The sequence below is a fragment of the Stenotrophomonas sp. 2694 genome (assembly GCF_040548715.1).
Lineage (GTDB): Bacteria > Pseudomonadota > Gammaproteobacteria > Xanthomonadales > Xanthomonadaceae > Stenotrophomonas > Stenotrophomonas indicatrix.
In genome coordinates, this window is the sequence record NZ_JBEPSG010000016.1 from 1 (window position 1) to 84,177 (window position 84,177).

Here is an 84,177-nt window from a genome sequence, read left to right on the forward strand (position 1 = left end):
TCACGCTCCGGGGTCGGGATCCAGGTGTCCAGCGCCTCGACCAGCTTGATGACGGCCGGCACGCCGATGTCGCTCTGGTCGCCTTCCAGCGCCAGGCGGGCCGAACCCGAGATGATCGGGGTGTCGTCGCCCGGGAAGTCGTACTTGCTCAGCAGCTCGCGGACTTCCATTTCGACCAGTTCCAGCAGCTCGGCATCGTCAACCATGTCGGCCTTGTTCAGGAACACGACGATGTACGGCACGCCGACCTGACGCGACAGCAGGATGTGCTCGCGGGTCTGCGGCATCGGGCCGTCAGCGGCCGAGCACACCAGGATCGCGCCGTCCATCTGGGCAGCACCGGTGATCATGTTCTTGACGTAGTCAGCATGGCCCGGGCAATCGACGTGGGCGTAGTGACGAACGGTGGATTCGTATTCGACGTGCGCGGTCGAGATCGTGATGCCACGTGCCTTTTCTTCCGGCGCAGCGTCGATCGCGGAGTAATCCTTGAACTCGCCACCAAAGCGCTCGGCACCGATCTTGGTCAGTGCGGCGGTCAGCGTGGTCTTGCCGTGGTCGACGTGACCGATGGTGCCGACATTGACGTGCGGCTTGGTGCGCTCGAACTTACCCTTGGCCATGGCTGCTTATCTCGAATTCGTCTGGTGTGGTGCTGAAGATGGTGCTCACAAAAGGAATCGAACCTTCGACCTCTTCCTTACCAAGGAAGTGCTCTACCGACTGAGCTATGTGAGCGAGTTTTGCATTATGGCATGAACTCGATAATATTCAAAGTTCATTCAATGGAGCGGGAGACGGGAATCGAACCCGCACCATCAGCTTGGAAGGCTGAGGTTCTACCATTGAACTACTCCCGCACCGGGAATGTGCCACAACGTGAAGCTGGTGGAGGGAGGTGGATTCGAACCACCGAAGGCGTAAGCCAGCAGATTTACAGTCTGCCCCCGTTGGCCGCTTGGGTATCCCTCCTTACCACCCCATTCCGTGCCGCCGAAGCGTTGCGGTGTGTGGTGGTGAGCCCGCAATTCTGGAGATGAAGCAGGGGTCTGTCAACGCTTTTTTTCACTTTTTTTCACGCGCGTCGCAAACCCCTTGATACGCAAGGGTCTGCTCAAGGCAGCGCGATTGGCTCGTCGGCAAAGATGGCCACATGGGCAACGCCATCGGCCCCGATCCAGCCCCGATACATGCCCTGGGTGTTGAACGGCGCTGCCGCTTTTCCATCTGCAGAGAGCACGATCGCCCCGCCGTCGCCGCCCATCTGCGGAATCGCGTCGTTGATCACGCCCTTGCCCGCCTGTTCCGGCGACTGACCGAGGTAGCGCATGCGCGCGCAGATCTCATGGGCTGCCGCGGTACGGATGTAGTACTCGCCCCAACCGGTACCCGACACCGCACAGCGCGCATCGGCCCAGGTGCCGGCACCGATGATCGGCGAATCGCCGACACGTCCATAGCGCTTGTTGGTCATGCCGCCAGTGGAGGTGCCTGCAGCAAGATGCCCCTGTGCATCCAGGGCGACCGCACCGACCGTGCCGAAGTGCTTTGCGGTTTCCAGGTCGGCATGCGCCTGCCCGCTCGCTTCTTCCTTCAATGCACGCTGCAGCTGCTGCCAGCGCTTGTCGGTGCGGAAGTAGGAGGGGTCGACCAGGGTCACGCCCTGCTCGGTTGCGAAGGCTTCGGCGCCCTGCCCCACCATCATCACGTGCCTGGACTTCTGCATCACCGCCTGCGCGAGGAGGATCGGATTGCGCACGCGCTGCACGCCGGCCACTGCTCCGGCCGCCTGGGTGGCACCGTCCATCACCGCCGCGTCCAGTTCATTGCGGCCTTCGTGGGTGAACACCGCGCCCTTGCCCGCGTTGAAGGTCGGATCATCCTCGAGCACGGTGATGGCCGCGGTCACCGCCGCCAGTGCCGGACGCCCGGCTGCAAGTTCGGCATGGCCCTTCAGCAATGCCGCCTTCAGCGCAGCGCGCGCGGCCTGTTCTTCTGCCGCGGAGAGATCCTTGCGCTCCACCCCGGCACCGCCGTGGATGACCAGCAGCGGTGATGCGGTGGGTGCGGCCTGGGCCAGCAGTGGCAGGGACAACAGCGCGGACAGCGCCAGGCGCAGTTTCATGGAAGCAGATCTCCAGCAGGACAAGGATTGGATTGCACGGTAGCGTCGGGCCATGCCCGGTGGAAGGCACAGCGCGACGGCATCCGCCGGGCATGGCCCGGCGCTACCGGATCATTGGCGGACGACTTCAATCTCGCCATCGCTGATTTCAGCCAAAGCCTGGTAGGCCGCGTCGGCCTGCAGGTCGTCCAGGCGCATGCGACTGCCGCTGGCGACCACGGTGACCGGCACCGCATGGAAGCGCAGGGGCTCGCCTACCACCAGCCGGTCGGCGTCGCGTCCGGGGCTGACCACCCAGACCTTGCCTTCGCCATCGGCACTGTAGACCTGGGCCTGGCCGTCAGGCTCCACGCACAGGGCCGTGTCTTCGTCGACGCCGATGCCGACCATGTCCGGGTCACCGCTGTCATGCGCGGCGCGGGCCACGAACACGATCAGGCGGCCGAGACGGTCGCGCTTGTCGAAGTGGGTGTCGGTGACCACCCGCTGCAGGTAGGGCAACTGCAGGAAGCCGCGGTCCAGGGTCACCGCCTCGCCCATCGGGTCGGCCATGGCGCTGGCCGAATCGATGCTGCCGCCGTCCAGCGCGCCATAGGCGTAGCCGCCGAGGATGGCCAGCCCGGCGCTGGTGCCGGCAATCGGCTTGCCGGCGCGCACGTGGGCATTCAGCGCGCGATTGAGCGCGGTGCCTTTCCAGAAGCGGATGTAGCGGGACTGATCGCCGCCGGCGATGAAGATCGCATCGGCCGCGGCCACGACCCGCAGCACGGCCGGGTCATCGGCGCCGCGGCGGTTGTCGAACACCAGGGTCTGCACGGCGGTGGTGCCGCCAATCTCCCGGTACAGACGGTCCTGCAGCTCATCGGTGCCGGAGGCGCGCAGGATCAGCACACGGCCATTGCCGGCCTGGCGCAGCCACCACTGGAAGGCTTCAGGCACCCATTCGCCACCGCCCATCAGCATCATCGCGGGGGCTCGCGGGCCAGGCCGCGGTGCATCCAGATCGCCCACTTCGTAGTAGGCGAAGCCCGGGTCCATCAGTTCCTGTGCCGCCGCTGGCGATGACCAGAAGAGCGCCGACAGCAGCAAGGCGATGAGCGGGCCACGCAGCCCGTAGCGAAGGCGTCGCATTTTGATCTCCCTGAACAAAAACGACCTGCAACCGTTTTCACTCTTTGCCAGACATATCCCCAGTAGTCAAGGACATGAAAAAGGCGTTAAATGCGCGCGCCCATTCCTGAAATGTGAATGGGGGACAGGGCCCCTCCTCTGTGGGCCGGCATTACTTCCGAGAATTTCTCATGCGTAGACAGGCGATGGCGTGGTCGATCCAGCTGGCGTTGATGGGCGTTGCTGCTTCGGCGGCGGCACAGACTCCCGCTTCCTCTTCGGTACAACAGCTGGATGCCGTGCAGGTGACCGGCTCACGCATCCCGCGCGCCCAGGTGGAAGGACCGGCGCCGATCACTGTCATCAACGCAGAGCAGATCCGCTCCAGCGGCTTCACCACCGTGCCGGACGTGCTGCGCGCGATGACCCAGAACGGCGGTGAGACGCAGAGCCAGCAGTCCTCCGGAGGGGCCGATTTCTCGCCGGGCGCGCAGCAGGTCGACCTGCGCGGGTTGGGGCCGAACCACACCCTGGTGCTGGTCAACGGCCGTCGCATCGCCGACTTCCCGATGCCGTTCAAGGGCCGCAGCAACTTCACCGATGTGTCCAACATTCCGCTGGGCATGATCGACCGCATTGAAGTGCTGACCGGCAGCGCGTCGGCGATCTACGGCTCGGATGCAATCGCCGGCGTGGTCAATTTCATCCTGAAGAAGAAGGCCGATGGCACCACCATCGACATGCGCATGGGCACCACCACCGAAGGCGGTGGTGAGTCGTTCGACATGAGCCTGTCCAGCGGCTTCAGCAGCGGCAACTTCAACGCGGTGTACAGCGTCGAACTGCAGTCGCAGACGCCGCTGTGGGCCTACGACCGCGACATCCAGGACTCGACGCAGGACGGCCCGACCGAAGGCGCGCGCATCGCCCGTCGTTCCTACCTGCGCACCGATTACAACGATGACTACCTGGACCCGGGCGCGGCGACCTGCGAGGCGTTGGCCGGGCAGAACCAGGGCAGCACCTACCGCGCGTTCCGTCCGCGCTACGGCTACTACTGCGGCAGCGACAGCGCGATCGGCTACGGCACCATCCTCAGCAAGCGCCGCGGCGCCAACGGCTATGCCTCGCTCAGCTACGACTTCGACAACGGCCAGCAGTGGTTCGCCGACGTGCAGCTGGGCTACCACACGATGTCGCTGATGCGCGATGTCACCAAGTGGGGCCGCATGGCCGCCGACGGCGATGAGTCGGGCTACTTCAACAATGAAGCCACCGGCGAGATCGAGTTCTGGCAGCGCCAGTTCTCGCCCGAGGAAATGGGCGGGCTGGACAATGCGATGGTGCGCAGCACGCAGAAGACCTTCAGCGTGACCACCGGCTTCAAGGGCAACCTGACCGGCAACTGGGACTACGAAGCAGCACTGAGCCATTCGCAGTACCAGTCGCGGATCAGCTGGGCGCAGATCATCGCGTCCAAGGCCAACGACCTGTTCCTGGGCCCGCAGCTGGGCGAGGACGAGGACGGCTTCCCGATCTACAACGCCGATCCGTCGCGCCTGTACCGGCCGCTGACCCGTGCCGAGTACGATTCGATCGCCGCACGCACCACCTATACGCCGAAGTCGCGCACCGAGACGGCTGCGTTGACCCTGACCAATGGGTCGCTGTTCACCCTGCCCGGCGGCGATGCCGGCTTTGCCGCGACGGTGGAAGTGGGCCAGCAGGCCTACGCGCTCAACCCGGACCCGCTGGCGACCGGCTATTACTACTACAGCTGGAAGGATTCGGACGGCAAGGGCTCGCGCAACCGCTGGGCGACTGCCGCCGAGCTGCGCATGCCGCTGCATGAGACGGTCAACCTGAGCGTGGCCGGCCGTTACGACCAGTATCGCTATTCGGGCCACACCATCGGCAAGGCGACCTGGAGCGGCGGCCTGGAATGGCGCCCGATCGACACGCTGCTGGTGCGCGGCTCGTACGGCACCGCGTTCCGTGCGCCGGACCTGCACTATGTGTTCGCCGGCCCGGGCAACGACGAGACCAGCGCGGAAGATCTGTACAACTGCCGCGCCGACGCCGCCGATGATTGCGCCGATTACGAGCGCAACGTGATCCGCAGCCGCAGTGGCAACCGCGAGCTGGAACCGGAAACCAGCACCTCCTGGAGCGCGGGCTTCGTGTGGTCGCCGGCCACCGGCCTGGACCTGTCGGCCGACTGGTTCAACATCGACATGCGCGACCAGGTGCAGGACATGGACGTGCGTACGATCCTGGCCAGCGAAGCGAACTGCCGGCTGGGCAGCGCCGACATCGGCTCGCCGACCTGCGTGGATGCCCTGGCCCGCATCACCCGCACCGCAGACGGCCGTCTGTACGGTGTGCACGTCAATCCGATCAACGTGGCGCGCGAGTCCACCTCCGGCATCGACGTCGGCCTGCGCTACCGCCTGCAGACCGGCATCGGCGACTTCATCTTCAATGGCACCCACACCTGGGTGAAGAAGCATGATTTCCAGCGCTATGCCGGTGATGTGACCGAAGACCAGTTCGCGATCAACAGCGGCTTCGATATTCCCCGCACCAAGACCAGCGTCAGCGTGACCTGGGAAAAGGACGCCTGGTCGGCCACCGTGTACGGCTCGCGCCTGGGCAAGCTGCCGACCTCGGACAGCTACGACCAGGTGTTCGACGAGGAAAGCGGCGACAGCCCGTGGATCAAGGCGACCTACCGCTACAACGCTTCGCTGCAGTACCGCTTCGACGATCACTCGCGGTTGTCGCTGTCGGTGGTCAATGTGTTCAACAAGATGCCGCCGAAGGACAAGACCTATACGGCGTACCCGTACTACGACGTGTCCTGGTTCGACAGCGTCGGCCGAACCATCAACCTGCAGTACACCCACAAGTTCGGCGGCAGCGCGCTGTAAGGACGCCCTGCTGGTGGCTCGCCACAGACCCCCGCTTCGGCGGGGGTCTTTTTTTGACCGCCTGCCGCTGCCCCAGCCTGAACGGTTCCCCGCCGGCGGCGGCCCCCACGGCGTGCGCGCCGCTTTTTAGGACATGGCTGATTCCGGGCGGGTGACCGTCCTCCCTAGGATCGGTGCATGTTCCGATTCCCTCGCCCTTCCCTGCCCCTGGTCGCACCGCCGACCACCGCTTCGGTGCTGCTGCGCTGGCTGACGGTGTGCGTGTTCCTGTGCCTGGCTGCCGCCACCGGCTTCTACCTGCTGACCGCGTTGACCGAAGATATCTCCAGCCACCGCCGCGACATGAATGCCGCCGCGTACAGGGCGCAGATCTACTTCGACCAGCGTGAGGCCCTGCTGCGCTATCTGGGCGATTCGGTGGTGGTGGGTGATCCGTCGGCGCCGTCCAGCGAGGGCGTACGCCAGCTGCCGTTGGACGGGCCGGGTGGAAAGCCGGGCCAGCGCCTGCTGCTGTCGCCGCGCGCAGAACACACGCTGCAGACCCTGCAGACCCATCTGCTGCTGGTCGACGCGCAGGGAACGCATTGGCTGGCCGGCGGCCAGGCCGACGTGGACATCGCCGGCCTGCCCACGCTGCACGTACTGCGGCAGCGCAGCGGCACGCTTGCCGGTACCGACCCGGTGTACTGGCTGCGCGCAGGCGACGCCGGGGTCGCTCTGGCACAACCGGTACAGGCCGGACCGCAACCGGGCCAGTGGTTGATGCTGCTGCTGGACAGTGCGGCCGCCTCGGACATGATCGATGGCCAGGGCATCGGCGGCTACGCCCTGCTGGACCGCGACGGGCAGCCCGCCCTGTCGAGCCTGGCTCCGCGCCTGGACAGCGCAGGCTGGAAAGCACTGCAGCAGCGCCAGGACGACAGTTTCGGCGTGCTCTGGAGCACAGGCCTGCCACGCGGCGTGGCCTTGGTGAAGGGCGTAGGCAATGACGGCTGGCGGCTGGTCTATCACCTGCCTCCACGCCTGCTGCTCGGCGACATGGCGACCTCGCTGCTGATCAGCAGTGCGTTGCTGCTGCTGGCGGGCATCGCGCTGCGCCTGCTGCGGCATCGCGTCGACCGCCAGTTGATCCAGCCGGCCCTGCTGCAGCACCGGCGCCTGCTGGAAAGCCTGGATTTCAGTTCCACGGTGATCGACCTGGCGCCGGTCGGCATCTGTGTCCTGCGCCGCAGCGACCGCCAGCTGCTGCTGTCCAACCAGCTGCTGCGCGACTGGCTGGGCGAGGAAGGCACGGACAGCGATTGGCAGGCACCGTGGCGCGGGCATGCCGGCGAACGCGGTCGCGGGCTGGAGTTCACCGCACGCGACGGTCGCCAGCTGCAGGTGCTGCATGCGGCCTGCCGTTACCAGGATGACGACGTGCTGCTGTGCGTGTTCCATGACATCTCACGCCATCGCCAGGCGCAGGCGGCGCTGTCCTCGGCGCGGCAGGCAGCCGACGCCGCCAACCAGGCCAAGAGCGCGTTCCTGGCGACCATGAGCCATGAGATCCGCACGCCGCTGTACGGGGTGCTTGGCACGCTGGAGCTGCTCGGCCGCACGCCCTTGGATGCGCGCCAGTCGCAGTACCTGCGCACCATCGAGAGTTCCTCGTCGGTGCTGTTGCAACTGATCAGCGACGTGCTGGATGTGTCCAAGATCGAGTCGGGCCAGCTGAGCCTGGAGCCGGCATCGTTCTCGCCGCGCGAGCTGACCGAGAGCGTGCTGCGCAGCTTCGCCGCTGCGGCGACGCGCAAAGGCCTGCAGGTACTGGTCTGCACCGATCCCCGGTTGCCGACACGGGTGCTCGGTGATGCCGACCGGATCCGCCAGGTGCTCGGCAACCTGCTCAGCAATGCCATCAAGTTCACTGAGCATGGCCGGGTGGTGCTGCGCGTACGACTGGTGCAGCGCGAAGGCGAGTCGAGCGTGCTGGCCTGGCAGGTCACCGATACCGGCGTGGGCATCGCCACCGAGGAACAGGCACGCCTGTTCGAGCCCTTCCGTCAGGTCCGTGGCGCTGCCAGTGCGCAGGGCACCGGGCTGGGCCTGTCGATCAGCGACCGCCTGGTGCGCTTGATGAGTGGCGAACTGCGCGTGGTCAGCGAGCCGGGACTGGGCAGCAGTTTCACCGTGCGCCTGCCCTTGCCGGTGCTGGCGGCGACCGAGGATGGCCCCGCGTTGCTGGCCGAACCGCCGGTCTACGTGCGCGGCCGCGATCGCGAGCTGGTCGATAGTGCCTGTGGCTGGCTGCGCCGCTGGGGTGCCAATGCGCAGCCGCTGCAGGGCGATCCTGCCCTGCTCGACCACGCCGGCGCGATCCTGATGGATGGCGAGGCGGAACAGCCGTTGGCCTGGCAGGGACCGCGGGTGCTGGCCTCGATCGATGGTGGCGACCAACCGGCACCTGCCGCCGATGGCGCGCTGCTGGTCACCCTGCATGGCATGTCCTCGATCGCCTTGGCGGTGGCACGCCAGCAGCGCCAATGCGCAACGCTGCCGACCGCAGCGCGCGATGTGCAGCCAGGCCCGCTGGGACTGCGGGTGCTGGCCGTGGAAGACAATCCCATCAACCGGGTGATCCTGGCCGAACAGCTGCAGGCCCTGGGCTGCGAGGTGGAGCTTGCGCAGGATGGTGTCGAGGCGTTGCAGCTGTGCCAGGCCCATGACTTCGACCTTGTGGTCACCGACATCAACATGCCGCGCATGGACGGCCACACCCTGGCGCGCCGGCTGCGGGCGGAGGGCGTTCTGCTGCCGGTGATCGGCGCCACCGCCAACGCTACCGCCGAGGAGCGCGAGCGCTGCCTGGCCAGTGGCATGCAGGGCTATCTGAGCAAACCCATCGACATCGCACGCCTGCGTCAGGCGCTTTCCGCCGTTCGCCAAGGAGATCCTGCATGACCCGCCGTGTCCTGATCCTGGAAGACCAGCCGTTCCAACGCGGCTATCTCGTCAATCTGTTCAGCGCGCGTGCCGGCGTGCAGGTCGACGCCTGCGAAGACGTCGATGCGGCTATCGCCCTGTGTGCCTGCCAGGCCTATGACCTGGTGGTGAGCGATCTGTTGATGCCCGGCCAGGATGGCATCCAGTTCATCCAGGCACTGGCCGCGCAGCCGCGTCCGCCGCGGCTTGCCGTGGTCAGCGCAGCCTCGCGGCGGATGATGAGTTCGGCACGGTTGATGGCTGAATCACTGGGCCTGGACGTGGTCGGCCTGTTGGCCAAGCCGGTCGCCGCCAGCGATGTCGATGCGCTGCTCGATGCACTGGCGCAGACCCGGCCAGCCGTGCGCACCAGCCCGGCCGCGCTGACACCCGAGCCGGACGCGGTGCAGCTGCGGCAGGCGCTGGCCGACGGCAGCCTGACCGCCTGGTTCCAGCCGAAGAAGTCGTTGCAGTCCGGGCGCGTGGTTGCCGCCGAAGCACTGGTGCGCTGGCGCCATCCGCAGCTCGGAACACTGGCGCCTGGAAGCTTCCTGCCGGCACTGTGCCGCCATGGCCTGGAGGGCGAACTGCTGCGCGCGATGCTCACCGCCAGCATCCAGGCGCAGGCGCGCTGGCGCTCCCAGGGATTCCGCGTGCCGGTATCGATCAACCTGCCGCCGCATCTGCTGGAGCAGTCCGATCTTCCCGATGAGCTGCTGGCATTGACCCTGGCCGCCGGCGGCAACCCGGCTGACCTGTGCTTCGAACTGATGGAGAACAGCACCACCCGCCACGTCAGCGACTTCTATGCAGGCGCGTGCCGGTTGCGGATGAAGGGGTTCGGCCTGGCCCAGGACGACTTCGGCCAAGGCCTGAGCTCGGTGCACAACCTGGTCAACACCCCCTTCACCGAGGTCAAGATTGATCGGGCGCTGGTCAGCGGCTGCGCGCGCGATCCCGCCCTGCACCTGACCTTGACCACCGTGATCGCGCTGGCCAACCAGCTCGGCCTGACCATCGTTGCCGAGGGCGTGGAGAGCGATGCCGATCTGGCCGCGCTGCGCCAGCTCGGCTGCAACCAGGTGCAGGGCTTCCTGATTTCGCAGGCGCTGCCCTCGGACGACTTCACCCGACTGCTGGACGAAGATGCTCCGGATGAGGGCGCGCGCGGCAGCCGTGCAGCATCGCGCTGACAGTCGAGGCTGAAAGGCTTCACAATCCCATCAAGAGTCATTGACGATCCTCTCTGCGCGGCGGTACCAGCCGTGCCCCGGGCCCTTCGGGCCGCCATCGACCGCCTACTGCTCCGAGACCTGCCCATGCCGGCCGAGGCCGCTCCCGTACGCCGACTCGCCCGCCGCTCCCTGCGCGTACATGCCCTGCTGATTGGCGTGGTGGTGCTGGCAACCCTGCAGGCCGGCCTGCTGCTGTCCACCGGCAGCCAGCTGTTCAACGAAGAACAGAGCAAGATCCGCTATCACTTCCGTCGCCTGGACGGCACGCTGCAGGAACAGGACCGCTTCCTGCGGCAATGGCGCCTGCATGACGTAGGCAGTCGCGGGCAGCCAGTGGACGAATCTGCCTCGCGTGCGCCGCCCAGCCCCTTGTTCGCCAGTTTCGCCCGGATCGGTGCCGACAGTGGCGCTTCGGCACAGGCAGCGGACGAACTGGGCGACCGCTTCCTGCGCTTCTACGGCGCTTTCTGGGCGGCCTCCCGGTTTCCGCCTCCGCAATGCCTGCTGGTCGATGGCCAGGGCCGCCGTGGCCTGCTTGCGCCGATCCAGACAACGCGTGGTGATCCGGGCCAGAGCAGCCCGCATCACCTGCATCCGGCACTGGCCGCCATCCACCAGGTCCTGCGCGAACGTCCAGCGCTGCGCCGCGGCAGCGTGGTCTGGACACCGGTGGCCTGGCGCGAAGGCCAGACCCGGCTGCTTGCCATCGCGCACGCGCCGCAGGATGCCCGCCTGTGGGGCGAGAACGAGGACGAGTCACTGGCCGCCGTGGCCTGCCTGCTGGATCCCGGCCGCGTCGATGACTACCGCCAGGTGATGGGTACGCCGGTGTTCGAACGGATGTCACTGTTCGATGGCAACGGCCGCCTGCTGCTCGGTGATGCCAGCGATGCCAGCCTCGCCGCTACGTCCTGGCGCGCGGGATTGGACGGCCTGCTGTTCCGCATGCGCAGCGAACACGGCTGGCTGGCGGTGTATCACGTGGGATGGCAACAGGTATTCCAGCACCCGCGCGGGCCCCTGCTGGGCAGCATGGTGGTGGCACTGCTGCTGGCCACCGGTGGCGTGCTGATCCTGCGTGCCTACCGGCGTTCGGTGATCGAACCACTGCGCCGCAACCATGCGCGGTTGCTGGAAAGCGAAGCCTTCAGCCGCACCATCCTCGACAACGCACCGATCGGATTGTGCCTGCTGCGTCGCACCGATGGCCGCGTGCTGCTGGACAACGCGCTGGCGCGTCAGTGGTTGGGGGAAGACCACGACGAGGGTGGCTGGCACGGGCCCTGGCGACGCAGTGTGCTCGCCGCCGGCGGCACTGCCACGGGCGACGGCCTGGCCTACACCACGCCGGACAACCGCCACCTGCTGATCACCGCCACGCCCGCGCGCTATCGCGGCGAACCGGCTGTGCTGTGCCTGTTCATCGATCTCAGCAGCCAGCACGAGGCCGAGCAGGTGCTGCAGCAGGCACGGCGCGCGGCCGACCAAGCCAACCGCGCCAAGAGCCAGTTCCTGGCCACCATGAGCCATGAAATACGCACCCCGCTGTACGGCGTGCTCGGCACGCTGGAACTGCTTGGCCTGACCCCGCTGGATGCGCGCCAGCAGGACTACCTGGACACGATCCAGCGCTCGTCATCGACATTGATGCAGCTGATCAGCGACATCCTGGATGTCAGCAAGGCCGAGGCCGACCAGCTGAGCCTGGAACCCGGCGCGTTCGATCCGGTGCGGTTGACCGAGGACGCACTGGACTCCTACGCCGCTGCCGCCGCACACAAGGGCCTGCAGTTCTACGCCTGCATCGACCCGGACGTACCGGCTGCGGTCAATGGTGATGCCGCGCGCATCCGCCAGATCCTCAACAACCTGATCAGCAATGCGCTGAAGTTCACCGACAGCGGTCGGGTCGTGGTGCGCCTGGGTGCACAGCACATCGATGATCGCTGCTGGCTGCGCTGGCAGGTGGCCGATACCGGCATCGGCATCGCCAGCGAGCACCAGGCACATCTGTTCGAACCCTTCTTCCAGGCCAACCCGGGCACCGATGCCATGCGTGGCACCGGACTGGGCCTGGCGATCTGTGCACACCTGACCGCGATGATGGACGGCCACCTGCGGGTGGTCAGCGAAAGCGGCCTGGGCAGCAGTTTCTCGGTCGAACTGCCGCTGCCTGAGGCAATACCCGATCCGCTGCAGGCGGCTTCACCGCAGTTGCCGGCAGGGCTGCCGGTGCAGGTTCGCGGCAGCGTTCGCGAGTTTGCACAATCGATATGCGATCGGCTGCAGCAGCGTGGCGCACAGGCCAGCGTGCACCGCGACGATGCGCCGGCGCTTGTCGACCCTGGCACGGTGATGCTCGACCTTGTGCTGGACGAGGGTGCGCCTGCGTGGAGTGGACCGCAGGTGGTGGCCTGCCGCGAAGGCGGAATGCAGCCGCAACAGGTGCAGGGACATTGGCAGGTCGGCGTGCATCGCCTGGATGCGATCGTGATGGCGCTGGCGGCTGCAGCCGGGCGAGCACTGCCCGCCGAGGTCAACGGGCGTCTGCCCGCGACACGCAGGTTCGGCGGGCTGCAGGTGCTGGTCGCCGAAGACAACCCGATCAACCAGGCGATCCTGCGTGACCAGCTGGAGCAGCTCGGCTGCCACGCCGTGGTCGCCAGCGACGGCAATGAGGCCCTGCGCTATTGGCCGCAGCGTCCTTTTGCCCTGGTGTTGACCGACCTCAACATGCCGGGACTGGACGGTTACGGTCTGGCCCGTGCATTGCGCGCGCGTGGGGTTGGCGTACCGATCCATGGCGCAACCGCCAACGCCGACCCGGCCGAACGGCAACGCTGCCACGAGGCAGGGATGCAGGGGGTGCTGGTCAAGCCGATCACCCTGGCAGCACTGCAGCGCCTGCTGACCCAGGTCACGGCCGGGCCGCACAGCGAACCCAGCGACGACGATGCCGATGCTCCGCTGCAGGTTCCGGAAAAGATGCAGGCGTTGTTCGTGCAGACCATGCAGGCCGACCTGGACAGCCTGCAGCGGGCGATCGGCGATGCCTCGCCCGAACGCGTGGCACAGGTGCTGCACCGCATCCGCGGCGCACTGGTGATCGTCGGCGCACCGGCACTGGTGGCGCACGGCCAGCAGATCGAACAACAGATCGGCGACGGCGACACCCTGCCTGCGCTGACCGGGGCGCTCGACCATTTCCAACGGCGCCTGCAGCGGCTGCTGGAACCATTGACGCACGTCGCCGCCCCCTCACCTTCCCGCAACCCGACACTGCCATGACCACCCGCATCCTCATCGCTGACGACCACCCGATCGTGCTTGCCGGCATCCGCGATGTCCTGGCCGGCGAACTGGACCTGGACGTGGTCGGCGAGGCCGCCGATCCGGCGACCCTGATCGAGTTGATGACGAGCACCCAGCCCCATGCGGTGATCACCGATTACAGCATGCCCGGTGGTGACAGCTTCGGCGATGGCATCAAGCTGATCTCGTTCCTGCGCCGCAGCTTCCCGGACACGCATGTACTGGTATTGACGATGGTCTCCAATCCTTCGCTGGTGGCAGCCATGTATGCCGCTGGCGCGGGCGGCGTGGTGCTCAAGAGCCACGGCCTGGGCAGCCTGGTGCAGGCGCTGCGCACGGTGCTGGCCGACCGCATCTATCGCCCGCCCGGACTGATGCCGGTTGCCGCGGCGGAACCGGCCGATGCCGCGGTGGTGCTGGCACGCCTTTCCCCACGGGAACTGGAAGTGATCCGCCTGTTCACCGGCGGCATGAGCGTGGGCGACATCGCCCGCCAACTGCAGCGCAGCGCGAAGACGGTCAGCACCCAGAAGATCAGCGCGATGCGCAAACTGGGCGTGGACAGCGACCAGGCGCTGATCGAGTACTGCCTGCAGGCCTCGTTGTTCGCCTGAGGCGTCCACAACGCTGAACCGTGCCCGGCCCATGCGCCGGGCACGAAGTGCTTTAGGAAACGCCTGATTCCATAGGACAGGGCTGATTTCTAGTCTGGATGCATCCCGCCACGGTGACGACGTCCCATCGTCATCGCGTTACCGGCGGGAGGGAAACCGGATGGCGCCTGCAGCGGCCATCGCACGCGGTTTCCACAGCGACGCGGCCCTGCCGCGCCAGATCGCGCAGCCGCGCTGCGCCCTGCCACAGGAATCCAACAGCATGAACGCCTCTCCCCCACGGCGCCGCCGTGCGCCCGCCTGCGCGCGCGTAGCGCGCCTTCCCCTGATTCCCAGCCTGCTGGCCAGCGCCTTGTGGGCCGCCCTGCCCGTGCATGCGGCCGAACTGCAGGGGCCGTTGAAGGTTACCGATGGTGGCAGCCTGCAGCTGGGCGCCGACGACACCCTGCAGCACAGTGCAGGCGGCTACGCGCTGGAGGCCAATGGTGTCGGCAGCAGCGCTACGATCGATGGCAGCCGCATCTCGATCACCGGCGGAGGCAGTGGCATCCTTGCCAGCTCCGGGGGCAGCGTCCTGCTTGAAGGCGGCCTGCTGCAGCTCGGCAACGGCAGCGCCAGCGTCGGCTATGCGCTGAACGCCAGCGGTGCGGGCAGCGTGATCCGCGCCAACAATCTCATCATCGATGCCTTCCGCAACGGCTCCGGCTACGGCACGGTCAACGCCACCGGCGGCGGCAAGGTGTGGTTGAACGGTGGCCGTGTCAGCAGCGGTGGGCACGCGCTGTACTCCACTGGGCGTGGCAGCGAACTGCACGTGACCGGTACGGAGATCAACAACGGTGCCAACAGCGCGGTGTACGCCGAGGGTGGCGCGCTGCTGTCGCTGGATTCGCTGAAGATGACCTTCGCCGAAGCCAGCAGCGGCTACAGCGGCCGTCTGTCCTCCGGCGGCAGCGGCAGCGTGCTGTCGCTGCGCGACGTGGACGTGGTCAACGGCTACTTCGACATCGACAACGGTGGCACGCTGCAGATCGTGGGCGGCAGTGCCAGCAGCAGCGGCAGCAGCATCCGCCTGCTCGGCAACAGTGGCAACCGCGTGTACTCCACCGCCGATATCACCGGCGGCCGTTTCGAAACCGTCGGCGGCTACGGCGTCAACGTCAACAGCTGGGCCAAGCTGACCACCAACGGTGCCCACTTCACCGTGCGCGACGGCTATTCCGGCATCTGGCTGTCCGGCGCGGACTCGCTGGCCGACCTCACCGATACCAGGCTCAGCACCTATGGCGACAACGGCTACGGCCATGGCCTGGACGTCTGGGGTGGTACCGCCACGATCACCGGCGGCAGCATCGATACCCACGGCGATGGGGTCTACGGCCTGCGTGCCTCGGGCAGCAATCCGCCGACGCCCTACTCGCGCATCCGCGCCAAGAACCTGGACATCACCACCTACGGCACCGGCGGTGGCGGCGTCTTCCTTGGCGGCAGCACGGCCGATGCGCAGCTGGACGGAGGCTCGATCACCACACTGGGTGCATCCTCGTTCGGCATCGTGCAGATGAACACGGCCAAGCTCACCGCCGACAACCTGAGCATCCATGCGCAGGGCACGAATTCGGGTGTCTATCGCTCCTACATCACCGTGTTCGGGCCGTATTGGGACCGCTTGGTGTTCAACAACAGCACCCTGCAGACCCAGGACGGCCCCGCGTTGTGGCTGCAGGGCAGCAACCACGAGCTCACGCTCAACAACACCGATGTCGTCGCGCGCCAGCAAGACAACCTCGACGGTGGCCGCCTGCTGCGGGTGAGCGATACGGTGTTCACCGATGGAAGTTCAGTCGCCACCTCAGATATTCTGTTCACTGCCGACAACAGCCGCCTGACCGGCGATGTGGCGGTCGACAGTGCCACCGCCAACGTGCAGATGACGCTGCGCAACGGCACCGTGTTCAACGGCGCGCTGCGCAACGATTCGGGCTACCAGGTCGCGCAGCTGGCGATGGATGGCAGCAGCCAATGGAACGTGCGTTCCAGTTCCAGCGTCGGTTCGCTGGACCATGCCGGCACCATCGCCTTCGTCGCCCCCACCACCGGCGACTTCAAGACCCTGACCGTCACCGGCGACTATGTCGGCAACGATGGCCACTGGCTGTTCAATCGCGCGCTGGGCGACGATGCCTCGCTGGGTGACCAGCTGGTGATCCAGGGCAACAGCAGTGGCACCGCCTCCGTCAGCGTGCGCAACGCAGGGGGCGCCGGTGCCCTGACCAGCGAAGGCATCCGCCTGATCAGCGTGGGCGGCCAGTCCGATGCGCAGTTCTCGCTGCAGGGACGCGCGGTGGCCGGCGCTTACGACTACTTCCTGTACAAGGGCGGCGTCTCCACCCCGGATGACGGCAACTGGTACCTGCGCTCGCAATACGTCCCGCCGGTCGACCCGCCGGAACCGCCCGATCCGCCGATTGATCCGCCGACTCCGCCGATCGATCCGCCTGCTCCGCCGATCGATCCGCCGGTAGTTCCGCCGGTCGATCCGCCACTGCCGCCGGCACCGCCGCGCGTGGAGCGTCCGGAGCCTGCGGTATACATGGCCAACCAGAGCAGTGCGCTGGGCATGTTCCGGCACAGCCTGTACGACCGCAGCGGTGATCCTGCCGAGGCGACCGGTGGTGGCAGCGACGCCATTGCTTGGGCACAGGTGCGCAGCAGCGCGCCCGGCAGCCGCGGCCACCAGGTGAATGTGGACAGCGAGCTCAACAGCATGCTGCTGGGCATCGGTCGTCGCTTCGAAGCCAATGCCGGCGGCCAGCTGCAGGCAGGTGTGATGGCCGGCCATGGCCGGGCACGCAATGACAGTCGCTCGCAGGTGACCGGTTACACCGCGCACGGTGTGGTCAACGGCACCAGCCTGGGCCTGTATGCGACCTGGTTGCAGGACGCGCGGATGGAGCACGGTGCGTATGTGGACGGCTGGCTGCAGTACGGGCGTTTCCGAAACAGCGTGCAGGGCGAAGGGCTGCAGAAGGAGCACTATCGTTCGCACAGCTGGACTGGTTCGGCCGAGGCAGGCTACGTGCTGCCCGTGCAGCGCACGGCCCAGCGCGGTGTCTACCTGGAGCCACAGCTGCAGGTGATCCACAGCCGCTACGACGCCGACCGCGTGGTCGAGGCCAACGGCACGGTGGTTGAAGGACGCGACAAGGACAGCACCACCACGCGTGTGGGACTGCGCCTGTACACGCGTTCGCTGACGCAGCGCCAGGGGCAGGTACAGCCGTTCGTCGCGGTGAACTGGTGGTCCGGTGGCAACGACGCGACCATCGCCGTGGACGGAGAACGCCTGCGCCGGCAGTTGCCGCGTGACATCTACGAAGCCAAGGCCGGCGTGCAGGTGAATCTGTCGGGCGGCTGGCGCGGCTGGGGTGAGATCAGCCACCAGACCGGCGGCATGGGCTTCCGCGATACCAGCGGCCAGCTGGGCGTCTCTTACCGCTGGTAAGCGCTGCGACGGGTGATCCCAGCGAGGGGTCCGGCGATGCGTCGTCGGACCCCTTGTTGTTTTCCACACCACGCGTGGAAATCGATGGGGGTTGGATGTGGACAAGTGGCCATGAGCCACGCACGACAAGCGTTTTCAGCTCTGGTCATTTTTTATCCAATCAATCCACCGCGCCCGCAGGTGCATGTTTTCCACACAGCAGGTGGAAAGCGCTGCGGACTTGATGTGGACAACCCGGCTTGAACGTTATGCCGCAAGCGTTTCAGGGTGTGGCTGTTTTTTGTCCAGCAGCCTCAGCGGTTTTCCACACGCCACGTGGAAAGCCGTGGGGGTTTGGTGTGGACAAGTAGCTGCGAGCCCTGCACGGCAAGCGTTTCAAGGCGTGGTGAATTTCTGTCCAAGGCCACCGGCAGCACTGCGCTGGCGCTTCCGCAGCAGAAGCGCGCAGCGGTCCTGCTCGTGCACCCCTTCTGACAGGCGCCCGATACAACAAGACCCCGCATTGCGGGGTCCCGTGGACAATCACTGCGCTGCGTCGTCGATCAGACGTTGAAGCGGAAATGCAGGATGTCACCTTCCTGCACGCGGTATTCCTTGCCTTCCAGGCGCAGGCGACCGGCTTCCTTGGCGCCTGCTTCGCCCTTGTACTTGATGAAGTCGTCATACGCGATGGTTTCGGCGCGGATGAAGCCCTTCTCGAAGTCGGTATGGATGACCGCGGCAGCCTGCGGCGCGGTGGCGCCCTTGCGCACGGTCCACGCGCGGACTTCCTTTACACCGGCAGTGAAGTAGGTCTGCAGGCCGAGCAGGCTGTAGGCCGCGTTGATCACACGGTTCAGGCCAGGCTCGGTCAGGCCAAGGTCGGCCAGGAAGGTATCGCGGTCTTCGTCATCCAGCTGCGACAGCTCTTCTTCGATCGCCGCCGACACCGGCACCACCTGCGCGCCTTCTTCGGCGGCACGGGCGCGCACGGCGTCCAGGTGCGGGTTGTTCTCGAAACCGTCTTCCAGCACGTTGGCGATGTACATCACCGGCTTCAGGGTCAGCAGGAACAGATCGCGCACCAGCGCCTTCTCTTCCTCGTCCAGGCCCGCCGAACGGCCGGCCTTGCCATCGGCCAGCGCGGCCTGCAGCTTGGCCAGCACCGGCTTGCGTGCCGCTGCGTCCTTGTCGCCGCCCTTGGCCGCACGCTCGGCGCGGTTCAGTGCCTTCTCGACGCTGTCCAGGTCTGCCAGGGCCAGTTCGGTATCGATGGTGTCGATGTCCGAGATCGGGTCGACCTTGTTGTTGACGTGGATGACGTCAGCGTTCTCGAAGCAGCGCACCACATGGGTGATCGCATCCACTTCGCGGATGTGGGCCAGGAACTTGTTGCCCAGGCCTTCGCCGCTGGCCGCACCGGCCACCAGGCCGGCGATGTCGACGAACTCCACCGCGGTCGGGATGACCTTCTGCGGGTTGATGATCGCCGCCAGCTCGTTCAGGCGCGGATCCGGCACCGGCACGATGCCGACGTTGGGCTCGATGGTACAGAACGGGAAGTTCGCCGCGGCGATGCCCGCCTTGGTCAGCGCGTTGAACAGGGTCGACTTGCCGACGTTGGGCAGGCCGACGATGCCGCATTTGATACCCATGTGTTGAATCCGGGTTTGAGTGTAAGTGGATGATTCGGGATTCAAGGCTCGCCTGTGGGCATGCCCTCAATCCCCAATCGTCCTTCCAGTAGCCCGCGTTAGAACGCGGCGTACAACCTGTGACGTTCTGCGTACGCTTTCAGCAGTTCTTCGAGCTGGCCGTCATCAACTAGTGCATAGAATCGCCCATCCAGCGCATCAAGTGCTGTTTCGAATTCATCGCCGAGATACCCGTCAGCACGATAGATCTGCAGGCGTCTCTGCGCATGATGATCTTCCATGGCCTCATTGCCAAACAGCAGCCTCTGGGCCGCCAGCACGATGTCGCGCACGTCAAGCCGCTCTATCTCCTCAAGCCCTGCAAGGGCTTCAGCGATGTAGCCGCCAGCAGAATTGTGGAAATAGGCGTCAAGCCCTCCCCGATAGACATCACTGATGAGCGCGTTGATCGCAAAGTAACGCTGATCGTGTACCGACAATCCCGCAAATCCACACCCGCCACCGTGGACCTGCTCGATCAACCAATGCCAATACCGCCCCTCTGCAGACTCCTCGAAGCGCTTGCGCTCTTCACGAATTTCCCGATCTCGTTCCCGCGCCATTTCCATGCTTTGCCGCGTGCCATTCCCGCACGGCATGCAGAGCCCATCGTTCCGGGCCGCCGTCGCCAGCAGGATCATGGCGCCACACACGGTGCAGGGAGTACGCGGGTCGGTCATGATCAGCGCGGGGTGTGCAGCCGCTTCATCGCTTCGCTGAAATCGCCCTGCACCGCCAACGGCAGCACGTCGATCGCATCGTCGATGGCGCGGGAGATCAGTACTTCATCGTCCTTGGAGGGGCGTCCCAGCACCCAGCCCACCACGCGGTCCTTGTGGCCGGGATGGCCGATGCCCACGCGCAGGCGATGGAACCTGCCATGGCCGAGCAACCGGATGGTGTCACGCAGGCCGTTCTGGCCACCGTGGCCACCGTCGAACTTCAACCGCGCCACGCCGGGCGCCAGGTCCAGTTCGTCGTGGGCCAGCAGGGTGTCCTCCGGCTCGATCTTCCAGAACCGCTGTGCGGCGGTGACCGACTTGCCGCTGAGGTTCATGAAGGTGGCCGGCTTGAGCAGCCACACGGTCTGTCCGGCAATGTCGACCTTGGCGGTCTCGCCAAACAACTTGCTGTCCACGTTCCATCGTGCACCGGCTTTTTCAGCCAGGGCCTCAACGAAATGAAACCCGGCATTGTGCCGGGTCCGGGCGTGCTCCGATCCGGGGTTGCCCAGACCGACGATCAGTCGCAATCCTGCCATCGTTCCATCCAGATACGGCGCCTGCCCCGAAGGACAGGCGCCGCGGGGTATTACTCGGCCGCTGCTTCTTCAGCGTCGGCAGCATCCTGCTTGCCGTGCTTGGCAGTGACGATGGCGTCGTCGTGGTCCTTGCCCAGCGCCAGCGCCGGAATTTCCACGCCCTTCGGCAGCTTGATGTCCGACAGGTACACAACGTCGCCAGCCTTCAGCTCGCCCAGGTCGACTTCGATCGACTCCGGCAGGTCCTTCGGCAGGCAGCTGATGGCCACTTCCTTCAGTTCGTGGGCGACCACGACGTCGGCAGCCTTGCCAGCCGGCGAGGTGTCTTCGTTGATGAAGTGCAGCGGAACCGAAGCGGTCAGCTTCTCGTTCTCGTTCACGCGCAGGAAGTCCAGGTGCATGATCAGCTGCTTGTACGGATGGCGCTGCATGTCACGCAGCAGCACCTTCTGCACCTGGCCGTCCAGGTTCAGGTCCAGGATCGAGGCATAGAACCACTCGTTCTGCTGGGCCAGCCAGATTTCGTTGTGGTCCAGGCTGATGGCGACCGGTTCGGCGTTGCCGCCGTACACGATCGCCGGGATCACACCAGCGGTACGCAGGCGGCGGCTCGCACCCTTACGCTGCAGTTCACGCTTGGTGACCTTGATTTCATGGGTCTTCGACATTTTCGACTACTCGGTTGTTGCCTTGCCTTGCGGCTTGGCGGTTGAAGGCACTTCCGCGACCAGAAGCGCCCGGTGTGTCCCTGCCGTTGCCGGCGGGGACGAAAAATCAATCCACGTACAGCGAGCTGACCGACTCGCCGAAGGCGATGCGGCGCATCGTTTCGGCCAGCATTTCCGCCACGCTCAGCTGGCGGATCTTGCTGCACACCCGCGCGGCGTCCTTCAGCGGGATGGTGTCGGTCACCACCAGCTCATCGAGCTGGGAATTGGTGATGTTGTCCACCGCCGGGCCCGACAGCACCGCGTGGGTGCAGTAGGCGGCGACCTTCAGCGCACCGCGCGCCTTCAGGGCAGCAGCAGCGGCGCACAGGGTGCCGGCGGTGTCGACGATGTCATCGACCATCACGCAGGTCTTGCCTTCGACGTCACCGATGATGTTCATCACGGTGGAGACGTTGGCGCGCGGACGGCGCTTGTCGATGATCGCCAGGTCGGCGTCATCCAGGCGCTTGGCCACTGCACGGGCGCGGACCACGCCGCCCACGTCCGGCGACACCACGATCAGGTTCTCGGTGCCGTAGGCGCGCCAGATGTCGGCCAGCAGCAGCGGAGAGGCATACACGTTGTCGACCGGAATATCGAAGAAGCCCTGGATCTGGTCGGCGTGCAGGTCGACGGTCAGCACGCGATCAGCGCCGGCGGTGCTGAACATCTTCGCCGCCAGCTTGGCGGTGATCGGCACGCGCGAGGAACGCATGCGGCGATCCTGGCGCGAGTAGCCGAAGTACGGCACCACGGCGGTCACGCTGGCCACCGATGCGCGCTTGAGCGCGTCGATCAGCACCAGCAGTTCCATCAGGTTTTCCGCGCTCGGCGCCGAGGTCGGCTGGATCACGAACACGTCCTGCTTGCGGACGTTCTCTTCGATTTCCACCTGCACTTCACCATCGGAGAAGTGCGAGACCAGCGCCTTGCCCGGGCGGACTCCCAGTTCCTTGCAGATGTTCTGCGCCAGACGTTTGTTGGCGTTGCCGGAAAAGACCAGCAGGTTCGGGGACTCTTGCATCATGATTGTCTCGGGCGGGGACGAGTGGCGGGGATCCGGTAGCGGCAAGGACCACGTCGGCCCCTGCTGCTGACAACACCGCGGCTGTTCCCACGTCCCGCGCAGGTGATGCGCTGGAAGGCGCGGACGCAGCCGCATTGGCAGGGGCGGGAGGATTCGAACCTCCGAATGCCAGGATCAAAACCTGGTGCCTTGGGCCTCTTGGCGACGCCCCTGCATTGATGAATCAGTGTTGCTCGAGTGCATCCAGCAGTGGCGAACGTGCAACGCCCGCAGCCACCCTTGCCCGCAACTCCTTCGACAACTTCGCTCGTCCCTGCTCGGCGGCAGCCTGCGAATCGAACTCGACGAAACAACCACTTCCCGAACCGGTCAGTCGTGCCGTGCCGATGTCGCTCAACGCAGCAAGCACCGCCTCGACGGCAGGCTCACGGCGGCGCAGCACCGGTTCGAACACGTTCCCGACCAGCGTGCCGGAAGCGAAGTCCTCTATTTTCGCCTGTGGACTGTCGCGCGTCAAATCCGGATCTGCGAACAGCAGCGGGGTCGGCACATGAACGCCCGGTTCGACCACCACATACCAGGCCTGCGGCAGGGTGATCGGCCGCAGCCGCTCGCCCACCCCCTCGGCCCAGGCGTTGTGGCCACGCACGAACACCGGTACATCGGCGCCGAGGCGCAAGCCCAGCGCCGCCAGCGTATTTTCGTCCAGCCCCGCGCCCCAGAGCCGGTTCAGCACCACCAGCACGGTGGCCGCATCGGACGAACCGCCGCCGAAACCGCCGCCTGCAGGAACGTGCTTTTCGACGACGATATCGACACCTTTCTCGACATTCGCCACCTCTTTGAGCAGCCGCGCTGCACGAACCGCCAGATCATCCACCTCCGCGACACCGGCCAGGCCATCGCCCTGCCGCCGCACCTGGCCGTCTTCACGCAGGCGCAGGCCGATCCGGTCGCCCCAGTCGAGCAGGCGGAACACGGTCTGCAGCTCGTGGTAGCCGTCGGCACGGCGGCCGGTGATATGCAGGAACAGGTTCAGCTTGGCCGGGGCCGGCCACCAGGACCAACCCGCGTCATCCACCCGCGCGTTCATGGCGCGCCCTGCCCCCACTGGTCGACCAGCAGGCGCACCTTTGCGTCACCATTGACCGCCTCGACCCTGCGCGGCAGGGCCGGACGCCCGGCTTCGGCCGGGTACCAGTCCAGATACTGGATCACCCACCCCATCTGCTGCATGCGCCGCGGACGGCCATCGGCATCACGCTCGATCTTTTCCGGCCCAGCGCTGTCGCCGGCGACCAGGCCGCGCACCCAGTCCGGCAGCTGATTGACCGGAATATCCCAGCCGGTGGCTTCCAGCAACAGGGCCTGCGCGTCTTCACCGTCTCGCGGACCACCGGCCAGTCCTTCCAGACGGCCGGCTTCATGATGGCTATCACCGCTCAACTTCCAGCTCTGGCGGGTGACCGGCGCGCTCAGTTCGACGACATAGCGTTGGCCTTCCTGTTTCCAGTCGATGCGGCCGCTGCCACCCTCCTTGCCCTTGCTGACCGCCACCCGGCCCTGGAAATTCCACTCCGACGCCGATCGCAGCGCGTCCACGCGTGCGGCCTCGGCGGCGGTCGCTTCGGCGGAAACGGTGGTGACCACGGCCGGCGCCGGCGTTTTCTGCCGGCCAACGGTGGTACAGGCACTCAGGGCCAGGGTCACGGCCACCAGCAGCAACGGCCGGATCGTGGAAACACTCATGGATTGAATTTCTCGCGGGCGCGCAGCAGCGCGCGGTTTTCAGGGTCGAGCCTGGCCGCTTCCTCGAAGAAGTGACGGGCTTCATCGTGCTTGCCCAGCACCCACAGCACCTCGCCTACGTGGGCGGCGATTTCCGGGTCCTTGGCCAGCGTCCAGGCGCGGCGCAGCTGTACCAGCGCGTCGGCGTTGCGCCCCAGCCGATACAGCACCCAGCCATAACTGTCGACGATGGCGGCGTTGTCCGGTTCGGCCACGCGTGCGCGGTCGATCAGTTCGAGCGCTTCCTGGTAGCGACCGGTCCGGTCGGCCAGGGTGTAGCCCAGTGCGTTCAATGCCGGCACGTTCTCCGGCTCGGTCACCAGGATCTTGCGCAGGTCGGCCTCGGCACGGGCGATGTCATCGCGGCGCTCCCAGGCCAGCGCACGGGCATACAACAGGCCGTTTTCGTCCGGATACGCGGCCAGGCCACGGGCCAGTGCGTCGATCTCGCCGGGAAGGTCGTCGGCGCGCTGGCGCAGCTCGGCTTCCAGCAGATACGCATCGCGCCGCACATCGTCATCCACGCTGGCATCGGACTGGATGGCATGCACTTCATCCAGCGCCAGCGACTGCCGGCCCGCCAGACCCTGCGCATTGGCCGCGCGCAGGCGCGCTTCATTCAGCTCATCGCCGCCAGGAACGCTGTGATACCAGTTGACCGCCTCCGGGTAGCGCTTGAGGTACTCGGCGATCTTGCCCAGCAACAGGCGCTGCGCCGGGTCCGGCTTGGCCGCCTGCCGCGACAGTTCGTTGTACAAATTGGACAGCGCGGCCTTGTCGCCCTGCTTGGCCAGCAGCGAAGCGCGCATGCCCCACGTCTGCACATCCTGGGGACCGACCGCCAGCACGCGCTCGGCCGCTGCCGGCTGGCCGAGGCTGTCATAGGCGATGGCCACCGCGTTGCGCAGCTCCGGGTCCTGACGGGTCTTCGGCTCCACCCCATGCAGCAGCGACAGCGCCTGGTCGGTCTGGCCGGCCTGCTGCAGCTGGCTGGCGCGCAGCAACGCCACGCGTGGCTCCTCGGGGAAGCGCTTGACCACCTCATCGATCATGCGCCGTGCCAGCTCGGGCTTCTCCATGCGCAGTGCAAGGCGTCCAAACTCCTGCCAGGCCTCGATCTTCTGGGGAATGGCGTTGGCATCGACCAGCTCGCCCAGCACCTGGGCCGGCACGGCCGGATCGCGGCCACCGCCAATCAAGGCGCCCAGGGCGAACTTCCAGCCCTCATCCCCCGGGTCCTGCAACAAGGCCTGAAGCTCGCTGCGCGCAGCCTTCACATCGCCCTGGCGCATCGCCAGCGCACCGGCGGCGCTGCGCATCGCCAATGAGCGCGGCGCACGCTGCTGCCACAGGGCCAGGCCCTTGGCCGCGGCGCCATCTTCGTTGGCCAGCATGGCGATACGGGTCGCCCGCTCGGCCAGGCCGGCGTCGCCGTCGGTCTGCTGGGCCGCCTGCAGGTACCAGCGCGCGGCCTCGGCCAGCTTGCCGGCCTGCAGGGCGAACTCGCCGGCCAGCACCGGCTCCAGCGCCAGTTCCTCAGTCACCGCAGGCCGTGCAGGCGCCTTGGCGGGCACCGCCGCCAGGGCCTGCGCACAGGCCAGAGACAGCAGCAGAACACTGGGGATGCGAATCAATGCGGGCATCGTCGGCATCGGGGCCTTAAAATGTCGTCCAATGGCCAGCAGCTTATCGCAAGCAACTGAACAATGACCCTGTGGGTGCTCGGACTGAATCACCAGACCGCACCGGTGGAACTGCGCGAACGCGCAGCCTTCGCCGGTGACGCGTTGCCGCGCGCGCTCGGTTCGCTGCGCGATACCCCGCAGATCGCCGAGGCGGTGCTGCTGTCCACCTGCAACCGCACCGAGCTGTATGCCGTGGCCGAGTCCGCGCAGGCGCTGGACCAGTGGCTGCAGAGCCAGGCTGGCGACCTGCAGGGCTACCTGTACCAGCACGCCGATGCCGATGCCGTTCGCCACCTGTTCCGGGTGGCGACGGGGCTGGATTCAATGGTGCTGGGTGAGCCGCAGATCCTGGGCCAGGTGAAGGACGCCTGGTCGACCGCGCGCGACCACGGCCTGCTCGGCCAACGCCTGGACCGCCTGTTCCAGCAGACGTTCTCGGTGGCCAAGCGCGCGCGTACCGATACCCAGGTCGGTGCCAACCCGGTATCGGTGGCCTCGGCAGCGGTGCGCCTGGCGCAGAACGCATTTGCACGCCTTGACGATTCCACCGTGCTGCTGGTCGGCGCCGGTGAGACCATCGAGCTGGCCGCACGCCACCTCAGCGAAGGCAAGGTGCGGCGGCTGCTGATCGCCAACCGCACCCTCGCCCATGCGCAGGAACTGGCCAGCCGCCATGGCGGTGTGGCGCTGCCGCTGACCGAACTTGAGCGTCACCTGGCCGAGGCCGATGTGGTGTTCTCGGCCACCGCCGCCCGCGAACCGGTGATCCACCGTGCTGCAGTGGCCAACGCCCTGCGCGCACGCCGGCACAAGCCGATGCTGCTGTTCGACCTGGCCGTGCCGCGCGACATCGAAGCCGACGTTGCCAGTCTCAACGATGCGTTCCTGTATACCGTGGACGACCTCGAGCGCGCGGTGGAAGACAACCGCCGCAGCCGCCGCGAGGCGGCCGCCGAAGCGGAGACGATCATCGACCTGCAGGTCTCGCGCTTCGTCGAGACCCTGCAGGCCAGCGCCCACCAGGCACCGCTGCGGCAACTGCGCGCTTTCGGCGAGGCCACCCGTGCCGAACTGCTGGAGCGCGCGCGCCAGCAGCTGGCCAACGGCAAGCCGGCCGACGAAGTGCTGGAACTGCTTGCCCATGGATTGACCAACCGCCTGCTGCACCCGCCGACCGCCGCCCTGCGCGCGGCCGCGCTCAGCGGCGACGCCGACCTGACCCGCGCCGCCGAGCGCCTGTTCCCGGCTGCGCCGGGTTACCACCACCCACCTGTGAGAACCGATGACGCCGACCCTGCGCCGTAAGTTGGAAGCGCTGGCCGAGCGCCGCGAAGAACTGGAACGTCTGCTCGCCGAACCGGAGGTGGTCGCCAACAACGCGCGCTTCCGCGATCTTTCGCGTGAGTTTTCCCAGCTCGAACCGGTCGCCACCGCGCTGGCCGATGAAGTGCGTGCCAAGGCCGACCTGGCCGCGGCCGAAAGCATGCGCACCGATCCGGACCTGCGCGAACTGGCCGACGAGGAGATCGCCGCCGCCCAGGCCCGCCTGCAGGAACTGGAGCAGGAACTGGCGCTGCTGCTGGTGCCGCGCGACCCGCGCGATGAAGGCAACCTGTTCCTGGAAGTGCGCGCCGGCACCGGCGGCGACGAGGCGGCGATCTTCGCTGGCGACCTGTTCCGCATGTATGCCCGCTACGCCGAGCGACAGGGCTGGAAGGTCGAGATCGAATCGGACAACCCCGGCGAACATGGCGGCTACAAGGAAGTGGTGGCGCGCGTGGTCGGCCGGGGCGCGTTCTCGCGCCTGAAATTCGAATCGGGCACCCACCGCGTGCAGCGCGTGCCGGCCACCGAATCGCAGGGCCGCATCCACACCTCGGCGGCCACCGTGGCGATCATCCCGGAAGCCGACGAAGTCGATGAGATCGTCATCAACCCGGCTGACCTGAGGATTGATACCTACCGCTCCTCCGGCGCCGGTGGCCAGCACGTCAACAAGACCGAATCGGCGATCCGCATCACCCACGTGCCCAGCGGCGTGGTGGTGGAGTGCCAGACCGAACGCAGCCAGCATGCCAACCGGGACAAGGCGATGAAACGCCTGAAGGCGCAGCTGCTGGATGCCGAGCGCCAGCGCCACGACGCGGCGCAGGCAGAATCACGGCGCCTGCAGGTCGGCAGCGGCGACCGCAGCCAGCGCATCCGTACCTACAACTTCCCGCAGGGCCGGATCACCGACCACCGCGTGGAAGGGCTGACCCTGTACGACCTGCCCAACGTACTGGCCGGCGATCTCGATCCGCTGCTGCAGCGATTGAGCCACGAGCACCAGGTCGACGCCCTGGCCCAGCTTTCGGCGGGCTGACCAGCATGTCGGCCTGGCAGCAGCGGCAGCAACTGCAGCAGGCGATCACGCGCCAGCCCGGCGACTTCGTCGCCTGGGTGATGCTGGCCGACCTGGAACTGGAAGCCGGCGACATCGCGGCCGGCGAGCAGGCCGCGCGGCGCGCGCTGCAGCTGCGGCCCAATCATCCTGAAGCGCTTGCCCGGCTCGGCCGGGTGGCATGGATGGCAGGAGCGCATGCCGATGCCGCTACGCTGCTGGGCCAGGCCTCGGCGCTGGCACCGGAGCACCCGGGCATCGCGTTGTGGCTGGGGCACGCGCTGGAAGATGCCAACGATGCCGAAGGTGCATCAGCGGCCTATCGCCGCGCACATGCACTGATGCCCGACGAGCCGTATATCGCCGCGCAGCGCCTCGCCTGGCAGCGTCGCCTGTGCGATTGGCAGGACGTGGATGCGCTGGCCGATCAGGTGCGCGGTGCACTGGTGTCCGGCCAGGGCGTAGTGGAACCCTTCGCGTTTCTCAGCGAAGACGCCAGCGCGGCCGAACAGCTGGCCTGCGCGCGTGCACGCGCCGCCGCGGTGGCGGCATCGGTGCGGCCACTGCCGCCGGCGAAGCTGCGCGAACGAGGCCCACTTCGCGTGGGCTTGCTTTCCAACGGCTTCGGCGCCCATCCCACCGGATTGCTGACGGTGGCGCTGCTGGAGCAGATGAGCCGCGACCCGGCCCTGCAACTGCATCTGTTCGCGCTCAACGCGGACGATGGCAGCCGCATCCGCCAACGCCTGCAGGCCGCCACCCGGCTGCATGACGTGGTGGGATTGCGCCACGCCGATACGGCCGCGCGCATCCGTGCACCGGGCATCGACCTGCTGCTGGACCTGCGCGGCTGGGGCGGTGGCGGCACGCCGGAAGTACTGGCGATGCGCCCTGCCCCGCTGCAGTTGAACTGGCTGGCCTACCCCGGCACCTCCGGTGCATCGTGGCTGGATGCAGTGATCGCTGACGACTTCGCGCTGCCATCCTCGCTGGAACCGCACTACAGCGAACGCGTGCTGCGCCTGCCGCGCGCGTTCCAGCCCTCCGACAACACCCGCGTGCTGGAACCGGCGCCGGACCGTGCGGCGTGTGGGCTGCCCACGCAGGGCACGGTGTTCTGCTGCTTCAACAACAGTTACAAACTCAACCCGCGCAGCATGGGCCGTGCGTTCGCGGTGCTGCAGGCAGTACCTGGCAGCGTGCTGTGGCTGCTGTCCGGCCCCGGCCAGGCCGATGCAAGGCTGCGTTCCGCCGCCAAGGCTGCAGGACTGGATCCGGCGCGCCTGGTGTTCATGGCCAAGCTGCCGCATCCGCAGTATCTGGCCCGCTATCAGCTGGCCGACCTGTTCCTGGACACCAACCCGTACAACGCGCACACCACCGCATCGGATGCACTGTGGGCCGGCTGCCCGGTGCTGACCTGCCCCGGCGCTACCTTCGCCGCGCGCGTGGCCGGCAGCCTCAACCATCATCTGGGGCTGGAGCACATGAACGTCGCCGACGATGCGGCCTTCGTCGCCACCGCCAGCGCACTCGGCAACGACCCGGCCGCGCTGGCTGCCCTGCGTGCCGAACTGGCGCAGGCACGCGAGCGCAGCGGCCTGTTCGACATGACGGCCTTCGCGCGCGATCTGTCCGCACTGCTTCAGCAGCTGGCCCGCGAACAGGGCTGGCAGGGCCTCGACACGCCCTGACATCGCCCTGCGCTACGCTCGAGCTTCCCTCCCGCGTGGCATGACGATGGCCAAGCTCAAGCGCAAGGAATACGACGAACTGCTGCAGCCGCTGCAGCTGGAACTGACGGCGATGGCACGCTGGGTGCAGCACAGCGGGCAACGCCTGCTGGTGCTGTTCGAAGGACGCGATACCGCCGGCAAGGGCGGTGCGATCCAGGCCATCAGCCAGCACCTCAACCCACGCCAATGCAGGGTGGTGGCGTTGCCCAAGCCCACCGACCGCGAAGCCACGCAATGGTATTTCCAGCGCTACGCCACGCATCTGCCGGCCGCCGGCGAGATCGTGCTGATGGACCGCAGCTGGTACAACCGCGCGGGCGTGGAACGGGTGATGGGCTATTGCAGCGAGACCGAGTACCAGCAGTTCCTGCATCAGGCACCGGTGTTCGAACAGCTGCTGGTGGATGACGGCATCCTGCTGTTCAAGTACTGGCTGTGCGTGGACCAGGAGCAGCAGGAGAAGCGTTTCGCCGAACGCCATCTTGATCCGTTGAAGGGGTGGAAGCTGTCGCCGGTGGATCTGAAGTCGCGCAGCAAGTACAGCGCGTACACCGAAGCGCGCGAGGCGATGCTGCGCGCGACCCATCGCGACGGTGCGCCGTGGACGCTGGTGGATTTCAACGACCAGCGGCTGGGTCGCCTGACTCTGGTCCGCAATCTGCTGGACCGGCTGCCGGACACACGGGTGGATGCGCCCTTGCCGGAGCTGCCGAAACTGAAGGGCAAGCTGCATCGCGAGCACTACGACGTGCTGAAGCCGATCGAGGATTTTCCGGTCGAAGAATAGGGTGGGTCGGCAGGGCTGCGCCCTGCACCTGCTGCTTTCAGGCAACAGCCAAAGCAACAGCAAAAGCGGCATTGCGTGGGATGGCGGGACGGTGTCGGAGTGCGGGGACGCCGCAAGTACGTCCTTGTAGGCTTGGCAGCCGCTTGCTCGTGTGCGCAGTCCTGCGCACACGGCAAGGCCGGGGTTGGGCGTCCTGCCCAACCCGCCCGAGGCACGCCTCGGGCCCATGCGGCTGACACCCCGCACTCCGACACCGCCCCACCTCTGACAGATTTCTGCGATCTGATGGATCCACGCCATGCGTGGATGTATGTCCATCGAAATCGAATATTTCGACAATTGAACGAAGAGCATCCACGCATGGCGTGGATCTACGTGTCGACCAAGGTCGACACCCACCAAGAGCAGGCCATGTCATTCCGGCAGGTCGCCAGAAACTGTCGAAGGCGGGGTGGGTCCGGTTGCGGGGGCGTGAGCCGCATGGATGCGGCGACCGAGCCTACAGGGACGTATTTACGGCGTCCCCCGCAACCGGACCCACCCCGCCTCCCCACAGGAAACCCGCTTTGGCCTTGGCTGTTGCTGTCGAGGTTGCCGGCCAGCGGCCGGCACTACCGCTTCGGTGGGTGCAGGGCGCAGCCCTGCCCCTCCCCTTATTTGGCAGCAGCAATCTGCTTTTCGATGTCCGCCGCGGTGACCGGGCCCAGGAAGCTGTGGGCCAGCTTGCCCTGCGGGTCGATCAGATGGGTCAGCGGCAGGCCACGCGGGGTGGCGAAGTCGGCCGGCGGGTCGAACGGATCGACGACCACGATCGGGTAGGTCACCGGATGCTTGGTCAGGAACGCCTGCATCTCCGGAACCTCGATGTCCTCGTAGGCCAGGCCAACCACTTCGATGTTGCTGCGCATGGCATGCAACGCCGACAGCTCGGGCATTTCCTTGCGGCAGGGCGCGCACCAGGTCGCCCAGAAATTCACCACCACCCACTTGCCACGATGCGCGGCCAGGTCGTAATCGCTGCCATCGACCGCCTTCATCTTCAGCGTCGGGAACTCGGCAGTAACGCGCTCGGCGGGCGTGTCCTCCACCGGCGCCGGCGCGGCCGGGGTCGGTGCCTGTGCCGGCGGCTGGCTGCTGGCCGGGGTCGGCTCCTGCGCGGGTTTGCAGGCGGCCAGGGCCAGCAGCGCAGCCAGCAGCAACGGGGTCTTGCAGGTCATGGGGTGTCTCCAGAATCAGGGTAGATGTCGCTGACGCGACGCTTGAGGCGTTCACGCAGCGGCAGGCGCAGTTCATCCAGTGCGGCCAAGGCGGCCCGGCCGAGGCTGTCATCGCGGTAAGGCAGGTGTTGTTCGGCCACCGGAATGCGCAGCTGCGTGCATTCGTACAGATCGCCCAGGCTGACCTGGTCCAGGTCGCGGGCCAGCAGCCACTCGCCGCGCTCATCGCGGCGCAGCAGGCCGATGCCCTCCAGGTGGCAGGCCAGGTCCTGCAGCAGCGAGTCGGTCAGCATCGGTTCCAGCCGCAGGATCTCGTCGTCGGCCAGGCCCCTGCCCTTGGCGCGTGCGTGCTGGAAGCGCCCGAGCAGGCGCAGCAGGCCATAGAACTCGTAGCCCTGCGGCAGGCGCAGTTCCACCGGTTGGTAGCGGAAAGCCGCCATCGACGACGCCAACGACGCGCCCAGCAGCACGGCCACCCAGCACAGGTAGATCCACAGCAGCAGGATCGGCACGAAGGCCACCGTGCCATACAGCTTCTGGTAGGACTGGAAGCTGCCAAGGTAGGCGCCGATGCCCCACTTCACCAGCTCCAGGATCACTGCGGCGAGAATCGCGCCCGGAACCGCATGGCGCCACTTCACGGTGTGATGTGGCACCACCCGGAACATCAGGGTGATGCAGACGAATTCGATCAGGATCGGCGCCAGCCGCAAGGCGAGATCGGCCAGCCAGCGCCCCTCCTGCGTGCCGAACAACGGCATCGCGAACACCCGCGCCGACACCGCCAGCGACGCAGCGGCGAGCATCGCGCCCAGGGTCAGTACCGTCCAGTAGACCAGGAAGCGGGTCAGCCGCGGCCGACTGCTGCCGACGCGCCAGATCTGGTTGAAGGTTTCTTCAACGCTGTTGAGGGTGATCAGCAGCGAGATGACCAGGGCGATGAAACCGGCGGCAGTGAGCTGGCCGGCGCTGGCCGAGAACTGCCGCAGGTAGCCTTCGGCAGCGCGCGCGGCATTGGGCACGAAGTTGGAGAAGACGTAGTCGCTGAGCTGGTCGCTCCAGCGATCGAACACCGGGAAGGCCGAGAGCACGCCAAATACCACGATCGCCAACGGCACCAGCGCGAACACCGTGGTGTAGGCCAGCGCGGCGGCGGCCTGGAACAGGCGGTCGTCGAGGAAGCGGCGCCACAGGAAGCGGCCGAAGCTGGCGGCGCGTGCGCGATCCCGCGCGCGTTCCATCCACAAATTGAGCGTATCCAAAGGTTCCATCGGCGCAAGGGTACCCGATGCGGAATCGGTGCAGGATAGCCATACTGGCGTCCACACGATGAGGAGAGCTGGGCGCGATGGGCGAAATCCTGGTGCTGTACTACAGCCGCGGCGGTTCGGTGGCACGGCTGGCGCGCCAGATCGCGCGGGGCATCGGCGAGGTTCCGGGCATGGCAGCGCGGCTGCGCACGGTGCCGCCGGTGGCTGCCGTTACCCAGACCGCGCAGCCGCCGGTACCCGACGATGGCGCGCCCTATGTAAGCGTGCAGGACCTGGCGGAGTGCCAGGGACTGCTGCTGGGCAGCCCTACCCGTTTCGGCAACATGGCCGCGCCGGTCAAGCATTTCCTTGACGGCCTCGGCGCCGAATGGGTGAACGGCACGCTGGCCGGCAAGCCGGCCGGGGTGTTCACGTCCACCGCGTCGATGCATGGCGGCCAGGAGTCGACCCTGCTGTCGATGCAGGTACCGCTGCTGCACCACGGCTGCCTGATCGTCGGCATTCCGTTCACCGAGCCGGCGCTGAGCCACACCACCAGTGGCGGCACGCCGTATGGCGCCAGCCACGTGGCCGGCGCCGCCGACGACCCGCAACCCACCGACGACGAGGCGGTACTGGCGCGGGCGCTGGGCCGGCGCGTGGCCGACATCGCGCAGCGGCTGGCGCGATGAGCACCGCGCCGCGCACCGTGCTGCTGCTGGCCCTGATGGGGCTGGCGGCGCTGTTTGCCGGCTGGTTCATCAACGACAGGCACTGGGTGGCCACCCAACTGGTGTTCACAGCGCCGCCGCTGGCGCTGGCCATCGCCCTGCGGCTGGGCTGGCGCAAGGCCGGGTTCTGGGCGGCGGTGCTGGCCCTGGGCTGGTTCAGCCACGGCGTGATGAGCGCCTGGAGCCATCCCGAGACCCGCTGGCTGGCACTGATCGAAATCGTGCTTGCGCTGCTGGTGATCTTTTCGGCCAGCCTGCCCGGCCTGCGCGCCCGTTTCGGGCGGCGGCGCTGACGCTGCGCCCGGTGGGCCGTATCATCTGCGTTCCCGGCCCCGCGCCGCTGTACCTGCCTTGGTTTCGCGCATGCACATGATGGAAGAGCTCCTGGTCGTCACCACCGGTGGCACGATCGACAAGATCTATTTCGACGACAAGTCGGACTACCAGATCGGCGACCCGCAGATCGGCATGATCCTGCGCGAACTGGGGGTCACGTTCCGTTTCAACGTGATTCCGATCCTGCGCAAGGATTCGCTGCACATCAACGACGACGATCGTGAGCTGATCCGCGCGACGATCGCTGCGCAGCCCACCCGCCACGTGCTGGTGACCCACGGCACCGATTCGATGGTGCAGACCGGCAAGGTGCTGGCGACGATCCCGGACAAGACCATCGTGATGACCGGTGCGCTGAGCCCGGCGCGTTTCCGTGGTTCGGATGCGGAGTTCAACATCGGCTGTGCGATCGGTGCGGTGCAGTCGCTGCCGGCGGGGGTGTTCATCGCGATGAACGGCCGGATCTTCGACCCGCAGCATGTGCGCAAGAACGTGGCGGCGAACCGGTTCGAGTCGGTTTGAGGGATTAAGGCGCGCTGTCGCGCGTCGGCGTTTCGGTTGCTGTAGTGGTGAGAGGCTCAGGCTCCCATCGCAGGACACGCCATAAACCCATCCTTGGGGGCTCGATGGCGCCTTGCTCGTGTGCGCTGTCCTGCGCACACGGCAAGACCGGGGTTGGGCGTCCTGCCCAACCCGCCCGAGGCATGCCTCGGGCCCATGGCGCCAACGGTCCTGCGTCGGGGGGATCCCCCCCTCCTGACAGATCATCGCGCGCGGCCAGCAAGGTCAAGGGCAGAGCAAGAGCAAATGCACTGCTGCACATTGCTTTCTCCGCTTCGCCGTCCCCCAAAAAAAACACCCCGGCCGAGGCCGGGGCGTGCCCATGGAGAGGGGCTTGGGCTCAGTACTGGGCGTTGACGGTCACGCCCGAGAAGGTGCTGTAGGCCTTCAGCCGCACGTACCAGGTACCGGCGGTGGGGCTGTTGACGGTGCAGGTCTCGTTGTTGCCGCTCAGGTACGGGCGGCAGGTGTAGACGGTGTCGGTCGGGGCACTGCCCTGGCGCAGGTACAGGTCGGCATCACCGCTGCCGCCACTGATCGCCACGCGCAGCTGCGTGCTGCCAGCCGGGACGTTGACGGTATAGCTGAGCGATGCACCGCTGGCTGCGCCGAGGCCGGTAACCGGCACGTTGTTCTGCAGCACGGTGCCACCCGGGTTGGGCGTGGTGCCGTTGATCGCGGCAGTCACCGCGGCATCGGCGTCGATGATGCCGGCGCCGCAACCACCCGAGCACGCACCCGGCAGCGGACGCGCGGTGCTCTTGATGATGCTTTCCACTTGCGCCGGGCTGAGCGGGCTCGGTGCCACCGACTGCATCAGTGCAACCACGCCCGCCACGTGCGGTGCCGCCATCGAGGTGCCGTTGTAGGATGCGTAACTGGCGCTGCCCGGGGTGGTGGTGCCGCTGTTGAGGGTGGACAGGATGCTCTGGCCCGGTGCGGAGATGTCGATGCCGGTGCCGTAGTTGGAGAAGCTGGCACGCGCACCCGCCGAGGTGGTGGCCGCCACGGCGATCACGTTCGGGCAGTTCGCCGGTACCGCGCTGGAGACGTTGGTGTTGCTGTTGCCGGCAGCGACCACCACGGTGGTGCCGCGGCCGACCGCGCCGTTGATCGCGTTCTGGTAAGTGGTCGAGCAGCTGCCGCCGCCGCCCAGCGACATGTTGATGACCTCGGCCGGGTTGGCATTGGCCGGCACACCGCTGACCGTGCCACCGGAGGCCCATACGATCGCGTCGGCGATGTCGGAGGTGTAGCCGCCGCACTTGCCGAGCACGCGCACCGGCACGACCTTGGCGTTGAAGGCGGTACCGGCCACGCCGGTGCTGTTGTTGGTCACCGCAGCGACCGTGCCGGCCACGTGGGTGCCATGCCAGCTGGAGTTCGAGCCCGGATAACCGGCCTGGCACTCGTTGTCGCCGTACCAGTCACCCTCATCGTTGGGATTGCTGTCACGGCCACCGCCATCGCGCGCCATCGCCGCGTCGCTGATGAAGTCATAGCCGGGCAGGATGTTGGCGTTGAGGTCGGCATGGTTGGTGATGCCGGTATCGATCACGGCCACGACCACACCGGTGCCGGTGGCCTTGTCCCAGGCCGGACGCACGTTGATCGAGGCGTTGGACGTACCGAAGCCCCATTGCTCGCTGAAACGGGTGTCGTTGGGGATCAGCGTCGCGCGCATGATCTGGTCGACTTCGACGTATTCGACGTTCGGGTCGGCGGCCAGCTTGCGCATCAGCAGCTCGGATTCGGCCTGGTCCAGCGCACGGTCGGTCCTGACCACGGTGGAGCCGACGGCAAGCCTGCGGACCTGCTGCAGGCCCAGCGCGCGGCCCTGGCTGCTGGCGATGCCGGCAGCGGCCGTCTTCAGCGAAGAGGCCAGCGCGGTGGTGTTGGCCACCGGCGCACTGCCGTCGCGGTACTTCACGATGAAACGCTGGTGGGTCGGCGCGGACTGCAGGCCGCTGAGCTGGACATCACCGGCCAGCGCAGGCGTGGCCAGCAGCAGCGATGACAGGACGGACGCACCAAGGACCACCCACACACGACGCACACGCGGTTGCGTTACCTGGGACATCGGATTTCCCTTCTAATGGTAGGAATGCCGGAATCGGCAGAAGCACCGGCCTGAACCGTGGGCTGGCTTGCGATGGCGAGGTTCGGGTCCGGCGAGCCAGCGGATTCCCCTGACCATCCGCTGTGTTGATGACGCTAGTGGCTCAAACCGGACACCACAAGATTTTCAGCGTCTTTTCAGCAAGATGAAATGTTGGATCTGAGACTTTCCGGGTCGAGGGTTTGTGAAGGTGAAGGAACTTTCGCGTCAGCTGCACGTACCTGACTGCGGAATGTCCTGTCCCACCATGTCTTTGCCGACATCGGCGAACAGCCGCCGGGCATGGCCCGGCGCTACCGTGGTACGCGTACATTCGCCGGGCATCGCCGCGCGCAGGGGGAGCCGTTGATCCTGGTAGCGCCGGGCCATGCCCGGCGGACGTACGCCTGAAACGCAGAAAGCCCGTCGCGGGGACGGGCTTTCCGGGGATGCGGCCGGGCGTAACCCGGCGCCAGCGTTCAGCGCAGGCGATCAGCCCAGCTTGACCAGCCAGCCGTGGCGGTCCGGCAGGCGACCGTACTGGATGTCGGTCAGTTCCTTGCGCAGTGACATGGTCACTTCGCCAGCCGGCGCATTGATGTCGCCCACCGAGAAGCCTTCGCCCTTCAGCTGGCCGATCGGGGTGACCACCGCAGCGGTACCGCAGGCGAACACTTCGGCGATCTCGCCGGAGGTCACGCCCTGCTTCCACTCATCGATGGTGACCTTGCGCTCTTCGACCTTCATGCCGCGGTCGCGGGCCAGCTGCAGGATGCTCTCGCGGGTGATGCCCTCGAGGATGCTGCCGGACAGTTCCGGCGTGACCAGGGTGCCGTCCTTGTAGACCAGGAACACGTTCATGCCGCCCAGTTCTTCCAGGTACTTGCCTTCGACCGGGTCCAGGAACAGCACCTGCGAGCAGCCCTGTGCCTGCGCCTTCTGCTGCGGCAACAGCGACGCGGCGTAGTTGCCACCGCACTTGGCCGCACCGGTACCGCCCTTGGCCGCACGCGCGTACTCGGTGGACAGCCAGATCGACACCGGGGCGACGCCCTTGGCGAAGTACGGGCCAGCCGGGCTGGCGATGACGTAGTAGCCGGCCTTGTGCGCGCCGCGCACGCCAAGGAACGCTTCATCGCCGATCATGAACGGACGGAAATACAGGCTCGACTCATCGGCCGACGGCACCCAGGCGCTGTCGACGGCGATCACCTGCTTCAGCGATTCGACGAAGATCTCCACCGGCAGTTCCGGCAACGCCAGGCGCTGCGCCGAACGCTGCAGGCGACGGCCGTTGGCATCGGGGCGGAAGGTCCAGATCGAACCATCGGCATGGCGGTAGGCCTTGATGCCTTCGAAGATCTCCTGGCCGTAGTGCAGCACGGCCGCGGCCGGGTCCAGCTGCAGCGGACCATAGGCACGCACGTTGGCGTTGTGCCAGCCGGCATCCTTGTCCCAGCGCACTTCCACCATGTGGTCGGTGAAGTGCAGGCCGAAGCCCGGCTTCTCCAGGATCTGGGCGCGCTCTTCAGCGCTGCGCGGGTGGTCCGAACGGGTGACGGCGAAGCTGGGAATGGACTGGGACACCGGAGATTTCCTGTTCTGGTTGCGGGTAATGCCGGGCCCGCGTCACTGCGGGCCGTGGGTCAAAGCATGCCGGTTTCGAGCCGTGCGGCCTCGGACATCATGTGCTGGTTCCACGGCGGGTCGAAGACCAGCTCGACGTCGGCCTCGGCCACCGTCGGGATCATTTCAAGCTTGCTGCGCACGTCGTCGACCAGGATGTCGCCCATGCCGCACGCAGGCGCGGTCAGGGTCATCTTCACGTCGATCTCGCGCTGCCCTTCGTCCAGGTGCTTGATCTCCACCTCGTAGACCAGGCCCAGTTCGACGATGTTGACCGGAATTTCCGGGTCGAAACAGGTGCGCAGCTGCTGCCAGACCAGTTGCTCGACCTGCTCGTCGCTGGCATCGTCGGGCAGTTCCAGCGGTGCCGGCGCCTCCTTGCCGATGGCATCGCCATCCTTGCCGGCGATGCGGAACAGATTGCCCTCGACGAACACCGAATAACTGCCGCCCAGCGCCTGGGTGATGTACCCATAGCTGCCGGCGGGCAAGGTCACGGTGTCGCCCTGCGGGACCATCACGGCCTCGCAATCGCGTTCGAAGTGGACAGGTTCGCTGCTACGGGAATACATGGGGACCGATATGGGGCTGCGGCATAAGCCACGCAAGCGGCCATTCTAGCGTAGGCGCCCCGCCCTCGCCGGTGCACTGCGGCAAACCACAGTATCCTGTGGGCGACCTTCAGGAGCTTCGATGTCCTCCAATGCCGCACGCGCCAGGACCGTTACCTGGCTCTGGCCCTTCATGTTGTTGCTGGCGCTGGCCACCGCCCCCCTCGCCTGGATGCTGATCGCCCTGTTCACCGGCCGTCCGGTCGGCTGGATGGCGGTACTGACCGCCCTGGAACTGGTATTCATGCTGCGTCTGGGCACGCTCGGTCCCGGCAAGCTTCGCATCGCCCTGGTCGTGCTGGGCACGCTGCTGGTGGCCGCGATCTCGAACTGGGCGATCGCCAGTGCCTGGATGGGCGGTTCGATGGGCCTGAACCCCTGGGACGCCTCGCTGCGGATGGGCCCGCACCTGGCCTGGACGCTGATCACCCTGGCCAATGGCGTGGTCGAGTGGCTGTGGCTGGCGGTGGGCGTCGCCGTAGGCGCCTGGCTGGCGCGTTGATCGCGCCGGTGATGCCCTGGTAGATCCACGCCATGCGTGGATGGGGTGGTTGGATCCGGGGTCAGAGCCCTTTCCTGCGGAAAGGGATCCGACCCCAACCCTCAATGCCCGCCGTCGAGCGCCTTCAGCTCGCTGACCAACGACGCCGCCGCCTCGGCACCATCGCCGTAGAGCATGCGGGTGTTGTCGGCATAGAACAGCGCATTCTCGATACCGGCAAAGCCGGTACCCTTGCCGCGCTTGATCACCACCACGTTGCGGGCATTGACCACGTCCAGTACCGGCATGCCGTAGATCGGACTGGCCGGATCGGTGCGCGCCACCGGGTTGACCACGTCGTTGGCGCCGATCACCAGCACCACGTCGGTAGTGGCGAACTCGGGATTGATGTCGTCCATGTCCGCGATCAGGTCGTACGGCACCCCCGCTTCGGCCAGCAGCACGTTCATGTGCCCGGGCATGCGCCCGGCCACCGGGTGGATGGCGAACTTGACCTTCACCCCGCGCGTGATCAGCCGCTGCGCCAGCTCCCAGATCTTGTGCTGGGCCTGGGCCACGGCCATGCCATAGCCGGGCACGATCACCACGCGTTCGGCAAAGCCCATCATCGCCGCCACGTCGGCCGCCTCGATGGGCTTCTGCGAACCGGAAATCGCCTGCGCCTCACCACCGGCGCCACCACCGAAGTTGGAGAACAGCACGTTGCGGATCGGCCGGTTCATCGCCTTGGCCATCAACCGGGTCAGCAGAATGCCGGCCGCACCGACCATCATGCCGGCGATGATCAGCGCCTCGTTGCCCAGCACGTAGCCTTCGAACGACACCGCCAGGCCGGTGAACGCGTTGTACAGCGAGATCACCACCGGCATGTCGGCGCCACCGATCGGCAACGTCATCAACACGCCCAGCGCCAGGGCCAGCACGAAGAAGGCGACGATCGCCCACGTGCTGAGCGTACTGGCGGCGATGATGCCCAGCACCACCACGGCCAGCGCCACCAGCAGGTTCATCACCTGCTGGCCCGGCCAGGTCACGCGCTTGTCGAGGCGGCCATCGAGTTTGGCCCAGGCGATCACCGAGCCGGACAGCGACACCGCACCGATCGCCGCGCCCACCACCGCCAGCACCAGCACCGTGCCGGACGGCTGCCGCGCGGCCAGATCGGCCAGCGCCTGCGCACTCCAGTGGGTGGTATCGCGATTGGCCAGGAACGCATAGCGCAGCAGTTCCACCGCACCGATGGCGGCCGCCGAGCCGCCGCCCATGCCGTTGTACAGCGCGACCATCTGCGGCATGTCGGTGACGGCGACCTTGCCCGCCGACCACCAGGCCAGGCCGGCCCCCAGCAGCAGTGCCACCAGGATCAGCGGCACGTTGTGCAGTTCGGGCAGGAAGAAGGTCGCCACCGTGGCCAGCAGCATGCCCAGCCCCGCCCAGCGGATACCGCTGCTTGCGGTCATCGGCGAGGCCATGCGCTGCAGGCCGAGCAGGAACAGGGTGGCGGCGACCAGGTAGCTGGCCTTGACCAGCCAATCGAGCAGTTCGACGGTGCTGATGTTCAAGCCTGCGGCTCCTTCGGTTCATCGTTGCCGGCCTTGCGCACGCTCGGCTTGAACATTTCCAGCATGCGCGCGGTGACCACATAGCCGCCGGCGGCGTTGCCGGCGCCGAGCACCACGGCGAGGAACCCCAGCACCTTCTCCAACGGCGTCTGTGCGTGCCCCAGCACCACCATCGCGCCGATCAGCACGATGCCATGGATGAAGTTGGAGCCCGACATCAACGGGGTATGCAGGATCACCGGGACCCGGGAAGTGATCACGTGGCCGGCAATGGCGGCCAGCATGAAGATGTACAGCGCCACGAACCCGTCACTCACCGGCAACGCTCCTGCTCTGTCTTCGTCGCCCCATCATAACCATGGGCTGAACCCTGCGCGCGTCCCGGTCAACCACGGCCGCGCTCACGCGTTGTCGATGGTGACCCCTGCCGAGGAACCGTACCCTGTGCTGGTGAGCAGCCCTGTCCCCTCAACCACCGATGCCGACGCCGTTCCGGCCTCGCTGGAAGCGTTCCTGGCCAGCGTCGGGCCGCGCGCCTTCCGCTTCGCCGAGGCCGGTCTGCGCCAGCGTGATGACGCGCTGGATGCGGTGCAGGACGCGCTGCTGCGCATGCTGGACTATGCCGACAAGCCGGCCGCCGAGTGGGCGCCGTTGTTCTGGAGCATCCTGCGCCGGCGCGTGATCGACCTGCAGCGCCGCCGCCGTTTCCGCCTGCCGTTCTGGCGCGACAACCAGGATGCCGATGGCGGCGAGATCGACTGGGCCGACCCCGCACCGGACCCTTCGCAGGCGCACGAGCAGCGCCAGCAGTACCAGCAGCTGGTGCAAGCACTGCGCGACCTGCCCGCCCGCCAGCGCGAGGCATTCACCCTGCGCGTGCTGCAGGACCTGGACGGGGCCACCACCGCCCGCGCCATGGGCTGCAGCGAAGGCGCGGTAAAGACCCATCTGGCGCGCGCCCGACAGGCGCTGCAGAATCAACTGGAGATGCACCCGTGAACCGCCCCCTGCCTTCCGATGACGCCCTGCGCAGCCTGCACGCGCAGTCGCTGCAGGCGCTGTCGCCGGCCACCCTGGCACGCCTGCGCAGTGCCCGTCACAACGCCGGTGCGGCGCACGCCGGGCGCTGGCGCTGGTGGCTGGCCAGCGCCTGTTCGCTGGTGATCGCGCTGGGCATCGGCGTCCAGTTCGTCGGCCCGGGCGATCACCAGGGCCCGATCAGCACGCCGATCGTCGCTGCGGAAGAAGACAATGGCGTGCTGTACGACGAGAATCCCGATCTGTACCTGTGGCTGGGCGACAACGACCTGGCGATGGAGTGAACCATGCTGCGATACCCCTCCCTGCCCCTGCTGATCGCCCTGACCCTGCTGCCCGCTGCATCGGCACTGGCGCAGGCCACCGCGCCGGTGCCTGCCGCGCGGCCGGCACCGGCTGCCGCGCCGCTGCCGAACTGGGAACAGCTGAGCCCGGCCCAGCGCGAAGCGCTGTTGGCCCCACTGCGTGACCGCTGGAACGGCGCCGATTCCGCGCAGCGCCAGCGCATGCTGTCGCACGGCCAGCGCTGGCAGTCGATGAGCCCGGAAGAACGCGACAAGGCCCGCCGCGGCCTGCGCCGCTTCGAGCACATGAGCCCGGAACAGCGCGAGCAGGCCCGGGCGTTGTTCGGCCAGATGCGTGACCTCAGTCCGGCCCAGCGCGATGCCATGCGCGAGCGCTGGTCGCAGATGACCGCAGACGAACGCAGGGAATGGGTGCGGGACAACCCGCCGCCGGCGAAGCCGCGGTAACCCGCCATCGAAGGCGGACCGCCGGGCCATGCCCGCGGGTTCACCGGATGTCGCTGCACCCGCCGGGCATGGCCCGGCGCTACCGGCTTACGCCTGCCAGCGCGTTTTCGCCAGCAGTTCGTCTTCCCAGTCGAAGCCCAGCTGGCCGTCGCGCACGAACAGGGCGACGAAGTTCATCAGGTTGCGCGCATACATCTCGCTGGCCTGGGTGGCACCCCGGCTGGCCAGGCCCAGCGGGCCATCGATGGTCACGCCCTGGTGCTCGATGCATTGGCCGGGCTCGGTCAACGCGCAGTTGCCACCGCTCTCGGCGGCCAGATCGACGATCACGCTGCCGGCGGCCATGCCTTCGACCATCGCGGCGGTGACGATCGTCGGCGCCTGACGTCCCGGCACCGCGGCAGTGCAGATCACCACGTCCACGCTGCGCAGGTGGTCGCCAAGACGGCGCTGCTGTTCACCACGCTCTTCATCGGTCAGCGCCCGCGCATAACCGCCCTCGCCTACCGCGCTCACCCCCAGGTCGAGGAAGCGCGCACCAAGCGACTGGATCTGTTCGCGGGTTTCCGGGCGCACGTCGAAGCCCTCCACCTGCGCACCCAGGCGGCGTGAGGTGGCAATGGCCTGCAGGCCGGCGACACCGGCGCCGATCACCAGCACCTTGGCTGGACGCACGGTACCGGCCGCCGTGGTCAGCATCGGGAAGAAGCGCGGCGCGCGTTCGGCAGCAATCAATGCCGCCTTGTAGCCGGCCATGCCGGCCTGCGAACTGAGTACGTCCATCGCCTGTGCGCGCGTGGTGCGCGGCAACTGCTGCAGCGGGAACAGGTGCAGGCGGTCATCCGAGGCCAATGCGGCCAACGCAGGGTCGGCCGCCGGGGTCAGCAGGCCGACCACACTGGCGCCCGGCTTGAGCTGGGCCAGTACCTCGGCCGGTGGCGCCTGCACGCACAGCAGGATGTCGATCTCGGCCCAACGGGCGGCGTCGAAGGCGCGGGCACCTGCGTCGTCGTAGGCGGCATCGGTGAAACCGGCCGTCTGGCCCGCACCCGGCTGATACCACACGGTGATGCCCAGCGCACCGAGCTTGCGCGCCGTTTCCGGCGTGAGCGCAACGCGTCGTTCGCCCGGCGCGGTCTCCTTGATCCCCAGCAACGCCACGGCCATGCAGATTCCCGCTGATCGGTGAGTGGGTCCGATCCTAGCAGGCGTACGTGGCTCAGTGCAGCGTCGCACCACCCGGGTCGAGGCGGTCGAGCACGCCCTGCATGGCGCTGTCGAAGGCGCCATCGTCGATGTGGGGACGCAGGCGACCCAGCCGCACCATCACCGCCAGTTCTTCGGGTGAGGCCACGCAGAAGCGCACGCCACGCCGGTTGACGAACAGCAGGCGCGAGGAAATCGGGCTGATCCAGGACAGTTTGCCCGCCTGCACCTTGCCATCCTTGTCGACGAAGTCCAGCCAGTTGCCGATCTCCATCCGGCGGAAGCGGTCGGCATCGGCATTGTCGAAATCGTCGGTATTGAAGGTACCGCCCAGTTCCACTGCCGGTGTTTCCGGGGCCGGCGGCGCGGGCAGCACCACCTGCGGCAGCTCCGGCAACGCGCGCTGCAGCTCCGGTCGCGATTCGGCGATGCCCTGCAATGTGTCGTGCAGCGCATCGATGGCTGCGGTGGCTGCGTCGCCATGCACGCCGACGCTGGCAAACACCTTGGCCAGCATCGGCTGCCAGGCCTGCAGCCACGGCTTGCCGACGATCTGCCGGCGGGCCTCGGCCACTTCCTCAAGCAGGCCATCAGCCAGGGTCAGCGCCTCGGCCACCGAGGCACCCTCCTCGCCCTCGCGCAGCAGCGCCAGGGTCAGGTGGTGCTGCCAGGGCTGGCGCAGGAACTCGGCGATGGCCGGCGGCAGGGTGGCATCGCCGATGCGGCGATCCAGTTCGGCGCCGGCACGGGTGCGGGCCATTTCCAGTTTTTCCTGGCCGCGCTGGGTCTCGGCGGCCCGGCGCTCGGCGATTTCCACGCGACGGCGGTGCTGTACCAGGAAATCGCGGAATTCTTCTTCCAGGGTCAGGAAGATCGCCAAGTTCTCGTTGAACTCGGCGACCAGCCGCTCGATGATCTCCTCCACCTTGGCCATCAGCATGCGTTCGGCCTGGCTTTCGCCGGTGTTGCCCTCGCAGGCTTCGGCCAGCGAGTTGAGCAGCTTGCGCGCCGGATGGGTCTTCTGCACGAACATGCGGCGGTCCAGCATCGCCACCTTCACGAACGGAACCACCAGGCGGCCGATCAGCTCGCGCGAGCGGCCTTCCAGTTCGCGCTCATCGAGCATCACGTCGAACAGCATGCCGACCAGGTCGATCGCATCCTCGTCCTGCGCGTCCAGCCGGGTCTGGCCCGGGTCGACGCCCAGCCGGGTAGCGCTGGACAGCACTTCGCTCTTCAGCCGCTGCGCCAACGATTCGCCGTCCTCGCCGATCGCCGCACGCAGGGTCGCACTGGGCGTGGCCTGCAGCAGCGACAGCACCGACATCATTTCGCGCTGGCTCAACGGGCGATGCTGGCCGACCGCGACCTGCGCCGCAGAGGTTGCGTCGTCGCGCACGTGGCGGGTCTGCTGCAGCAGTTCGTGCAGGGCTTCCAGCAGCATGCCCTGCTGGCCGGAATAGGCTTCACCGGACGGGTTCTCCTCGCCACCAGCATGTTGCTGCATGTGGCCACGACGCTCCGACCAGCGCGCGGCAAATCGCTGCGCCCAGGCCGGTGCGGCCTGTTCGTCGTCATTGAATTCGTTGTCAACGCCCGGCGCCGTGCGCTGCTCGACCAGATCATCCAGGCCATGCGGAACGTGCTGCGCCGGGGCCGGCGACAGTGGTCGGCGCGGGGCACCCATCTGCGACATCACCCCGGCCGCGGCCAGGTGCTCGTCCAGCTTCTCGTAGATGCGGCCCACCGGCGCGCGCAGGTCGCGCTCGCACAGCTTGATCAGCACCAGGTGTACTTCCGGGGCCAGCTCACAGCCGGCGAAGGCTTCGTGGATGGCCACGCCCAGATGCTCGGGGCTGATCGGGTTGCGGTCGGCGTCGAGTTCGATACCGCCGCCCAGCCAGCCCAGGCGGCGGTCGAGCCGCGCCAGCACCGGCTTGAAGTCGCGCAGCAGCACGGTGGCGAAGTTGCGCACCGCCAACCGCGATTCCAGTACATGTTCCGGCACCAGGCTCAGGCCATCCTGGGCCTGCCCGGCCAGGGTCAGCTCGGCAGAGAGCGGCTCGCCTGCAGCCAGACCGTCCCAGGCATGGCCAAGATGGCCGGCAAAGCCACCGGCGATCTCCTCACGGCGGCGGCGCAGCTCGCGCATCGCGTCCAGGAACAGCAACTGCGACGAGCCGGCATTGCCGGCACGGTCGAACAGGGCATCGTCGAAGCGGGCCAGTGCCGCGCCAAAGGCCTGGCACAACGCCGGCAGGACGATGTCCCGGGCAAGCTGGAGCTGGGCCGGGTCACGGCCCGGCGATCCCATCGGAGTGGGCGCGCTCATCATTCGGGAAGGCTCCCCACCTTCTCTGGTGCGACAGACATCATGGACATCGCGACGGCCGGTACACCCCATGCACCGGTCCCTCGATGGTAGGCCGCCCAGCCCATCGCGGACAGTGAAACAGTCCTCACTTCAAACCTCATGAACGGCGGCCCGGCAATATTACGTATCGTAAGCCGTGCGGGGCCTGCGAGGCGAGGGGAAGCGGGGCTCCGTGATCCGCCAGTGGCATGATGTTCATCACAGTTTGCTATTCAGGGGTCTGACGCGACACAAACGGCGTCATCTACCTCCCCGACTATAATCAGCGACCCGTGATGACCGGTTCAGACTCCATGCCCGACCCTGCCGCCCTGCTCGCCCTGGATGCCCGCCGCTCGGTGCCCTCGCGGCAACTGGGCGAGCCCGGACCGGACCCGGCCACCCTGCAGCGGATGCTGACCTCGGCGGTCCGCGTGCCCGACCACGGCAAGCGCGTACCGTTCCGCTTCCTGAAGATCGCCGGCGATGCGCGTCACACTCTGGGCGACTTCCTGGCCGCGCGCAGCCGTGAGCGCGACCCGCATGCCGGCGACGCCGTGTTCGAGAAGGACCGCCAGCGCTTCAGCCATGCACCGCTGGTGATCGTGGTGGTGGCCAGCCCCCGCCCGGACCCGAAGGTACCGGCACAGGAACAGCTGATGACCGCCGGCTGTGTGTGCTTTGCTCTGTTGCAGGCGGCACAGGCGCTGGGCTTCGGCGCGCAGTGGCTGACCGCATGGATGGCCTTCGATCCTGCCGTGCACGCCCACCTGGGGCTGGCCGAGGGCGAAGGCATTGCCGGCTTCATCCACATCGGCACGCCCAAGGCCGAAGTCCCTGAGCGCGAGCGCCCCGATGCCGCGGCCCTGCTGCAGGACTGGACCGGCCAGTGAACGCCGTGATTCCCGTGGCGATACCGCCGCCGCTGTACCTGGTCGACGCCAGCATCTACGTGTTCCGCGCCTGGCATTCGCTGCCGGACGAATTCCAGGACAGCCAGGGCTGGCCGACCAACGCCGTGCACGGCTTCGCCCGTTTCCTGCTGGACCTGCTGGAGCGCGAACGCCCCCGGCACATCGCCATCGCCTTCGACGAAGCACTGGACAGCGGCTTCCGCCACCGCCTGTACCCGGCCTACAAGGCCAATCGGGACCCGGCGCCGGAAGCGCTCAAGCGCCAGTTCGTGCACTGCAAGGCGTTGTGCGCAGCGCTCGGCCTGGCGGTGCTTGCCCACCATGATTACGAAGCCGACGACCTGATCGGCAGCGCCCTGCATGGCCACCGCAGCAGCCATCGCGGCGTGATCATTTCCGCCGACAAGGACCTGTCTCAGCTGCTGCTCGACCATGACGAGCAATGGGATTACGCACGCAACCAGCGCTGGGACGTGGCCGGGGTCAAGGCCCGGCACGGCGTACACGCGCACCAGATCGCCGATTACCTGGCGCTGTGTGGCGATGCGGTCGACAACATTCCGGGCATCAGCGGTGTCGGTGCCAAGTCGGCGGCCGTGCTGCTGGCCCATTTCGGCAGCATGGACGTGCTGTTCGAACGCCTGGACGAAGTGCCGTTCCTGCGCCTGCGCGGCGCGGCCCAGATGGCCGTGCGCCTGCGCGAGCAGCGCGAGCACGCCCAGCTCTGGCGCCAGCTGACCACCATCGCACTGGACGCACCGTTGGAAGGTTGCCAGCCCGGCATGCCGCGCCAGGCGGCCGATCCAGAGCTGCTCGGCGGCCTGTGCCAGACCCTGCGCTTCGGCCCCATGACCCGCCGCCGGCTGTTCAGTGCCGCCGGCATTTCCGACCCCGTCCCTACTTCCAGCGAGCCCGCATGAGCCAGCGCAACACCGAAGCACCGCGTGTCGTCTACGAAGGCAAGTACCAGCGCATGGTCGTGCGTGGCAGCTGGGAATACAGCGAACGCACCCACGCCGGCGGCCTGGCCGCGATCATCATTGCCGTCACCCCCGAGGACAAGGTGCTGTTCGTCGAACAGTTCCGCGTGCCGCTGCAGGCGTCGACCATCGAGATGCCGGCCGGGCTGGTCGGCGACATCGATGCGGGCGAGTCCATCGAAGTTTCCGCTGTACGCGAGCTGGAAGAGGAAACCGGCTGGACCGCCGAGCACGCCGAAGTGCTGATGATCGGCCCCACCTCCTCCGGTGCCAGCAGCGAGAAGATCGCCTTCGTGCGTGCCACCGGCCTGCGTCGCATCGGCGAAGGCGGCGGCGACGAGAGCGAGGACATCACCGTGCATGAAGTGCCGCGCACGCAGGCGGCCGCCTGGCTGGTGCAGAAAATGGCCGAAGGCTATGAAGCCGATGCCAAGCTGTGGGCCGGCCTGTGGATGATCGAGCACCACCTGGACGGCCGGCCCCGTGGCTGACGCCGACCTGCGCGCGCTGCCGGCACTGCTGGGCGCCGACGATCCGGCGATCTTCAGCGTGCACCGTGCGCAGGGCGCCTCACCGTTCCTGCTGCTGGCCGACCATGCCGGCCAACAGGTGCCGCGTGCACTGGCCGACCTTGGATTGCCGCAGGCCGAACTGGACCGGCATATCGGCTGGGACATCGGCATCGGCGGCACCACCCGTGCATTGGCCGAGCGGCTGGATGCGTGGGCGATCGAGCAGACCTATTCGCGGCTGCTGATCGACTGCAACCGGCCGTTGGTTTCGCCCACGCTGATTCCCGAGGTCAGCGACCACACCCTGGTGCCGGGCAATGCCGGGCTGTCGCCCGCACAGCGGCAGCAGCGCATCGATGCGATCCACGCGCCCTACCATGCACGCATCGATGCCGAACTGGAGGCGCGCCGCGTTGCGGGACGGCCGACGCTGCTGGTGATGATGCACAGCTTCACCCCGGTGATGAACGGCATGCAGCGCCCCTGGCACGCCGGCGTGCTGTACCACCAGGACACACGCTTTGCCCACGCGTTGCTGCAGGCACTGCGCGATGAAGGCGACCTGGTGGTGGGCGACAACGAACCGTATTCGGTCAACAGCAGCAGCGACTACGCGGTGCCGGTGCATGGCGAAGGTCGCGGCCTGGTGCATGTGGAACTGGAAATCCGCCAGGACCTGATCGCCGATGCCGCCGGGCAGCAGGCATGGGCGGAGCGGCTGGCGCGTATTTTCAGCGCCTTGCAGCCGCAGTTGTTGGCGTTGGGATGACCGCATCCACGCATGGCGTGGATCTACCCGGAATCGGTACATCCACGCATGATGTAGATCTGCCCGGGATCGGTAGTGCCGGCCGCTGGCCGGCAACCTCAGGATAGCTGGATCATTGCAGTTGCCGGCCAGCGGCCGGCACTACCGCAGCATCAGCGCATCCATCGACCGGAACGGTTGCACGGCCTCGGGCACTTCACCGTCATCATCGAACGCGGCGTCTTCATCTGCCGGCAACCAGAAACGCGCAGCCAGCAGATCGCCCTCGCTGGCATGCACCCAGCCGAACGACGCCCATACGTCGTGGTCGTCATTGCAGGCGGCAAACGCGTCCAGCGTCTGGCGAAGATCAAGCAGTGCAATCATGCGTCGTTGGGCAGCGCGTCGGGAGAGCTGCAGTCTACCCGTGCCGGACGCAGGCCCAGCGCGATGAGCACGCCGAGCGCGGCGAACAGCGCTGCGCCGTACTGTGCATTGATCATGCCCTGCAGGGCATCAGGACTGGTTGCCGCCTGCGTGCCGCGTGCGGCGTTGGCCACCATTACCAGTACTGCCAGTCCCAACGCGCCGCCGATCTGCTGTGCGGTAGCGGCCATGCCCGACGCTACACCCTGCTGCGGCCCCGGCACGCCCTGCCCGGCCACGATCCACATCGCCGTCCAGCTCATGCCCTGGCCCACGCTGAGCACCACGATGCCCGGCAGCAGCGGCCAGTAGCTGGCGCCGTGCGGCATCGCCAGCGCCACCGCGGTGATGCCGATGGCACCGGCGGCGAAGCCCCAGGCCAGCACCTGCCGCGGCGAACGGCGCTGCAGCATGCGCTCGGCAATGCGGATGCCGAAGGTGCATACCAGCGTCGGCAGCAGGAAGGCCATGCCGGCCTGCAGCGGGCTCCAGCCGTAGCCATCCTGGAAGTACAGCGCCAGGAAGTAGTACTGCACGCCATAGCTGCTCATGAACGCGAAGGTCAGGCCGAGTGCTGCACGCAGGCCGGGCAGGCGCAGCAGCGCGAACTGCATCAGCGGGTCGCGGCTGCGCTTTTCGATCTGTACGAACACCGTCAGCAGCACGGCTGACAGCAACAGGCAGATGAGCGTGGCCGGCGCGGTCCAGCCCCATTCCGGCCCCTGCACCAGGGTGGTGACCAGCAGGCTGCCGCCGGCGGTGACGGTGAGGCAACCGGCCAGATCGAAGGAACGGCCGCGCACGCGCGGGCCATCGGCCGGCAGCCACGCGCCCGCGGCGACCGCACAGGCCGTGGCCAACGGCACGATCACCGCCAGCACCGCCGGCCAGCCGAAGGCTTGGGTCAGTACACCGCCCAGCAGCGACCCCAGCGCGAGGCCCGCCGCGCTGGCCATGCTCCAGATTGCCAGCGCGCGGTTGCGCACCGGGCCTTCTGCATACAGCGTATTGATCAGGGCCAGGGTGGCCGGAAACAGCAGCGCCGCACCGATGCCCTGCGCCGCACGTGCCACGATCAGCAGCGTGGCATTGGGCGCCAGCGCACCCAGCAGCGAGGCCAGCGCGAACAGCAGCATGCCCAGCCGGTAGAAGCGGCGGCGGCCCAGCAGATCGGCCGCACGCCCGCCCAGCAGCAGGCTGCCGCCAAAGGCCACCGTATAGGCGCTGACCACCCACTGCAGCTGCTGCGCATTGATCTGCAGCGCGCGGCCCATGTCGTGCAGGGCGACGAAGATGATGGTGGCGTCCAGAGCGATGATCAGCTGCGCGGTGGCCAGCAGGGTCAGCGCCCAGCGCGGGTATTTCAGGGGAGGCATGCGGCGCCCGGTTCGGAGGGGGGGACGGCAGTCTCATTGATGCAGCTGAATCAATAAACCCCCTCAGCGCGATTTCTGTCATGATTTTCCGCATGAATGGATCCTCGATGGACCTCAACGCGGTGCGCATGCTGGTGCAGGTGGCTGAGGCGCGCAGCTTCACCGTCGCCGCCGGCCAGCTCGGCTTGAGCCAGTCCGGGCTGTCACGCGCGATCGGCCGGCTGGAAGCCTCGCTGGGGGTAAAGCTGCTGCAGCGGAATACGCGCAATGTCGCGCTGACCCCGGATGGCCAGCAGTTCGTCGAGCAGGTGGGACCGTTGCTGTGCGGGATGGAAGACGCCGAGCGGCTGCTGGCCGACCGCCCCTGTACGCCCTCGGGTGTGCTGAAGATCAGCGCTCCGTCGATGTTCGGGCGCAAGGTGCTGGTGCCGTTGCTGGGACCGTTGCTGCAGCAGCATCCGCAGCTGCAGGTGGAAGCGGTGCTCAGCGACCGCCTGGTGGATCTGGTGGAGGAAGGCTTCGACGCCGCCCTGCGCACCGGCACCATCGCCGACCAGCGCATGGTGGCGCGTCCGTTGAAGCCACTGCGCTGGGTGACCGTGGCCAGCCCGGCCTACCTGGCCGCGCAGGGTGAGCCGGCCGATGTGGCGGCATTGCAGAACCATGCCTGCCTGGCGGTGCGCAACCTGCGCAGCGGCCGGCTGGTGGACTGGCAGTTCCTGCAGGACGGGCAGCTGCGCGAGGTCACGCCGCCGACGCAGATGGTGTTCGACTGCGGCGACCCGTTGGTGGAGGCAGCGATTGCGGGCATCGGCATCGTGCAGGTGATGGATTTCGCGGTGGCCGACGCGTTGGCCGATGGCCGCCTGCAGCGCGTGCTGCAGCCGTTTGAAGGCCGCAGCCGCGCGCTGTCGTTGATCTACCCGCCCTCGCGCCAGCACTCACCGAAACTTCAGGTGCTGGCCGAAGCGTTGTTGGCCGGGGATTGGTAGATCCACGCCATGCGTGGATGAGCGTTTCAACGCAAAAGCCGCCGGGCATGGCCCGGCGCTACCGGGCCGTAGTAGATCCACGCCATGCGTGGATGAACGTTTCAACGCAAAAGCCGCCGGGCATGGCCTGGCTCTACCGGGCCGTAGTAGATCCACGCCTTGCGTGGATGAACGTTTCAACGCAAAAGCAGCCAGGCATGGCCTGGCTCTACTGGGCCGTGGTAGATACACGCCGCGCGTGGATGAGCGTTTCAACGCAAAAGCCGCCGGGCATGGCCCGGCGCTACCGGTAAGGCGTTGCCGGCCAGCGGCCGGCACTACCCCACGATCAGGCGAAACTATCGGTGGCACGCACCAGCGCGTCGACGTTCTCTGCTTCGAACGCCGAATGCCCCGAGGCCGGGGTGATCTCCAGCTTCGCCTTCGGCCACACCTTGGTCAGGTCCCAGGCATTGGCCAGCGGGCAGACCACGTCGTAACGGCCGTGCACGATCACGCCCGGGATGTCGGCGATGCGGTGCGCGTCGCGCAGCAGCTGGTCTTCCACTTCGAAGAAACCGCCGTTGACGAAGTAGTGGTTCTCGATGCGGGCAAACGCCAGCGCGAAGTGCGGGTCTTCATGGCTGTTGATGAAGTCGTCGTCCACGTGCAGGAAGCTGGTTGCGCCCTCCCACACCGCCCAGGCCTTGGCCGCGTCCAAGCGCGTTGCTTCGTCTTCGCTGGTCAGGCGGCGATGGAAGGCCGAAATCAGGTCGTGGCGTTCCACCGCCGGAATCGGCTTGAGGTAGTGCTCCCACGCATCCGGGAACAGGCGGTTGGCGCCTTCCTGGTAGAACCATTCCAGCTCCCAGCGGCGCAGCATGAAGATGCCGCGCAGCACCAGTTCGGTCACGCGCTGCGGATGGGTCTGCGCATAGGCCAGCGCCAGGGTCGAGCCCCAGCTGCCACCGAACACCTGCCAGCGATCGACCTTGAGGTGCTCGCGCAGCTTCTCGATGTCGGCCACCAGGTCCCAGGTGGTGTTGTCCACCAGATCGGCATGCGGGGTGGAACGACCGGCACCGCGCTGGTCGAACAGAATGATGCGGTACTTGGCCGGGTCGTGGAACTGGCGCATCTTGTCGCTGCAGCCGCCGCCGGGCCCACCATGCAGCATCACCACCGGCTTGCCGTCCGGGTTGCCGCACTGTTCGAAGTACAGCGTGTGGCGGTCGTCGACCTTCAGGGTGCCGACGTCGTAAGGGGTGATGGCGGGGTACAGCGTACGCATGCTTGCAGCTCCGTGGTGGTGCCCTGCCCTTGGCAGGAGAACCCCCATTCTAGGCCGGTCGCCGGCCCAGGGTGACCCGGTCGCGCTGCTCCAGGTCCTGCACGGTCTGCACGTCGATGTAGCCGGCCTGCTCGAACAGCGCGCCGATGGCATCGCCCTGGTCCCAGCCGTGCTCGATCAGCAGCCAGCCGCCGGGCTGCAGGTGGTCGCCGCCGCCGACGATGATGCGACGGATGTCGTCCAGCCCATCAACGCCCGAGGCCAGCGCCGTGGCCGGCTCGAAGCGCAGGTCGCCCTGTTGCAGGTGCGGGTCGTCGCTCGCGATATAGGGAGGATTGCTGGCGATCAGGTCGAAGCGTTCACCGTGCAGCGGCGCGTACCAGTCGTGACCACCTTCAGCAAAACGCACGTTGCCCAGCTCGTGGCGCGCGGCGTTGCGGGCCGCCACCGCCAGCGCAGCGGAACTGGCGTCGGTGGCCAGCACCTGCGCCTGCGGTCGTTCGCTGGCCAGGGCCAATGCAATCGCGCCGCTGCCGGTGCCAAGATCGGCCAACCGCAGTGCACGGTCCGGCGGCAGCCGCTCCAGCGCCAGTTCCACCAGCAGTTCGGTTTCCGGGCGCGGAATCAGAGTGGCGGGGTCGACTTCCAGATCGAGGGTCCAGAAACCACGACGGCCGGTCAGGTAGGCCACCGGCTCGCCAGCCAGGCGCCGGCCCAGCAAGGCCTCGAACGCGGCCTGCTCGGCGGCGGGCAGTGGATCGGTGGCGTGCGCGAACAACCAGCTGCGCGGTCGCTGCAGCACATGCAGCAGCAGCAGCTCCGCTTCATGACGGGCCTCTACGCCCCCCAGGCGGCCGCTGGCGTCGGCCACGACCTGGCGCAGGGACGGTTCGAAATCGGCGGGCATGGCAGGCACTGGCGCGGGCGGTGGGCCCGCAATTGTAGAGTCTGGATACCGTTCAGGTTCGCTGGGGCGGGATTCGCTGCGGTGGGATATGAGAGACCTATCGACCGGTTTCCGCAGCCGCTGATGATTTCCCTTGTCATACAGCGGGTTGCAGGATGCAGGTGGCCTGATTCATTGCCGGCTCAGCGCACATCAATAGACTGCATCTATCAAATAGATGTAATCAATGCATTGTCCTTATCGAAATGGAACCAGTAACCTAGGTCCTGTCGATTCACCCACTCCCCTTCACCCAGAGGAAAAACGATGTCCCTGATCAACACCCAGATCCAGCCGTTCGAAGCCAACGCTTACCTGAATGGCGAGTTCATCAAGGTCTCCGACAGCACCCTGAAGGGCCAGTGGTCGGTCCTGATCTTCATGCCGGCAGCCTTCACCTTCAACTGCCCGACCGAGATCGAAGACGCCGCTGACCATTACGCCGAGTTCAAGAAGGCCGGCGCCGAGGTCTACATCGTCACCACCGACACCCACTTCTCGCACAAGGTCTGGCACGAAACCTCGCCGGCCGTGGGCAAGGCCCAGTTCCCGCTGGTCGGCGACCCGACCCACCAGCTGACCCGCGCCTTCGGCGTGCACATCGAAGAAGAAGGCCTGGCCCTGCGCGGCACCTTCATCATCAACCCGGAAGGCGTGATCAAGACCCTGGAGATCCACTCCAACGAGATCGCCCGTGACGTCTCCGAGACCCTGCGCAAGCTGAAGGCTGCCCAGTTCACCGCCGCCAACCCGAACCAGGTCTGCCCGGCCAAGTGGAAGGAAGGCGAGAAGACCCTGACCCCGTCGCTGGACCTGGTCGGCAAGATCTAAAGCAGCACCGGCCTGCCGCAGCCCCACGCTGCGGCGCGCCCATCCCCGTGCCGGCCACATCGCCGGCGTGGGGGTGAACCCAAGACGGCCGCGCCCGCATCGCCCCTTCCACAGGTCCGCGCTGTCCTCTTGGGTTCACCCCTACCCCCTCGCTGGTCCGCTACCTTCTACAGCGGTGCCACGCCCCCGTTTTGCCTGAAGCCAGGAGAAGACCATGTTGGACGCCAACCTGCAGTCGCAGCTGAAGACCTATCTGGAGCGCGTGACCCGCCCGATCCAGATCACCGCGCATGCCGACGACGGTGCCAAGTCGCAGGAGATGCTGGAACTGCTGCAGACCCTGGAAAGCCTGTCGGACAAGATCTCGCTGCAGGTGCTGCGCGACGGCCATGGCCGCGTGCCGTCCTTCGACCTGGGCACGCCGGGCCAGGACATCCACCTGACCTTCGCCGGCCTGCCGATGGGCCACGAGTTCACTTCGCTGGTGCTGGCCCTGCTGCAGGTCGGCGGGCATCCGTCCAAGGCCACTGCCGAGCTGATCGAGCAGGTGCAGAACCTGGAAGGCGACTACCGGTTTGAAACCTATTTCTCGCTGTCCTGCCAGAACTGCCCGGACGTGGTGCAGGCACTGAACCTGGCCGCGGTGCTCAACCCGCGCATCCAGCACGTGGCCATCGACGGCGCGCTGTTCCAGGAGGAAGTCGAGCAGCGCGAGATCATGTCGGTGCCGACCGTCTACCTCAACGGCGCGGTGTTCGACCAGGGCCGCATGACCTTGGAGCAGATCGTGGCCAAGCTGGACACCAACGCCAGCAAGCGCGATGCCGAGAAGATCGCCGCCAAGGACGCCTTCGACGTGCTGGTGGTCGGTGGTGGCCCGGCCGGCGCCGCTGCGGCGATCTATGCCGCGCGCAAGGGCATCCGTACCGGCATCGCCGCCGAGCGTTTCGGTGGCCAGGTGCTGGACACCATGGCGATCGAGAACTTCATTTCGGTGAAGGAGACCGAAGGCCCGAAGCTGGCCACGGCGCTGGAACAGCACGTGCGCGAGTACGAAGTCGACATCATGGACCTGCAGCGCGCCAGTGCGCTGGTGCCCGCTGGCGAAGACGGCCTGGTGCAGGTGCAGCTGGAAAACGGCGCGGTGTTGAAGTCGCGCTCGGTGATCCTGTCCACCGGCGCGCGCTGGCGGCAGATGAACGTGCCCGGCGAAGACCAGTACCGCAACAAGGGCGTGGCGTACTGCCCGCACTGCGATGGCCCGCTGTTCAAGGGCAAGCGCGTGGCGGTGATCGGTGGCGGCAATTCCGGCGTTGAAGCGGCCATCGATCTGGCCGGCATCGTGTCGCATGTGACCCTGCTGGAGTTCGATTCCAGCCTGCGTGCCGACGAAGTGCTGCAGAAGAAGCTGCGCAGCCTGGCCAATGTCACCGTGCTGACCAGCGCGCAGACCACCGAAGTGCTGGGCGACGGCAGCCGCGTCACCGGCCTGGTCTACAAGGACCGTGTCGGCGGCGACTCCCATCGCGTCGAACTGGAAGGCATCTTCGTGCAGATCGGCCTGCTGCCGAACACCGAATGGCTGAAGGACACCGTGGCCCTTTCGCCGCGTGGCGAGATCGTCATCGATGACCGCGGGCAGACCAATCTGCCGGGTGTGTTCGCCGCAGGCGATTGCACGACGGTACCCTACAAGCAGATCATCATCGCGATGGGCGCCGGTTCGACCGCCGCACTGAGCGCTTTCGATCACCTGATCCGCTCCTCGGTTCCCAAGAGCAGCGGTGCGGTGGCCGAAGCGGCCTGATCCAACGTTCCCAGGCCATCGGGAGCACCATCGACCGGCTGGGCACACCCTGCCGGTGCAGTACCCCGAGAGGTCTGAGGATGAACCTGCGTGACCTGAAATACCTGGTGGCCCTGGCCGATCACAAGCACTTCGGCCGGGCCGCCGCCTCCTGCTTCGTCAGCCAGCCAACGCTGTCGACCCAGATCCGCAAGCTGGAAGAGGAACTGGGCCTGCCGCTGGTGGAACGCGCACCGCGCAAGGTGATGTTGACCCCCGCCGGCCACGAAGCGGCCGCGCGGGCACGGGTGATCGTGGCCGAAGTGGAGCAGCTGAAGGAAGCGGCGCGACGCAGCCGCGATCCCGAAGCGGGCACGGTGCGCCTGGGGATCTTCCCCACCTTGGGCCCGTATCTGTTGCCGCACGTGATTCCGCGCATCCGCACGCGCTTCCCCGAGCTGGAACTGCTGCTGGTGGAGGAAAAGAGCGATGTGCTGCTGGAGCGCCTGCGCGAAGGCAGGCTCGACGCCGCGCTGTTGGCACTGCCGGTGATCGACGACCAGCTGCACGCCGAATTCCTGTTCGAGGAACCGTTCCTGCTGGCCGTATCCGGCCGCCACCCGCTGGCCACGCGCGAGCATCTGGACGTACAGGAACTGGCCACGCAGAAGCTGCTGCTGCTGGAAGACGGCCACTGCCTGCGTGACCAGGCGCTGGAAGTCTGTCGCCTGTTCGGCGCCAACGAAAAATCCGAATTCCGCGCCACCAGCCTGGAAACGCTGCGACAGATGGTCGCCGCCGACGTGGGCATCACCCTGCTGCCCAGCCTGTCGGTACAGCCGCCGGTGCCGCGCTCGAACAACATCCGCCTGCTCGACTTCGTCGGCGAGGGCCGTCCCAGCCGTCGCATCGCCATGATCTGGCGGCGCAGCTCGGCAATGAACGAGTTCCTGATGGAGCTGGCCGAGCAGTTCAAGCGCCTGCCCGATGCGCTGTTCACGCTGGAGGCGCTGGCCCCGCCAAGCGGCGATGCTGCCACCCCGCCCACGCCGGTGCTGAACGGCTGAGACACCGCAGCCGGGCATCGAAACCGGCGGGAGTCGATTCCGGCCGCATTTGTCCCCACAATACAGTCAGGCGGCGCCAGCAGGTGCCGCCTTTTGCATGGCTTTCAACCAAGGAGCGTCACCATGAACACCGCCAGCGGCCTTCCGCCGTCGATCACTGTTTCCACCCTCGACATGGACCGCCTGGACGCCATGCTCGAATCCCCGGCACACAGCCAGACGCCGGCCGCGCGTACGCTTGCCGACGAGCTCAACCGCGCAACCGTGTTGCCGCCAGACCAGATTCCCGAAGGCATCGTCATGATGCATTCGCGCGTGGAGTGCGAAGATGAAGTGTCGGGCGAGAAGCATGTCCTGACCCTGGTCTTCCCCCGCGAAGCCAATGTCGATGAAGGCAAGGTGTCCGTGCTGGCGCCCGTCGGCAGCGCCCTGCTTGGCCTGGCCGTTGGCCAGAGCATCGACTGGACCGCCCCGGGCGGCCGCAAGCTGCGGCTGCGCGTGAGCGCGGTCCACAACGACCGTCCCTGACCTGCGCTGCGAACCGCGCGCGATCAGTTTCCCTGCAATCCCCGCACCAGGAGCCGTAATGAGTACCCCGTCCAAACTGTCCCAGCTGCGCGAACTGTCCGTGGTCGTTGCCGATACCGGTGACTACGAGGCGATCAAGCGCCTGCAGCCGGTGGACTGCACCACCAATCCGACCCTGGTGAAGAAGGCGCTGGACCTGCCGGTCTATGCGGAACTGATCGAACGCGAACTGGCCTGGGGCCGCCAGCAGGGCGGCGACCGCGAGGCCGTGGTGCACGCCGTGGCCGACCGCCTGACCATCGGCGTCGGTGCGCTGCTGAGCACGCTGGTGCCGGGCCGCGTCTCCACCGAAGTGGATGCCGACCAGGCCCACGACACCGCCGCGACCGTGGCCAAGGCCCGTCAATTCATCCAGATGTATGCCGATGCCGGCGTGCCGCGCGAGAAGATCCTGATCAAGATCGCTGCGACCTGGGAAGGCGTGGAAGCCGCGCGCGTGCTGCAGGCCGAAGGCATCGACTGCAACCTGACCCTGATCTTCAACCCCACCCAGGCGCTGGCCTGCAGCGAAGCCGGTGCGTTCCTGATCTCGCCGTTCGTCGGCCGCATCCTGGACTGGTACGTGGCCAACGGCCAGACCCCGGCGAACATCGACGAGGACCCGGGCGTGGTGTTCGTGCGTGGGGTGTATGCCGAATTCAAGCGCCGCGGTTCGCCGACCGTGGTGATGGGCGCCTCGTTCCGTTCGACCGCGCAGATCGAAGCGCTGGCCGGCTGCGACCGCCTGACCATTTCGCCGGACCTGCTTGAGAAGCTCGACGCCGACCACGGCGCGCTGCCGCGCAAGCTGGTGGCCGGTGCCGCTGAAACGGTGCAGGTGACGCCGATCGACGCGGCGAAGTTCGCAGCCGACCTGGCCGCCGATCCGATGGCGACCGAGAAGCTGGCGACCGGTATCGATGCGTTTGCCAAGGATCTGCAGGCGCTGCGCGAGCGCATTCGCTCGGAACTGTGATTCCAGCCAACGGCTGAGCCCCTCGTGGCGGGGGGCTGGGTCGCGAAGAGCGGGTCATGCGTTTGGCAGGGTGGGTAGGCCGTGCAGGGGACGCTGCAAGTACGTCCATGTAAGCTCGGTCGCCGCATCCATGCGGCTCACGCCCCTGCACGGCCTACCCACCCTGCCTTCGACAGTTTCCTGCGGCGGTCCGCCACGGAAGAAAGAAAAGAAGAGCAGAAGCGGGTCGCGCGCTGCGCTTGCTCACAAGCAAACAAACAAACAAAAAGGACGCGGCGAACGCCGCGTCCTTTTTGTTTTCCATCAGTTCGTCAGTAGCCCATGCTCTTGCCCACCGTCACCGGGAAACGGTCGGGGGCGGGGCGGTGTGGGTTGGCAGGACCGTTGGCGCCATGGATGGCGCCATCGAGCCCCCATGGGTGAGGGCGCTTTGCTTGCGAAGCACTGCTTCGCAAGCGCCCGAACGCACAGCCGCCAGCGGCTGGGCCGGACCCCGGAGGGGGGTTCACGGCGTGTCCTGCCAACCCACACCGCCCCGCCCAACCCACAGAAACCCAGAGCCGCTTTGGCTTTGGCTTTGGCTTCTGCCCGCCGCAGGCGGACCACCGCGCGTCAGCGCGGCACCTCCACATCCAACCCGATCGGGCAGCTCACGCCGGTACCGCCAATGCCGCAGTAGCCGTTCGGGTTCTTGGCCAGGTACTGCTGGTGATAGTCCTCGGCGTAGTAGTACGCCGGTGCCGGATACACGATCTCGGTGGTGATCGGGCCATACCCCGCTGCAGCCAGCTGCGCCTGGTAGGCCTCGCCACTGGCCAGCGCCGCGGCGTACTGGGCCTCGTCGGTGGCGTGGATCGCCGAACGGTACTGGGTGCCGGTGTCGTTGCCCTGGCGCATGCCCTGGGTCGGGTCGTGGCTTTCCCAGAACAGCTGCAGCAGCCGCTCCAGGCTGACAACCGCCGGGTCGAACACCACCTGCACCACCTCGGTGTGGCCGGTCAGGCCCGAGCAGACCTCTTCATAGGTGGGGTTCGGGGTGATTCCACCGGCATAGCCCACCGAGGTGCTGTACACGCCCGGCTCGTTCCAGAATTTGCGCTCGGCGCCCCAGAAGCAGCCCAGCGCGAAGCGGATCTGCTGCAGGCCGGCGAAACGGTCCTTCAACGGATGGCTGTTCACGAAGTGCTGGTTGCTGTGCAGCGGCAGCGGCTGGTCGCGGCCCGGCAAAGCCTCTTCCGGGCGCGGCAGGCGCTGCTTGAAGGCCCCGATGCCGAGGATGCCCTGTCCGATTCCCAACATGATGCGCTCCTACGCCGGAAGCCCGGCAATGTCGTCGGCATCTGAAATGGGGGCGTCTGCGGCGTGGCCCAAGTCCAGCGCCGCCACGATCTCTTCGGCCTGTGGCCGCGCGGCGTCGGGGATACCGACCCGAAGCACGCCGAACAGCGGCAGCTCGCCCATGCCGCCCAGCAGCGACTCGCCGAACACGAACGCCGGGATGCCGGCGTCTTCCAGCGCGTGCTTGACCAGGTGGGCGTCGAACAGATTGTCGGCCTTGTACACGATGTGCATGCGGCAGCTCCGTGGGACAGGATTCCAGCATACGCCCGGGGGCTGAATGGTGCCGCTGCGCTCGCCGGGCATGGCCCGGCGCTACCGGTGCGGGATGGTAGCGCCGGGCCATGCCCGGCGAGCGCAGCGGCCCCCCCCGGGCAGCCCTTCCCGGTAAGCGTTAGACTGGCAATCTTTCTGCCTTTCTTTCGCCGACTCATGTCAGAGCACACCCCCGCCAGCCCCGAGACCCCCGCCGACAGCCACGAGAAGCGCGATTTCATCCGCCAGATCGTGCGCGAGGACCTGGCCAGCGGTAAGCACCAGGCGATCAAGACCCGCTTCCCGCCCGAGCCGAACGGCTACCTGCACATCGGCCATGCCAAGTCGATCTGCCTGAACTTCGGCGTCGCCGGCGAGTTCGGCGGCGTCTGCAACCTGCGTTTCGACGACACCAACCCGGCCAAGGAAGACCCGGAGTACGTGGCCGCGATCCAGGACGACGTGCGCTGGCTGGGCTTTGAGTGGAACGAGCTGCGCCATGCGTCGGATTACTTCGACGCCTACTACCTGGCCGCCGAGAAGCTGATCGCCGACGGCAAGGCCTACGTCTGTGACCTGTCGGCCGAGGAAGTGCGCGCCTACCGCGGCACCCTGACCGAACCGGGCCGGCCCTCGCCGTGGCGCGACCGCAGCGTCGAGGAAAACCTGGACCTGTTCCGCCGCATGCGCGCCGGTGAATTCCCCGATGGCGCGCGCACCGTGCGCGCCAAGATCGACATGGCCAGCGGCAACATCAACCTGCGCGATCCGGCCCTGTACCGCATCAAGCACGTCGAACACCAGAACACCGGCAACGCCTGGCCGATCTACCCGATGTATGACTTCGCCCATGCACTGGGCGATTCGATCGAAGGCATCACCCACTCGCTGTGCACGCTGGAGTTCGAAGACCACCGCCCGCTGTACGACTGGTGCGTGGACAACGTCGACTTCGCCCACGATGACGCGCTGACCCAGCCGCTGGTCGACGCCGGCCTGCCGCGCGAAGCGGCCAAGCCGCGCCAGATCGAGTTCTCGCGCTTGAACATCAACTACACGGTGATGAGCAAGCGCAAGCTGATGGCGCTGGTCACCGAACAGCTGGTGGACGGCTGGGAAGACCCGCGCATGCCGACCCTGCAGGGCCTGCGTCGCCGTGGCTACACGCCGGCGGCGATGCGCCTGTTCGCCGAGCGCGTGGGCATCAGCAAGCAGAATTCGCTGATCGATTTCAGCGTGCTGGAAGGCGCGTTGCGCGAAGACCTGGACAGTGCCGCGCCGCGCCGCATGGCCGTGGTCGACCCGGTCAAGCTGGTGCTGACCAACCTGGCCGACGGCCACGAAGAGCAGCTGACCTTCAGCAACCACCCGAAGGACGAAAGCTTCGGTACCCGCGAAGTGCCGTTCGCACGTGAAGTGTGGATCGACCGCGAGGACTTTGCCGAAGTGCCGCCGAAGGGCTGGAAGCGCCTGGTTCCCGGTGGCGAAGTGCGCCTGCGCGGCGCCGGCATCATCCGCTGCGATGAAGTGATCAAGGATGCCGACGGCACCATCACCGAACTGCGCGGCTGGCTGGATCCGGAGTCGCGTCCGGGCATGGAAGGCGCCAACCGCAAGGTCAAGGGCACCATCCACTGGGTCAGCGCGGTGCACGGCGTGCCGGCCGAGATCCGCCTGTATGACCGCCTGTTCTCGGTGCCGAACCCGGACGATGAATCGGAAGGCAAGACCTACCGCGATTACCTCAATCCGGAATCACGTCGCACCGTCATCGGCTATGTCGAGCCGGCGGCTGCCACCGCGGCGCCGGAACAGTCGTTCCAGTTCGAGCGCACCGGCTACTTCGTTGCCGACCGCCGCGACCACACCGCAGCCAAGCCGGTGTTCAACCGCAGCGTGACCCTGCGCGACACCTGGTCGGCCTGAGCACCTGCGCGGGCGCCGCACAGGCGCCCGCGTCATCCCGGCGAGTGCCCCATCCCGTGAAGCCGCAGCGCCGACCAGCGGACGCGGCCCGGCCGTGCTGCGCACGTGGCACGCACTGCCGCTGTGCAGCGGATACCGCCATCATCGTCCGTTCTTTCCTACCCATCAGGCCCTGCCATGTCCGCTGCCCCGAGTGCACTTCTGCCGCTGCTGCAACAGGTCCTGCTGGGCCGTGACATCGCCTGCACCGTCGAGGACGACGGACTGCTGCTCGACAGTGGCCTGCACCTGACACCGCACGGTGTCGCCAGCAACGAACGCGACAACGGCGGCTGGCAGACCTCCACCGTCATCGAGACCCGTCACGCGGGCTTGTTCGCCGATGGCCTGTTCGAATACCAGCACGCCAATGGCGCAACCGAACAGGAATCCCTGCTGTCCGGCTTCGAGACCTGGGTGCGGGTGGATCTGGCGACCCTGCAGGCCGCCATCGGCGCTGAAGACGCACCGGATCTGCCGATGATGGGACTGACCTACCCGACCAACGAAGACGGCCGGGAACACGAGCGCACCGTGGTGCTGGGACCGCTGGCCCATTACCGCGCCCGCGAACTGGACGACGCTGCTGCGTGCAGCGAAGACGACCACGGCTCCTGCCCCTGCTGCCTGTTCACCAGGAGCATCGACGCCTTCGACGATCTGCTGAAGGCTCATCACTTCCTGGCCATCCGTCTGTTCGCTTCGCGCGACGAGCAGGGCCAGTGCGAAGCCGACTGCCGGGTCAACGGCCATGACTTCGCCCCTGCCCTGCCGCTGCTGCGCGCCTATGCTGCGCGCTGGCCGCAGGCGGGGCTGGAATTCCGCAAGCAGTACGTGGTGATCCGCACCGGCTCACCCTCAGCGGCCTGAATCCAGCGCGCACGCCCGGTACATGCCACTGCCGCTACACTGCGCGCCGACATCTGTTGCACCTGTTCCTTTCACTCCCAACGAGGCACCCCCGCGATGCTGTACGCGCAAGTCCACCTGACCCTTCCCGCCTGGATCCACGACCAGATCGACCTGGATCGTCGATATCCGGGCGACGAGGCCAAGGTCGCGCTGGCGATCGAGCTGTCGCGGCTGAACGTCGACCACGCCAGTGGCGGCCCGTTCGGCGCCGTGGTGTTCGGGCCGGATGACAAGGTGATCGCTGCCGGCGTGAACCGGGTGATGCCGCATTCGACCTCGCTGGCGCACGCCGAGAACATGGCCTACATGCTGGCCCAGCAGCGCCTGCAGACCCCGCGCCTGAACGCGGTGCTGTCGCCGATCACCCTGGCCACCAGCTCGCAGCCGTGCTGCCAGTGCTACGGCGCCACCGTGTGGGCCGGCATCGACCGCCTGCTGATCGGCGCCAGTTCGGCCGACGTGGAAGAACTGACCCCGTTCGATGAAGGCCCGCTGCCGGCCGACTGGGTGGGCGAGCTCAACAAGCGCGGCATCGAAGTGGTGCAGGGCCTGAACCGCGATGCGGCGCGCAGCGTGCTGCGTGCCTATGGGGAAAGCGATGGCGCCCGTTACTGAGGCCGGCATCGGCCTGCTGTGCCTGTGCCGGCAGGGCTTCGAGCCCGAGCTGGCCGGCGAACTGCAGTTCCGCGCAGGCGCCGCCGGTTTTGCCGGTTACGCCCGTACCCAGCGCAACGACGGCTATGTGCTCTTCATGTGCGATGAAGCCGCAGCGCTTGCACCGCGACTGCCGTGGCGCGAGCTGATCTTCGCCCGCCAGAAGCTGGTGGTGCTGGCCGAGCTGCCGCAGCTGGATCCGGCCGACCGCATCACGCCGATGCTGGACGTGCTGGCCGATGCGCCGCGCTTCGGTGATCTGTGGGTGGAGCATCCCGATTCGGACGCCGGCAAACCGCTGTCCGGGCTCGCGCGTGCCTTCGGCAATGCCCTGCGCCCGGCGCTGCGCAAGGCCGGCAAACTCAGCGACAAACCCAACGCACGCTTGCCGCGCCTGCACGTGGTGTTCGTCGATGGCACGCATGCCTTCATCTGCGTGGCCAACCCGGACGACAGTGCACCCTGGGCGTTGGGCATTCCGCGCCTGAAGCTGTTGCCCGACGCGCCTTCGCGTTCGGCATTGAAGCTGGATGAAGCGCTGCTGACCCTGCTCGCCCCGGAAGAACGCGAGGCGCTGGTGCGTCCGGGCATGCGTGCGGCCGACCTGGGCGCGGCACCCGGCGGCTGGACCTGGGTACTGACCCGCCAGCACGTGCATGTGCTGAGCATCGACAACGGCCCGCTGCGCCAGCACGTGCTGGACACCGGCCTGGTCGAACACCTGCGCGCCGATGGCTTCCATTGGCACCCGGAGCAGCCGCTGGACTGGATGGTCTGCGACATGGTCGAGCAGCCGCGTCGCGTCGCCGAACGCATGGCCACCTGGTTCCGCGAGGGCTGGTGCAGGCACGCGATCTTCAACCTGAAGCTGCCGATGAAGAAGCGCTGGGATGAAACCCGCCTGTGCCTGGACCTGTTCCAGGAGCAGGCCGGCAAGCCGCTGGTGGTACGTGCCAAGCAGCTGTACCACGACCGTGAGGAAATCACGGTGCTGGCGTCGCCGCTGCGCTGATGAACACCCTGCGCATATCCCTGCTGCTGTGTACCGCGGTGCTGGCGTCGCCAGCACTGGCACAACCGGCGCGCCCGCAACCGGCACAAAGTGCTCCGCTGCGCGATGACAGTGGCGTGGTCCGACAGCAGTCACTGTCGGCCGGCCGCGTGACCGGCAGCGTCGACATCGTGGTGCCGCTGGGCGAAACCCCGGTAACGGTGCGCTCGCTGGCGCCGGCCAGCGTGGTCGGCCAGTACCGCATCCATTTCGCCGAGCTGGACGTGAATGCTGATGGTTTCATCAGCCGTGACGAAGCACTGGCCAATCCAGCGCTTTACGATGAGTTCAACGCATTGGACAGCAAGCGTCGCGGCAAGCTGGACCGCGCTGACCTTGCCGGCTGGCTGATCGATTGAACCGATTCCGGTAGCGCCGGGCCATGCCCGGCGGGATCGGTGAACCGCGCTGCGCGCTCGCCGGGCATGGCCCGGCGCTACCGGCGGATGACCGCGCACGGCGCCGTCGGTCACACCCCTGCGGCGCGCTTCCAGAAGGCCTGTACCAGCGGCGGCCACTTGCCTACGCAGCCCAGCGCGCGGCCACGCGCCAGGGTCAGGTGCATCTCGTCGTTGGAGAACAGCCGGTTGATCGCGTCGAAGCTGTAGGCGGCGATCTGGTTGTCGCTGCGACGCTCACGCGCCCAGCGCTGCACGCGCTGCGGCGACAACCGGGGTTGTCCACGCCGTTCGGCCGACGGCGCCAGCCAGTGCTGCAGGGCGGCGACATCGCGCAGGCCAAGATTGACGCCCTGCCCGGCCAGCGGATGCACCACGTGGGCGGCATCGCCCAGCGCCAGCACGCGACCGGCCACGTAGTGGCGGGCCAGCTGCCGGCGCAGCGGGAAGGCCGCGCGCGGCGAGGCCAGCCGCAGTTCACCCAGGCGCGCGGCGAAAGCGCGGGTCAGTTCACGATTGAATGCGTCTTCGTCCAGGGCCAGTACGCGTGCGGCCTCGTCGTCGGGCAATGTCCAGACGATGGAACTGCGGCGCTCGGCCACCGGCAACAGCGCCAGCGGACCGGTCGGCAGGAAGCGCTGCCAGGCCGTGGCCTGGTTGGGCAGCTCGCTGTCCACATAGGCGACTACACCGCGCTGCTGGTAATCGTGGCGCTCGACCTCGATCCCGGCCAGTCCGCGCAGGGTCGATTCAGCGCCGTCGGCAGCCACCGCCAGTGCGGCTTCGATGCGACGGCCATCATCCAGGCGCAGGCGCACAGCGTGCTCGTCCTGCTCAAGCGCTTCCACGCGCGCCGGGCAATGCAGCTCCACGCCAGCTGCCGGCAGCGCCGCCCACAGGCGATCCTGCAGCAAGCCGTTCTCGACGATGAAACCCAGCTCGCGACGGCCGAAGCGATCGGCGTCGAACAGCAGGTCGTCGCCACCGGCCGCGTCCCACACCTGCATGCGCCGGTATGGCCAGGCGCGTGCCTGGGCGATCGTCGGCCACACGCCGAGACGCTCAAGCAACTGCACGTTGTCGGCGGCGAAGGCGAACACCCGCAGATCCGGCTGTGCGGCCTGCCATGGTGCCGGTTCACGCCCTTCCACCAGCGTTACGGCAAGGCCGGCATCGGCCAGCGCCAGCGCACAGGCGGCGCCGACCACACCGCCGCCCACAATGGCCACGTCCAGGCGTGCGCGCCGGTTCATGCGGCTTCTCCACGGCACAGGCGCGGCACATCGCCACGGAAGCCCATCGCACCACCAACCAGCATCGACTGCACCGAGGCGCGCTGTGCGGCCACCAGGCCCAGGCTGCGCAGGGGGCGCAGCAGCGGCGCCGGATTGCTGGTCAGCCGGGCAAGGCCGCCGGAGAACGCCACCGTCTGCCGTCGATCTTCTTCGCGGCGGTCCACGTAGGATCGCAACAGTGCATCGCTGCCGGCATCACCCTCCACTTCCAGCAGCTCGGCCAACGTCAATGCGTCGCGCAGGCCGAGGTTGAAACCCTGCGCACCCAGCGGGTGGATGGTCTGCGCGGCGTTGCCCAGCAGCACCGTGCGCTCCCCCACCAGCGCGCGCGCCAGCACCTGGATCAGCGGATAGGCACTGCGCGGGCCGGAGTCGAGCAGGCGGCCCGCCCGCCAGCCGATGGCCTGCTGCAGGCGCTGCAGCCAGGCGGTGTCGTCCAGCGCCATCACCGCCTCTGCCTGGTCACGGGCAACCCCGTGCACAGTACCGAAATGGCGGTCGCCACGCGGCAGCAACGCCGTCGGGCCGGTATCGGTGAAACGCTCCCAGGCGGTGCCATCGGGCGCGCGCTGGCTGCGCACGCGGGCCACGAACAGCGTCTGCTGGAAGTCGTGGCGATCAACGTCGATGCCCAACGCATCGCGCACGCCGCTGCTGGTGCCGTCGGCACCGACCACCAGCCGCGCCAGCAGCACCCGCTCGCCACTGTCATCGGCCACCCGCACCTGGCGGTAGCCGTCAATCACCTCGCCCAGGCCAAGGAAACGCATCGGCCGGTAGCGGCGCAGCCGTGACAACTCCTGCAGCCGGCTTTCCAGCGCCTGGCCGAAATCACGCGCCACCACCACCTGGCCGAACCATGGCCGGTCGTACTCTGCGGCATCGAGCTGCACCCGGCCGAAATCGCCGGCGCGGCTGACATGGATGCGGCGGATCGGACCGGGCGCCATCGACAGCTTCTGCATGACCCCCAGCGCGGTCAGCGCGTTGATCGTGGCGGCGGCAAAACTGAGGTTGCGCTGGTCGAACACCGCCGGCAGTTCCCCGGCCGGGCTGGCTTCGAGCAGGCCCACGTCGCGGCCCAGGCGGTCCAGGGCGATGGCCAGGCTGGCACCCACCAGACCGCCACCGACGATCAGCACGTCATGTCGTTCACTCATGGGCGCATGATACGCCCTCGCCGCGCCGGCATGCCCCACGCCGCCCCGCCTGCGCCAAGCGCCGCGCCGGGCTAGAATGAAACCTGAATCCGCTCCGGCCCACCGCCATGTCCGACTCCGCCCCCCGCGCCTTCGTCCTGTCAGTGCTCGTGCTGTTGCTGGCTGCGACCCGCGTCAATCACTTCGCGGCAATCCCGGACGCCTCCTGGGCGGTGTTCTTCATCGGCGGCTTCTATCTCGCCCGCTGGACCCGCTGGGCATTCCCGCTGCTGATGGTGTTCGCGGTGCTGGTCGACTGGATCGTGATCCGCAGCAGCGGCCTCGACTTCTGGCAGCACTACTGCGTATCGCCGGGCTACTGGCTGCTGTTGCCGGCCTACTTCGCGATGTGGGCCGGCGGCATGTTGCTGGGCCGCAACTACCGCAGCGCGCAGTGGTCGGTGCTGGGCAAGGGTGCCTTGCTGCTGGTGGCGTCGGTGGCGCTGTGCCATCTGCTGGCGCAGGGCGGTTTCTACTGGACCAGCCAGAACGTGGCCGAGCCGACCGTGGCCGGATGGGCACAGAACTACGCCCAGTGGTTCGGCCCTTACCTGCGCACCACCGCGATCTACGTGGCCCTGGCCGCCGCACTGCAGCTGGCCGTGGAGCAGGTGCTCAAGCTCCTGCAGGCCCGCCGCGACATCCACCACTGAGCCACGCCATGGGTCATCGCCTCTCGCGCATCTACACCCGCACCGGCGACGACGGCAGCACCGGCCTGGGTGACGGCAGCCGGGTCGGCAAGGATGACCTGCGTGTTGCGTCCTATGGCACCGTCGATGAAGCCAACGCCACGCTCGGCCTGTTGTTGGCCGTGCCGCTGCCGGAGGACGTCCGCGCACTGGTGGTGCACCTGCAGCACCAGCTGTTCGATCTGGGCGCCGAACTGTGCATTCCCGGCCATGCGGCGATCCACGCCGCTGATGTGTCGGCGCTGGAACAGCAGCTGGACCACTACAACGCCGACCTGCCGATGCTGAAGGAGTTCATCCTGCCGGCCGGTGGCGAGGCCGCCGCGCGCTGCCACCTGGCGCGCACCGTGGTCCGCCGCGCCGAGCGCGACACGGTCGCCCTGGCCCGCGTGGAACCGGTACGCAGCGAGGCGCTGCAGTACCTCAACCGGCTGTCAGACCTGCTGTTCGTGCTGGCCCGGGTGCTGGCACGGGCCGATGGCCACGGCGAAGCGCTGTGGCAACCACAGCATCGCCAGCGCTGAGCCGCCGTGCTGGTCTTCACCCATCCCGCCTGCCTGCTGCACGATCCGGGCCCTGGCCATCCTGAATGCCCGCAACGCCTGCAGGTGGTGCTCGACGCGCTGCACGAGGCCTTCCCCGGCCAACTGGATTGGCGCGAAGCGCCGCCGGCCAAGTTCGGTGAACTGACCCGGGTCCACGACAGCGCGCTGCTGGATCTGGTACTGCAACCGCAGAGCGCACCGCTGCGCCAGCTGGACATGGACACCTGGACCTCGCCGGGCTCGGCCAGCGCCGCGGTGCACGCCGCCGGCGCAGGTGTCGCGGCCGTCGATGCGGTGATGCTGGGCGAGGATCCGCTGGCCTTCTGCGCGGTGCGCCCGCCCGGCCACCATGCCACCAGCAGCACCGCGATGGGCTTCTGCCTGCTCAACAACATCGCCATCGCCGCCGCCTACGCCCGCGACCGCCACGGTCTGGAGCGGATCGCCGTGGTCGACTTCGACGTCCACCACGGCAACGGCACCCAGGACATCTTCCAGCACGACGCACGGGTGTCCTACTACAGCACCCACCAGGCCGGGCTGTTCCCCGAGTCCGGCCTGCGCCGTGACCGCGGCGCCGGCAACCTGATGAACATCCTGCTGCCGCCCGGCAGTGGCGGCTTCCGCTTCCGCAACGTCTGGGCCGACGAGATGCTGCCGGCGATCGACGACTTCCGCCCCCAGCTGCTGCTGATCTCGGCAGGCTTCGACGCCCACCTGCGCGACCCGCAGGCCGACCTGATGCTGGAGACCGACGATTTCGCCTGGATCACCCGCGAACTGCACGCGCTGGCACGCCGCCATGCCGCCGGCCGGGTGGTGTCGATGCTGGAGGGAGGATACGACCTGCAGGCCTTGGCCGAGTGCAGCGTGGCCCACCTGCAGGCACTGATGGCGACGCCTTCCGGCAACGGGCCTGGATGAACCCGAACCGGCAATCCGGGGAGGCCTTCATTGCCCCTATGCAAGGGATGGGGCAAGCTACCGTCCGTTTTCGCCCGAATCCGAACCGCGTGCGCCGAGCCCTCCGCCTGCTTCCCCTGCCCCTGAGCATCGCCGTCTGCCTTCCGGCATGGGCTGATGACAAGCCGCTCAACTGGGGCCTTTGCCCGGCCACCGACGTGATCCCTGCGTTCACCGACGCACCGACCCCGGTGCCCGGCCAGGACAAGGCTGCCGCCAGCGCTGCGCGCGAACAGCAGCCCACCGACATCGAGGGCGACCAGCTGCTGGGCACCACCACCGTGCCGCAGTACCAGGGCAACGTGGCGCTGCGCCGGGGCGACCAGTTCGTGGGCACCGACAAGCTCAGCTTCGATACCGAAAGCGGCAACTATGTCGCCGACGGCAACGTCCGCTACCAGGATGCCTCGATCCGGATGGTCGCCAAGCGCGCCGAGGGCAACCAGGAAAGCGACACCCACAAAATCACCGACATCCAGTACCAGTTGGTGTCCCGCCGCGGCAACGGTGAAGCCGAATCGGTCGACCTGCAGGGCGCGGTCGGGCAGATGCACCGCTCCACCTACACCACCTGCGACCCGTCGCAGCCGGTGTGGAAGCTGACCGCCCCGGAGATCGAAGTCGACAACGACGAAGGCTTCGGCACCGCCCGCAACGCGGTGCTGCGGATCGGCAAGGTGCCGGTGCTGTGGGCGCCCTACTTCAAGTTCCCGATCGATGACCGGCGCAAGACCGGCCTGCTGTTCCCGCAGCTGGGCATGTCCGGCCGCAACGGTTTCGACTACGCACAGCCGATCTACTTCAACCTGGCGCCGAACTACGACGACACGTTGACCCCGCGTTACATGAGCCAACGCGGCCTGATGCTCGACAACGAGTTCCGCTACCTCTACAACGGCGGCCGCGGCGAACTGCTGACCGCGTTCATGCCCAACGACAAACTGCGCGACCGCGACCGCGGCCGGGTGATGTTCGGCGGCTACCACAACGTAGACAGCCACTGGCAGGCCCGCGCCAACCTGGCCTGGGTCAGCGACGAGCGCTACGTGGAAGACTTCGCCAATCGCCTGGTGGGCGTCACCGCGTCAAACCTGCAGAGCACCATCGGCCTGTACGGCACCGGCGAGAACTGGACGGCCGGCATCATGGCCGACCGCTGGCAGCTGACCGACTACACGCTCGACGAGCGCGCCCTGGCCTACAACCGCCAGCCGCGCCTGTACTTCAACTGGGACAAGCAGCTGCTGCCGTGGCTGGAGACCGGCGTCTACGCCGAGGCCGTGCGCTTCACCCACGACGACATCAACTTCAAGTACGGCGCCGAGGCCGGTCCCGACCTGCAGTACACGCGCAACGGCCAGACCCAGCGCATGTATGGTGGCTCGCGCCTGGATGTGAAGCCCTATGTGTCGTTCCCGATCAGCGGCGCGGCCTGGTATGTCACGCCGACGCTTGCCTACCGCTATACCGGTTACCAGCTGGACCGCGGACTGGCCGATGCCACCCGCAGGAGCATCCTGGTCTCGCAGGGCATCGATCCGAACACGGCCACTCCGGAACAGCTGCGCGGAAATACCTCGCCCAGCCGCAGCCTGCCGATCGCCAGCCTCGATGCCGGCCTGTTCTTCGACCGTGAGACGAAGATCGGTGGCAAGTCGTTCCTGCAGACCCTGGAACCGCGCCTGTTCTACCTGCGCACGCCCTACCGCAACCAGGACGAGCTGCCGATCTTCGATACCCGCGACTTCACCTTCAGCTGGGGCCAGCTGTTCCGCGATTCGCGCTATACCGGCGCCGATCGCCAGAACGACGCCAACCAGCTGACTCTGGCGCTGGGTACCCGCTTCATCGACCAGACCACCGGCAAGGAGCGTTTCTCGGCCTCCATCGGCCAGATCCAGTACTTCGACGAGTCGCGGGTGAGCGTGGTCCCGGGTGGCGCGCCGGTTGAAAAGGGCAAGTCGGCCTGGATCGCCGACGGCAACTACATGATCAACGACCGCTGGACGCTGGGCGCCACCTACCAGTGGGATCCCAAGTACAAGCGCGAGGACCTGGCCAGCGTCCGTGCCCGCTACCTGATGTCCAACGACGGCGTGGTCAACCTGACCTACCGTTACCGCATAAATTCCGGCGCCCCGGCCACCGCCAACAAGCATGACCGCACCCTGCTGGAACAGGCCGACCTGTCGTTCCTGTACCCGCTGAACGAGCGCTGGAGCCTGGTCGGCCGCTACTACTACTCGATCCAGGACAAGGAACCGCTGGAGATCATCGGTGGCGTACAGTGGGACAGCTGCTGTCTGGCCGTGCGCGCCGTGGCCCGCCGCTACGTGCGCAACCGCGAAGGCGAAATGAACAACTCCATCCAGCTCGAGTTCGTGCTCAAGGGCTTGAGCTCCCTCGGCCAGGACACGGACCGCACTTTGCGCCGTGCTATCCTCGGCTACAACCGCGACGACCTCTATCTCGTGCCGCCCAGCAACACCGGAGCGACCCGCGATGACTACGATCCGAATCAGATCCCATGACCAAGAGCTTCCCCGTTCTCCTCGCATCGCTTCTGGCGGTGTCCAGCGTGTCCGCCCCCCTGCAGGTTCTTGCGCAGGAGGCCCAGCCGTTGGATCGCATCGCTGCTGTCGTCGATGAGGACGTGATCCTGCAGAGCGAGCTCCAGCGTGCGATCGCCAACATCAAGGCGCAGTACGCCGGCCGCGAGGCCCAGCTGCCGCCCGATGACGTGCTCAGCCGCCAGGTGCTCGAGCGCCTGGTGCTGGTCAAGCTGCAGGTGGCCCGTGCCCAGGGCAGCGGCATCCGTGTCAGCGACCAGGAACTGACCCAGGCGATGAATGCCATCGCCCAGCAGAACGGCTCGACCCTGGATGCCCTGCGCCAGCGCCTGGCCAGTGACGGTATCGATTTCAACGATTTCCGCGCCTCGGTGCGTGACGAGATCACCGTGCAGCGCCTGCGCCAGAGCTTCGCGCAGAGCCGCATCAGCGTCAGCGAAGGCGAGGTCGATGCTGCCCTGAAGCAGCAGGCCGATGCCGGCAACCAGTTCCACCTCGCACACATCCTGGTCGCCCTGCCCGATGGTGCCAGCGCCGAGCAGATCGCCACCGGCCAGAAGAAGGCTGATGGCGTGAAGGCCCTGCTGGACAAGGGCGAACTGGACTTCAATGCGGCGGCCGTGCGCTATTCCGACAGCCCCAATGCGCTGGAAGGCGGCGACCTCGGCTGGCGCACCCTGGATGAAATCCCGGCCGCGTTCGCACAGACGATGCAGCAGATGAAGCCCGGCGAAGTGGTCGGCCCGATCCGTGGCCCGAGCGGCTTCCAGCTGCTGAAGCTGGTGGAAGTGCGTGACGCCAGCGCGGCGGCAGGCACCCACACGGTCACCGAGTACCACGGCCGCCATATCCTGGTGCGCGTGGACGATGCCCAGTCCGACGCGGCCGCCAAGGCCAAGATCGACACCCTGCGTGCGCGTATTGCCGGCGGTGCCGACTTCCAGCAGGTGGCCAAGGAATCGTCCGAGGACACCAACAGCAAGGGCCAGGGCGGCGATCTGGGCTGGTTCCCGGCCGACGCGTTCGGCCCGGCCTTCGGCCAGCAGGTGGCAGGCATCCAGGACGGCGGCGTAAGCCAGCCGTTCCGCACCGATGCGGGCTGGCACATCGTGCAGCGCGTGGGCACCCGCCAGACCGACGTCGGCAGTGACAACCAGCGCGCCCAGGTCCGCGAGACCATCGGTCGCCGCAAGCTGGAAGACGAGTACAACCGCTTCCTGCAGGAGCTGCGTGGCGAAGCCTACGTCAGCTTCCGCAGCGGTGACCGGGCGGAAAATACCGCCACGCCTCCGCAGTCCTGAGCCATGCTCCCCGAGCTCGCTCTGGTACCGGGCGAGCCCGCCGGGATCGGCCCGGAACTGTGTGTCCGACTGGTCCAGCAGCCGCGCGATGATTGCCGGCTGCTGGCATTCGCCGATCCGGACACCCTGCGCGCGGCCGCAGCCGCGCTGGATCTGCCCCTGCAACTGCTGCCCGAGGACGCACACGCACGCGTCCCCGGCGATCTGCGCCTGCGCGCCGTCGCCAACAGCGCCCCCAGCCGTTTCGGCCATACCGACCCTGCCAACGCAGGTGCGGTGATCGGCGCCCTGCTCGGTGCGGGCCAGGCCTGCCTGTCCGGTGAACTGCACGGCGTGGTGACCGGCCCGGTGCACAAGGCGGTGATCAACCAGGGCGGCATCGCCTACAGCGGCACCACCGAACTGCTGGCCGACCAGGCCGGGGTGAAGGTGGTGATGATGCTGGCCAACGACATCGTCCGCGTTGCCCTGGCCACGACCCACCTGCCGCTGCGCGAGGTCGCCGATGCAATCACCGCGCCCGGCCTGGAACAGACCCTGCGCACCGTGCATGCCGCGCTGCGCCGCGAGTTCGGCCTGGCCGCACCGCGCATCGCCGTGCTTGGCCTGAACCCGCATGCCGGCGAAGACGGTCACCTCGGTCGCGAGGAACTGGATCTGGTCATCCCGCTGCTGCAACGCCTGCGCAGCGAGGGCATGGACCTGATCGGTCCGCTGCCGGCCGATACCGCGTTCCTGCCGGCCAAGCTGGCCGGCTTCGACACCGTGCTGGCCATGTACCACGACCAGGGCCTGCCGGTGCTGAAGTACTCCGGCTTCGAGCAGGCGGTGAACCTGACCCTGGGCCTGCCCTATCCGCGCGTGGCGGTGGACCACGGCACCGCGCTGGATCTTGCCGGCCGCGGCATCGCCGATCCTTCCAGCCTGCAGGCCGCCACAACGCTGTGTGCGCGGCTGGCGCGGCAACGTACACTGAGCACATGACTTCCCCGCATTCCCCCTCCGGCCCGGTGTTTTCCGCCCCGGCCAAGAAGCAGCTCGGCCAGCACTTCCTTGCCGACCGCTACTACATCGACAAGATCGTGATGGCGGTCAATCCCAAGGACGGCGACCGCCTGGTCGAGATCGGCCCGGGCCAGGGTGCGATCACCCTGCCGCTGCTGCGCGTGCACCCGAAGATGACGGTGATCGAGTTCGACCGCGACCTGATCGCGCCGTTGACGGCCGCCGCCGAGCCCCTGGGTGAACTGACCATCGTCAACCGCGACGTGCTGCGGGTTGATTTCACCGAGCTGGCCGACGGACAGCCGATCCGCCTGGTCGGCAACCTGCCCTACAACATCTCCTCGCCCATCCTGTTCCATGCACTGGAGCATGCTGCGGTGGTCTCGGACATGCACTTCATGCTGCAGAAGGAAGTGGTCGACCGCATGGCTGCCGGTCCCGGCAGCAAGGTGTTCGGCCGCCTCAGCGTGATGCTGCAGGCCTACTGCGAGGTGACCTCGCTGTTCGTGGTGCCGCCGGGTGCGTTCAGGCCGCCGCCGAAGGTCGATTCGGCCGTAGTGCGCCTGGTACCGCGCGACCCGGCCAGCATCGACATCAAGGACCACAAGCGCTTCGCCGAGGTGGTCAAGGCCGCCTTCGGCCAACGCCGCAAGACCCTGCGCAATGCCCTGAACAACGTGGTCAGCGCCGAGCAGTTCGTGGCCGCCGGCGTGCGCCCCGATGCCCGCGCCGAACAGCTGGACGTGGCTGAATTCATCGCTTTGGCCAATGCCACCTGATTACACTGCCGGTATGGAAGACGCTGACGTTTATGCCATCTCCGTCGAAGTCGCCCCGCGCTTCCTCGACGACCAATCCGCGCCGGAAGACGGTCGTTATGCGTTCGCCTATACGATCCGCATCCACAACCAGGGCCGCGTTGCCGCGCGCCTGGTCGCACGCCATTGGCGCATCACCGATGCCAATGGCCGCGTCGAGCATGTCGATGGCGATGGCGTGATCGGCGAACAGCCGCGACTGCGTCCGGGTGAAGACTTCCATTACACCTCAGGTGTCATGCTCGGCACCGAGCACGGCACGATGCAGGGCCATTACGACATGGTGGCCGACGACGGCACCGAATTCGCCGCGCCGGTCGCACCCTTCGTGCTGGCCATCCCGCGCACCCTGCACTGACACGGAGGCCGAACGATGAGTGTATGGGCGATCGGCGACCTGCAAGGCTGCTATGACGTAACCCAGCGCCTGCTGGAGAAGATCCGGTTCGATCCGGCGCAGGACACCCTGTGGTTCTGCGGCGACCTGGTCAACCGCGGTGGACAGTCACTGGAAACCCTGCGGCTGGTGCATTCGCTGCGCGAACACAGCGTGGTGGTGCTCGGCAACCACGACCTTTCCCTGCTGGCCGTCGGTGCGCGCACCGAGGAAGAGCAGCGCAAGGTCAACCCGGACCTGCTGCGCATCGTCCAGGCCGAAGACCGCGATGTGCTGCTGGACTGGCTGCGCCTGCAGAAGCTGGTGCACGTGGACCGCGAGCTTGGCTGGATGATGGTGCATGCCGGCCTGGCGCCGAAGTGGACCACGCAGATGGCCGAGAAGCATGCGGCCGAAGTGGAAGTGCAGCTGCACGGCGCCGGCTACCGCAAGCTGTTCCGCAACATGTACGGCGACAAGCCCAGCTGGGCGCCGAACCTGACCGGCTACGAGCGCTCGCGGGCGATCATCAACGTGCTCACGCGCATGCGCTACTGCACCTCGCGCGGCCGCATCGGCATCGAGGACAAGGGCACGCCGGGCACCCAGGAACAGGGGCTGTATCCCTGGTTCGAAGTGCCGGGCCGGGTCGAACGCGACCTGAAGGTGGTCTGCGGCCACTGGTCCGCGCTCGGCCTGACCATCACCCAGGGCATCCACGCGATCGACACCGGTGCCGTGTGGGGTGGCAAGCTCACCGCGATCCAGCTCGACACCGATGAGCTGCGCGTGGTGCAGGTACCGGGACGCGACGTACCGGCACCGGTCGCCAACGCGCGGCCGCCCGCGCGACCGGCACACGAGCGCACGGCAGGCAAGGACAACAGCCAGGGCAACGGCAACGCTGCAACGGCTGGCGCCCCGGGCAACCGTGGTCCGCGCCGCCGCCGCCGCCGTGGCGGTGGCGGTGGTGGCAACAACAACGGAACGCCTCCTTCGGCATGACGCCCGGCAACCGCGCACCATGGACGGTGCTGCTGCTGACGCTGGCCCTGGCCAGCGGCTGCCAGCCCTCATCGTCGCCAGCGACTGCCGGCGCCGACGCTACCGCCGCCCCTGCATCAGCTCCTGCACCTTCGCCGCCGCTGGTCGCTGCCGCACGCGCACAGGTCGGCGTCACCACCCGCTACGACCCTGCCTATCAGGTACTGGCCTACCCCGGTGGCGACGTGCCCGCTGATCGCGGCGTATGCACCGACGTGGTGGTCCGCGCCCTGCGTACGCAGGGGCTGGACCTGCAGGTCCGCGTGAATGAAGACATGCGCGCTGATTTCAGCGCCTATCCGCCCCTCTGGGGCCTGTCCCGACCGGATCGGAACATCGACCACCGGCGCGTGCCCAACCTGATGCGCTGGTTCGACCGCCACGGCTGGCAGCAACCGATCAGTGCCCTTCCCAGCGACTTCGCCGCCGGCGACATCGTGGCCTGGAAGCTCAACGGCAACGGCCTGCTGCACGTAGGCATCGTTTCCGACCGGCGCCTGGCCGACGGCACGCCGCTGGTACTGCACAACATCGCGCGCGGTACGCGGGAAGAGAACCTGCTGTTCCAGCACACCATCATCGGCCACTACCGGATGCCGTAGAACGATCCTGTAGAGCCGAGCACGGCCGGGCTCTACAGGACGCCGCGCTCAGCGGCGGACGTAATGCACGAAGCGGAACGCGTAGGCGTGACGCTCATCGGCCGGGTGCGGTTCACTGGCCACCTGCTGCCAGAGGCGCTCATCCACCTCCGGGAAATGGGTATCGGCCGGTACTTCGGCATCCACCCAGGTCAGGTACAGATCACTGGCCTGGTCCAGCAGCTGGCGGAAGATCTCGCCGCCACCAATGATGCACAGCTCGCTGGCGCCCTCGCCCTCTGCAATCGCTTTCGCCTCGTCCAGCGAGGCCACCGCGCGCATGCCCTCGAACGGCACCTGGCCGCTGCGGGTCAGCACCAGGTTCGTTCGGCCGGGCAGCACGCGGCCAATCGATTCGGCGGTCCTGCGCCCCATCAGGATCGGCTTGCCCAGGGTCAACGCCTTGAAGTGCCTGAAGTCGTCCGGCAGGTGCCAGGGCATGGCGTTGCCTTGGCCGATGCCACGATTGCGATCCAGTGCAACGATCATCGAAAGTTTCATGGTGCGGCCTCCTCAGCCGGCGTCGATCTGCAGGCGTGTACAGGCCTCGTTGGCGGCACTGGCCGCGCGCAGCGCCGCAGCCAGCGCCGGGTTCGACGTGGAATTCTCGTCCAGGCCTTCGAGGATCCTGTCCATCTGCGCGTCCTCGATCTCCTTCAGGCCCGGTCCCGACAGGATGTCCCTGGACAGCGTGGCAACGTCGGTGCTGCCGCTGCGCGCCAGGAATCCCTGCAGATCCTTGCTGGAATAGACCACCGCCAGGCGCTGCTCAAGCTCATGCTGGTAGGCGGGTTCTTCGATGCCAGCCTTCAGGTGTTCGGCCATCGCCGCGTACATGCCGGTCACCGCTTCGCGCATCTGTGCCTGGCAGCCGGCCGGCATGTCGCTGGGCAGTGGCGCGCTACCATCGAGCGTCCGGACGAAGCGCTGCAATTCCCCGCGCATGTGCTTGTGCACGATCTGCTCGTTGACCTGCCGGGCCAATGCGAGGGTGTCTGCAGGCGCCGCCTGCACCAGGCTCAGCGGCGCCAGGCCAGCCAACGCCAGCAGCGCCGCAACGCGTGGGCGCGCGCTCATACCGCCACCGGCGCCTTGATCGCCGGATGCGGATCGTAGCCATCAATGCGGATGTCATCGAACTGGAAGCCGAACAGATCGGTCACCTCCGGGTTCAACCACAGCGTCGGCAGCGCGCGCGGTTCACGCGACAGCTGCTCGCGGGCCTGCTCGAAGTGGTTCGAATACAGGTGCGCGTCGCCCAGCGTGTGCACGAAATCGCCGACGCCCAGGCCGGTGGCCTGCGCCACCATGTGGGTCAGCAGTGCGTAGCTGGCGATGTTGAACGGTACGCCGAGGAAGATGTCGCCACTGCGCTGGTACAGCTGGCAGCTGAGCTTGCCGTCGACCACGTAGAACTGGAACAGGTTGTGGCACGGCATCAACGCCATCTGCGAGAGCTCGCCCACGTTCCAGGCACTGACCACCAGCCGCCGCGAATCCGGATTACGCTTGATCTCGTCCACCAGCCACTGCATCTGGTCGATCTGGCCGCCGTCGGCCGTGGCCCAGCTGCGCCACTGCTTGCCGTACACCGGGCCGAGGTCGCCGTTCTCGTCGGCCCACTCGTCCCAGATGCGCACCTGGTTGTCCTTGAGGTAACCGATGTTGGTATCGCCCTTCAGGAACCACAGCAGCTCGTGGATGATCGAGCGCAGGTGCAGCTTCTTGGTGGTGACCAGCGGGAAGCCGTCGTTGAGGTTGAAGCGCATCTGCCAGCCGAACACGCTGCGGGTGCCGGTACCGGTGCGGTCGCTCTTCTCCGCGCCGTGTTCGAGCACGTGCGAGAGCAGGTCCAGGTAGGCCTTCATGCCTTGCCCTCCGCCGTCACCAGCGGCTGCGGCTGCAGCACCGGCGCGCGGCGCGACATCACCAGCAGCACCAGGCCGAAGGCGATCAGCGGCACGCACAGGATCTGGCCCTTGGTCAGCCAGCCGAAGGCCACGTAGACGCCGTTGTCGGGCATGCGCACGAACTCGACGGCGAAGCGGAAGATGCCATACAGCAGCGCGAACAGGCCGCCGATGAGATAGCGATGGCGCGGCTTGGCCGACACCGTCCACAACACCGCGAACATCACCAGCCCTTCCAGCAGCGCTTCATACAGCTGCGACGGATGGCGCGCGAACTGGTTGAGCGCACCGCTGGCGAACTGCGACTGCAGGGTGGCGTGGTCGAGCTGGTTCAACGGTGCCGGCAGGCCGGACGGGAACACCACGCCCCAGCTGCCGTCGGTGTACTTGCCCCACAGCTCGGCGCCGATGAAGTTGCCGATGCGGCCAAAGCCCAGGCCCAGCGGCACCAGCGGCGCCATGAAATCCATGGTGTCGAAGAAGTGCAGCGCATGCTTGCGCGACCACCACCAGCAGGCCGCGATCACGCCGAGCAGGCCACCGTGGAAGCTCATGCCGCCATCCCACACCTTGAACAGCAGCAGCGGGTTGTGCAGGAAATCGCCCAGCGCGTAGAACAGCATGTAGCCGATGCGCCCGCCCAGCACTACGCCGAGCATGGCGTAGAACAGCAGGTCGGAGAAGCCGTTGGCGTCGACGCCCGGCAGGCGCCCGTCGGCGATCCGCTTGCGCCCCAGCAGCCAGGCGGCGGTGAAGCCGAGCAGGTACATGATGCCGTACCAGTGCACCTTGATCGGTCCCAACGAGAGGGCGATGGGGTCGATGTCGTGGAAATAGATCATGAAGGGCGCCTTGCAGGGATGCCGATATTCTAGCGCCGCCCGGGAGCGGCCTCGTGGTGGCCGCCGTCGCCCGATTGCCGGGCTTCAGCCCAGGATCTGCGGCGTGTCCGGCAGGCCGTCCTGATCGGACCGCGCCGAGGCCGGAAAGTGCCCTTCCACCAGGGAGGAAACCTCGTCGATGGCATCGCGCAGCGCTGCCACCGGCTGCGAGCCGCGCAGGCCTTCGCGCAGATGCGAGCAGACCCGCTGCCACTGCTCGGGCGCGACCCGCCCCTGCAGGCCACGGTCGGCCACGATCTCGATGGCGTGGTCGGCCAGCAGCAGGTAGATCAGCACGCCGTTGTTGTGCGCGGTATCCCAGGTGCGCAGGCGCGCGAAGGCATGCTCGGCCGCCTGCCGCGGGGTGACCTTGTGCCACAGCGCATGCAGTGGCAGATCGGCCTCCACGGCAAACATCACCTGGCCGCCATGGCGCTGCTCGCCCGCGGCGATCGCCTCGGTGATCGCCTGTAGCGTGGCCGGCGGGAACGCCCGCCGTACCGATGGCGAAAACAGATGCCTGCACAGACGTTGGATCATCACCAGCCTCCCGACGCGCCGCCGCCGCCGGAACGGCCACCACCGCCGCCCCAGCCGCCGCCACCGCCAAACCCACCCCCGCCGCCGAAGCCGCCGCCGCCCCAGCTACCTCCGCCCCAACCGCCACCACCGGCGAAACGCCCCGGATGGCCGGACAACATCGCCACCACCAGGCCCACCACGCCGGCCAGGCCACTGGCCAGCAAGGTGGAAGTGAACAGGAAGGCGGCTACCGCCGCTCCAGCACCACCCAGCAGGCCGCGCAGCGGACGCGGTACCCGCGAGAACACGCCGCGCAGGATGCTGCCGGCGAACACGCCGATGAACAATGCCAGGATCCAGGTATCACCGCCCCCGTCCGGGGCGCGTCCCTGCTGGCTGCTGACCGGCGCCGGCAGGACTTCGCCGTCGATGATCCTCACCAGCACCGCCGTGGCCTCGGTGATGCCGCCGGCGTAGTCATTGGCGCGGAAGCGTGGCACCAGGTATTCCTGGATCACCCGGTTGGCGATCGCATCGGGAATCGCACCTTCCAGGCCATAGCCCGGTTCGATGCGCACCCGCCGATCGTCCTTGGCCACCACCAGCAGCACGCCGTCATCCACGCCCTTGCGACCGATCTGCCACTGGTCGAACACCCGGGTGGTGTACTGGGCGATGTCTTCCGGCTGCGTGGTCGGCACCACCAGCACCTGCATCTGGCTGCCCTTGCGCTGCTGCAGGTCCAGCGCCTGCTGCACCAGCGCCTGCTTCTGCGCGGCATCCAGGGTGCCGGTGGTATCGACCACCGGCGAATCCAGCGCCGGAATCGGCGCCAGCGTCTGCGCCTGCACGGTCATCGGCAGCCACAGCAGCAGGGCCAGCAGTGTGGCGGCCAGGCGCATCGGTCAGTGGCCCGGAGCCGGGGCCGGCTGCTGCTGCGGCGCGTTGCCGAAATCAACCGCCGGCGCGTTGGAAATCTGCGCTTCGTTTTCCACGGTGAAGTTCGGCTTGGGCTGGTAGCCGAAGATCTTGGCGGTGATCAGCTGCGGGAACGAGCGGATGTAGGTGTTGTAGTCCTGGACCTGCTGGATGTAGCGGCCACGGGCAACGGTGATGCGGTTCTCGGTGCCTTCCAGCTGCGCCTGCAGGTCGCGGAAGTTCTGGTCGGACTTCAGCACCGGGTAGTTCTCGGTAACCACCAGCAGGCGCGACAGCGCACTGCCCAGTTCGCCCTGGGCCTGCTGGAACTGCTTGAGCGAGGCTTCATCGTCGGCGTTGACGTTGATCTGGCCAACGCGCGAACGGGCGTTGGTGACTTCGGTCAGCACGCGTTCTTCCTGGCTGGCGAAACCTTTCACGGTCTGCACCAGGTTGGGCACCAGGTCGGCGCGGCGCTTGTACTGGTTGAGCACTTCGGACCAGCTGGCCTTGACCGCTTCGTCCTTCTGCTGGATGGCGTTGTAGCCGCAGCCGGACAGCAGGGAGGCCAGCAGCAACAATGGGATGAGGCGGGTCAACAGGCGCATGGCCAAGGCTCCGGGTGGACTGAGCGCCGAGCATGCCATGGTCGGTGTTAACGGACGTGTGGAGAGTGCCGGCCATCGGGCGCCGCCCCCTCCGCGGTGTGGTCCAGCCAGCTCGGGTGGGCCGGGGGGGGGGGGGGGGGGGGGGGGGCGGGGGCGCCCGGGGGGGGGGCGGGGGGGCGCCGCCCCGCCCCCCCCCCCCCCCCCCCCCCCCCCCACCCCCCCCCCCCCCCCCCCCCC

77 protein-coding genes and 4 tRNA genes are annotated in these 84,177 nt (G+C 67.4%); 42 read left to right on the plus strand and 39 right to left on the minus strand.

The features are described from left to right. The 6 genes from ABIA73_RS16120 to ABIA73_RS16145 form a co-directional block, all read right to left on the minus strand. Window positions 1-623: GTP-binding protein (locus ABIA73_RS16120; RefSeq protein ID WP_354276018.1), on the minus strand; the 623-nt coding region annotated here is incomplete at its 3' end. Window positions 624-662: 39 nt separating this feature from the next. Continuing rightward, window positions 663-738, minus strand: a tRNA-Thr gene (locus ABIA73_RS16125). Between the two features lie 48 nt (window positions 739-786). Next, window positions 787-860 (minus strand) — tRNA-Gly (locus ABIA73_RS16130). A 26-nt stretch (window positions 861-886) separates the two neighbouring features. Beyond that, a tRNA-Tyr gene (locus ABIA73_RS16135) sits at window positions 887-972 on the minus strand. Window positions 973-1,114: 142 nt separating this feature from the next. Then, the gene (locus ABIA73_RS16140) at window positions 1,115-2,125 is read right to left on the minus strand and encodes an isoaspartyl peptidase/L-asparaginase family protein (RefSeq protein WP_309910613.1); all 1,011 of its coding nucleotides are present in this window, start codon (window positions 2,123-2,125) and stop codon (window positions 1,115-1,117) included. 111 nt (window positions 2,126-2,236) lie between these two features. Continuing rightward, complete coding sequence (locus tag ABIA73_RS16145; RefSeq protein WP_059066093.1) at window positions 2,237-3,256, minus strand: cyanophycinase; 1,020 nt, start codon at window positions 3,254-3,256, stop codon at window positions 2,237-2,239. A gap of 170 nt (window positions 3,257-3,426) precedes the next feature. On the opposite strand from ABIA73_RS16145, the gene ABIA73_RS16150 reads away from it, so the two are divergent. From ABIA73_RS16150 to ABIA73_RS16175, 6 genes are all read left to right on the plus strand, one after another. Continuing rightward, on the plus strand, window positions 3,427-6,165 hold the full coding sequence (locus ABIA73_RS16150) for a TonB-dependent receptor plug domain-containing protein (protein ID WP_309910609.1): 2,739 nt from the start codon (window positions 3,427-3,429) through the stop codon (window positions 6,163-6,165). Window positions 6,166-6,342: 177 nt separating this feature from the next. Next, the gene (locus tag ABIA73_RS16155; RefSeq protein ID WP_025879155.1) at window positions 6,343-9,108 is read left to right on the plus strand and encodes a response regulator; all 2,766 of its coding nucleotides are present in this window, start codon (window positions 6,343-6,345) and stop codon (window positions 9,106-9,108) included. Further along, window positions 9,105-10,322 (plus strand): EAL domain-containing response regulator, encoded by a 1,218-nt coding sequence (locus ABIA73_RS16160; RefSeq protein WP_025879154.1) that lies wholly within the window; start codon window positions 9,105-9,107, stop codon window positions 10,320-10,322. The genes ABIA73_RS16155 and ABIA73_RS16160 overlap by 4 nt, the downstream gene beginning before the upstream one ends. A gap of 126 nt (window positions 10,323-10,448) precedes the next feature. Beyond that, a complete protein-coding gene (locus ABIA73_RS16165; protein ID WP_354276019.1) occupies window positions 10,449-13,652 on the plus strand; it encodes a hybrid sensor histidine kinase/response regulator in 3,204 nt (1,067 codons plus the stop codon). Continuing rightward, on the plus strand, window positions 13,649-14,290 hold the full coding sequence (locus ABIA73_RS16170; RefSeq protein ID WP_025879152.1) for a response regulator: 642 nt from the start codon (window positions 13,649-13,651) through the stop codon (window positions 14,288-14,290). Before ABIA73_RS16165 ends, ABIA73_RS16170 begins: the two co-directional genes overlap by 4 nt. A gap of 262 nt (window positions 14,291-14,552) precedes the next feature. Beyond that, window positions 14,553-17,795 carry an autotransporter family protein gene (locus tag ABIA73_RS16175; RefSeq protein WP_354276020.1) on the plus strand — a complete coding sequence of 1,081 codons (3,243 nt, stop codon included), beginning with the start codon at window positions 14,553-14,555 and terminating at the stop codon, window positions 17,793-17,795. A gap of 542 nt (window positions 17,796-18,337) precedes the next feature. Here the strand turns inward: ABIA73_RS16175 and ychF are convergent. From ychF to ABIA73_RS16220, 9 genes are all read right to left on the minus strand, one after another. After that, window positions 18,338-19,429 (minus strand): redox-regulated ATPase YchF, encoded by a 1,092-nt coding sequence (ychF, locus tag ABIA73_RS16180; protein WP_025879150.1) that lies wholly within the window; start codon window positions 19,427-19,429, stop codon window positions 18,338-18,340. 98 nt (window positions 19,430-19,527) lie between these two features. Next, window positions 19,528-20,109 carry a DMP19 family protein gene (locus ABIA73_RS16185; RefSeq protein WP_354276021.1) on the minus strand — a complete coding sequence of 194 codons (582 nt, stop codon included), beginning with the start codon at window positions 20,107-20,109 and terminating at the stop codon, window positions 19,528-19,530. Between the two features lie 41 nt (window positions 20,110-20,150). Continuing rightward, entirely contained in the window at window positions 20,151-20,729 is a 579-nt protein-coding gene (gene pth / locus ABIA73_RS16190) for an aminoacyl-tRNA hydrolase (protein WP_099782936.1), read from the minus strand. Between the two features lie 50 nt (window positions 20,730-20,779). Next, window positions 20,780-21,397: a 50S ribosomal protein L25/general stress protein Ctc gene (locus ABIA73_RS16195; RefSeq protein ID WP_025879148.1), complete on the minus strand. Its 618-nt coding sequence runs from the start codon at window positions 21,395-21,397 to the stop codon at window positions 20,780-20,782. Window positions 21,398-21,503: 106 nt separating this feature from the next. After that, entirely contained in the window at window positions 21,504-22,463 is a 960-nt protein-coding gene (locus tag ABIA73_RS16200) for a ribose-phosphate diphosphokinase (protein WP_025879147.1), read from the minus strand. A gap of 138 nt (window positions 22,464-22,601) precedes the next feature. Then, a tRNA-Gln gene (locus ABIA73_RS16205) sits at window positions 22,602-22,678 on the minus strand. 11 nt (window positions 22,679-22,689) lie between these two features. Next, window positions 22,690-23,559 (minus strand): 4-(cytidine 5'-diphospho)-2-C-methyl-D-erythritol kinase, encoded by an 870-nt coding sequence (ispE, locus tag ABIA73_RS16210; RefSeq protein ID WP_140228199.1) that lies wholly within the window; start codon window positions 23,557-23,559, stop codon window positions 22,690-22,692. Beyond that, window positions 23,556-24,215 carry a lipoprotein insertase outer membrane protein LolB gene (gene lolB, locus ABIA73_RS16215; RefSeq protein ID WP_059066089.1) on the minus strand — a complete coding sequence of 220 codons (660 nt, stop codon included), beginning with the start codon at window positions 24,213-24,215 and terminating at the stop codon, window positions 23,556-23,558. The genes ispE and lolB overlap by 4 nt, the downstream gene beginning before the upstream one ends. Next, a complete protein-coding gene (locus ABIA73_RS16220; RefSeq protein ID WP_170919620.1) occupies window positions 24,212-25,897 on the minus strand; it encodes a tetratricopeptide repeat protein in 1,686 nt (561 codons plus the stop codon). Before ABIA73_RS16220 ends, lolB begins: the two co-directional genes overlap by 4 nt. Window positions 25,898-25,960: 63 nt before the next feature. Between ABIA73_RS16220 and hemA the strand changes: the two genes are divergently transcribed. From hemA to ppk2, 4 genes are read left to right on the plus strand one after another with little or no spacing between them, the layout of a single operon-like run. Continuing rightward, the gene (gene hemA / locus ABIA73_RS16225) at window positions 25,961-27,244 is read left to right on the plus strand and encodes a glutamyl-tRNA reductase (protein ID WP_025879143.1); all 1,284 of its coding nucleotides are present in this window, start codon (window positions 25,961-25,963) and stop codon (window positions 27,242-27,244) included. After that, window positions 27,222-28,304, plus strand: a complete 1,083-nt coding sequence (gene prfA / locus ABIA73_RS16230; RefSeq protein WP_354276022.1) for a peptide chain release factor 1 — start codon at window positions 27,222-27,224, stop codon at window positions 28,302-28,304. Before hemA ends, prfA begins: the two co-directional genes overlap by 23 nt. Before the next feature lie 5 nt (window positions 28,305-28,309). Beyond that, the gene (locus tag ABIA73_RS16235) at window positions 28,310-30,016 is read left to right on the plus strand and encodes an O-linked N-acetylglucosamine transferase, SPINDLY family protein (RefSeq protein WP_059066087.1); all 1,707 of its coding nucleotides are present in this window, start codon (window positions 28,310-28,312) and stop codon (window positions 30,014-30,016) included. Window positions 30,017-30,062: 46 nt separating this feature from the next. Beyond that, window positions 30,063-30,845 carry a polyphosphate kinase 2 gene (gene ppk2, locus ABIA73_RS16240; RefSeq protein WP_025879140.1) on the plus strand — a complete coding sequence of 261 codons (783 nt, stop codon included), beginning with the start codon at window positions 30,063-30,065 and terminating at the stop codon, window positions 30,843-30,845. Between the two features lie 653 nt (window positions 30,846-31,498). Here the strand turns inward: ppk2 and ABIA73_RS16245 are convergent. Then, window positions 31,499-32,062, minus strand: a complete 564-nt coding sequence (locus tag ABIA73_RS16245; protein WP_033830417.1) for a TlpA family protein disulfide reductase — start codon at window positions 32,060-32,062, stop codon at window positions 31,499-31,501. Further along, window positions 32,059-33,333, minus strand: a complete 1,275-nt coding sequence (locus tag ABIA73_RS16250) for a YihY family inner membrane protein (RefSeq protein WP_025879138.1) — start codon at window positions 33,331-33,333, stop codon at window positions 32,059-32,061. Before ABIA73_RS16250 ends, ABIA73_RS16245 begins: the two co-directional genes overlap by 4 nt. Before the next feature lie 77 nt (window positions 33,334-33,410). Between ABIA73_RS16250 and wrbA the strand changes: the two genes are divergently transcribed. From wrbA to ABIA73_RS16265, 3 genes are all read left to right on the plus strand, one after another. Then, window positions 33,411-34,004: an NAD(P)H:quinone oxidoreductase gene (gene wrbA / locus ABIA73_RS16255; RefSeq protein ID WP_025879137.1), complete on the plus strand. Its 594-nt coding sequence runs from the start codon at window positions 33,411-33,413 to the stop codon at window positions 34,002-34,004. Further along, window positions 34,001-34,336, plus strand: a complete 336-nt coding sequence (locus ABIA73_RS16260; RefSeq protein ID WP_354276023.1) for a DUF2069 domain-containing protein — start codon at window positions 34,001-34,003, stop codon at window positions 34,334-34,336. The genes wrbA and ABIA73_RS16260 overlap by 4 nt, the downstream gene beginning before the upstream one ends. Window positions 34,337-34,415: 79 nt before the next feature. Beyond that, window positions 34,416-34,901, plus strand: coding sequence for an asparaginase domain-containing protein (locus tag ABIA73_RS16265; protein WP_033830416.1), 486 nt, complete (start codon window positions 34,416-34,418; stop codon window positions 34,899-34,901). 379 nt (window positions 34,902-35,280) lie between these two features. Here ABIA73_RS16265 and ABIA73_RS16270 read toward each other — a convergent pair whose 3' ends face one another. The 3 genes from ABIA73_RS16270 to sufT form a co-directional block, all read right to left on the minus strand. Next, window positions 35,281-37,020, minus strand: coding sequence for a S8 family peptidase (locus ABIA73_RS16270; protein ID WP_354276024.1), 1,740 nt, complete (start codon window positions 37,018-37,020; stop codon window positions 35,281-35,283). 510 nt (window positions 37,021-37,530) lie between these two features. After that, window positions 37,531-38,625 (minus strand): branched-chain amino acid aminotransferase, encoded by a 1,095-nt coding sequence (locus tag ABIA73_RS16275; protein ID WP_354276025.1) that lies wholly within the window; start codon window positions 38,623-38,625, stop codon window positions 37,531-37,533. Window positions 38,626-38,684: 59 nt separating this feature from the next. Next, window positions 38,685-39,236 carry a putative Fe-S cluster assembly protein SufT gene (gene sufT / locus ABIA73_RS16280; RefSeq protein WP_025877975.1) on the minus strand — a complete coding sequence of 184 codons (552 nt, stop codon included), beginning with the start codon at window positions 39,234-39,236 and terminating at the stop codon, window positions 38,685-38,687. Between the two features lie 121 nt (window positions 39,237-39,357). Between sufT and ABIA73_RS16285 the strand changes: the two genes are divergently transcribed. Beyond that, window positions 39,358-39,777, plus strand: a complete 420-nt coding sequence (locus ABIA73_RS16285) for a hypothetical protein (protein ID WP_025877973.1) — start codon at window positions 39,358-39,360, stop codon at window positions 39,775-39,777. 101 nt (window positions 39,778-39,878) lie between these two features. Here ABIA73_RS16285 and ABIA73_RS16290 read toward each other — a convergent pair whose 3' ends face one another. Both ABIA73_RS16290 and ABIA73_RS16295 read right to left on the minus strand, forming a co-directional pair. After that, the gene (locus ABIA73_RS16290; protein ID WP_025877971.1) at window positions 39,879-41,339 is read right to left on the minus strand and encodes an NAD(P)(+) transhydrogenase (Re/Si-specific) subunit beta; all 1,461 of its coding nucleotides are present in this window, start codon (window positions 41,337-41,339) and stop codon (window positions 39,879-39,881) included. Beyond that, a complete protein-coding gene (locus tag ABIA73_RS16295; RefSeq protein WP_354276026.1) occupies window positions 41,336-41,656 on the minus strand; it encodes an NAD(P) transhydrogenase subunit alpha part 2 in 321 nt (106 codons plus the stop codon). Before ABIA73_RS16295 ends, ABIA73_RS16290 begins: the two co-directional genes overlap by 4 nt. Window positions 41,657-41,753: 97 nt before the next feature. Between ABIA73_RS16295 and ABIA73_RS16300 the strand changes: the two genes are divergently transcribed. The 3 genes from ABIA73_RS16300 to ABIA73_RS16310 are packed head-to-tail and all read left to right on the plus strand — an operon-like array spanning window position 41,754 to window position 43,129. Further along, entirely contained in the window at window positions 41,754-42,338 is a 585-nt protein-coding gene (locus ABIA73_RS16300) for an RNA polymerase sigma factor (RefSeq protein WP_080149966.1), read from the plus strand. Next, window positions 42,335-42,661, plus strand: a complete 327-nt coding sequence (locus ABIA73_RS16305) for a hypothetical protein (protein WP_059066081.1) — start codon at window positions 42,335-42,337, stop codon at window positions 42,659-42,661. The genes ABIA73_RS16300 and ABIA73_RS16305 overlap by 4 nt, the downstream gene beginning before the upstream one ends. Window positions 42,662-42,664: 3 nt before the next feature. Then, window positions 42,665-43,129, plus strand: coding sequence for a DUF3106 domain-containing protein (locus ABIA73_RS16310; protein WP_279208900.1), 465 nt, complete (start codon window positions 42,665-42,667; stop codon window positions 43,127-43,129). An 87-nt stretch (window positions 43,130-43,216) separates the two neighbouring features. Here ABIA73_RS16310 and ABIA73_RS16315 read toward each other — a convergent pair whose 3' ends face one another. Together ABIA73_RS16315 and pacR are read right to left on the minus strand one after the other, a co-directional pair. Next, window positions 43,217-44,296 (minus strand): NAD(P) transhydrogenase subunit alpha, encoded by a 1,080-nt coding sequence (locus ABIA73_RS16315; RefSeq protein WP_032977478.1) that lies wholly within the window; start codon window positions 44,294-44,296, stop codon window positions 43,217-43,219. Window positions 44,297-44,348: 52 nt separating this feature from the next. Beyond that, on the minus strand, window positions 44,349-46,670 hold the full coding sequence (gene pacR, locus ABIA73_RS16320) for a PacR family protein (protein ID WP_080149968.1): 2,322 nt from the start codon (window positions 46,668-46,670) through the stop codon (window positions 44,349-44,351). Window positions 46,671-47,002: 332 nt separating this feature from the next. Here pacR and ABIA73_RS16325 point away from each other — a divergent pair, with 332 nt between their 5' ends. From ABIA73_RS16325 to ABIA73_RS16340, 4 genes are read left to right on the plus strand one after another with little or no spacing between them, the layout of a single operon-like run. Then, a complete protein-coding gene (locus ABIA73_RS16325; RefSeq protein ID WP_025877963.1) occupies window positions 47,003-47,581 on the plus strand; it encodes a nitroreductase family protein in 579 nt (192 codons plus the stop codon). Continuing rightward, entirely contained in the window at window positions 47,566-48,522 is a 957-nt protein-coding gene (locus tag ABIA73_RS16330) for a 5'-3' exonuclease (RefSeq protein WP_059066094.1), read from the plus strand. Before ABIA73_RS16325 ends, ABIA73_RS16330 begins: the two co-directional genes overlap by 16 nt. After that, window positions 48,519-49,073 carry an NUDIX hydrolase gene (locus ABIA73_RS16335; protein ID WP_025877960.1) on the plus strand — a complete coding sequence of 185 codons (555 nt, stop codon included), beginning with the start codon at window positions 48,519-48,521 and terminating at the stop codon, window positions 49,071-49,073. Before ABIA73_RS16330 ends, ABIA73_RS16335 begins: the two co-directional genes overlap by 4 nt. Continuing rightward, window positions 49,066-49,863 (plus strand): N-formylglutamate amidohydrolase, encoded by a 798-nt coding sequence (locus tag ABIA73_RS16340; RefSeq protein WP_059066077.1) that lies wholly within the window; start codon window positions 49,066-49,068, stop codon window positions 49,861-49,863. The genes ABIA73_RS16335 and ABIA73_RS16340 overlap by 8 nt, the downstream gene beginning before the upstream one ends. Window positions 49,864-50,004: 141 nt before the next feature. Here the strand turns inward: ABIA73_RS16340 and ABIA73_RS16345 are convergent, their stop codons facing one another. Both ABIA73_RS16345 and ABIA73_RS16350 read right to left on the minus strand, forming a co-directional pair. After that, window positions 50,005-50,229 carry a hypothetical protein gene (locus tag ABIA73_RS16345; RefSeq protein WP_140228208.1) on the minus strand — a complete coding sequence of 75 codons (225 nt, stop codon included), beginning with the start codon at window positions 50,227-50,229 and terminating at the stop codon, window positions 50,005-50,007. Continuing rightward, on the minus strand, window positions 50,226-51,644 hold the full coding sequence (locus tag ABIA73_RS16350; protein ID WP_354276027.1) for an MFS transporter: 1,419 nt from the start codon (window positions 51,642-51,644) through the stop codon (window positions 50,226-50,228). Before ABIA73_RS16350 ends, ABIA73_RS16345 begins: the two co-directional genes overlap by 4 nt. 107 nt (window positions 51,645-51,751) lie before the next feature. Between ABIA73_RS16350 and ABIA73_RS16355 the strand changes: the two genes are divergently transcribed. Next, complete coding sequence (locus tag ABIA73_RS16355) at window positions 51,752-52,636, plus strand: LysR family transcriptional regulator (RefSeq protein WP_025877955.1); 885 nt, start codon at window positions 51,752-51,754, stop codon at window positions 52,634-52,636. A 328-nt stretch (window positions 52,637-52,964) separates the two neighbouring features. Here ABIA73_RS16355 and pip read toward each other — a convergent pair whose 3' ends face one another. After that, window positions 52,965-53,906 carry a prolyl aminopeptidase gene (gene pip / locus ABIA73_RS16360; protein ID WP_032977488.1) on the minus strand — a complete coding sequence of 314 codons (942 nt, stop codon included), beginning with the start codon at window positions 53,904-53,906 and terminating at the stop codon, window positions 52,965-52,967. 49 nt (window positions 53,907-53,955) lie between these two features. Then, complete coding sequence (gene prmC, locus ABIA73_RS16365) at window positions 53,956-54,813, minus strand: peptide chain release factor N(5)-glutamine methyltransferase (protein WP_218788734.1); 858 nt, start codon at window positions 54,811-54,813, stop codon at window positions 53,956-53,958. A gap of 306 nt (window positions 54,814-55,119) precedes the next feature. Between prmC and ahpC the strand changes: the two genes are divergently transcribed. The 5 genes from ahpC (at window position 55,120) to ABIA73_RS16390 (ending at window position 60,079) form a co-directional block, all read left to right on the plus strand. Then, a complete protein-coding gene (gene ahpC, locus ABIA73_RS16370; protein WP_025877950.1) occupies window positions 55,120-55,683 on the plus strand; it encodes an alkyl hydroperoxide reductase subunit C in 564 nt (187 codons plus the stop codon). A gap of 214 nt (window positions 55,684-55,897) precedes the next feature. After that, window positions 55,898-57,490 (plus strand): alkyl hydroperoxide reductase subunit F, encoded by a 1,593-nt coding sequence (ahpF, locus tag ABIA73_RS16375; RefSeq protein ID WP_354276028.1) that lies wholly within the window; start codon window positions 55,898-55,900, stop codon window positions 57,488-57,490. An 80-nt stretch (window positions 57,491-57,570) separates the two neighbouring features. Beyond that, window positions 57,571-58,536: a LysR substrate-binding domain-containing protein gene (locus ABIA73_RS16380; RefSeq protein WP_025877947.1), complete on the plus strand. Its 966-nt coding sequence runs from the start codon at window positions 57,571-57,573 to the stop codon at window positions 58,534-58,536. 123 nt (window positions 58,537-58,659) lie between these two features. Further along, window positions 58,660-59,064: a nucleoside diphosphate kinase regulator gene (rnk, locus tag ABIA73_RS16385; protein ID WP_025877946.1), complete on the plus strand. Its 405-nt coding sequence runs from the start codon at window positions 58,660-58,662 to the stop codon at window positions 59,062-59,064. 58 nt (window positions 59,065-59,122) lie between these two features. Beyond that, entirely contained in the window at window positions 59,123-60,079 is a 957-nt protein-coding gene (locus tag ABIA73_RS16390; protein WP_025877945.1) for a transaldolase, read from the plus strand. 612 nt (window positions 60,080-60,691) lie between these two features. Here the strand turns inward: ABIA73_RS16390 and msrA are convergent. Together msrA and ABIA73_RS16400 are read right to left on the minus strand one after the other, a co-directional pair. Then, window positions 60,692-61,357, minus strand: a complete 666-nt coding sequence (gene msrA / locus ABIA73_RS16395) for a peptide-methionine (S)-S-oxide reductase MsrA (RefSeq protein WP_033832046.1) — start codon at window positions 61,355-61,357, stop codon at window positions 60,692-60,694. A 30-nt stretch (window positions 61,358-61,387) separates the two neighbouring features. After that, window positions 61,388-61,651: a putative signal transducing protein gene (locus tag ABIA73_RS16400; protein ID WP_025877942.1), complete on the minus strand. Its 264-nt coding sequence runs from the start codon at window positions 61,649-61,651 to the stop codon at window positions 61,388-61,390. A gap of 198 nt (window positions 61,652-61,849) precedes the next feature. On the opposite strand from ABIA73_RS16400, the gene ABIA73_RS16405 reads away from it, so the two are divergent. From ABIA73_RS16405 to ABIA73_RS16425, 5 genes are all read left to right on the plus strand, one after another. Beyond that, window positions 61,850-63,598, plus strand: a complete 1,749-nt coding sequence (locus ABIA73_RS16405) for a glutamine--tRNA ligase/YqeY domain fusion protein (protein WP_025877940.1) — start codon at window positions 61,850-61,852, stop codon at window positions 63,596-63,598. A gap of 177 nt (window positions 63,599-63,775) precedes the next feature. Next, the gene (locus ABIA73_RS16410) at window positions 63,776-64,507 is read left to right on the plus strand and encodes a DUF6348 family protein (RefSeq protein WP_059066058.1); all 732 of its coding nucleotides are present in this window, start codon (window positions 63,776-63,778) and stop codon (window positions 64,505-64,507) included. Window positions 64,508-64,603: 96 nt separating this feature from the next. Continuing rightward, on the plus strand, window positions 64,604-65,164 hold the full coding sequence (locus ABIA73_RS16415) for a nucleoside deaminase (RefSeq protein WP_033830398.1): 561 nt from the start codon (window positions 64,604-64,606) through the stop codon (window positions 65,162-65,164). Next, window positions 65,148-66,215, plus strand: coding sequence for a 23S rRNA (cytidine(2498)-2'-O)-methyltransferase RlmM (gene rlmM / locus ABIA73_RS16420; protein ID WP_025877934.1), 1,068 nt, complete (start codon window positions 65,148-65,150; stop codon window positions 66,213-66,215). Before ABIA73_RS16415 ends, rlmM begins: the two co-directional genes overlap by 17 nt. Then, window positions 66,215-66,613 (plus strand): EF-hand domain-containing protein, encoded by a 399-nt coding sequence (locus ABIA73_RS16425; protein ID WP_279208917.1) that lies wholly within the window; start codon window positions 66,215-66,217, stop codon window positions 66,611-66,613. The genes rlmM and ABIA73_RS16425 overlap by 1 nt, the downstream gene beginning before the upstream one ends. Window positions 66,614-66,723: 110 nt before the next feature. Here ABIA73_RS16425 and ABIA73_RS16430 read toward each other — a convergent pair whose 3' ends face one another. Both ABIA73_RS16430 and ubiH read right to left on the minus strand, forming a co-directional pair. Then, window positions 66,724-67,905 (minus strand): UbiH/UbiF family hydroxylase, encoded by a 1,182-nt coding sequence (locus ABIA73_RS16430; RefSeq protein ID WP_059066055.1) that lies wholly within the window; start codon window positions 67,903-67,905, stop codon window positions 66,724-66,726. Further along, complete coding sequence (ubiH, locus tag ABIA73_RS16435) at window positions 67,902-69,107, minus strand: 2-octaprenyl-6-methoxyphenyl hydroxylase (protein WP_154879417.1); 1,206 nt, start codon at window positions 69,105-69,107, stop codon at window positions 67,902-67,904. The genes ABIA73_RS16430 and ubiH overlap by 4 nt, the downstream gene beginning before the upstream one ends. Before the next feature lie 107 nt (window positions 69,108-69,214). Between ubiH and ABIA73_RS16440 the strand changes: the two genes are divergently transcribed. The 10 genes from ABIA73_RS16440 (at window position 69,215) to ABIA73_RS16485 (ending at window position 79,062) form a co-directional block, all read left to right on the plus strand. Then, window positions 69,215-69,799 carry a hypothetical protein gene (locus ABIA73_RS16440; RefSeq protein WP_025877927.1) on the plus strand — a complete coding sequence of 195 codons (585 nt, stop codon included), beginning with the start codon at window positions 69,215-69,217 and terminating at the stop codon, window positions 69,797-69,799. 8 nt (window positions 69,800-69,807) lie between these two features. Then, complete coding sequence (locus ABIA73_RS16445) at window positions 69,808-70,362, plus strand: cob(I)yrinic acid a,c-diamide adenosyltransferase (RefSeq protein ID WP_025877925.1); 555 nt, start codon at window positions 69,808-69,810, stop codon at window positions 70,360-70,362. 6 nt (window positions 70,363-70,368) lie between these two features. Next, window positions 70,369-71,307, plus strand: a complete 939-nt coding sequence (locus ABIA73_RS16450) for a histone deacetylase family protein (RefSeq protein WP_154879413.1) — start codon at window positions 70,369-70,371, stop codon at window positions 71,305-71,307. A gap of 89 nt (window positions 71,308-71,396) precedes the next feature. After that, a complete protein-coding gene (lptD, locus tag ABIA73_RS16455) occupies window positions 71,397-73,877 on the plus strand; it encodes an LPS-assembly protein LptD (protein WP_279208918.1) in 2,481 nt (826 codons plus the stop codon). Next, window positions 73,874-75,217, plus strand: coding sequence for a peptidylprolyl isomerase (locus ABIA73_RS16460; RefSeq protein WP_032974943.1), 1,344 nt, complete (start codon window positions 73,874-73,876; stop codon window positions 75,215-75,217). Before lptD ends, ABIA73_RS16460 begins: the two co-directional genes overlap by 4 nt. 3 nt (window positions 75,218-75,220) lie before the next feature. Continuing rightward, window positions 75,221-76,201, plus strand: coding sequence for a 4-hydroxythreonine-4-phosphate dehydrogenase PdxA (gene pdxA, locus ABIA73_RS16465; RefSeq protein ID WP_088101120.1), 981 nt, complete (start codon window positions 75,221-75,223; stop codon window positions 76,199-76,201). Further along, window positions 76,198-77,001: a 16S rRNA (adenine(1518)-N(6)/adenine(1519)-N(6))-dimethyltransferase RsmA gene (rsmA, locus tag ABIA73_RS16470; RefSeq protein ID WP_025877916.1), complete on the plus strand. Its 804-nt coding sequence runs from the start codon at window positions 76,198-76,200 to the stop codon at window positions 76,999-77,001. The genes pdxA and rsmA overlap by 4 nt, the downstream gene beginning before the upstream one ends. A 13-nt stretch (window positions 77,002-77,014) precedes the next feature. Beyond that, window positions 77,015-77,398, plus strand: a complete 384-nt coding sequence (gene apaG / locus ABIA73_RS16475) for a Co2+/Mg2+ efflux facilitator ApaG/CorD (RefSeq protein ID WP_025877914.1) — start codon at window positions 77,015-77,017, stop codon at window positions 77,396-77,398. Between the two features lie 15 nt (window positions 77,399-77,413). After that, on the plus strand, window positions 77,414-78,421 hold the full coding sequence (locus ABIA73_RS16480) for a symmetrical bis(5'-nucleosyl)-tetraphosphatase (protein ID WP_059066049.1): 1,008 nt from the start codon (window positions 77,414-77,416) through the stop codon (window positions 78,419-78,421). Further along, window positions 78,418-79,062: a DUF1287 domain-containing protein gene (locus ABIA73_RS16485; RefSeq protein ID WP_025877912.1), complete on the plus strand. Its 645-nt coding sequence runs from the start codon at window positions 78,418-78,420 to the stop codon at window positions 79,060-79,062. The genes ABIA73_RS16480 and ABIA73_RS16485 overlap by 4 nt, the downstream gene beginning before the upstream one ends. A 48-nt stretch (window positions 79,063-79,110) precedes the next feature. Here the strand turns inward: ABIA73_RS16485 and ABIA73_RS16490 are convergent, their stop codons facing one another. The 7 genes from ABIA73_RS16490 to ABIA73_RS16520 all read right to left on the minus strand — a co-directional run bounded on the left by ABIA73_RS16490 (window position 79,111) and on the right by ABIA73_RS16520 (window position 83,940). After that, window positions 79,111-79,602 carry a dihydrofolate reductase gene (locus tag ABIA73_RS16490; protein ID WP_025877911.1) on the minus strand — a complete coding sequence of 164 codons (492 nt, stop codon included), beginning with the start codon at window positions 79,600-79,602 and terminating at the stop codon, window positions 79,111-79,113. A gap of 12 nt (window positions 79,603-79,614) precedes the next feature. Beyond that, window positions 79,615-80,178 (minus strand): hypothetical protein, encoded by a 564-nt coding sequence (locus tag ABIA73_RS16495; RefSeq protein ID WP_032974939.1) that lies wholly within the window; start codon window positions 80,176-80,178, stop codon window positions 79,615-79,617. Then, on the minus strand, window positions 80,175-80,969 hold the full coding sequence (locus ABIA73_RS16500) for a thymidylate synthase (RefSeq protein WP_033830389.1): 795 nt from the start codon (window positions 80,967-80,969) through the stop codon (window positions 80,175-80,177). The genes ABIA73_RS16495 and ABIA73_RS16500 overlap by 4 nt, the downstream gene beginning before the upstream one ends. Continuing rightward, window positions 80,966-81,853, minus strand: a complete 888-nt coding sequence (lgt, locus tag ABIA73_RS16505) for a prolipoprotein diacylglyceryl transferase (protein ID WP_088101117.1) — start codon at window positions 81,851-81,853, stop codon at window positions 80,966-80,968. Before lgt ends, ABIA73_RS16500 begins: the two co-directional genes overlap by 4 nt. Before the next feature lie 84 nt (window positions 81,854-81,937). Beyond that, the gene (locus ABIA73_RS16510) at window positions 81,938-82,432 is read right to left on the minus strand and encodes a TPM domain-containing protein (RefSeq protein ID WP_354276029.1); all 495 of its coding nucleotides are present in this window, start codon (window positions 82,430-82,432) and stop codon (window positions 81,938-81,940) included. After that, window positions 82,432-83,316: a TPM domain-containing protein gene (locus tag ABIA73_RS16515; RefSeq protein WP_354276030.1), complete on the minus strand. Its 885-nt coding sequence runs from the start codon at window positions 83,314-83,316 to the stop codon at window positions 82,432-82,434. The genes ABIA73_RS16510 and ABIA73_RS16515 overlap by 1 nt, the downstream gene beginning before the upstream one ends. 3 nt (window positions 83,317-83,319) lie before the next feature. Next, window positions 83,320-83,940 (minus strand): LemA family protein, encoded by a 621-nt coding sequence (locus tag ABIA73_RS16520; protein ID WP_025877902.1) that lies wholly within the window; start codon window positions 83,938-83,940, stop codon window positions 83,320-83,322. Between the last annotated feature and the right edge of the window lie 237 nt (window positions 83,941-84,177).

Excerpts from the sequence above, each read along its gene's own strand:
- ABIA73_RS16445 (WP_025877925.1), top strand. The coding sequence starts at position 69,808 with ATGGGTCATCGCCTCTCGCGCATCTACACCCGCACCGGCGACGACGGC.
- ppk2 (WP_025879140.1), top strand. The coding sequence starts at position 30,063 with ATGGCCAAGCTCAAGCGCAAGGAATACGACGAACTGCTGCAGCCGCTG.
- ABIA73_RS16350 (WP_354276027.1), bottom strand. The coding sequence starts at position 51,644 with ATGCCTCCCCTGAAATACCCGCGCTGGGCGCTGACCCTGCTGGCCACC.
- ABIA73_RS16170 (WP_025879152.1), top strand. The coding sequence starts at position 13,649 with ATGACCACCCGCATCCTCATCGCTGACGACCACCCGATCGTGCTTGCC.
- ABIA73_RS16310 (WP_279208900.1), top strand. The coding sequence starts at position 42,665 with ATGCTGCGATACCCCTCCCTGCCCCTGCTGATCGCCCTGACCCTGCTG.
- ABIA73_RS16380 (WP_025877947.1), top strand. The coding sequence starts at position 57,571 with ATGAACCTGCGTGACCTGAAATACCTGGTGGCCCTGGCCGATCACAAG.
- ABIA73_RS16430 (WP_059066055.1), bottom strand. The coding sequence starts at position 67,905 with ATGAACCGGCGCGCACGCCTGGACGTGGCCATTGTGGGCGGCGGTGTG.
- ABIA73_RS16335 (WP_025877960.1), top strand. The coding sequence starts at position 48,519 with ATGAGCCAGCGCAACACCGAAGCACCGCGTGTCGTCTACGAAGGCAAG.
- ABIA73_RS16520 (WP_025877902.1), bottom strand. The coding sequence starts at position 83,940 with ATGCGCCTGTTGACCCGCCTCATCCCATTGTTGCTGCTGGCCTCCCTG.
- ABIA73_RS16510 (WP_354276029.1), bottom strand. The coding sequence starts at position 82,432 with ATGATCCAACGTCTGTGCAGGCATCTGTTTTCGCCATCGGTACGGCGG.
- ychF (WP_025879150.1), bottom strand. The coding sequence starts at position 19,429 with ATGGGTATCAAATGCGGCATCGTCGGCCTGCCCAACGTCGGCAAGTCG.
- ABIA73_RS16175 (WP_354276020.1), top strand. The coding sequence starts at position 14,553 with ATGAACGCCTCTCCCCCACGGCGCCGCCGTGCGCCCGCCTGCGCGCGC.
- ABIA73_RS16260 (WP_354276023.1), top strand. The coding sequence starts at position 34,001 with ATGAGCACCGCGCCGCGCACCGTGCTGCTGCTGGCCCTGATGGGGCTG.
- pip (WP_032977488.1), bottom strand. The coding sequence starts at position 53,906 with ATGCGTACGCTGTACCCCGCCATCACCCCTTACGACGTCGGCACCCTG.
- ahpF (WP_354276028.1), top strand. The coding sequence starts at position 55,898 with ATGTTGGACGCCAACCTGCAGTCGCAGCTGAAGACCTATCTGGAGCGC.
- ABIA73_RS16425 (WP_279208917.1), top strand. The coding sequence starts at position 66,215 with ATGAACACCCTGCGCATATCCCTGCTGCTGTGTACCGCGGTGCTGGCG.
- ahpC (WP_025877950.1), top strand. The coding sequence starts at position 55,120 with ATGTCCCTGATCAACACCCAGATCCAGCCGTTCGAAGCCAACGCTTAC.
- pdxA (WP_088101120.1), top strand. The coding sequence starts at position 75,221 with ATGCTCCCCGAGCTCGCTCTGGTACCGGGCGAGCCCGCCGGGATCGGC.
- ABIA73_RS16315 (WP_032977478.1), bottom strand. The coding sequence starts at position 44,296 with ATGGCCGTGGCGTTGCTGGGGATCAAGGAGACCGCGCCGGGCGAACGA.
- ABIA73_RS16440 (WP_025877927.1), top strand. The coding sequence starts at position 69,215 with ATGTCCGACTCCGCCCCCCGCGCCTTCGTCCTGTCAGTGCTCGTGCTG.
- ABIA73_RS16410 (WP_059066058.1), top strand. The coding sequence starts at position 63,776 with ATGTCCGCTGCCCCGAGTGCACTTCTGCCGCTGCTGCAACAGGTCCTG.
- wrbA (WP_025879137.1), top strand. The coding sequence starts at position 33,411 with ATGGGCGAAATCCTGGTGCTGTACTACAGCCGCGGCGGTTCGGTGGCA.
- ABIA73_RS16390 (WP_025877945.1), top strand. The coding sequence starts at position 59,123 with ATGAGTACCCCGTCCAAACTGTCCCAGCTGCGCGAACTGTCCGTGGTC.
- ABIA73_RS16195 (WP_025879148.1), bottom strand. The coding sequence starts at position 21,397 with ATGTCGAAGACCCATGAAATCAAGGTCACCAAGCGTGAACTGCAGCGT.
- ABIA73_RS16285 (WP_025877973.1), top strand. The coding sequence starts at position 39,358 with ATGTCCTCCAATGCCGCACGCGCCAGGACCGTTACCTGGCTCTGGCCC.
- lolB (WP_059066089.1), bottom strand. The coding sequence starts at position 24,215 with ATGAGTGTTTCCACGATCCGGCCGTTGCTGCTGGTGGCCGTGACCCTG.
- pacR (WP_080149968.1), bottom strand. The coding sequence starts at position 46,670 with ATGATGAGCGCGCCCACTCCGATGGGATCGCCGGGCCGTGACCCGGCC.
- ABIA73_RS16485 (WP_025877912.1), top strand. The coding sequence starts at position 78,418 with ATGACGCCCGGCAACCGCGCACCATGGACGGTGCTGCTGCTGACGCTG.
- ispE (WP_140228199.1), bottom strand. The coding sequence starts at position 23,559 with ATGAACGCGCGGGTGGATGACGCGGGTTGGTCCTGGTGGCCGGCCCCG.
- ABIA73_RS16415 (WP_033830398.1), top strand. The coding sequence starts at position 64,604 with ATGCTGTACGCGCAAGTCCACCTGACCCTTCCCGCCTGGATCCACGAC.
- pth (WP_099782936.1), bottom strand. The coding sequence starts at position 20,729 with ATGGCAGGATTGCGACTGATCGTCGGTCTGGGCAACCCCGGATCGGAG.
- ABIA73_RS16325 (WP_025877963.1), top strand. The coding sequence starts at position 47,003 with ATGCCCGACCCTGCCGCCCTGCTCGCCCTGGATGCCCGCCGCTCGGTG.
- ABIA73_RS16250 (WP_025879138.1), bottom strand. The coding sequence starts at position 33,333 with ATGGAACCTTTGGATACGCTCAATTTGTGGATGGAACGCGCGCGGGAT.
- ABIA73_RS16300 (WP_080149966.1), top strand. The coding sequence starts at position 41,754 with ATGGTGACCCCTGCCGAGGAACCGTACCCTGTGCTGGTGAGCAGCCCT.
- ABIA73_RS16490 (WP_025877911.1), bottom strand. The coding sequence starts at position 79,602 with ATGAAACTTTCGATGATCGTTGCACTGGATCGCAATCGTGGCATCGGC.
- sufT (WP_025877975.1), bottom strand. The coding sequence starts at position 39,236 with ATGTATTCCCGTAGCAGCGAACCTGTCCACTTCGAACGCGATTGCGAG.
- ABIA73_RS16345 (WP_140228208.1), bottom strand. The coding sequence starts at position 50,229 with ATGATTGCACTGCTTGATCTTCGCCAGACGCTGGACGCGTTTGCCGCC.
- ABIA73_RS16400 (WP_025877942.1), bottom strand. The coding sequence starts at position 61,651 with ATGCACATCGTGTACAAGGCCGACAATCTGTTCGACGCCCACCTGGTC.
- ABIA73_RS16185 (WP_354276021.1), bottom strand. The coding sequence starts at position 20,109 with ATGATCCTGCTGGCGACGGCGGCCCGGAACGATGGGCTCTGCATGCCG.
- ABIA73_RS16355 (WP_025877955.1), top strand. The coding sequence starts at position 51,752 with ATGGACCTCAACGCGGTGCGCATGCTGGTGCAGGTGGCTGAGGCGCGC.
- ABIA73_RS16150 (WP_309910609.1), top strand. The coding sequence starts at position 3,427 with ATGCGTAGACAGGCGATGGCGTGGTCGATCCAGCTGGCGTTGATGGGC.
- ABIA73_RS16500 (WP_033830389.1), bottom strand. The coding sequence starts at position 80,969 with ATGAAGGCCTACCTGGACCTGCTCTCGCACGTGCTCGAACACGGCGCG.
- apaG (WP_025877914.1), top strand. The coding sequence starts at position 77,015 with ATGGAAGACGCTGACGTTTATGCCATCTCCGTCGAAGTCGCCCCGCGC.
- ABIA73_RS16155 (WP_025879155.1), top strand. The coding sequence starts at position 6,343 with ATGTTCCGATTCCCTCGCCCTTCCCTGCCCCTGGTCGCACCGCCGACC.
- ABIA73_RS16200 (WP_025879147.1), bottom strand. The coding sequence starts at position 22,463 with ATGCAAGAGTCCCCGAACCTGCTGGTCTTTTCCGGCAACGCCAACAAA.
- ABIA73_RS16245 (WP_033830417.1), bottom strand. The coding sequence starts at position 32,062 with ATGACCTGCAAGACCCCGTTGCTGCTGGCTGCGCTGCTGGCCCTGGCC.
- ABIA73_RS16140 (WP_309910613.1), bottom strand. The coding sequence starts at position 2,125 with ATGAAACTGCGCCTGGCGCTGTCCGCGCTGTTGTCCCTGCCACTGCTG.
- hemA (WP_025879143.1), top strand. The coding sequence starts at position 25,961 with ATGACCCTGTGGGTGCTCGGACTGAATCACCAGACCGCACCGGTGGAA.
- ABIA73_RS16270 (WP_354276024.1), bottom strand. The coding sequence starts at position 37,020 with ATGTCCCAGGTAACGCAACCGCGTGTGCGTCGTGTGTGGGTGGTCCTT.
- lgt (WP_088101117.1), bottom strand. The coding sequence starts at position 81,853 with ATGATCTATTTCCACGACATCGACCCCATCGCCCTCTCGTTGGGACCG.
- ubiH (WP_154879417.1), bottom strand. The coding sequence starts at position 69,107 with ATGAGTGAACGACATGACGTGCTGATCGTCGGTGGCGGTCTGGTGGGT.
- prmC (WP_218788734.1), bottom strand. The coding sequence starts at position 54,813 with ATGCCCGCCGATTTCGAACCGTCCCTGCGCCAGGTCGTGGCCGACGCC.
- ABIA73_RS16145 (WP_059066093.1), bottom strand. The coding sequence starts at position 3,256 with ATGCGACGCCTTCGCTACGGGCTGCGTGGCCCGCTCATCGCCTTGCTG.
- rnk (WP_025877946.1), top strand. The coding sequence starts at position 58,660 with ATGAACACCGCCAGCGGCCTTCCGCCGTCGATCACTGTTTCCACCCTC.
- ABIA73_RS16480 (WP_059066049.1), top strand. The coding sequence starts at position 77,414 with ATGAGTGTATGGGCGATCGGCGACCTGCAAGGCTGCTATGACGTAACC.
- ABIA73_RS16460 (WP_032974943.1), top strand. The coding sequence starts at position 73,874 with ATGACCAAGAGCTTCCCCGTTCTCCTCGCATCGCTTCTGGCGGTGTCC.
- ABIA73_RS16165 (WP_354276019.1), top strand. The coding sequence starts at position 10,449 with ATGCCGGCCGAGGCCGCTCCCGTACGCCGACTCGCCCGCCGCTCCCTG.
- ABIA73_RS16515 (WP_354276030.1), bottom strand. The coding sequence starts at position 83,316 with ATGCGCCTGGCCGCCACACTGCTGGCCCTGCTGCTGTGGCTGCCGATG.
- prfA (WP_354276022.1), top strand. The coding sequence starts at position 27,222 with ATGACGCCGACCCTGCGCCGTAAGTTGGAAGCGCTGGCCGAGCGCCGC.
- ABIA73_RS16405 (WP_025877940.1), top strand. The coding sequence starts at position 61,850 with ATGTCAGAGCACACCCCCGCCAGCCCCGAGACCCCCGCCGACAGCCAC.
- rlmM (WP_025877934.1), top strand. The coding sequence starts at position 65,148 with ATGGCGCCCGTTACTGAGGCCGGCATCGGCCTGCTGTGCCTGTGCCGG.
- ABIA73_RS16160 (WP_025879154.1), top strand. The coding sequence starts at position 9,105 with ATGACCCGCCGTGTCCTGATCCTGGAAGACCAGCCGTTCCAACGCGGC.
- ABIA73_RS16220 (WP_170919620.1), bottom strand. The coding sequence starts at position 25,897 with ATGCCCGCATTGATTCGCATCCCCAGTGTTCTGCTGCTGTCTCTGGCC.
- ABIA73_RS16495 (WP_032974939.1), bottom strand. The coding sequence starts at position 80,178 with ATGAGCGCGCGCCCACGCGTTGCGGCGCTGCTGGCGTTGGCTGGCCTG.
- ABIA73_RS16265 (WP_033830416.1), top strand. The coding sequence starts at position 34,416 with ATGGAAGAGCTCCTGGTCGTCACCACCGGTGGCACGATCGACAAGATC.
- ABIA73_RS16235 (WP_059066087.1), top strand. The coding sequence starts at position 28,310 with ATGTCGGCCTGGCAGCAGCGGCAGCAACTGCAGCAGGCGATCACGCGC.
- rsmA (WP_025877916.1), top strand. The coding sequence starts at position 76,198 with ATGACTTCCCCGCATTCCCCCTCCGGCCCGGTGTTTTCCGCCCCGGCC.